Source organism: Streptomyces sp. NPDC048142 (assembly GCF_043202835.1).
Lineage (GTDB): Bacteria > Actinomycetota > Actinomycetes > Streptomycetales > Streptomycetaceae > Streptomyces.
In genome coordinates this window covers 57,672-171,361 of the sequence record NZ_JBIDBC010000005.1, presented here as the reverse complement: position 1 = coordinate 171,361, position 113,690 = coordinate 57,672, and the positions used below count along the sequence as shown (strand labels likewise).

Sequence of the window (113,690 nt, the reverse complement as noted above, 5' to 3'; positions counted from 1 at the left end):
CCGGGCCGTGCAGCCGCCCCGGATCCGCCGGGCCGCCGACACCTCGCGCGCGAACCGCGAACGGAACTCCTGATCCTCCGCCAGGTCGGGCCGGATCACCTTGAGCGCGACCCGCTGGCCACGCCGGTCGGAGCCGAGGTAGACGACGCCCATGCCGCCCGCGCCGAGCCGCCGGTGCAGCCGGAACGAGCCGACGAGACGCGGGTCCTCGCGCCGGAGCCGCATCATCGCCATCGTCTGCCCATCCCCGCTGCCTGGTCCGCCTGACGAGGCACAGCTTACGTACCCCGCGCCCGGCGTGCTCAGAGGCCGCGCCCTCGCCGGGGATTCGATTGTCCGTGCCGTACGGGGGAGGTGAAGAGGGGGCAGGGCGCGGCGGATCCGGGCCCATCGGCCGGCCGGACCGCTCAACGGGCCACCGGGCAAGGGGCATTGGATCGGTGCGGGAACGCCGGGACGCGGTCGTCGCGCGGGGCGTGACCACCGTCCCGGCCCACGGGGTGACGGTGTCCCGGGCGGCCCCCCGGCACCGGGGCGGCCGCCCGGCGGGGGCGGTGGGCGTGAGTGAAGTCACCCACCGGGCGCCCTCGTGAGGCCGAGGGGCACGTACCGGCGCACGCACCGGGCACGTACCCGAGGCACGTACCGGACCGGCCCCCGACGCCCCCTCGGGGATGACCCCAACCTCCGATGGTCCGTCTCCACCCAGGGGAGTACGCCGATCGACGACGGCTCATCCTCCGGGAGGCCCGGGATTCGGTACGCGGGCATGACGCCCTGTGCTCGCCGCTTACCTAATGTTGAGATCAAGCGGCGGGCGCAGCACTCGTCCCCCGAGGTCACACGCCCGCCGCCCCACATCAGGTCAGGAGAGGAACCATGTCGGACACGGCGACGCGGACGATGGTCCGTATGCAGGGACGCAAGGCGTACGCCGCGTTCGGCGGCCGTTCGTCCGGCACGCGCCACCCCTTGGTGGCGACGGTGATGGTCCTTCCCCTGGCGGCCCTGCTCGCGGTCGTCTTCGGCGGCTGGGACGCGGTGGTCACCCATGCGTCGTCCGTGGCGGTGATGCTGGGGCGCTGAGCGGCGCCCGGGGTCCGGAAGAGCGGTCCGGACCCGCGGCATCCGGCCAACAGCCCCGTGGGGACGGGGGTGCGGCGGACGGCAGCGTTTGTCCGGTCAGCTGGGGAGCTGACCGGGCATCGCGCTGTCCGGGCCCATGCGCTTCCCGTGCGGGCCCATGCGCATCCCCGGTCGGGCCACGCCTTTCCCGTCCGGGCCTGTGCGTTTCCCCGGTCCGGCCCCATGCGTTTCCCGTGCGGGTCGGCGCACAGCACCGGCGCCGGCCGGACCGGCTCGCGCGTTACGCTCCCGGTGGGACCGGTGCCACGGCCGGGCCGACCGCCGCCCGGGGGAGCCGTTGACCACCACCGAGACCTCAGTCGTCCATGACCTGGGCGCCCTCGCACACCGCCTCTCCCACCCCACCAGGACGCGTTGCGTGTGCGAGCCGCCGCAGGTCCTCGCGGACCGGCCCGACGGCACGGTGGTCCGCAGCGGCGCGATCGTGGCGAAGGCGCACGCCGCCGACACCGACCGTGCGGCACTGGCGGCCCGTACCGCCCTGGCAGCCGCCCCGCAGCTCACCGGGATCCTGCTCCCGCCGCTGGCCGCTCCCGAGCGACCGGAGCCCTCGGACGCCCCCCAGCGGCCAGAGCCCTGCGAGCAGCCCCCGCCCGCCGCCGCCCGCCCCGTCACGCTCTGGCCGTTCGGCGCGCCCGTCGACCCCACCGACCCCGAGGCGGCTCCCTGGGCCGAGGCCGCCGTACTGCTCGCCCGCCTCCACCGGACCGAGCCCCCGTTCCGGCTCCCGCCGACGCGGGGACCGGCCAAGGCGGCGCGGGCCGTCGCCCGGATGCGCGCCGCCCTTCCCGGCGACCCGGCCGTCCTGCCCGTGCTGGCCGGCTGGCACGCCCTGCCCGCCTGGGCCAGGGGCGAGGCCCCGGCGCCCGCACGGAGGGCCGGCTTCCTGTGCCACGGGGACCTGCACCTGGGCCAGCTCGTCCGCCATCCCGCGCCGGACGGGCCCTGGCTGCTCATCGACGTGGACGACGCGGGGACGGGCGATCCGGCGTGGGACCTCGCCCGGCCCGCAGCCTGGTACGCGGCCGGGCTCCTGGCTCCCGAGGACTGGTCCGCCTTCCTGGACGCCTACCGGTCCGCCGAGGGGCCCGCGGTGCCCGCCGCCGGGGACCCCTGGACCGAACTGGACGTCCCGGCCCGCGCGCTGACGGTGCAGACGGCGGCCCTCGCCCTGGCCAAGTGCGCCGCGGAGAAGCGGGATCCGGACGAGCTCGAACAGCTGATGATCGAATCCTGTGCCCGAATCGCTACGCTGCCGCCCGAGTCGGCGGTCGGCCAGGCGTCGTAGGGTGAACGGACCGTGGCCGGGCAGACCTTGCGGCGACGGCACAACGAGGGCGAGGAGCCGAGCCGATGATGCAGTGTCCGAAGTGTCACGCGCAGATGAACACCTACAACCGCAACGGCGTCCAGATCGAGCAGTGCAACGGCTGCCGGGGGATATTCCTCGACTACGGCGAGCTGGAGTCGCTGACCCGCCTGGAGTCCCAGTGGTCCCAGCAGGCTCCGCCCGCGCCCCCCGCCCCCGGGGGCTACCCGGCCGCTCCCGCCCCGCAGGCATACCCGGCCGCTCCCGCCGCCCACGCCCCCGCCTGGGGCGCGCCGCAGCACGGCGGGCACGGTGGGCACTACGGCCACCACCGTCAGAAGGGCTTCGGTCGGATGCTGTTCTCGTCCTGAGCGTTCCTTCGTGGTCCGGCCGGCCCCGCGCCGCCGGACCACGAAGGGGGCGGCCCGCACGACGAAAGAACCCCCGGCCGTGGAGACGACCGGGGGTTCTCGATGGTGCGCGATACTGGGATTGAACCAGTGACCTCTTCCGTGTCAGGGAAGCGCTCTCCCGCTGAGCTAATCGCGCGGGATGACCCTGCGTGTACTGCGTGCGCGATACTGGGATTGAACCAGTGACCTCTTCCGTGTCAGGGAAGCGCTCTCCCGCTGAGCTAATCGCGCGGGGATCCTTGCGGACCGATGATCCTTACGGACCAGTGGACGATACTGGGATTGAACCAGTGACCTCTTCCGTGTCAGGGAAGCGCTCTCCCGCTGAGCTAATCGTCCTTGGAGGTGGAGACGGGATTTGAACCCGTGTAGACGGCTTTGCAGGCCGTTGCCTCGCCTCTCGGCCACTCCACCAGGGATGGGGGCTCGGGAAGAATCCCCCACCTTCTGCGAGCGGACGACCAGGTTCGAACTGGCGACCTCAACCTTGGCAAGGTTGCGCTCTACCAACTGAGCTACGTCCGCTTGTCTTTCCCGGCCCGCTTGCGCGTCCCGGCGACGTGTTGAACTCTAGCGGATTCCTGGGCCAGTACAAAAACGCGTTTGTGCAGCGTGCTGCGGTGACCTCGCCCCGACGCAGGTCACCGCACACCGTCCTAGACTCATTCGCGTGTCCGATCTCGCCCCCTTGGCCCGCTTCGACGGCCTCATCGCCTCCGGTCTGCAGGATGTGACCCACGATCCCGCAGCCCTTGACTCGTCCGGTTTCTGGGCGGTATGCGCCGATTTCGAAGGCCGCATCGTCTGCGCCCGCTTCTCCGACGTACGCAAGGAGGCGGTGCCCCCTCCCGTACCCGGAGCCTGGCGTGGGCCCGCCACCGGGGACTGGGCCTCCTCGCTGGACCGTGACGCCTACACGGCGGGCGTACGGCGGATTCGTGAACACATCGCGGCGGGCGACGTCTACCAGGCCAACCTCTGCCGGGTGCTGTCCGCGCCGCTCCCCGGCGGCGGGTCAGGGGCCGACGTCGACGCCCTGACCTCCCTGCTCGCCCGCGGCAACCCGGCCCCGTACGCGGGAACGATCCGGTTGCCCGGCCATGGCGTGGAGGTCGCCACCGCCTCCCCGGAACTCTTCCTGCGGCGCGACGGGCGGATCGTGGAGTCCGGGCCGATCAAGGGCACCGGCCGGACCGAGAACGATCTGCTGGCGAAGGACCACGCCGAGAACGTGATGATCGTGGACCTGGTCCGCAACGACCTGGGCCGGGTCTGCGCCACCGGGAGCGTGAGCGTGCCCGATCTCTGCGTGGTGGAGAAGCACCCGGGCCTCGTCCACCTCGTCTCCACCGTCCGGGGCCGGCTGGCCGACGGAGCGGGCTGGCCCGAGCTGTTCTCGGCCGCCTTCCCGCCCGGTTCGGTCACCGGCGCGCCGAAGTCCAGCGCGCTGCGGATCATCGCCGAGCTGGAGAGGGCCCCGCGCGGGCCGTACTGCGGTGCGATCGGCTGGGTCGACGCCGACCGGGGCACCGCCTCGCTCGCGGTGGGCATACGGACGTTCTGGATCGACCGGACCGGCCCCGCGCCGCTGCTGCGGTTCGGCACCGGCGCCGGGATCACCTGGGGATCCGACCCGGAGCGCGAATGGGACGAGACCGAGCTCAAGGCCTCCCGGCTGCTCGCTGTAGCGTCGGGTGCGTATCCGGAGACAGGAAGGACCGCGATATGAGGATCTGGGTCAACGGCGGACTGCGCAGCGCAGACGACGCCCGGCTGTCGGTGCTCGACCACGGGCTGACCGTGGGCGACGGCGTCTTCGAGACGGTGCGTACGAGCGAGGGGCGCCCCTTCGCCCTGACCCGGCACCTCGACCGCCTCACCCGGTCCGCCCGGGGCCTGGGCCTGCCCGACCCGGACCACGACGAGGTCCGTCGCGCCGCCGCCGCGGTCATCGACGCCAACCCCGTCGCCCTGGGACGCCTGCGGATCACTTACACCGGCGGGCTGTCCCCGCTCGGCTCGGACCGGGGCACCGCCGGGCCGAGCCTCGTCGTCGCCCTCGACGGGGTGCGCCGCCGCCCGGACAGCACGGCGGTCATCACCGTCCCCTGGACGCGCAACGAACGCGGCGCGCTCACCGGCCTGAAGACCACCTCGTACGCCGAGAACGTCGTCGCCCTGGCACGGGCGCGGGAGCGGGGCGCGTCCGAGGCGCTGTTCCCCAACACCGCCGGCCGCCTCTGCGAAGGCACCGGCTCCAATGTGTTCGTCGTCCTGGACGGCCGTATCCACACTCCGCCGCCGGCCTCCGGCGCTCTCGCCGGGATCACCCGCGCGCTGGCCGTGGAGTGGACCGGGGCCGAGGAGACCGACCTCCCGATGGACGTCCTCGCCGAGGCCGACGAGGTGTTCCTGACCTCGACCCTCCGCGACATCCAGGCGGTGCACCGGGTCGACGACCGCGAGCTGGCACCGGAGCCGGGACCGGTGACGGCGAAGGCCATGCGGATCTTCGCCGAGCGCGCCGCCGACGACCTCGACCCGTAACGGGCCCGACGGCGCCGAAAAGCGCGTGACGGGGCGTCGCGCAGGGGATACAAACCCTTGATGACCACGACACTCCGGCCGTCCGGGCCGCTTCAGCAAGGCGCCGACGGGGCGCGGGCCCGCCACTACGACGTGTGCGACAACGGGCGGCCCGTCGGCACCGTCGCGATCAGCACCGACGACGCCTTCGGTGCGACCGCCGGGGTGCTGAGCTCCCTCGGCGTCGACGAGGACCGGCGCCGACGCGGCCGGGGCACCATCGCCGTGCTCGCCGCCGAGGAGGTGCTGCGGGGATGGGGCTGCACCCGGGTACGGGTGGAGGTCCCCGCCGACAACGACCCCGCCCGGCGCCTCGCGGCCGCCCTCGGCTACACCGAACGCAGCCGCAACATGATCAAGAACCTCGCCCCGGACCCCGTACCGCTCCCCGATGGCCGCACCTCGCGCGCGATGCGCGAGGAGGAGTTCGCCGCCTGGCGGCAGGACGCGGTGCGGTCGTACGCGCAGGACTGGGCCGACCGCGGAGTGCCGCCCGAGCAGGCCCGGCGCAAGTCCGAGACCGACCACGCCACCCTCCTGCCGGACGGACCGGCGACCGAGGGGGTGCGCTTCGAGGTGCTGGTGCACGCGGGCGAGGTGGTCGGCCATGTGTGGGTGGCCCGGCGGGAACTGCCGCCGGGCGGCCCGGCCGGGTATGTCTTCGACGTCGAGGTGCGCGAGGAACACCGGGGCCGGGGCCACGGCCGGGCCCTGATGCTGCTCGCCGAGGACGTCACCCGCGCCTGGGGCACGGACCGGCTCGGCCTGCACGTCTTCGCCTCCAACACCCCGGCCCTGCGGTTGTACGAGTCCCTCGGCTACACGACGACGCGGTACAACCTGGCCAAGGCGTTGTAGCGGCTTCCCGGCCGCTTCGGGGCTACCGGTCGCGCGCGGCCAGGGTCCGGTCGACGATCTCCTCGATCCGCTCGCGCAGCCCGTCCTGGCTCTTGCCGCCGTCCAGCCGCTCGTCGCCGATCACATAGGTGGGCGTGCCGGTGACGCCGATCGCCTTGCCCTCCGCCTGGTCGGCGTCGACGATCAGCAGATGCCGGCCGTCGATCAGCGCCGTGTCGAACTCCTCGGCGTCCAGGCCCAGTTCGCGTGCCACGTCCAGGAGCAGCGGCTCACCCGTGCGGCCGAGGCCGGCGGTGCGGGACAGCAGGGCCTCGATGTACGGCCAGCCCTTGCCCTGGTCCGTCGCCTCCTCGGCGGCCTGGGCCGCGGCGTAGGCGTGCTTGTGCTTCTCCAGCGGGAAGTGCCGCAGCCGGATCTCGACGCGGTCCCCGTACCGGGCGCGCAGGGCGTGCACATCGTCGAGGGCTCGGTGGCAGTCGGGACATTCGAGATCGCACCAGAGGTCGAGGACGAGAGGTGCCGCGGGGGTGGATTCGCTCATGCGGCCATTCTTTCAGGCCGGGCAGGCTCCTCCCCATCGGGACCGGGACACCCCCTGGGGAGGAGCCGGGCCCTGAAATGTCCCTGAGGTGGACCGCCGCCGTGGCCCCGGGGGCGGTCGCCGGTGCAGGATGGAAGGGACGTACCCCCTGCGCCTGGAGGCCCTGATGCTTGCCGAGACCATCTGTTCCGCGGTGTCGGCGGCCGGCCTGGGCATCGCCGCGGTGACCGCGTACCGCAAGCGGTTCCTCGCGGCGACGCGGATCGCCGCCTACTCCCTCGTCCCGGTCGGGCTCGTGCTGACCGGGGTCGTCGAGTGGGTCGCCGGGATCGCCTTCAGTCCGAGCGTCTGGCTCGGCTTCGGGGTGCTGGGCCTGTCCTGGCTGCTGTTCATGACCACCCGCGCCATCGAGCGCCGCAGCGGCACCACCCGCGCGGAACGCAAGGCCGCGCGGGCTGCCGGGCGGAACGAGGCGGTCGCCCCGGCCGCCTCCGCCCCCTCGCTCGGCGCCGGCGATGCGGCCGGACCGGCTTCGGCGGCCGCGAAGCCCCAGCCCCAGTCCCAGCCGAAGCCGAAGCCGAAGAAGAAGCAGGAGGCCGCCGCGCCCGGCGAGGACTTCAGCGACATCGAGGCGATCCTCAAGAAGCACGGCATCTGAGACGGCCGCCCCCGGCGCTCGGGCCGCCGGTCCGAATGCCTGACGGCGACTCGTACGCCGGAGCGATTACTGATGGCCACGGGACGGTGAACTCCCGGGGGAATGGCATCGGTTGATCGCCAACCCGGCCGCGGGTGCGTCATGATCACTCCGAGATGGTGGACACTTCCCGGGGCGATACCCCCGCACCCCCCGCCGAAGAGCCCCGCGGCTGTCTCTTCGCGCTCTCCCAGCCGCCCCTGATGATCTTCCTGGCGGTGATCGGGGGCCTGCTGCTGATGGCCGCCCTGCATGATCTCTTCGTGCTGTGACGCCGCGCGCCCCCGTGCGGGGCGGCGCGGGCGTCAGCCTGCGGCTTCCTTGCGCCGGGCCCGGTACGCCGCGACGTGGAGCCGGTTTCCGCACGTACGGCTGGAGCAGTAGCGGCGGGAGCGGTTGCGCGACAGGTCGACGAACGCGTGCCCGCAGCCCGGGGCCTCGCAGCGCCGCAGCCGCTCCTGCTCGCCCGCCACGAGGATGAAGGCCAGCGCCATGCCGCAGTCGGCCGCGAGATGGTCGGCGACCGAGGCGTCCGGGGCGAAGTAGTGCACGTGCCAGTCGTAGCCGTCGTGGTCGGTGAGCTGCGGGGTGGTCCCAGCCGCCGCGACGAGCCGGTTGACCAGGTCGGCGGCGGTGCGGGGGTCGGGCGCCGCGAAGACCTCGGCGAACCGGGCCCGTACGTCGCGCACGGCGGTCAGGTCCTTCTCGCCGAGTGTGCCGACCCCGCTGATGAGATGCCGTTCCGCGAAGGCGTACAGCGCGGCGATATCGGCGAGACCGTCCTTCGAGCCGCCCATGAGCCCGTCCGCGGGGTCGTCCCGCGGCGGCTCGCTCTCCGGTGCGGTGTTCACCAGATCGACCACCGTGTCGAGGGCGATCCGGGTGTCGTGGGGGATCAGCACGCTTCGCTCCCTGGCCTCCCGGCGGGCGGGCGCCTGCCGATGGCGGCTGACTCTACTGGCTCGGCCCGCCGGTGCCAGGCCCCGGTGCGGACCCGCCGGGGAGGGGAAGCAACCCCTCCGGCTCCCGGGAGGAGGGCGGCGCCCAGGGGTGAGCGCACCGGCGCCGTCGTCACGGTGGATGCCGCGACGACGGCGCCGGTGTCTGCCCTATGCGGTTGTCAGCACGACGTCGTCGCCCCGAGTCGGACGGCGTCGAGCGGCTCTCTGCCTGGCTCAGCTCTCGGCCAGGATGTGGGAGAGCTCCGTGTCGAGATCGAAGTGACGATGCTCGGTGCCGGGCGGAACCGCGGCGTCGGTCCTCTTCAGGAACGACTCCAGGGCCCGCGCCGGAGCTTCGAGCAGGGCTTCTCCCTCCGGGGAACTCAGGGCGATGCATACGACGCCTTGACCGTGACTACGAGATGGCCAGACGCGGACGTCTCCGGTGCCGGTGGGCCGGTGCAGCCCCTCGGCAAGGAGGTCACGGGCGAATACCCATTCGACCGTCTCCTCCGCTCCGGTGTGGAAGGTGGCGTGCACGGCATAGGGATCGGCCGTGTCATACCGCAGGCCCGCGGGTACAGGCAGTGAGGACTCGCTCGACACAACGAGGCGCAGGTGCAGCTCGCAGCTGACCGTGGTGTTCATAAGCGCCAGGGCCTTTCGCTCAGTGTGCGCTCGGGGATTCGCACGTCGGCGAAATCGACATGCCACCTACGGTGGCGTTGTAAACCCCTCTGACCTATTTGTGATGCTTCGAGCCCCCCGCCCGGCGGCGTGTAACTTTGAGTCATGCACCCATTCCGGTGACGAAGACAGGTCGGGTAAGTTGAGCCTCATGAACGCGGAGAGTGACGAGCGGAGCGAGGTCGCCGAGCAGGCGGCCCCGGCATCCGCCACGGGGGAATCGGACCGGGCGGAACGCGAGCTGGGCTCGCGGGCGCCGGGGTTCATCAAGGCATCGAAACCGCTGCACCTGAGCTGGCAGGTCGGCGTCTTCATCGTCGGCCTCGGCGTCGTGATCGCGGGCGTGCTCATGCTGGTGCTGCCCGGCCCCGGCTGGCTGGTGATCTTCGGCGGCATGGCGATCTGGGCGACCGAGTTCGTCTGGGCCCAGCTGGTGCTGCGCTGGACCAAGCGCAAGGTCACCGAGGCCGCGCAGCGGGCCCTCGATCCCAAGGTCCGGCGGCGCAACATCATCCTCACCACCGTGGGGCTCGTGATCATGGCGGTGCTGGTCGGGATCTACGTCTGGAAGTTCGGGCTCGCCATGCCGTGGAAGATCAGCGAGTAGTCCGGGGACGGTCCAGGAGCACCGCTGACATGGGGTAATGTTTGCGGTGCGCCCGGGGCGATTAGCTCAGTGGGAGAGCGCTTCGTTCACACCGAAGAGGTCACTGGTTCGAACCCAGTATCGCCCACCCGGACAGAGGGCCCGGGAGACGGAATCCGTCTCCCGGGCCCTCTGCGTTGCCCGGCCCGCCTCCCCGACCCGTTTCCCGGCCCGGGAGGCGCGGTTTCCCTCCGGCCCGGGAGCCGCCGCGAACGGCGGGCCCCCGGACCGGCGCGGCTCACCGCATCCGCCCCAGCGCGTCCTTCAGCCGCCGGGCGTCGCGCAGCCGCTGCTCGTACGTCGCTCCCACCACCAGCAACAGCAGCCCGGCCAGGGCCGGCGGCAGCCACCGGGGGAGCGCCCCCGCCACCTGCACCACGTACGGCGCCAGCTCGTGCAGCCCGTCCAGCGCCAGCACCGCCCCGCCGAGCAGCAGCAGCGCCTGGAGGCGGTAGCGCGCGCCCAGCAGCGTGACGGCCAGCGCCGCCACCCCCAGCAGCAGCGGCCGGAGCCAGTCCGTGTCGGTCCAGGCGACCGCCAGGCTCGGCAGCAGCGTCGCCGCGAGGCCCGGCCCGTACGCCGTCCACGAGGACGCCTCCCGGTCCCCGCGCCGCCGCAGCACCCCGACCACCAGCGCGGGCACGGTCACCGGCAGCGTGTACGCCTCCGGGAACGACACCTCCGAGGCCGCCAGCCGCACCCAGGTGGCCAGCACGAACAGCACCGCCGCCAGGTAGCCCGCCACCGGCCGCCGCTCCGGCCGCACCGCCGAGCCCGCCGCCAGCACCCCGCACAACGCCAGCACCAGGGCCAGGAACGGCGCGTCGGGCACCGCGAGCCCCACGGCCACCAGCGCACCCAGTGCGCCCGTCAGCTCCACCGGCAACGCCACCGGGTTCCGCCGCAGCCGTGCCCCGAGCAACACGGTCAGCGCGGGCACCACGAGCAGCAGCGGCGCGGCCTCGTGCGGGGCGAGGCCCAGGGACCGGCCCGCGAACCCCGTGAGCACGGTGGCCCAGACCACCGCGGCGACCGCGAACACCGCGCGCGGCACCTCGGCCCCCGCCCGGACCGCCGCCCCGGCGAACAGCACCGCCAGCGCGCCGAACACCGCGTAGGAGGTCCCCTCGGACGCCAGCGACAACGCCCCGGCGCTCACCGCCCCGGACACCGCCGCCACCAGCGCGGTCACCGGCACCGCCGCCGACGCGCCCCGGCCGCTCCCGGCACCCCGGACCGCCGCCGCGAGCAGACCGCCCACCAGGGCCGTCTCCCCGGCCACCGCGACCGCGTAGGGCACGTCCAGCACGGCCCCGGCCAGCAGCAGCGCACCCCAGCCGAGAGCCACCGCCCCCGCACCGGCGGCCCCGCGCACGGCTGCCCCGGAAGGCCGCCTGCGGGCACCGGCCCCACCGGTGGTGTACCAGGGCGCCCCGGCACCGGGCGGCGCCGTCCAGGCCGTGCCCGGCGTACCCGCCGCCGCGTCCGGCTCGGGCGTCTCCGCCCGTGCGGCCACCGGCGCGGTGATCCGCACCAGCGACGGCCACCACCGGTACGCCGACCCCAGCAGCCCGGCCACCAGGGCGAGCACCACCGGGTCCGCGGCCTGCTCCGACCACGACAGCGTCGCCCCCAGCGCGGACCGGAAGCCCTCCGGCGACCCCGCCCACACATCCGACAGCAGGGTCACCGGGCCCAGCAGCACCGACGCGAGCGGCGGCAGCGCCCACACCAGGGCCCCGGCCACCACCGCGCCCGACGCCACCAGCACCCCGCGTGCCGCGTCCCTCGGCAGCCCCGTCCGTACCACCCCGGTCAGGGCGAGGCCGCACAGCAGATACGCGAGCACCAGCCAGCCGTCCGGCACCGCCGCCACCGCCACGCCGCCCACCCCGGCCACCGCCGTGAGGCCGGCCACCACGCCGCCCGCCCGTGCGAAACCCTTCGGCGCGCGCCACGCCCCGGCCAGGGCCGCCGCCGACGCCGCCAGCAGCAGCGCGCCCGGAGCCACCGCCCCGAGCGGCCCGGAGGCCGTCATGGACAGGGCCAGGCCCACCATCAGGGCCGAGAAGCCCATCACCGATCCACCGACGCACGCCGTGACCCGCACCCCGGCGCCCTTGCCCCACAGTGCGATCACTCCGTCCAGCACCGCCGTCGCCAGCAGCGCCCACCCGACCACCAGCGCCGGTGCGCCCGCGGCCCACGCCCAGAACAGCAGCGGCCACTGGGCCAGCACCACGGCGGCCGGCAACGGCAGGCGCAGCTTGCCCAGCGCCAGCCCGTACGCCGTCCACAGCGCCGCGAGCACCGCCGAGGCGACGGCCGTGAAGCCGAGCCCGTCCGCATCGGGCGCGGCGACCGCGTGAACCGCGTAGACGTCCAGCAGCGTCAGCACCAGGGCCAGGGCCGCCAGCGCCTCGGCGGTGGCGGCCAGCTTCCGCCGCAGCAGCACCGCCGGGGTGATCAGCGCCCCCAGGGTCATGGCGGCCAGCACGGCCGACCGGCCGCCGATCCCCATCGAGCCCCAGCTCACCAGCGTGAACGCGACGGCCGCGACCGTCAGCAGCAGTCCGCCCAGCGTCAGCAGGACGTTCTGCGCGCTGCGCGGGGCGGACGGCTGCTTCGGGACATAGCCCCACGGCTGCGCGGGGGCGCCGGGAGGCGCGCCCCAGCCCGACGGGTTCCAGCCCGGCGCGGCCGTGGGCGTGGGCGGCCGCAGCGCGGCGAGCAGCCAGGCACGCCGGGTCAGCAGCTGGGCCCTGCGGGCGTCCAGCTCGGCCAGTTCTCGGTCGAGGCGGGCCAGTTCCTCGGCGGGCGGGGGCACATGTTCCATGTACGGGAGTGTGGCCCCGGCCACGCGGCCCGTACATGCGCTCGGATACTCACTTGTCGGCCACGACGCCCTGAGTAGAGCGCCGGCGGAAGGAGTTTGAACGAAGCCCGCGAAGCCCTGTATGGTTCAACCCGTTCCCGGGCGATTAGCTCAGTGGGAGAGCGCTTCGTTCACACCGAAGAGGTCACTGGTTCGAACCCAGTATCGCCCACCGGGGAAAGCCGGTCCGCCAGCATCACGCGGACCGGCTTTCGCATGTCCCACCCCCTTGGACCCTCACGCCGCCGCGGGCAGTCCCGGGCGCAGCGGCCACGCCGGATCCACGGACTCCGGCGTCCCGCTCTTCGCGAACCACGCCTCCAGACCGCGCGCCTGGGCCGCGTGCCAGGTCACCTGAAGGGTGTGCAGCTCGGACGGCGACAGCCGCTCCAGCCGGGCCGAGAAGCGCCGGCACACCGCCCGCACCAGCTCCAGCGAGGCGGTCGCGTCGGCCGCCGCTTCATGGGCCCCGTCGAGCACCACCTCGTAACGCGCGCACAGATCCGTGAGCGTACGGCGGCCCTTGCGGTAGCGGTCCAGATGCTTGTCCAGCACCCGCGGGTCCACCACCCGCATCGGCACGCCGTCCAGATAACCGGCCAGCGACGATGCCCGGTGCCGCCTCAGCTCCCGGTCCAGCAGCGTCAGGTCGAAGGGAGCGTTCATCACGACCAGCGGCCGGCCCGTCGCGCAGCTCTCCGCCAGTGAACGGGCTATCTCGTCCATCACCGGGGCGGGCCAACGCCCGTTGCGCTGAAGGTGATCGTCGGTCAGGCCGTGGATCTCGGTCGCCCCGGGCGGAACCGGCACGCCCGGATTGACCAGCCAGCGGGTGACGCGGACGCGACCGCCCGCGGTGTCCTGCGCGACGAGAGCGGCCGAAACGATCCGGTCCTGCTCGACGTCCACGCCTGTTGTCTCCGTGTCAAAAGCGGCCAGTGGCCCCTCGAACCAGTGCATCATCCCCGAACTCCTCGCACCCGCACGGCAGATGGAATGATTCCACTGCCCGATATCGGTGATACCCGGGCTGTTTGCCTGATACGCCGTTTGCGGGCGGTCCGATGCGGTGACAACACAGGTGAGACGCCGGGAAGTTGCTGTCGGCGTCCGTCGATCCGCCCAGCCCACGACACCCCGCCGGCAGGTCACCTGCCATCGATCGGCACGCCCGGAAGGCACACGGAGCCATGGCGCTCGCGCAGCCCGACCCCGGGGGACCCGCCCACGCCGAGGCCTTCGGGCCGCGGCCGCCGCAGCGGCCCGACGCACCGCTGCGCGGCTCCCTCGCCACCACCGCCTGCATGGAGACCCTTCAGGTGGGCTATCTGCACGCCGTCGCGGCGGCGGCGGGATGCTCGCTGTCCCAGCCCTTCCCCGACAACGGCATCGACTGGCACGTCAGCCACGGCGCCCCGGCCCACGCCGTCGACGACGAAGTGACCATCAAGGTGCAGCTCAAGTGCACCTACCAGATACCGCCGCACCCGGTCGGCGGGGCGTTCTCCTTCACGCTCGACAACGCCCACCTCCTCAAGCTCGCCCGCAGCCCGGTGTCGGTGCACAAGATCCTGGTCGTGATGCTCGTGCCCCGCAGCCAGGACGACTGGCTGCGCGCCGGCCCCGGAAGTCTCGACCTGCGCCACTGCTGCTACTGGACCAACCTGGCCGGCCACGCGGTGACGGGCCGGTACCGGACCACTGTGCGCATCCCGACCTCGCGGATCTTCGACGACCGCGCACTCTGCGACATCATGGCCCGGGTCGGGGCCGGAGGGAGACCCTGATGCACCGGTCGATGGACGAGCCCACGGGCGGAGCGGGACTGCCCGCCGCCCGCTCGCACCCCACCGCCCGCCCCGGACCCCCGCCGGCCGCCGTGGCCGGAGCGGAGCTGCCCGACCCCGCCGTCCTCGCCGCCCTCCTGCGCCGGCACGGCTGGCAGCGGCGCGGGGGAGCCCCGGGACGGTACGGCCGCTGGACCCCGCCCGGTTCCGCCACCGGGGCGACGAGCCTGCTGGTGCCCGAGAGCGCGGCCTTTCCCGACAGCGGGGAGCTGATCGAGGAGGCCCTCGACGCCCTCGGCCGCAGCGCCGACCCCCGCGCCCGCGACATCCTGGTCTCCCTCACCGTGCCCAGCGACGAGATCCGCTGGTGGCGCGAGGTCCCCGAGTCGGCGGCCGGAGCCGTCGGCGCCTCGGGCTGGACCGAGAGCGAGGAGCTGCGCTCGGCCGCCCGGCAGGTCCTCATGGCCGGGGCGCTCGCGGCCCGCGGCCGGGCCGGCTACCACGGCGCCCGGCACCGCAGGAAGGCGCGGGCCGCCCTGGGCGACGCCCTGATCGGGCCCGGAGCCGGCGGCCGGGGACTCACCGCGTACGTACCCGTAGCCTCCGGGCGTGCCGTCGCCGTTCAGCTCTGCCACGCGCTGCACGCCACCCGCGAGGCGGTGGACTACCAGCGGGCCACCGGCGGCATGGAGGCCTTCGACAGCGCGGTCGCGGCGGGCGCCGGCCGGGAGCTGACCGAGGCGCTGATCGCCCTGGTGCGCGGCTCCGAGGGGGCCGGGATCGACCTGCGGTGGGCGCCCGCCGCGGGCACCCCGGACGGCTGCCCGGCCCGCCCCGCGCCCGTCGAGTTCTCCCCGGGCGACCTGCCCGCCCTGCGCGCCGCCGGAGCCCGCTACCTCCGCGACGAACCCGCCGTGCAGGTGCGGCTGACCGGCGCGGTGGTCCGGCTGCGCCGCTCGGGGCCGCGCGGCGCCGGGATCGTACGGCTGAGGGTGCTGGCCGGGGCGGAGGTCGCGCACGTACGCGTGGAGCTGGACGAGGAGGCGTACCGCATCGCGGGCCACGCCCACCTCGTGGGGCTGCCGCTGCGGGTGGAGGGGCGGCTGGAGAACCGGGGCGGCTTCCGGCGGCTCACCGGGGCCTCGCAGGTCGCGCCCGTCCAGGTCGACGAGGCGGAGCGGGACCGGCTGATGAAGGCCCTCCAGGAGAACGTCGACCACTTCGAGGAGGCGTGCGCGGGGGAGGAGCCGTAGCCGGCAGGAAGGCGTTCGCATCGGGGGCGTACGGCTCGGTACGATTCTCCTTGCCCGTGCGATACGAAACGGGCGCCCCCTCAGTCAGGAGAGACCGGTGTCAGACGTCCGTGTGATCATCCAACGCGATTCCGAGCGGGAAGAGCACGTGGTGACGACGGGCACGACGGCCGGCGAGCTCTTCCCCGGTCAGCGCACCGTCGTCGCCGCGCGCATCGGCGGCGAGCTCAAGGACCTCTCCTACGAGCTCCAGGACGGCGAGAGCGTCGAGCCGGTGGAGATCTCCTCCGAGGACGGCCTGAACATCCTGCGCCACTCCACCGCGCACGTCATGGCCCAGGCCGTGCAGGAGCTCTTCCCCGACGCCAAGCTCGGCATCGGCCCGCCGGTCAAGGACGGCTTCTACTACGACTTCGACGTCGAGAAGCCGTTCACGCCCGAGGACCTCAAGGCCATCGAGAAGAAGATGCAGGAGATCCAGAAGCGCGGCCAGAAGTTCTCCCGCCGCGTGGTCTCCGACGAGGCCGCCCGCGAGGAGCTGGCGGGCGAGCCGTACAAGCTGGAGCTCATCGGCATCAAGGGCTCGGCGTCCTCGGACGACGGCGCGGACGTCGAGGTGGGCGGCGGCGAGCTGACCATCTACGACAACCTCGACCCCAAGACCGGCGACCTGTGCTGGAAGGACCTCTGCCGGGGTCCGCACCTGCCCACCACCCGGTTCATCCCGGCGTTCAAGCTGATGCGCAACGCCGCCGCGTACTGGCGCGGCAGCGAGAAGAACCCGATGCTCCAGCGCATCTACGGCACCGCCTGGCCCACCAAGGACGAGCTGAAGGCGCACCTGGAGTTCCTGGAGGAGGCCGCCAAGCGCGACCACCGCAAGCTCGGCAACGAGCTGGACCTCTTCTCCTTCCCCGACGAGATCGGCCCCGGCCTCGCGGTCTTCCACCCCAAGGGCGGCGTCATCCGCCGGGCCATGGAGGACTACTCGCGCCGCCGTCACGAGGAGGAGGGCTACGAGTTCGTCTACAGCCCGCACGCCACCAAGGGCAAGCTCTTCGAGAAGTCCGGCCACCTGGACTGGTACGCCGACGGCATGTACCCGCCCATGCAGCTCGACGACGGGGTGGACTACTACCTCAAGCCGATGAACTGCCCGATGCACAACCTGATCTTCGACGCGCGCGGCCGCTCCTACCGCGAACTTCCGCTGCGCCTCTTCGAGTTCGGCACGGTGTACCGCTACGAGAAGTCGGGCGTCGTGCACGGCCTGACCCGCTCGCGCGGCTTCACGCAGGACGACGCGCACATCTACTGCACCAAGGAGCAGATGGCGGAGGAGCTCGACCGCACGCTCACCTTCGTGCTGAACCTGCTCCGCGACTACGGGCTCACCGACTTCTACCTGGAGCTCTCCACCAAGGACCCGGAGAAGTACGTCGGCTCCGACGACACCTGGGAAGAGGCCACCGAGACGCTGCGTCAGGTCGCCGAGAAGCAGGGGCTGCCCCTGGTCCCGGACCCGGGCGGCGCCGCGTTCTACGGCCCGAAGATCTCCGTGCAGTGCAAGGACGCCATCGGCCGCACCTGGCAGATGTCGACCGTGCAGCTCGACTTCAACCTGCCGGAGCGCTTCGACCTGGAGTACACCGGCCCCGACGGCTCCAAGCAGCGCCCCGTCATGATCCACCGTGCTCTGTTCGGTTCCATCGAGCGGTTCTTCGCCGTGCTCCTGGAGCACTACGCGGGCGCCTTCCCGGTCTGGCTCGCCCCGGTCCAGGCCGTCGGCATCCCGATCGGCGACGCCCACATCCCCTACCTCCAGGAGTTCGCCGCCAAGGCGCGCAAGCAGGGGCTGCGGGTGGACGTGGACGCCTCGTCGGACCGGATGCAGAAGAAGATCCGCAACCAGCAGAAGGCCAAGGTGCCCTTCATGATCATCGCTGGTGACGAGGACATGGCCAACGGCGCCGTCTCCTTCCGCTACCGCGACGGTTCGCAGGAGAACGGCATCCCGGTCGACGAGGCCCTCGCCAAGATCGCGAAGGCCGTCGAGGACCGCGTACAGGTCTGATCCGTACGGCAGGAGCGGCCCCTGGAGCGCTGCCCGCGGACGCTGTTGACACCGACAGCGTCCGCTACCCGCGCTCCGGGGGCCGCTTCTCGTCCTCCCGCGTGAACACCTGGATCATCCACGACGAGAACGACCCCGTCACCGCCCCGAGCAGCGCCAGACCGCAGGCCATCACCCCCGCCGCGACCGTCCGGCCCCAGAACGTGACCGGGGCCGCGTCCCCGTAACCGACCGTCGTGAGCGTCGCGCACGCCCACCACACCGCGTCGCCGAAGGTACGGATGGAGGCGTCGGGGGCGGTGTGCTCCAGGTGGTAGACCGCGAGCGAGGCGGCGAAGCCGAGCAGGACGGCTGTCAGGCCCGCGTACGTCATCACACGCGCGTACAGGCTCAGCCGTGGCCGGTCGCGGCGGCGCTGCACCGCCGTATAGACCTGCACCATCCGCAGCGGGCGCAGCAACGGCAGCAGCAGGACCAGGGTGTCGAGCCAGTGGGCGCGGACGAAGCGCGCGCCCAGGCCGCTGAGCCGCAGCCGCGTCACGTAATCCGCGAGGAACAGCGGCCAGGTCGACCAGACGAGGATCAGGGCGATGCCGTTCCAGGGCTCGGCCTCGTGCGGGGTCAGCACCCGGACCGCGTACCCCGCGAGGAAGAGCAGCCCCGCGACGAAGAGCGGGACCTCCGTGCGCTGCTCCCAGCGGGTCAGCCGGGCGGGTGCCTCGGGGGCGGGTCGGTCGCTCATCGCCTCAGCATCGCGGGCGGCCGGACGGCGAGGCCCCGGCGACACGCTCCGCCGGGGTGACGCAATATGCTGATCGGCATGACGAGTGAGCCGGAGCGGCAGATCGGCGTGGGGACGCCCGACGCATTCCAGCGTCTGTGGACGCCCCATCGGATGGCGTACATCCAGGGCGAGAACAAGCCGAGCGGCCCGGGTGCCGAGGACGGCTGTCCGTTCTGTTCGATCCCCGCGAAATCCGACGAGGACGGGCTGGTCGTGGCGCGCGGCGAGCACGTCTACGCGGTGCTGAACCTGTATCCGTACAACGGCGGCCACCTCATGGTCGTTCCCTTTCGTCATGTGGCCGACTACACCGGACTGGACGGCCCCGAGACGGCGGAGCTGGCGGACTTCACCAAGCGGGCGATGGTCGCGCTGCGGGCGGCCTCCGGGGCACACGGCTTCAACATCGGCATGAACCAGGGGTCCGTGGCCGGCGCCGGGATCGCCGCTCATCTGCACCAGCACCTGGTGCCGCGCTGGGGCGGCGACACCAACTTCATGCCGGTCATCGGCCACACCAAGGTGCTGCCCCAGCTGCTGGGCGACACCCGGGCGATGCTGGCCGACGCCTGGCCGACGGGCGAGCTGCCGGTTCACTGAGCGCGGCGCGAGCGGGGCCCGGCCGGGCCCCACTCACCTGGCTACGCGTCGTAGACGTCGGCCTTGCGTGGGGCCGGGTCCTGGACGAGGCCGCTCAGTATCATCGAGCGGTTGTCGAAGCGCTCCGTGTCGACGCCGTTCTCCGCGAGGACCCGCATCGCCGCCGTATGGACGGCCCGCAGCACCGGCGTGGCGGCGCGCATCGCGTCGTCCGCCATGAAGCGGTGGTTCCACGGCTTGGCCGCCCATGCGTGCCGCAGCCCGAACGGTTCGGGCAGCACTATCTTCCCGCCCAGGTAGTCCAGCAGCGGCGGATACCAGGTGAGCGGGGCCCGCAGGGCGAGCCGGACGACCTCCTTGGCGTCCACCAGGGCCAGCTGGACGTCCCGGGTCTCCCAGAAGCGGACGGTCTTGTTGACCGTCTTCTTCTTCGCCGCCGGCTTGGACAGGAACAGGCTGTGCACGGGCCCGAGCGCATGGCCCGTGACCTCGATGCGCAGGGTCTCGTGGAGCACCGTGACGGTGATCATCATGGTGATCACCAACTGGCCGTCCCACAGGGTGAACTGGACACCCAGATAGTGCCGGTCACCGCTGCCGAACTGCTGGTGGTTGCAGATCCGCTGTATCTCGTGGGGCTTCACCTGGAAGGTGGCGACGTCCTCCCCGTCGGGGCGGGTGACGGAGTCGGCGTTCTCCCCGATGGGCGAGACGATCCAGTGCTTCACGGCCGGCTTGGGGAACCCGCCGGTGTTCAGCGGTCCGCGCTCCAGCATCTTCAGCTGGTCGTGGATTATCCGGATCAGGTCCCAGCTGCGGAACTGGTGGATCTCCTTCGTCGGGTCCTTGGGGAGCAGCTCCTCGGCCAGCTGCCAGCTGCCCCAGCGGGTGCCCATCCCGAGGACGCCCTTGGGGCCGGCGTAGAAGACGGCGTTCGACTGCTGCTCGGCCGACAGCTTCTCCAGACCCTGCCGCAGGGCCTCGCGGGCGGTCTCGTTGGGATTCTTCGGCACCGCCTCGGGGATCTTCGCGATCACCCCGGCGCCGGAGAGCAGGCCTTCCCACCGGGCCCGCATGTCCTTGGCCGAGGTCTCCGCGATCCGCTTGGCGATCAGCCAGCCGATCACCGGGGCGACGAGCGCGCCCCGGATGTAGAGCGCGAGCAGCCCGTCCAGGGGGAGCCTGACCATCAGGACGAGCGCGCCGACCCCGAAGGCGGCCAGGAGCACCGTGCCGACCGCGCGGAACGCCGTGTCCTTGGACTTGTTGAGCGCGTCCCGGCCCCGGAAGACGATCACCCAGGCCAGCATGCCGGGCAGGAACAGGAGGCCGAACACCACGGTCACCAGGGTGAGACGGGTGTCACGGGCCTTGCGCAGGTTGTTCGCCGACAGACAGTGCTCCACCACGGTCTGCGGGTCCGTGCCGAAGGACTGGATGAGCGCCTTGCGGGTGCCGCCGAGCATCCGCTCCTGGACGGCACGGGCGAACGCCTCACCGAGATTCGGCTTGAAGTAGTCGGACTTGAAGAGCTTGGAGGAGCCCGGCTTCACCTCGGACTTGTGCCACTCGCTGTTGGCGTCGAGGATCGTCTCCACCGGACTGTCCCGATACGCCGCCGAGGCCAGGGCATTGGTCGCCACGGTCTGGCCGCCCGCGCCCTGGATCGGGATCTGGGCCCCGGGTGAGAAGTCGAATCCGTCGTTGGCCACCTGTCGCCCCCACTCGCCGCACGTCTGCTCCTGCGGTGTGCCCAACTACCGTACGCGGCATACCTTTCTGAGCTGCCACCACAGCGTATCGTCCGGATCACCGCACCACCCGTCACCGGCCCGGACGCGGGCGGCGTGTGCGACCGTGCGCCGGTCACGCGCCGGGCGGCCCGTCCGACCGCTCCGCGCGGACCCGGTCGGCCACCTGCGGCGGCATCGCCTCGTGCCGGGCGTAGGCACGGTCGAAGCGGCCGGTGCCGTGCGACAGGGAGCGCAGGTCCACCGCGTACCGGCCGACCTCGATCTCCGGCACCTCGGCCCGCACGAGGGTGCGCCCGCCCGGACTCTGCTCGGTGCCCACGACCCGGCCCCGCCGCCCCGACAGGTCGCTCATCACGGGCCCCACGTAGTCGTCCGGGACCAGGACGCTCACCTCGCACACCGGTTCAAGGAGCTGGATACGGGTGTCGGACGCGGCCTCCCGCAGCGCGAGCGCCCCAGCGGTCTGGAAGGCGGCGTCGGAGGAGTCCACCGAGTGCGCCTTGCCGTCCAGCAGCGTGACGCGGACGTCGACCAGGGGGTGTCCGGCGGCCAGCCCCCGGGCGGCCTGGGCCCGCACGCCCTTCTCCACCGAGGGGATGAACTGACGCGGCACCGAACCGCCGACGACCTTGTCGATGAACTCGATGCCGGAGCCCGGCGGCAACGGCTCCACCTCGATCTCGCAGATCGCGAACTGGCCGTGCCCGCCCGACTGCTTGACGTGCCGTCCGCGCCCGGCCGCCCGCCCGGCGAACGTCTCGCGCAACGGCACCAGATGCGGCTCCGCGTCGACCTGCACGCCGTAACGGTCGCGCAGCCGCTCCAGGGCGACCTCCTGATGGGCCTCGCCCAGGCACCACAGGACGACCTGACCGGTGTCCGGGTTCTGTTCGAGGCGCAGCGTGGGGTCCTCGGCGATCAGCCGGGCCAGGCCCTGCGACAGCTTGTCCTCGTCCGCCTTGCCGTGCGCCCGTACGGCCAGCGGGAGCAGCGGGTCCGGCGTCGACCAGGGCTCGATCAGGACGGGATCGTCGGCCGGGGAGAGCGTGTCACCGGTCTCCGCCCCGCCGAGCCGGGCCACGCACGCCAGATCGCCCGCGACGCACCGGTCCAGGGGGTGCTGCCGGCGGCCGAACGGCGAGGTGAGCGCCCCGACGCGGATCTCCGCCTCGTGATCGGGACGCGGCGCGTGCCCCGCCGCGTCCAGGCCGTGGCCGCACAGGTGCACGGAGTCGTCGGGGCGCAGGGTGCCGGAGAAGACGCGGACCAGCGAGACCCGGCCCACGTACGGGTCGGAGGCCGTCTTGACGACCTCGGCGACCAGCGGGCCGTCGGGATCGCAGACCGGGGCGGGCCGCGGCCGGCCCGACGGGGTGGTGACCACGGGCGGGGTGCGCTCCAGCGGGGTCGGGAAACCGCGGGTGATCAGCTCCAGCAGCTCCACGGTGCCGATGCCCTGGCGGGCGCCCTCGGCCGCCGGGGCCGCGGTGAGGACGGGGTGGAAGGAGCCCCGGGCGACGGCCCGTTCCAGATCGCCGATCAGCGTCGCGACGTCGATGTCCTCGCCGTCGAGATAGCGGTCCATCAGGGACTCGTCCTCGCTCTCGGCGATGATCCCCTCGATCAGCCGGTCCCGGGCCTCCCGCAGCGGTTCCTCCTGGTCCGGCGCGGGCGGCCGCTCGGCGCGTTCCCCCGAGGAGTAGTCGAGGATCCGCCGGCTCAGCAGCCCGGTGAGCCCGGTCAGCGGGGCGTGCCCGTCGGCGCCCTCGGGCCCCAGCACGGGCAGGTACAGCGGGAGTACCGCGTCGGGGTCCTCGCCCCCGAAGGCCTCGGCGCAGATCCGGTGCATCTCCCGGTAGGAGGTGCGGGCGGTGTCCAGGTGCGTGACGACGATCGCGCGCGGCATACCGACGAGCGCGCACTCCTCCCACGCGGCCCGGGTGGTCGCGGCCACGGACGCCGCGTCCTGGGCCGCCGAGACGACGAAGAGCGCCGCGTCCGCCGCGCGCAGACCGGCCCGCAGCTCCCCGACGAAGTCGGCGTAGCCGGGGGTGTCCAGCAGATTGATCTTGCAGCCGTCCCAGGCCACCGGAATCAGCGAGAGTTGTACGGAACGCCGTCGGCGCTGCTCGATCCCGTCGTAGTCGGAGACGGTCGCCCCGTCCTCGACCCGCCCGGCCCGGTTCACGGCTCCCGCCGTCAGGGCCAGCGCCTCGACCAGTGTGGTCTTGCCCGATCCGCTGGGGCCGACCAGCACCACGTTCCGTACGGCGGAGGGGTGGCCGGCCGTCGGTGCTCCTCCGGCGGCCCCGGGGTGTGCGTGTGCCTTGTCGCCCATGGTGCGTGCCTCCCGGTCGACGGCGCGGTGCGGGGGAGGGCGACCGCGCGCGGAGCAGCGGTGGTCACGGGTGCTCGGGGAGGCCGCCGCGGCGGCTTCGGCGACGCCCGCGGTCCTTCGAGCTTGGCACCGGAGCGGGGCCTCGTCCATACGTCGCGCACAGCCCCCGGGGGGCCTGGGCGGGAGCCCGTGTGACATCCGGCGGCGGGTGCCCGTCCGGTGGAAGGCACCGGCGGTGACTACGATGGGCCAGCCGGTGGCCGAAGGGGCCGCTCGGCGAACCGAACCCTCGGGAAGGCCATGCTGAACAAGTACGCGCGTGCATTCTTCACGCGTGTCCTCACACCGTTCGCCGCTCTGCTGCTCCGCCTCGGGGTCAGCCCCGACGCGGTCACTCTCATCGGCACGGCCGGAGTGATGGCAGGTGCGCTGGTCTTTTTCCCGATGGGGGAGTTCTTCTGGGGCACGATCGTCATCACGGTCTTCGTCTTCTCCGACCTCGTCGACGGCAACATGGCGCGGCAGGCCGGGATCTCCAGCCGCTGGGGCGCGTTCCTCGACTCGACGCTGGACCGGGTCGCCGACGGGGCGATCTTCGCCGGCTTCGCCCTCTGGTACGCGGGCAGCGGTGACGACAACATCCTGTGCGCCGTCGCGATCTTCTGCCTGGCCAGCGGCCAGGTGGTCTCGTACACCAAGGCGCGCGGCGAGTCGATCGGCCTGCCGGTCGCGGTCAACGGCCTGGTGGAGCGCGCCGAGCGCCTGGTCATCTCGCTGGTCGCCGCCGGTCTCGCCGGACTGCACACGTTCGGCGTCCCCGGCATCGACGTCCTGCTGCCGATCGCGCTGTGGATCGTCGCCGCGGGCAGCCTGGTGACGCTGATCCAGCGCGTGGTGACCGTACGCCGCGAATCCGCCGAGGCGGACGCCGCGGAGGCCGCCGCCGGGGCACAGACCGCCGCGGACGCGTCCGCCGCCGGCTCCGCCGGTCAGGGGAGCGAGGCCGACCGGTGAGCGCCGGCGCGTCCGATCTGAAGGGCCGGATCACCGACGGGCTGTACGGGCTGGGCTGGAGCGCCGTCAAGAAGCTGCCCGAGCCCGCCGCCGCCCGCCTCTTCCGCACCATCGCCGACCAGGCGTGGAAGCGGCGCGGCAAGAGCGTGCTGCGTCTGGAGTCGAACCTGGCGCGGGTCGTCCCCGACGCGGGCCCGGAGCGGCTGGCCGAGCTGTCGCGGGCCGGGATGCGCTCCTACATGCGCTACTGGATGGAGTCGTTCCGGCTGCCGACCTGGACCCCGGAGCGCATCAGGAACAGCATCGACGTTCAGGACGTCCACCACCTGACCGAGGGCCTGGACGCCGGGAACGGGGTGATCATCGCCCTGCCGCACCTGGGCAACTGGGACCTCGCGGGAGCCTGGGTCACCACCGACCTCGAGGTCCCCTTCACCACGGTCGCCGAACGGCTGGAGCCGGCGACGCTCTACGACCGGTTCGTCGCCTACCGCGAGGGCCTGGGCATGGAGGTCCTGCCGCACAGCGGCGGGTCCGCCTTCGGCACCCTGGCCCGCCGACTGCGCGCGGGCGGCCTGATCTGCCTGGTCGCGGACCGGGACCTGTCCGCCTCCGGCGTCGAGGTGTCGTTCTTCGGCGCCACCGCACGGATGCCCGCGGGCCCGGCGCTGCTCGCCCAGCAGACCGGCGCGCTGCTGCTGCCGGTGACCCTCTGGTACGACGGCACACCGGTGATGAAGGCGCGCATCCACCCGGCGGTCTACGCGCCGCGGGAGGGCACCCGCGCCGAGAAGACCTCCGCCATGACCCAGGCACTGGCCGACGCCTTCGCCGGCGGCATCGCCGGGCACCCGCAGGACTGGCACATGCTCCAGCGGCTCTGGCTGGACGACCTGGACCCCCGGGGGGAACCCACGTGAAGATCGGCATCGTCTGCCCGTACTCCTGGGACGTACCGGGCGGTGTGCAGTTCCACATCCGGGACCTGGCCGAACACCTGATCCGGCTCGGCCACGAGGTCTCCGTCCTGGCCCCCGCCGACGACGAGACACCGCTGCCCCCTTACGTCGTCTCGGCGGGCCGGGCCGTCCCCGTCCCGTACAACGGCTCCGTCGCCCGGCTGAACTTCGGCTTCCTCTCGGCGGCCCGGGTGCGGCGCTGGCTCCACGACGGCACGTTCGACGTGATCCACATCCACGAGCCGACCTCCCCTTCGCTGGGTCTGCTGGCCTGCTGGGCGGCGCAGGGCCCGATCGTGGCCACCTTCCACACCTCCAACCCGCGCTCCCGGGCGATGATCGCCGCGTACCCGATCCTGCAGCCCGCGCTGGAGAAGATCAGTGCCCGGATCGCGGTCAGCGAGTACGCCCGGCGCACGCTGGTCGAACACCTCGGCGGCGACGCCGTCCTCATCCCCAACGGTGTCGACGTCGGCTTCTTCGCCAAGGCCGAGCCGAAGGCCGCATGGCAGGGGCAGACCCTCGGCTTCATCGGCCGCATCGACGAACCCCGCAAGGGCCTGCCCGTCCTGATGAGGGCACTGCCCGCGATCCTCGCCGCCCGCCCCGGAGCCCGGCTGCTGGTCGCCGGGCGCGGCGACGAGGAGGAGGCGGTGGCCTCGCTGCCGAAGGAAGTGCGCGAGCGCGTCGAGTTCCTCGGCATGGTCAGCGACGAGGACAAGGCCCGGCTGCTGCGCAGCGTCGATGTGTACGTGGCCCCCAACACCGGCGGCGAGAGCTTCGGCATCATCCTGGTCGAGGCGCTGTCGGCCGGTGCTCCGGTGCTGGCGAGCGACCTGGACGCCTTCGCGCAGGTGCTGGACCAGGGTGCGGCGGGCGACCTGTTCGCCAACGAGGACGCCGACGCGCTGGCCGCCGCCGCGATCCGGCTGCTGGGCGACCCGGAGCGCCGGGCCGGACTGCGCGAGCGCGGCGAGGCCCACGTACGGCGCTTCGACTGGGCGACGGTGGGGGCCGACATCCTCGCGGTGTACGAGACGGTGACCGACGGGGCCGCCTCGGTCGCGGCGGACGAACGCCCGGGGCTGCGGGCCCGGTTCGGACTCGCCCGGGAATGAGCCCCCCCCGGGCCCGTACGTGACGGGGGTGCGGGCCGGGGCCGCCGGCGACGGTAGCGTGTGGGCCCGTGACCGTAACCCTCATCGTCTGGATCGTCCTCGCCCTCATCGCGGTCGGCGTGTACCTCAGCTGGACCGCCGGCCGGCTCGACCGCCTGCACTCCCGGATCGACGCCGCCCGCGCCGCCCTCGACGCCCAACTGCTGCGCCGCGCCTCGGTCACCCAGGAGCTGGCCACCTCCGGCGTCCTGGACCCGGCCGCCTCGATCGTCCTGTACGAGGCCGCGCACGCCGCCCGGCAGGCCGAGGAGGACCACCGCGAGGTCGCCGAGAGCGAACTGAGCACCGCCCTGCGCGCCGTCTTCGGTGAACCGGTCCAGGTCGACGCGGTGAAGGAGATCCCCGGCGGCGAGGAGGCGGCCACCGAACTGGCCGCCGCCGTACGCCGTGTCCCCATGGCCCGGCGCTTCCACAACGACTCCGTACGCGCCGCCCGTGCCCTGCGCCGGCACCGTACCGTCCGGCTCTTCCGGCTGGCCGGGCACGCGCCGTTCCCGCTCGCCTTCGAGATGGACGACGCCCCGCCGGTGGCCCTCGCGGACCGCCCCGGCACCTAGGGCCTCTCGTTTGGATCATGTCGGGCTCGCGGGGTCCGGCACGCACATCTGCCGCGTTGTCGTCAGTCTCCGACGCTCCGCGTCGACTCCCTCCTCCGCCTTGCAGCTGCACGCACCGGACCCCGCTCCCTGATCCGACCTGATCCAAACGAAAGGCCCTGGGGCCTGTCGGCCGGTCCAGGGCCAAAACGATCCACGGCCTGTCCATTGGCCCTTGCCGTGGACTGGTCCCACAGCGTTTGCTCGGCGATGCAGTCTCCAGCGTCTTTCACCGAGTGAGGTCCCGTGTCCACGCTTCCCAGCACCCCGCAGTCCGCCGAGTACCCCGCCACCGGCACCGCCCGCGTCAAGCGCGGCATGGCCGAGCAGCTCAAGGGCGGCGTGATCATGGACGTCGTCGACGCCGAGCAGGCGAAGATCGCCGAGGACGCGGGCGCCGTGGCCGTCATGGCCCTGGAGCGGGTCCCGGCCGACATCCGCAAGGACGGCGGCGTGGCCCGGATGTCCGACCCCAACATGATCGAGGAGATCATCGGGGCCGTCTCCATCCCCGTCATGGCCAAGTCCCGCATCGGCCACTTCGTCGAGGCCCAGGTGCTCCAGTCCCTCGGCGTCGACTACATCGACGAGTCCGAGGTCCTGACACCGGCCGACGAGGTCAACCACAGCGACAAGTTCGCCTTCACCACCCCCTTCGTCTGCGGCGCGACCAACCTGGGCGAGGCGCTGCGCCGTATCGCCGAGGGCGCTGCCATGATCCGCTCGAAGGGCGAGGCCGGCACCGGCAACGTCGTCGAGGCCGTCCGCCACCTGCGCCAGATCAAGAACGAGATCGCCCGGCTGCGCGGCTTCGACAACAACGAGCTGTACGCCGCCGCGAAGGACCTGCGCGCCCCCTACGAGCTGGTCAAGGAGGTCGCGGAGCTCGGCAAGCTGCCCGTCGTGCTGTTCTCCGCCGGTGGCGTCGCCACCCCCGCCGACGCCGCGCTGATGCGCCAGCTCGGCGCCGAGGGCGTCTTCGTCGGCTCCGGCATCTTCAAGTCCGGCGACCCGGCCAAGCGCGCCGCCGCCATCGTGAAGGCCACCACCTTCTACGACGACCCGAAGGTCATCGCGGACGCCTCCCGCAACCTGGGCGAGGCCATGGTCGGCATCAACTGCGACACGCTGCCCGAGTCCGAGCGCTACGCCAACCGCGGCTGGTAACCACTGATGAGCGACACCCCCCTGATCGGCGTGCTGGCTTTCCAGGGCGACGTACGGGAGCACCTGATCGCCCTGGCCTCGGCGGACGCCGTGGCCAGGCCGGTCCGGCGCCCCGAGGAGCTCGCCGAGGTCGACGGTCTGGTCATCCCCGGCGGCGAGTCCACCACCATGTCCAAGCTGGCCGTGCTCTTCGGCATGATGGAGCCGTTGCGCGAGCGGGTCCGGGCCGGGATGCCGGTCTACGGCACCTGCGCCGGAATGATCCTGCTGGCCGAGAAGATCCTCAACCCTTCCCCGAACGCCCGACTCCGTTCGAGCGCGGGAGACCCCGCTTCGGGTCAGGAGACCGTCGGCGGCATCGACATGATCGTGCGGCGCAACGCCTTCGGCCGGCAGAACGAGTCGTTCGAGGCCGCGGTCGAGGTCGAGGGGATCGAAGGCGGTCCCGTGGAGGGCGTGTTCATCCGGGCGCCCTGGGTCGAGTCCGTCGGCGCCGAGGTCGAGGTCATCGCGGAGCACGGCGGCCACATCGTCGCCGTACGGCAGCGAAATGTCCTCGCTACGTCGTTCCATCCCGAACTGACCGGCGATCATCGCGTGCACGCTCTGTTCGTGGACATGGTGCGCGCAGTGAACTGAGCGGACCCCGGTAGGATCTCTCGGGTTCGACTCGATTTTGGTGACGCGAAGGAGAAGGCAGATGTCCGGCCACTCTAAATGGGCTACGACGAAGCACAAGAAGGCCGTGATTGACGCCAAGCGCGGCAAGCTCTTCGCGAAGCTGATCAAGAACATCGAGGTCGCGGCGCGTTCCGGCGGCGTGGACCCCGACGGCAACCCCACGCTCGTCGACGCCATCCAGAAGGCGAAGAAGAGCTCCGTCCCGAACAAGAACATCGACTCCGCGGTCAAGCGCGGAGGCGGTCTCGAAGCGGGCGGCGCCGACTACGAGACGATCATGTACGAGGGTTACGGCCCCAACGGTGTCGCGGTGCTCATCGAGTGCCTCACCGACAACCGCAACCGTGCCGCTTCCGACGTGCGTGTCGCGATGACCCGGAACGGTGGCTCCATGGCCGACCCGGGTTCCGTCTCGTACCTGTTCAACCGCAAGGGCGTCGTGATCGTGCCCAAGGGCGGGCTGACCGAGGACGACGTCCTCGGCGCGGTCCTCGACGCGGGCGCCGAGGAGGTCAACGACCTCGGCGAGACCTTCGAGGTGGTCAGCGAGGCCACCGACATGGTCGCGGTGCGCACCGCGCTCCAGGAGGCGGGCATCGACTACGACTCCGCCGAGGCCAACTTCCTGCCGACCATGCAGGTCGAGCTGGACGAAGAGGGCGCCCGCAAGATCTTCAAGCTCATCGACGCACTGGAGGACAGCGACGACGTGCAGAACGTCTTCGCCAACTTCGACGTGTCCGACGAGGTCATGGAGAAGGTCGACGCCTGACGGCACGGCCGGCAGGGCGGACACGGCCCCGTGCGACGGGCCGACGGGGACACACCCCGTCGGCCCGTCGTCTTGTCGGTTGCGACGGTTTGTCAGTGCGAGCCGATAGCCTGCGGGAACAGATGATCGAGCGGGCGCGGCAGATCGAGCGGGCGCGGTGCACGGCGAGGACAGGGGGCTCCATGCGGGTTCTGGGTATTGACCCGGGATTGACCCGGTGCGGTGTCGGCGTGGTCGAGGGAGTCGCGGGAAGACCCCTGACCATGATCGGTGCCGGCGTCGTGCGGACCCCCTCCGACGCCGAGCTCGGCGACCGGCTCGTCGCCATCGAGCAGGGCGTGGAACAGTGGCTGGACGAGCACTCCCCGGGTTACGTGGCTGTGGAGCGCGTCTTCGCCCAGCACAACGTCCGCACGGTGATGGGCACCGCCCAGGCCAGCGCGATCGCCATGCTCTGCGCCGCCCGCCGCGGCATCCCCGTCGCCCTGCACACCCCCAGCGAGGTCAAGGCCGCGGTCACCGGAACCGGCCGCGCGGACAAGGCCCAGGTCGGCGCGATGGTGACCCGGCTGCTGAGGCTGGACGCACCGCCCAAGCCCGCCGACGCCGCCGACGCCCTGGCCCTGGCCATCTGCCACATCTGGCGCGCCCCCGCGCAGAACCGGCTCCAGCAGGCCGTCGCCGCCCACCGGACGTCCGGTGCGTCCCGGATGCCCGGCGCGTCCCGTACATCCGTGGTGCCCGGCACCCCCGGCACATCTCGTACGCCCGGCGCGGCCGGCGCTTCTCGCACGCCCAGCACGCCCAGTACGTCCGGCACGCCTCGCACGCTGAAAGGCCGCACCGCATGATCGCCTTCGTCTCCGGCCCGGTGGCCGCCCTCACCCCGACCACGGCCGTCATCGAGGTCGGCGGCATCGGCATGGCCGTCCAGTGCACCCCGCACACCCTCGCCGACCTGCGCGTCGGCAAGGAGGCCCGGCTCGCCACCTCGCTGGTCGTCCGCGAGGACTCCCTCACGCTGTACGGCTTCCGGGACGACGACGAGCGGCAGGTGTTCGAGCTGCTCCAGACCGCCAGTGGCGTCGGCCCCCGCCTCGCCCAGGCGATGCTCGCCACCCACAGCCCCGACGCCCTGCGCCTCGCGGTCTCCACCGGCGACGAGAAGGCCCTCACCGCCGTCTCCGGCATCGGCAAGAAGGGTGCCCAGAAGCTGCTCCTGGAGCTCAAGGACCGGCTCGGCGAGCCGGTCGGCGCGCACATCGGCCAGCAGGGCATCGGCACCCCCGTCACCTCCGGCTGGCGCGACCAGCTGCAGGCCGCCCTGATCGGCCTCGGTTACGCGAGCCGCGAGGCCGACGAAGCGGTCAACGCCGTCGCCCCGCAGGCCGAGGCCGCCGTCGCCGAGGGCGCCGCACCCCCCGTGCCGCAGCTGCTGCGGGCCGCCCTGCAGACCCTCAACCGCGCACGCTGACCCGGCACCGGCACCGAACCACCGAAGAGGCCCTCACATGAACTGGGACGAGACCGGACCCGAGACCGACGAGCCGACCGGCCCGGTCTTCGACGACCGGCTGGTCGACGCGGACGCGGACGGCGAGGACACCGCGGTCGAGGCGGCCCTGCGTCCCAAGGACCTGGAGGAGTTCGTCGGCCAGGAGAAGGTCCGCGAACAGCTCGACCTGGTCCTCAAGGCCGCCCGCGCCCGCGGCGCCACCGCCGACCATGTGCTGCTCTCGGGCGCCCCCGGCCTCGGCAAGACCACCCTCTCGATGATCATCGCCGCCGAGATGAACGCCCCGATCAGGATCACCTCGGGCCCCGCCATCCAGCACGCCGGGGACCTCGCGGCGATCCTCTCCTCCCTCCAGGAGGGCGAGGTCCTCTTCCTCGACGAGATCCACCGCATGTCCCGGCCCGCCGAGGAGATGCTCTACATGGCGATGGAGGACTTCCGCGTCGACGTCATCGTCGGCAAGGGCCCCGGAGCCACCGCGATCCCGCTCGAACTGCCCCCGTTCACCCTCGTCGGGGCCACCACCCGGGCCGGGCTGCTGCCGCCCCCGCTGCGCGACCGCTTCGGCTTCACCGGGCACATGGAGTTCTACGCCCCCGCCGAACTGGAACGCGTCATCCACCGCTCCGCCCGCCTGCTCGACGTCGGCATCGACGTGGAGGGCGCCGCCGAGATCGCCGGACGCTCCCGCGGCACCCCCCGTATCGCCAACCGCCTGCTGCGCCGGGTCCGCGACTACGCCCAGGTCAAGGCGGAGGGAGTGATCGACCGGGAGATCGCGATGGCGGCCCTCAAGGTGTACGAGGTTGACGCCCGCGGACTCGATCGGCTGGACCGTGCCGTCCTCGGCGCCCTGCTGAAACTCTTCGGCGGCGGACCCGTGGGCCTGTCCACGCTGGCGGTCGCCGTGGGGGAGGAGCGGGAGACCGTCGAGGAGGTCGCCGAACCCTTCCTCGTACGGGAAGGACTGCTGGCCAGGACCCCGCGCGGCCGCGTCGGCACCCCGGCGGCCTGGGCGCATCTGGGACTGGTCCCGCCGCAGCACGGAGCAAAGGGACAACAGGGTCTGTTCGGGGCGTGATGCGTCACAGGTTCGCGTCCGCAGGAACCCGGGTGCCATGCTGGGCGTTGTTCCATTGATGCGGACTCGCTTAGACTCCGCCGACGCCGCCCTTACCGGTCGGTGTACCCACCCCCGTATACAGGCCGCATTCCAGCGCGGTCGTGCGAAGGAATTCCCGTCCCGTGGATATCTTGACTCTTCTCCCCTTCATCGTGCTCATCGGGGCCATGTTCCTGATGACCCGCTCCGCCAAGAAGAAGCAGGCGGCGGCCGCGCAGATGCGCAATGACATGCAGCTCGGCACCGGCGTCCGGACGATCGGGGGCATGTACGCCACCGTCAAGGAAGTCCACGACGACACCGTTCTCCTCGAGGTCGCCCCCGGCGTGCACGCCATCTACGCGAAGAACTCGATCGGCGCTGTCCTGGACGACGCGGAGTACAACCGCATCGTGCACGGCGACGACCAGGAGCTGGACGCGGACGGCACCGTCGTTCCCGACGACGCCTCCTCGCTGACCGGTGAGTCCGATGCCGAGATCACCAAGATCGACCTGGGCAAGGACGAAGCGGCCGACGCCTCCGGGACCGAGGAAGCTGCGGTCAAGGACGCCAAGGACGCCAAGGGCGAGAGCAAGACCGACGGCGAGAGCGACTCCAAGTAGTTCTCACGATCCCGGGGACGTCGCGCGCCCACCGGTGCGCGACGTCCCCAGGACCGTGCGGTCGTCTGCGGGGGCAGGGTCCCCACTACACTTCGTGGCCGCTCGGGCGCGTACCCGGCGCGGGGCGGTTGGACAGGGAGAAACGAGAAGGTGGCAGCACCCAAGAAGGGCCGAGGGCCGTCCGGCGGTCAGGGCAGGCCAGGGCGTGCCCTGGTTCTGATCCTCATCGCCATGGTCGCGCTCACCGGCGGGTTGTTCCTGTCCGGGCACACCACGCCCCGGCTGGGCATCGACCTGGCCGGCGGGACGTCGATCACGCTGGAAGCGCAGAACCAGCCCGGCAAGCCGAACGCGATCAACCCGACCAACATGAACACCGCGGTCGGGATCATCGAGCGGCGTGTCAACGGTCTGGGCGTCTCCGAGGCCGAGGTCCAGACCCAGGGCTCGAAGAACATCATCGTCAACATCCCCAAGGGGACGAACTCCAAGCAGGCCCAGGAGCAGGTCGGCACCACCGCCCAGCTCTACTTCCGGCCTGTTCTGACGGTGCAGGCGAGCGGCCCCGAGCAGCCCACGCCCTCCGGTTCCGAGACCCCGTCGGGCAGTGCCACCCCGAAGGCCGACGAGTCCGCCGAGGGTGAGGACAAGGCCAAGGGCGAGGACAAGCCCGAGGGTGAGGAGGCCACCGGTTCGGAGGCCACCCCCTCGGCGACCGCCACCACCCAGGGCCGCGCGGTCACCGGAGCCCTGACGAAGGACGACCCGACCCCCGGCGCCTCCGACGAGCCGAAGCCGTCCGATTCCCCCGAGGCGCAGCCCTCCGCGGACCCGGCGATGGCCAAGCTCCAGGAGGAGTTCGCCAAGCTCGACTGCACCGACCCCAAGCAGCGCGCGGAGGCCGGCCAGGACGCCAAGCCCACCGACCCGATCGTCGCCTGCGGCTCGAACGTCCCCGGCAGCTACGAGAAGTACGTGCTCGGCCCCGCCGAGGTCTCCGGCAGCGACGTCGACGACGCCAAGGGCGCCATCGAGCAGCAGACCGGCCAGTGGATCGTGTCGATGGAGTTCACCTCCGCCGGCGCCAAGAAGTTCCAGACGATCACCGGCCGGCTCTCGCAGCAGCAGCCGCCGATGAACCAGTTCGCGATCGTCCTCGACGGCGAGGTCGTCTCCGCTCCCTCGGTGCGCACGGCGCTCAGCAAGAACGCCCAGATCTCCGGCAGCTTCGACCAGCAGTCGGCCGAGGACCTCGGCAACATCCTGTCCTACGGCGCACTGCCGCTGACCTTCGAGGAGGTCAGCGTCACCACGGTGACCGCGGCGCTCGGCAGCGACCAGCTCCAGGCGGGCCTGATCGCCGGTGCGATCGGTCTGGCCCTGGTCATCATCTACCTGGTCGTCTACTACCGGGGTCTCGCGTTCATCGCGCTGCTCAGTCTGCTGGTCTCCGGCATCCTGACGTACACGATCATGGCCTTGCTGGGCCCGGCCATCGGCTTCGCGCTGAACCTGCCGGCGGTCTGCGGCGCCATCGTCGCCATCGGTATCACAGCGGACTCCTTCATCGTCTACTTCGAACGCGTCAGAGACGAGATCCGCGAGGGACGCACGCTCCGTCCGGCCATCGAGCGCGCCTGGCCGCGTGCCCGGCGCACCATCCTGGTCTCCGACTTCGTGTCGTTCCTGGCGGCGGCGGTGCTCTTCATCGTCACCGTCGGCAAGGTGCAGGGCTTCGCGTTCACGCTCGGCCTCACCACGCTCCTCGACGTCGTCGTCGTGTTCCTCTTCACCAAGCCCCTGATGACGCTCATGGGCCGGACGAAGTTCTTCTCCCGGGGCGGTCCGTGGTCCGGGCTGGACCCGAAGCGGCTCGGCGCCCAGCCGCCGTTGCGCCGCTCGCGCCGTGTCAACGCCCCCACCGAACCGAAGGAGGCGTGAGATGTCGCGACTCGGCAATCTCGGCGCCCGGCTCTACCGCGGCGAGGTCGGCTACGACTTCATCCGCAACCGCAAGATCTGGTACGGCGTCTCGATACTGATCACCATCACGGCCATCATCGGCGTGGCGGTCGGCGGCCTCCGCATGGGCATCGAGTTCGAGGGCGGCGCGGTCTTCACGACCGACACCAAGGCCCGGATCTCGACCGTCCAGGCCACGGACGTGGCGACCGAGGCCTCCGGCCACCAGGCCATCGTCCAGGAGCTCGGCAACGGCGGTCTGCGCATCCAGATCACCGAGGTCGACACCGCCACGGCCAACGAGATCAAGGAGACGCTCTCCGACGAGCTCGGCATCCCCGCCAACGACATCAACGCGGATCTGGTCGGCCCCAGCTGGGGTGAGCAGATCGCCAACAAGGCGTGGACCGGTCTCGGGGTCTTCATGATCCTGGTGGTGATCTATCTGGCCATCGCCTTCGAGTGGCGGATGGCCGTCGCCGCCCTCATCGCGCTGATCCACGACATCACCATCACGGTCGGTGTCTACGCCCTGGTCGGCTTCGAGGTCACCCCGGGCACGGTGATCGGTCTGCTGACCATTCTCGGTTACTCCCTGTACGACACGGTGGTGGTCTTCGACAGCCTCAAGGAGGGCCAGAAGGACATCACCAAGCAGACCCGCTTCACGTACAGCGAGATCGCCAACCGGTCGATCAACAGCACCCTCGTCCGTTCCATCAACACCACCGTGGTGGCGCTCCTGCCGGTGGCCGGTCTGCTGTTCATCGGCGGCGGCGTCCTCGGCGCGGGCATGCTGAACGACATCTCGCTGTCGCTGTTCGTCGGTCTCGCCGCCGGCGCCTACTCCTCGATCTTCATCGCCACGCCGCTCGTCGCCGACCTCAAGGAACGCGACCCGCAGATGAAGGCGCTGAAGAAGCGGGTCCTGGCCAAGCGGGCCGCCGCGGCCGCCAAGGGCGAGTCCCCCGACGACGACGGCCCCGAGGACCGGCGGGACGACGGCTCCCCGGACGTCGAGACGGTGGGCACGGTGATCGGCCAGCCCCGGTCGCCCGGCCGTACCCCCGGGAAGCGCTGAGTGATGACCAGTACCACCGAATCCACCCGGGAGCTGCTGCTCAGCCGGATCCGCGATGTCGCGGACTACCCGAAGCCGGGCGTGATGTTCAAGGACATCACCCCGCTGCTCGCGGACCCGGTGGCCTTCACAGCGCTCACCGACGCCCTCGTGGAGCTGTGCGTACGGCACGGCGCCACGAAGATCGTCGGCCTGGAGGCCCGCGGCTTCATCCTGGCCGCGCCCGTCGCGGTCCGGGCGGGCATCGGGTTCATCCCGGTCCGCAAGGCCGGGAAGCTCCCCGGAGCCACGCTGAGCCAGTCCTACGAGCTGGAGTACGGCAGCGCGGAGATCGAGATCCACGCCGAGGACCTCGACGCCGAGGACCGGATCATGGTCATCGACGACGTCCTCGCCACCGGCGGCACCGCCGAGGCCTCGCTGGAGCTCATCCGGCGGGCCGGCGCCCAGGTCGCGGGCGTCGCGGTCCTCATGGAGCTCGGCTTCCTCGCGGGCCGGGCCCGGCTGGAGCCGGGCCTCGCCGGCGCACCGCTGGAGGCCCTGATCACGGTCTGATCCGCCGGTACGCATCCGGCGGCGGACACCGAGCACGAGGGACCGGCGGCGGACACCGAGCACGAGGGACGGGCACCCGGGAACACCGGGTGCCCGTCCCTCGTTGTGCAGGCTCCCACCGTCCCCGGGCGAGGTCCCGCCGGGGGATCGATACCATGGGCTCTCCGGGTACCCCGGATCCGCACGAGGAGCGCTCTTGCCAGACGAGGCCCAGTCAGCCGCCGCCCCGCAGCCCGACAAGCCCGTGGCGGCCCCCGCCACGCCGCAAAAGGCCGCGCCCTCGAACGCGCCGAAGCCCGCGCCCCCCGAGCCCGCCGCCGACGCCGAGCGACCCCCGGCCGCCGCGAAGCCCGCCGAGCCAGCAGCCCCTCCCGCGAAGCCCGGGGCCCCCGGGGCCCCGCCGGAAGAGGCCGGGACCGGGAGCCCGGCGCAGCCGCCGGTCAGGAAACCGGCCGCCGCCGCGCCCAAGCCCCCGCCGCCCGGCCCCCCCGCGAAGGCCGGGGCCCCCACCGGGTCCGCCTCCCGCACCGGCGGCTCCTCCAACCGTGTGCGGGCCCGCCTCGCCCGACTGGGCGTACAGCGCTCCAGCCCGTACAACCCGGTCCTGGAACCCCTCCTGCGTACGGTCCGGGGCAACGACCCCAAGATCGAGACGGCCACGCTCCGCCAGATCGAGAAGGCCTACCAGGTCGCCGAGCGCTGGCACCGGGGCCAGAAGCGCAAGAGCGGCGACCCCTACATCACCCACCCGCTGGCCGTCACCACGATCCTCGCCGAGCTGGGCATGGACCCGGCGACCCTGATGGCGGGACTCCTGCACGACACCGTCGAGGACACCGAGTACGGCCTGGACACCCTGCGCCGCGACTTCGGCGACCAGGTCGCCCTGCTCGTCGACGGCGTCACCAAGCTCGACAAGGTCAAGTTCGGTGAGGCCGCCCAGGCCGAGACCGTACGCAAGATGGTCGTCGCCATGGCCAAGGACCCCCGGGTCCTGGTCATCAAGCTCGCCGACCGCCTGCACAACATGCGCACCATGCGCTACCTCAAGCGGGAGAAGCAGGAGAAGAAGGCCCGCGAGACGCTGGAGATCTACGCCCCGCTGGCGCACCGGCTGGGCATGAACACCATCAAGTGGGAGCTGGAGGACCTCGCCTTCGCGATCCTCTACCCCAAGATGTACGACGAGATCGTCCGGCTGGTCGCCGAGCGGGCCCCCAAGCGCGACGAATACCTCGCCATAGTGACCGACGAGGTCCAGTCCGACCTGCGCGCCGCCCGCATCAAGGCCACCGTCACCGGCCGCCCCAAGCACTACTACAGCGTCTACCAGAAGATGATCGTGCGGGGCCGCGACTTCGCCGAGATCTACGACCTGGTGGGCATCCGCGTCCTCGTCGACACGGTCCGCGACTGCTACGCGGCGCTCGGCACCGTCCACGCCCGGTGGAACCCGGTTCCCGGGCGGTTCAAGGACTACATCGCGATGCCGAAATTCAACATGTACCAGTCACTGCACACCACGGTGATCGGTCCCAGCGGCAAGCCCGTCGAGCTCCAGATCCGTACGTTCGACATGCACCGCCGCGCCGAGTACGGCATCGCCGCCCACTGGAAGTACAAGCAGGAGCCCTCCGCCGGCGCCTCCAAGGTGCGTACCGACGTACCCAGGAGCACCGGGCGCGGCCAGGACACCGTCAACGACATGGCGTGGCTGCGCCAGCTCCTGGACTGGCAGAAGGAGACCGAGGACCCCAGCGAGTTCCTGGAGTCCCTGCGCTTCGACCTCTCGCGCAACGAGGTCTTCGTCTTCACGCCGAAGGGCGACGTGATAGCGCTGCCCGCCGGCGCGACCCCCGTCGACTTCGCGTACGCCGTCCACACCGAGGTCGGCCACCGGACCATAGGAGCACGCGTCAACGGGCGGCTCGTCCCGCTCGAATCGACGCTCGACAACGGCGATCTGGTCGAGGTCTTCACCTCCAAGGCGGCCGGCGCCGGGCCCTCCCGGGACTGGCTCGGCTTCGTCAAGTCGCCGCGCGCCCGCAACAAGATCCGCGCCTGGTTCTCCAAGGAGCGCCGCGACGAGGCCATCGAGCAGGGCAAGGACGCCATCGCGCGCGCCATGCGCAAGCAGAACCTGCCCATCCAGCGCATCCTGACCGGCGACTCCCTGGTCACCCTCGCCCACGAGATGCGCTATCCGGACATCTCCTCGCTGTACGCGGCGATCGGCGAGGGCCATGTCGCCGCCGCCGGCGTCGTACAGAAGCTGGTGCAGGCGCTCGGCGGACACGACGAGGCCAACGAGGACCTCGCCGAGGCCACCCCGCCCTCGCACGGCGGCCGCAGCAAGCGCCGCGCCAACGCGGACCCCGGCGTCGTCGTCAAGGGCGTCGAGGACGTCTGGGTCAAGCTGGCCCGCTGCTGCACGCCCGTCCCCGGCGACCCGATCATCGGCTTCGTCACCCGGGGCAGCGGCGTCTCCGTGCACCGCGCCGACTGCGTCAACGTGGAGTCGCTCTCGCAGCAGCCCGAACGGATCCTGGAGGTCGAGTGGGCCCCCACGCAGTCCTCGGTCTTCCTGGTCGCCATCCAGGTCGAGGCGCTGGACCGCTCCCGGCTCCTCTCCGACGTCACCCGGATCCTCTCCGACCAGCACGTCAACATCCTGTCGGCGGCCGTCCAGACCTCCCGTGACCGGGTGGCCACCTCGCGCTTCACCTTCGAGATGGGCGACCCGAAGCACCTGGGCCACGTCCTGAAGGCCGTACGCGGTGTGGAGGGCGTCTACGACGTCTACCGGGTCACCTCGGCCCGCAGGCCGTAGGAGCAAAAAGGGGAGGGGCCCCGGTACGCGTCGCGCGCGTCACGTACCGGGGCCCCTCCCTCTTGCCGATGGGCGTCAGCCGCCGAACTCCTCCAGGCCCTTGAGCGCCTGGTCCAGCAGCGCCTGACGGCCCTCCAGCTCCTTGGACAGCTTGTCCGCGCGGGCGTTGTTGCCCGAAGCGCGCGCGGTGTCGATCTGGCCGCGCAGCTTGTCCACGGCGGCCTGGAGCTGACCGGTCAGACCCGCGGCGCGGGCCCGCGCCTCCGGGTTCGTCCGGCGCCACTCCGACTCCTCGGACTGCTGGAGCGCACGCTCCACCGCCTGCATCCGGCCCTCGACCTTCGGGCGGGCGTCACGCGGTACGTGCCCGATGGCCTCCCAGCGCTCGTTGATGCCCCTGAAGGTGGCGCGGGCCGCCTTCAGGTCCTTCACCGGCACCAGCTTCTCGGCCTCGGCGGCGAGCTCCTCCTTGAGCTTGAGGTTCTCGCCCTGCTCGGCGTCCCGCTCCGCGAAGACCTCGCTGCGGGCGGCGAAGAAGACGTCCTGGGCACCGCGGAAACGGTTCCACAGGTCGTCCTCGGCCTCGCGCTGGGCGCGACCCGCCGCCTTCCACTCGGTCATCAGGTCGCGGTAACGCGCGGCCGTGGTCACCCAGTCCGTGGAGCCGGACAGCGTCTCGGCCTCGGTGACCAGCTTCTCCTTGGCCCTGCGGGCGTCCTCGCGCTGGGCGTCCAGCGCGGCGAAGTGCGCCTTGCGCCGCTTGGAGAACGCCGAGCGGGCGTGCGAGAAGCGGTGCCACAGCTCGTCGTCCGACTTGCGGTCGAGGCGGGGGAGACCCTTCCAGGTGTCCACCAGCGCCCGCAGCCGCTCACCGGCCGACCGCCACTGCTCGCTCTGCGCCAGCTCCTCCGCCTCGGCGACCAGCGCCTCCTTGGCGTGCTTGGCCTCGTCGGTCTGCTTGGCCTTGAGGACCTTGCGCTCCTCACGCCGCGCCTCGACCGTCGTGACGAGCGTGTCCAGCCGCTTGCGCAGCGCGTCGAGGTCGCCCACCGCGTGGTGCTCGTCGACCTGCTGGCGCAGATGACCGATCGCCGCCGTCGCGTCCTTCGCCGACAGATCGGTGGTCTTCACCCGCCGTTCGAGGAGGCCGATCTCGACCGCCATGCCGTCGTACTTGCGCTCGAAATAGGCCAGAGCCTCCTCGGGGGAACCGGCCTGCCACGATCCGACGACCTGCTCGCCCTCGGCTGTACGCACGTACACGGTGCCCGTCTCATCGACGCGGCCCCACGGGTCGCTGCTCACAGCGCCTCCTCCACCTGATGCCCGCCAGGGGGTTCGCCCCCCGGGCATCGTCCACAGTTTCCTGGGGCGGGCATCGCCCGCCCTGCACAACGCCAATCTAGGCGACCGGCCACCCGGCTGTCCGCACTCAGCACGGCCGAAATTCTCCGCTCCGGCCCGGGAGGGTTCCTGCCCGCCGGTGGCCGCCCGGCCGGTCGCCGTCCCGCCGGGTCATTCCCGCCGGTTCATTCCTTCTCGACCGAAGCCTTCTCGATCGTCACGGCCTTCTTCGGGGCGCCGTCGCCCGCACCGCCCTCGACGCCGGCCTCGCCGACCTTCTGGACGGCCTTCAGCGAGGCGTCGTCCATCGTGCCGAACGGGGTGTAGGTGGGCGGGAGCTTCGTCTCCTTGTAGACCAGGAAGAACTGGCTGCCGCCGGAGTCCGGCTGGCCGGTATTGGCCATCGCCACCGTGCCCGGCGGGAAGGACACCGTGCCGTCGGCACCCGCCTTGCCCAGCGCGTCCAGGTTCTCGTCCGGGATGGTGTAGCCCGGACCGCCCGTGCCGTCGCCCTTCGGGTCGCCGCACTGGAGCACGAAGATGCCCTGGGTGGTCAGCCGGTGGCACTTGGTGGTGTCGAAGTAGCCCTCGTCGGCGAGCGCCTTGAAGGAGTTCGTCGTCTGCGGGGTCTTCGCCGCGTCCATCGAGAACGCGATGTCGCCCTGGGTGGTCTCCAGCGACATCGTGTACGTCGCCTTCTTGTCGATCTTCATCGGGGGCAGCGGAGCCTTGCTCTCGCTCTCCGAGGGCTCCGGAGTGGGGCTCTGGCTCGACGCCGCGTCGCTCGCCTTGTCCTTGTCGTCGTCCTTGCCGGCCACGACGAACGCGCTCACTCCGATGACGGCGACCACGGCCACCGAGGCCGCGACGATCGCGGTGATGCGCCTGGTCCTGCGGCGGGCCTCCTCCCGGCGCTTCTGCTGGCGCTCGAACTTTTCCCGGGCGAGCTGCCGTCGCCGCTGTTCGCTGCTGGACACCGGTGGGGCTCCTTGTTACGTCGTGGGTCGTCGGATGAGGGCCTGAGCTGCCCGTACCGTATATGGGTTACCTGTGTCATGAGGAGCGCCGGTAGGCTCTGATCCGCCGCATCCTTGTACTGCGGCCGCTTCCACCGGACGAACATTAAGGACGATCGTGCTCATTGCCGGGTTCCCCGCCGGGGCCTGGGGGACCAACTGCTATCTGGTCGCCCCCGCCGCCGGTGAGGAGTGCGTGATCATCGACCCGGGCCACCAGGCCGCCCAGGGCGTCGAGGAAACGCTGAAGAAGCATCGCCTCAAGCCCGTCGCCGTCGTCCTCACCCACGGCCACATCGACCACGTCGCCTCGGTCGTCCCCGTCTGCGGAGCCCACGACGTCCCCGCCTGGATCCACCCCGATGACCGCTACATGATGAGCGACCCGGAGAAGGCGCTCGGCCGCTCCATCGGGATGCCGCTCATGGGCGAGCTGACCGTGGGGGAGCCCGACGACGTCAAGGAGCTGACCGACGGTTCGAAGCTGACCCTGGCCGGTCTGGAGTTCGGCGTCTCGCACGCGCCCGGCCATACCAAGGGGTCGGTGACGTTCGGGATGCCCGAGGCCGCGGACATTCCGCCGGTCCTCTTCTCGGGCGACCTGCTCTTCGCCGGCTCCGTCGGACGCACCGACCTGCCCGGCGGCGACCACGCCGAGCTCCTCGAGTCGCTGGCCCGTGTGTGCCTGCCGCTCGACGACTCGACCGTGGTGCTGTCCGGCCACGGCCCCCAGACGACCATCGGCCGCGAGCGCGCCTCCAACCCGTTCCTGAACGGTCTGGACGCGGCGCCGCGCCGAGGACTGTAGACGAGAGACGTAATCGTGAGCACCTTTCAGGCCCCCAAGGGCACGTACGACCTGACCCCGCCGGACTCCGCGAAGTTCCTGGCGGTGCGCGAGGCCATCGCGGCCCCGCTGCGCGACTCGGGCTACGGCTACATCGAGACGCCCGGCTTCGAGGACGTCGAGCTCTTCGCACGCGGTGTCGGTGAGTCCACCGACATCGTCACCAAGGAGATGTACACCCTCACCACCAAGGGCGGCTCCCAGCTGGCCCTGCGCCCCGAGGGCACCGCGTCCGTGCTGCGCGCCGCCCTGGAGGCCAACCTCCACAAGGCGGGCAACCTCCCCGTCAAGCTCTGGTACTCCGGCTCGTACTACCGCTACGAGCGTCCGCAGAAGGGCCGCTACCGCCACTTCTCGCAGGTCGGCGCCGAGGCCATCGGCACCGAGGACCCGGTCCTGGACGCCGAGCTGATCATCCTCGCCGACCAGGCGTACCGCTCGCTGGGGCTGCGTCAGTTCCGGATCCTGCTGAACTCGCTCGGCGACAAGGAGTGCCGCCCGGTCTACCGCGAGGCGCTCCAGACCTTCCTGCGCGACCTCGACCTCGACGAGGAGACCCGCCGCCGCATCGAGATCAACCCGCTGCGCGTCCTGGACGACAAGCGGGCCGACGTACAGAAGCAGCTCACGGACGCCCCGAAGCTCCGCGACTACCTCTGCGACGCGTGCCGGGCGTACCACGAGGAGGTCAGGGCGCTGCTCACGGCGGCCGGCGTGCTGTTCGAGGACGACGAGAAGCTGGTCCGCGGCCTCGACTACTACACCCGTACGACCTTCGAGTTCGTCCACGACGGTCTCGGCGCGCAGTCCGCGGTGGGCGGCGGCGGCCGCTACGACGGCCTGTCCGAGATGATCGGCGGCCCCGCGCTGCCGTCCGTCGGCTGGGCGCTCGGCGTGGACCGCACGGTCCTCGCGCTGGAGGCCGAGGGCATCGAGCTCGACCTGCCCGTCACCACCAGCGTGTACGCGGTCCCGCTCGGCGAGGAGGCCCGTCGTGTGCTCTTCGGCGTCGTCACCGAGCTGCGCCGCGCCGGGATCGCCGCCGACTTCGCGTTCGGCGGCCGCGGCCTGAAGGGCGCGATGAAGAGCGCCAACCGCTCGGGCGCGCGCTACACCCTGGTGGCGGGCGAGCGCGATCTCGCCGAGGGCGTCGTCCAGCTCAAGGACATGGAGTCCGGCGAGCAGGGCGCGGTGCCGCTGGCCGAGGTCGCGGCGGAGCTGACGAAGCGCCTCGGCTGACGGAGAGCCGCGAGCGGGGCGCGGGCGGCAGGACTTCTGGTCCCGCCGCCCGCGCCTTTCTCGTCCGCCGTCAACCCGACGGGCCCGGATTCATCCCGCCCGGTGACCCCGACTTGGAGCCGCCCGCGCGCTCGGCGCCCGCCGGACCGGTGCCGGGCACGCACCCATCTTCCGTCGTCATGGACCCGCCGCCCCCGGAGTCCACCCCAGGACGGTGTTCACGGGCGGACACCTTTATGTCCATCGAACGGTTGATCCGTACGGCGGTACGGCACAATGACCCAGGGCGTGTCCGGCGGATCAGGACCGGGTCCACGACGCCTGGCTGACCACTCGGTGACGGAACGGCGATATGACGACTGCAGCGGTAGACCACGAGCTCACCTCCGATCAGGACGGGGGCGGCCGCGAGCGCGCCTTCGGGGCCGGACGCGGTCTCGCCCTGCTCCTGGTGATCACCGGTGCGGCCGGGCTCCTGGCCTCCTGGGTCATCACGCTCGACAAGTTCAAGCTGCTGGAGGACCCCTCCTTCACCCCCGGGTGCAGCCTCAACCCCGTCGTCGCGTGCGGCAACATCATGAAGAGCGAGCAGGCATCGGCGTTCGGGTTCCCCAACCCGATGCTGGGCCTGGTCACGTACGGCATGGTCATCGCGATCGGCATGGGCCTGCTCGCCGGCGCCCGCTACCGAAGCTGGTTCTGGCTCGGGCTGAACGCCGGGACCCTGTTCGGCGTCGGCTTCTGCACCTGGCTCCAGTACCAGTCGCTGTACAACATCAACTCGCTCTGCCTGTGGTGCTGCCTGGCCTGGGTCGCCACCATCGTCATGTTCTGCTACGTGACCACGCACAACGTCAAGCACCGCGTCCTCCCGGCCCCGGCCTGGCTGCGCAGCGGCCTCACCGAGTTCCCCTGGGTGCTCCCGGTGATGTGGATCGGGATCATCGGCATGCTGATCCTGACCCGCTGGTGGGACTTCTGGACCAGCTGAGCGCCCAGCGCTCCCGCAGGTGCCGGCCGGGGCGCTGTCAGTGGGGTCGCATAGGCTTCATGACGTGGAGCCCGACCTCTTTACCGCAGCCGCCGAAGACCGCCAGGAGAAGGACCCGTCCAGCAGCCCCCTCGCTGTCCGGATGCGTCCGCGCATCCTCGACGAGGTCGTCGGCCAGCAGCATCTGCTGAAGCCGGGCTCGCCGCTGCGCCGCCTCGTCGGCGAAGGAGGCGGCGGTCCGGCCGGCGCGTCGTCGGTGATCCTCTGGGGTCCGCCCGGCACCGGCAAGACGACCCTGGCGTACGTGGTCAGCAAGGCGACCAACAAGCGCTTCGTCGAGCTCTCCGCGATCACCGCGGGCGTCAAGGAGGTCCGGGCCGTCATCGAGAGCGCGCGCCGCGCCACCGGTGGCTTCGGCAAGGAGACCGTTCTCTTCCTGGACGAGATCCACCGCTTCTCCAAGGCCCAGCAGGACTCCCTGCTCCCCGCCGTGGAGAACCGCTGGGTGACCCTCATCGCCGCCACCACGGAGAATCCGTATTTCTCGATCATCTCCCCGCTGCTCTCGCGCTCCCTGCTGCTCACCCTGGAGCCGCTGACCGCCGATGACCTGCGCTCCCTGCTGCACCGGGCGCTGACCGACGAGCGGGGTCTGGGCGGGGCGGTCACCCTGCCCGAGGACGCCGAGGCGCATCTGCTGCGCATCGCGGGCGGCGACGCCCGCCGGGCGCTGACGGCGCTGGAGGCGGCGGCGGGCGCGGCCATCGCCACCGGCGAGCCGGAGATCACCCTGGAGACGGTCGAGGCGACCGTCGACCGCGCCGCCGTGAAGTACGACCGCGACGGCGACCAGCACTACGACGTGGCCAGCGCGCTCATCAAGTCGATCCGCGGCTCCGACGTGGACGCCGCTCTGCACTACCTGGCCCGGATGATCGAGGCCGGCGAGGACCCGCGGTTCATCGCCCGGCGGCTGATGATCTCGGCCAGCGAGGACATCGGCCTGGCCGACCCCACCGCACTGCCGACGGCGGTGGCGGCAGCCCAGGCCGTCGCGATGATCGGCTTCCCGGAGGCGGCGCTCACCCTCAGCCACGCCACCATCGCACTGGCACTCGCGCCCAAGTCCAACGCGGCGACGCTGGCGATCTCCGCAGCCCAGGAGGACGTGCGCAAGGGGCTGGCGGGCCCCGTCCCGGCCCATCTGCGCGACGGCCACTACAAGGGCGCCGCCAAGCTCGGCCACGCCCAGGGGTACGTCTATCCGCACGACGTGCTGGGCGGCATCGCCGCCCAGCAGTACGCCCCGGACGCGGTCCGCGACCGGCAGTACTACACGCCCACCCGCTACGGCGCCGAGGCGCGGTACGCGGACGTCGTCGAGCGGGTCCGCGAACGCCTGGGCCGTTCCGGCGAGGGCCCGGAGCCGTCCTAGGACCGCGTCCTGGAGCCGGCCGCAGGTCAGGAAGCGGCCGCCTCGAAGAGGGTGTGCATGGCGCGGCGCAGTTCGGTGACATCGCGCACCGGCTCGGGGAACTCGAAGCGGGCGTCGAAGCAGGAATCCCGGTCCTCGACGAAGCGGACCCGCAGCCCGAAGCGGTCGAGGGCGACCGGCACGGCCCTGGGTCGGTGGGAGGAGCGGGCGCGGGCGGTGCGCTCGCCCAGCAGACCGCACAGGGTGCGCATCTGTTCGTCGTGGGCGGAGTGCAGATGCTGGAGCAGCTCCGCCTCGTGGAGCGCCAGCGGGTCGGGGGTGGCGTCCCGGAAGTGCTCCGGCTCGATGTCGTCGGCGCCCCAGAGGTCGTCCACGTACGCCTCGCCGAACTCCAGGCGCAGCATCATCCGGCCGGGCTCGGCGATGCCGGGCACGGAGGTGAGCCAGCCGGAGACCCACGCGCGGCCGCGGATCCGGTGCGGTACGGAGACCGGAGCGACGTCCGTGATCTCCAGCACGGCGGTCAGCTCGTCGCCCTGCGCGTGCGTCGCGGCCCGGACCGCCGGGGAATCCGCGGGGAATTCGAGGAACAGATCGCCCTCGGGTCCCACGGTCCTGCTGTCCGGGACCAGTGGCTCCGCACGGGCCGGATCGAGCCCCGGTACGACGAGCAGCGCGGAGCAGGTACTCTGTACGAGAGTTCGTGTGCGCTCGGCTGCTGACGGCATCCGAGTGTTTTCAAGCCCGCTGGGACGCGGCTGACCACGATCAGATCGGCCTTCCGTCGTAGCAGCACCTTCTGGTGTGCTGCCGCTGTCTGTGCTGTCCGTGACGTGAGTGGTGTTCCCAGGGCGAGACATGCGATCTCCTTGAGTAAGGTAAACCTAACCTAACCCACAACGGAGGTCTGGAGAACGTGCCTAACCAGTCGCGTCCCAAGGTCAAGAAGTCGCGTGCCCTCGGCATCGCTCTGACGCCCAAGGCTGTCAAGTACTTCGAAGCTCGTCCGTACCCGCCGGGCGAGCACGGCCGTGGCCGCAAGCAGAACTCGGACTACAAGGTCCGTCTGCTGGAGAAGCAGCGCCTGCGTGCGCAGTACGACATCAGCGAGCGCCAGATGGCGCGCGCCTACGACCGCGCCAAGAAGGCCGAAGGCAAGACGGGCGAGGCGCTGGTCGTCGAGCTCGAGCGCCGCCTCGACGCCCTGGTCCTGCGTTCGGGCATCGCCCGCACCATCTACCAGGCCCGTCAGATGGTCGTCCACGGCCACATCGAGGTCAACGGTGGCAAGGTCGACAAGCCGTCGTTCCGCGTCCGTCCCGACGACGTCGTGATGGTCCGCGAGCGCAGCCGCTCCAAGGTCCCCTTCCAGGTGGCCCGCGAGGGTGGTTACGACACCGACGGTGAGACCCCGCGCTACCTCCAGGTGAACCTGAAGGCCCTGGCCTTCCGCCTGGACCGGGACCCGAACCGCAAGGAGATCCCGGTGATCTGCGACGAGCAGCTCGTCGTCGAGTACTACGCCCGCTGATCCAGGCGTAGCCGCTCTCACCAGCGCTCCGGCCCGCCCCTCCCTGTCATCCGGGAGGTGGCGGGCCTTCGCGTTCCCCCGGGGCCGCCGGGCGCCGGCGGCCCGCCCGCGCCCGGCGTGTCCATCGCCGCGGACGGCCCGCCGCCGGCCAGGGCCCGGTCGACCGCGGTGTGCGGATCCAGCCGCCGGCCCGCCCGCAGCCTCTCCTCGTACGCCGCGTTCCCCAGCTCCCGGCGCGCCTGCTCCTCGCACTCCGCCCGCGGCCGCCCGTAGAACGCCGAGCCGAACAGCTGCAGGCCCACCGACGGCCAGATGCCCTCCGCCGCACCCTGGAGCACGGCGGCCTCCCCGGCGTCGCCCTCCACCACCGTCACCAGGGCCAGCAGCTCCAGTGACAGCACCGTGCCCAGCAGATCGTTGAACGTCCGGCCGATCGTCAGGCACTCCCCGAGCATCTGCCGCGCCCGCGCCGGCCGCCCCCGCCGCAGCGCCGCGTACGCCAGGACGTACAGCGCGTACGCCAGCGCCCACCGCTCACCGTGGTCCTCGCAGATCTCCCGGACCTCGTCGCAGATCACCGCTGCCGCGTCCAGATCGCCGAGGAACGCCACCGCCATGGCCAGCTCCACCTGCGCCATCAGCACATTGCTGTTCAGCTCGCCGACCTCGCGGTACCGGCCGAGCGCGTCGCGGAGCAGCTCCTCGGCGCGCGGCATGTCGTCCGTCACGATCGCCAGACACCCCGTGCGGTGCACCGCGTACGCCAGTGCCGTCGCGTCCCCGGAGCGCTCGGCCTCCTCCCGGCACTCCTGGAGCGCGGAGATCGCGCCGACCGTGTCGCCCTGCAGCACCGCCACATAGCCCAGCACCCACAGCACCTTGAGCCGCGCGGCATCGTACGGGGTCGGTTCCTCCAGGACGTGGTCCAGCCAGTGCCGCCCTTCGGACAGCCGGCCGCAGCCGGCCCAGTAGAACCACAGGGTGCCCGCCAGATACTGCGCCAGGTGCACCTCGTCGGGGCTCTCCATCGAACATTCCATCGCCCGGCGGAGATTGGGCAGCTCGCTGTCGATCCGCGCCGCCACCTCCGCCTGGCGCGGACTGAACCAGTCCAGCTCGCACCAGGTCGCGAGCCCCAGGAACCAGTCCCGGTGCCGCCGGCGCAGCCGCTGGGCGTCCCCGGCGGCGGCCAGCCACTGCGCCCCGTACTCACTGACCGTGTCCAGCAGCCGGTAGCGGGCGCCGGCCGGGCCGTCCTCGCGCTCCACCACCGACTGGGCGAGCAGCTCGTCCAGTACGTCGAGCACCGAATCGGCCGGCAGATCCGCCCCGCCGCAGATGTACTCGGCGGCCTCCAGGTCGAACTGCCCGGCGAACACCGACAGGCGCGCCCACAGCAGCCGCTGCTCGGGCGTGCACAGCTCGTGGCTCCAGCCGATCGCCGTGCGCAGCGTCTGGTGGCGGGGCGGCGCGCCGCGGCGACCGCCGGTCAGCAGCCGGAACCGGTCGTCCAGGCGCAGGAGCACCTGTTCCACCGAGAGGGCGCGCAGCCGTCCGGCCGCCAGTTCCAGGGCCAGCGGAATTCCGTCGAGGCGGCGGCAGAGCTCCAGCACCACCGTCCGCTCGCCCGCCGTCGGCTTCCAGCCCGGCCGCACCCCGCGCGCCCGTTCGGTGAAGAGCTCCACCGCGTCCCCGTCGGACATCGGGGCGAGCGGGAACGTCCGTTCCCCGTCCACCCGCAGGGGGCAGCGGCCGGCCGCGAGCACCTGGAGGCGCGGGGCCCGGCGCAGCAGTTCGGTGACGAGGTCGGCGCAGGCGTCGACGAGATGCTCGAAGCCGTCGATCACCAGCAGCGTCCGGCGTTCGGCGAGATGCCCTACCAGGACGGCGCGCGGCGGCCTGCTGGTGTGATCGGTCAGGCCCAGTGCGTCGACCAGGGCGTGTTCCAGCAGGTCGGGATGGCGGACGGCGGACAGCTCGGCCAGCAGGACCCCGTCGCAGTACCGTTTCTCCCGCAGTGCGGCGACACGGGTGACGCACCGGGTCTTGCCCACGCCCGCCACCCCCACCACGGTGACGAGCCTGGATTCCTCCAGCAGCCCGGCCAGCTCGGCCAGTTCGTCATCGCGTCCCACGAATCCGTTCAGTTCGGCCGGGAGGTTGCCGGGTGCCGCCGCGGGGCGGGCAGCCGGATCGTCCGGATTCGGGGAGGGGTCCTGCAGGCGTCGCATAAAACACGCAGAGTACTGGCTTGAAAGCTCTCCGTACAATCTCGTTATGCAACTCCCGCCCGGCCCGCGGGGAATGCGGTAGGGGAGGAGATGTGCGGCGCGATAGGCTCGTGGGACGACGATCGGGCGCGCGGGCAGGAGCCGGCCGCACCGACGGAGACAAGCCCCCGCGGGGGCCGATTCGACGAGCAGAGAGCGGTGCACAGTGTCCGGTGGAGAGGTGGCCGGGATCCTCGTGGCCGTCTTCTGGGCGATCCTGGTCTCGTTCCTCGCCGTGGTGCTGGTGAGGCTCGCCCAGACGCTCAGGGCGACCACCAAGCTGGTGGCGGACGTGACCGACCAGGCCGTTCCGCTGCTGGCCGACGCCTCGGCGACGGTGCGCTCCGCACAGACTCAGCTGGACAAGGTCGACGCCATCGCGAGCGACGTCCAGGAAGTCACCTCCAACGCCTCCGCGCTCTCCACGACCGTCGCCTCCACCTTCGGCGGCCCCCTCGTCAAGGTCGCGGCGTTCGGCTACGGCGTACGGCAGGCCCTCGGCCGCCGCACCGCACCCGAACCGGAACCGGCGCGGGGCCGCGGCTCCGTCCGCCGCGCGGTGATCGTCGGCCGGACCGTACCCTCGGCGCGCGGACGCGGGCGCGAACGCCGAAACGCCAGCGGACAGAAGGACTGATCGAGCGATGTTCCGCCGCACGTTCTGGTTCACCGCCGGCGCAGCCGCCGGTGTGTGGGCCACCACCAAGGTCAACCGCAAGCTCAAGCAGCTGACCCCCGAAAGCCTCGCGGCGCAGGCCGCGGACAAGGCGGTCGAGGCCGGTCACAAGCTCAAGGACTTCGCCCTCGACGTACGTGAGGGCATGGTCCGGCGCGAAGCCGAACTGGGCGGCGCCCTGGGCCTGGAAGCGCCGGTGAACCCCGACCTTCCCGTACAGCGGCACTTCGCCGTCGAAGCGGCCCGGCCGCCCGCGAGCGCGACCGCGTACCGCAAGCTCCCCTCCCACACGAACCACGACAACCCGAACAACCGGAATGAGGACCACTGATGGAGTCGGCTGAAATCCGCCGCCGCTGGCTGAGCTTCTTCGAGGAGCGCGGTCACACCGCCGTGCCTTCGGCGTCGCTCATCGCGGACGACCCGACTCTGCTGCTGGTCCCCGCGGGCATGGTCCCCTTCAAGCCGTACTTCCTCGGCGAGGTCAAGCCGCCCGCCCCGCGCGTCACCAGCGTCCAGAAGTGCGTGCGCACGCCGGACATCGAAGAGGTCGGCAAGACCACCCGCCACGGCACCTTCTTCCAGATGTGCGGCAACTTCTCCTTCGGGGACTACTTCAAGGAAGGCGCCATCCAGCTCGCCTGGGATGCGCTGACCAACTCCGTCGAGGACGGCGGCTACGGCCTCGACCCCGAGAAGCTCTGGATCACGGTCTACCTCGACGACGACGAGGCCGAGCAGATCTGGCGCGACAAGATCGGCGTTCCCGCCGAGCGCATCCAGCGCCTGGGCAAGAAGGACAACTTCTGGTCCATGGGCGTCCCCGGACCCTGCGGCCCGTGCTCGGAGATCAACTACGACCGCGGCCCCGAGTTCGGCGTCGAGGGCGGCCCGGCCGTCAACGACGAGCGCTACGTGGAGATCTGGAACCTGGTCTTCATGCAGTACGAGCGCGGCGCCGGCGACGGCAAGGAGGACTTCCCGATCCTCGGGGACCTGCCGTCGAAGAACATCGACACCGGTCTCGGTCTCGAACGCCTCGCCATGATCCTGCAGGGCGTACAGAACATGTACGAGACCGACACCCTGCGCGTCGTCATGGACCAGGCCACCGAGCTGACCGGCGTGCGCTACGGCGCCGAGCAGGGAACGGACGTCTCGCTCCGCGTCGTCGCCGACCACATCCGTACGTCGGTGATGCTCATCGGCGACGGCGTCACCCCCGGCAACGAGGGCCGCGGTTATGTGCTGCGCCGTATCATGCGCCGCGCCATCCGCAACATGCGTCTCATGGGCGCCACCGGCTCGGTCGTCAAGAACCTGGTCGACGTCGTGATCGACACGATGGGCCTGCAGTACCCGGAGCTGATCACCGACCGCAAGCGCATCGAGACGGTCGCGCTCGCCGAGGAGGCCGCCTTCCTCAAGGCCCTCAAGGGCGGCACCAACATCCTGGAGACCGCCGTCACCGAGACCAAGGCCGCCGGCGGCCAGGTCCTCGCCGGCGACAAGGCGTTCCTGCTCCACGACACCTGGGGCTTCCCGATCGACCTCACCCTGGAGATGGCCGCCGAGCAGGGGCTGGCCGTGGACGAGGACGGCTTCCGCCGCCTCATGCAGGAACAGCGCGACAAGGCCAAGGCCGACGCCCGCGCCAAGAAGACCGGTCACGCCGACCTGTCCGCCTACCGCGAGGTCGCCGACACCTCCGGCGCCACCGAGTTCACCGGCTACACCAGCACCGCCGGCGAGTCCACCGTCGTCGGCCTGCTGGTCGACGGCGTGCCCTCGCCCGCCGCCACCGAGGGCGACGAGGTCGAGGTCGTCCTCGACCGCACCCCCTTCTACGCCGAGGGCGGCGGCCAGCTCGCCGACACCGGCCGCATCCGGCTCGACACCGGCGCCGTGATCGAGATCCGCGACGTCCAGAAGCCGGTCCCCGGCGTCCACGTGCACAAGGGCGTCGTCCAGGTCGGCGAGGTGACGGTCGGAGCCTCCGTCTTCGCCTCCATCGACTCCACCCGCCGCCGCGCCATCGCCCGCGCCCACAGCGCCACGCACCTCACGCACCAGGCGCTGCGCGACGCTCTCGGCCCGACTGCCGCCCAGGCCGGTTCGGAGAACTCCCCGGGCCGCTTCCGCTTCGACTTCGGCTCGCCCGCCGCCGTCCCCGGCACGGTCCTCACCGACGTCGAGCAGCGGATCAACGAGGTCCTCTCGCGGGAACTCGACGTCCAGGCCGAGGTCATGTCCATCGACGAGGCCAAGAAGCAGGGCGCCATCGCCGAGTTCGGCGAGAAGTACGGCGAGCGGGTCCGCGTCGTCACCATCGGCGACTTCTCCAAGGAGCTGTGCGGCGGCACCCACGTCCACAACACCGCCCAGCTCGGCCTGGTGAAACTGCTCGGCGAGTCCTCCATCGGCTCCGGCGTACGCCGTATCGAGGCCCTGGTCGGCGTGGACGCCTACAACTTCCTCGCCAGGGAGCACACGGTCGTCGCCCAGCTCCAGGAGCTGGTCAAGGGCCGTCCCGAGGAGCTTCCCGAGAAGATCGCGGGCATGCTCGGCAAGCTGAAGGACGCCGAGAAGGAGATCGAGAAGTTCCGAGCGGAGAAGGTCCTGGCGGCCGCCGCCGGACTCGTCGAGTCCGCCAAGGACGTCCGCGGCGTCGCCCTGGTCACCGGCCAGGTCCCCGACGGCACCTCCGCCGACGACCTGCGCAAGCTGGTCCTGGACGTGCGCGGACGCATCCAGGGCGGCCGGCCGGCCGTCGTGGCCCTGTTCACCACGGCCAACGGCCGCCCGCTCACCGTCATCGCCACCAACGAGGCCGCCCGCGAGCGCGGTCTCAAGGCCGGTGACCTCGTCCGTACGGCCGCCAAGACCCTCGGCGGCGGTGGCGGCGGCAAGCCGGACGTCGCCCAGGGCGGCGGCACGGACCCGGCCGCCATCGGCGACGCCGTCGCCGCGGTCGAACGCCTCGTCACCGAGACGGCGTGACGAGCGCGATGACACGGATGCGCCGGGGCCGACGGCTCGCCGTCGACGTCGGGGACGCCCGGATCGGGGTCGCCTCGTGCGACCCCGACGGGATCCTGGCCACGCCGGTGGAGACCGTGCCGGGACGCGACGTCCCGGCCGCCCACCGGCGGCTCCGCCGACTCGTGGAAGAGTACGAGCCGATCGAGGTCATCCTCGGCCTGCCGCGCTCCCTCGGCGGCGGCGAGGGCCCCGCGGCCGCCAAGGTCCGGGAGTTCGCGCAGGTGTTCGCCCGCTCGATCGCACCCGTTCCGGTACGACTGGTGGACGAGAGGATGACCACGGTGACGGCCGCTCAGGGGATGCGCGCCTCGGGCGTGAAGTCCAAGAAGGGCCGGTCCGTCATCGACCAGGCTGCCGCTGTGGTGATCCTTCAGAACGCTCTGGAGTCCGAACGGGCGTCAGGTAATCCCCCGGGTGAGGGCGTCGAAGTGGTTGTCTGATCGCGATACGGTAACGTTCCGCGCGATGCGGCGGTGATTCGAACAAACACCGCACAGCGAAGCGAAGAGACGGAACCTCGTCTCGCGGCTCTAGGGGATCGATGACTGAGTATGGCCGGGGCCCCGGCTCCGAACCGTGGCATCCCGAGGACCCCTTGTACGGGGACCAGGGATGGGGAGGCCGGCAGGCCGCCCACGGCCAGGGTCAGTACGGCGACCAGCAGCAGCCCTATCCGCAGGACCCGTACGCCCAGCAGCACCAGCAGCACCAGAACCATCAGCAGCACCAGAGCCACCAGCAGTACCCGCAGCAGCCGTACGACCAGCAGTCACAGCAGCATCAGCAGTACGACCAGCAGGCGCAACAGCATCAGCAGTACGACCAGCAGCCGTACGGACAGCAGTCGCAGAACCACCAGCAGCAGTACGGCACGCCCCAGCAGGACCCGTACGCCCAGCAGCCGGGTGCCCAGCCGCAGTACAACGGCGGCTGGGACACCGGGCAGCAGACCGCCATGCCGTACGGGGCCGAGCCCCAGGACCCGTATGCACAGCAGCCCGGCGGCTACGACGCATCGCAGGACTACTACGGCACCCCCGAGGCCTACCCTCCGCCGCAGCCCCCGGGCCGCCGCGACGCCGCGCCCGCACAGCAGCCGGAGCCGCAGCAGCAGCCGACGGACTGGGACCTGGACCAGCCGCAGGAGGAGACGCACCCCTTCTTCACCGGCGCGGACGAACCGGCCGGCCGCGAGCCGCGCGACGACGATGACCCGGACGACGACGGATCGCGCGCCTCGCGCCGCGACCGCGGCGGCAGCGACCGCAGGGGCGGCAAGGGCAAGAAGAAGAGCCGTAGCGGCCTGGCCTGCCTGGTGCTCTCCGTCGTCCTGCTCGGCGGCCTCGGCGGAGTCAGCTATGTCGGCTACAGCTTCTGGAAGAATCAGTTCGGCGCTCCGGCCGACTACGCGGGGGCGGGCTCCGGCGAGGTCGAGGTCGAGATCCCCGAAGGTTCGCTCGGCTACGACATCGCCAACATCCTGCGCAAGAAGGGCGTCATCAAATCCTCCGACGCCTTCGTCGCGGCGCAGAACGACAACCCCAAGGGCAAGCTGCTCCAGGCCGGCGTCTATCTCCTGAAGAAGGAGATGTCCGCTGCCAGCGCGATCGAGCTGATGCTCGATCCCAAGAGCATGAACGCGTTCGTGATCCCTGAGGGGACCCGTAACTCGAAAATCTACGAGATGATCGACAAGCGGCTCCAGCTCAAGGAAGGCACAACGGCCGACATCGCCAAGACCAAGGCGGAAAGTCTCGGCCTGCCGGACTGGGTGGACGACAACCCGGATGTGAAGGACCCGCTGGAGGGCTTCCTGTACCCGGCCGCCTATCCGGTCGCCAAGGGATCGAAGCCCGAGGACGCGCTGAAGCGGATGGTCGCGCGGGCCAACAAGGAGTACGGCAAGCTCGACCTCGAAGCCGCGGCCAAGAAGCACAAGCTCGACGGGCCGTGGCAGGTGATCACGGTGGCGAGTCTGGTCCAGGCGGAGGGCAAGACGCATGAGGACTTCCGGAAGATGACCGAGGTCATCTACAACCGCCTCAAGCCTTCCAACACGGAGACCAACCAGCTCCTCCAGTTCGACTCGGCGCTGAACTACCTCAAGAACCAGAGCAACATCAAGATCAGCGAAGCCGAGACCCAGGAGAGCGAGGACCCGTACAACACGTACAGGAAGCGGGGCCTCACTCCGGGTCCCATCAGCAACCCGGGCGCCGACGCCCTGGGTGCGGCCCTCAACCCCACGACGGAGGGCTGGCTGTATTTCGTCGCCACCGACGGGAAGCACAAGACGGAGTTCGCCAAGACCTACGACGAGCACCTCAGGCTGAAGAAGAAGTTCGATGCCCTCGACTGAGAAGCGCCGCGCCGCCGTCCTCGGCTCGCCCATCGCCCACTCCCTCTCCCCGGTCCTGCACCGCGCCGCGTACGCCGAACTCGGCCTCGACGACTGGTCCTACGACCGGTTCGAGGTCGACGAGGCGGCGCTGCCCGGGTTCATCGAAGGGCTGGACTCCACCTGGGCCGGCCTGTCGCTGACCATGCCGCTCAAGCGGGCGGTCATCCCGCTGCTCGACGAGGTCAGTGCGACGGCCGCCTCCGTGGAGGCCGTCAACACGGTCGTGTTCACGGAGGACGGCCGCCTGGTCGGCGACAACACCGATATTCCCGGCATGATCGCCGCTCTGCGTGAACGCGGCGTCGACAAGGTCGAGTCCGCCGCGGTGCTCGGAGCCGGTGCCACCGCCTCCTCCGCGCTGGCCGCGCTCGCGGCGATCTGTGCCGGACCGGTCACCGCCCATGTGCGCGGCCCCGAGCGCGCGGCCGAGATGCGCGCGTGGGGGGAGCGGCTCGGCGTCGACGTCGTGATCGCCGACTGGGCGGACGCGGCAGCGGCACTGAGCGCGCCACTGGTCATCGCCACCACCCCGGCGGGCGCCACCGACGCGCTGGCCGGATCCGTGCCGAAAACCCCGGGCATCCTCTTCGACGTGCTGTACGAGCCGTGGCCCACCGCGCTCGCCGCCGCCTGGACGGCGCACGGCGGGTCGGTGGTCGGCGGGCTCGACCTCCTCGTGCACCAGGCCCTGCTCCAGGTCGAGCAGATGACCGGCCGGATCCCAGGGCCGCTGGCCGCCATGCGGCAGGCCGGGGAAGCCGCGCTCGCGGCCCGCTGACGGGCCCGGGGCGTCCGTCTGCTGGACCGGCGGCCGGATCGCGCCCCCGGTCGTGGGAGGATCAAGGCGGCGGGCCAGGGCCGCGCACCCGGTGGCGCCGTTGGATTTCAGGCGCGAGCATGAGGAGCACCGTTGAGCAGGTTGCGCTGGCTGACCGCGGGGGAGTCGCACGGACCCGCACTGGTGGCGACGCTGGAGGGCCTTCCCGCCGGAGTCCCGGTCACCACGGAGATGGTGGCGGAGGCACTGGCACGGCGACGGCTCGGTTACGGCCGCGGTGCGCGGATGAAGTTCGAGAAGGACGAGGTCACCTTCCTCGGCGGCGTACGCCACGGGCTCACCATGGGCTCCCCGGTCGCCGTCATGGTCGGCAACACCGAGTGGCCCAAGTGGGAGCAGGTCATGTCGGCCGACCCGGTCGACCCCGACGAGCTGGCGAAGCTCGCCCGCAACGCCCCGCTGACCCGCCCCCGGCCCGGCCACGCCGACCTCGCGGGGATGCAGAAGTACGGCTTCGACGAGGCCCGGCCGGTCCTGGAGCGCGCCAGCGCCCGGGAGACCGCCGCGCGCGTCGCCCTCGGGGCCGTCGCCCGCTCCTACCTCAAGGAGACCGCGGGCATCGAGATCGTCAGCCATGTCGTCGAGCTGGCCGCCGCGAAGGCGCCGTACGGCGTCCTTCCGGTCCCCGCCGACGTGGAGAAGCTGGACGCCGACCCGGTCCGCTGCCTGGACGCCGACGCGTCCAAGGCGATGGTGGCCGAGATCGACCAGGCCCACAAGGACGGCGACACCCTCGGCGGGGTCGTCGAGGTGCTGGCGTACGGCGTGCCCGTCGGGCTCGGCTCGCACGTGCACTGGGACCGGCGCCTGGACGCCCGGCTCGCCGCCGCGCTCATGGGCATCCAGGCGATCAAGGGCGTCGAGGTCGGCGACGGCTTCGACCTGGCCCGGGTCCCCGGCTCGAAGGCGCACGACGAGATCGTCGCCACCGAGGACGGCATCAAGCGCACCTCCGGGCGCTCCGGCGGCACCGAGGGCGGGCTCACCACCGGCGAGCTGCTGCGCGTGCGCGCCGCGATGAAGCCCATCGCGACCGTGCCGCGCGCCCTGGCCACCGTGGACGTCACCACCGGCGAGGCCACCAAGGCCCACCACCAGCGCTCCGACGTCTGCGCCGTCCCGGCGGCGGGCATCGTCGCGGAGGCGATGGTCGCCCTCGTCCTGGCCGACGCGGTCGCGGAGAAGTTCGGCGGCGACAGCGTCCCCGAGACCCACCGCAACGTCCGGTCGTACCTCGACCACCTCCAGATCCGATGAGCGGCCCCCTGGTCGTCCTCGTCGGCCCGATGGGCGTCGGCAAGTCCACCGTCGGCGAACTGCTCGCCGCCCGGCTCGGCACCACCTACCGGGACACCGACGCGGACGTCGTCGCCGAGGCCGGCAAGCCGATCGCGGAGATCTTCTACGACGAGGGCGAGGAGCACTTCCGCGCCCTGGAGCGCCGGGCCGTCGAGGCGGCCGTCGCCGGGCACACGGGCGTCCTCTCGCTCGGCGGCGGCGCCGTCCTGGACCCGGCGACCAGACAGCTGCTGGCCGGCCGTCCGGTCGTCTACCTCTCCATGGACGTGGACGAGGCCGTCCGCCGCGTCGGTCTCGGCGCCGCCCGCCCGCTGCTCGCGGTCAACCCGCGCCGGCAGTGGCGCGAGCTGATGGACGCCCGGCGTCACCTCTACGAAGAGGTCGCCCGTACCGTCGTCGCCACCGACGAGAACACCCCCGAAGAGGTCGCCCAGGCGATCATCGACGCACTGGAACTGCCGGAGGGCTCAACGGCCCCCGGCGTGGAGAACACCGGTATGACGCAGCAGGGCCCCACCCGCATCCAGGTCGCAGGCTCCGCGGGCTCCGACCCGTACGAGGTCCTCGTCGGCCACCAGCTCCTGGGCGAGCTGCCCCAGCTGATCGGCGACCGTGCCCGGCGGGTCGCCGTGCTGCACCCCGAGGCCCTCGCCGAGACCGGTGAGGCGGTCCGCCAGGACCTCGCCGACCAGGGGTACGAGGCCATCGCCGTCCAGCTGCCGAACGCGGAGGAGGCCAAGACCGTCGAGGTCGCCGCCTACTGCTGGAAGGCGCTCGGCCAGACCGGCTTCACCCGCACCGACGTCATCGTCGGCATCGGCGGCGGCGCCACCACGGACGTCGCCGGGTTCGTCGCGGCCAGCTGGCTGCGCGGGGTCCGCTGGATCGCGATCCCGACCACTGTGCTCGGCATGGTCGACGCGGCCGTCGGCGGCAAGACCGGCATCAACACCGCCGAGGGCAAGAACCTCGTCGGCGCCTTCCACCCGCCCGCCGGGGTCCTCTGCGACCTCGCCGCGCTGGACTCGCTGCCGGTCAACGACTACGTCTCCGGCATGGCCGAGATCATCAAGGCCGGGTTCATCGCCGACCCGGTCATCCTCGACCTGGTCGAGGCCGACCCCGAGGGTGCGCGCACCCCGGCCGGGCCGCACACCTCCGAGCTGATCGAGCGGTCCATCCGGGTCAAGGCCGAGGTCGTCTCCAGCGACCTCAAGGAGTCCGGGCTCCGCGAGATCCTCAACTACGGCCACACCCTGGCCCACGCCATCGAGAAGAACGAGCGCTACAAGTGGCGGCACGGCGCGGCCGTCTCCATCGGCATGGTCTTCGCCGCCGAGCTGGGCCGGCTCGCCGGGCGCCTCGACGACGCCACCGCCGACCGGCACCGCAGCGTCCTCGCGTCGGTGGGCCTGCCGCTCGCCTACCGGGGCGACCAGTGGCCCAAGCTGCTGGAGAACATGAAGGTCGACAAGAAGTCGCGCGGCGACCTGCTGCGCTTCATCGTCCTGGACGGCATCGGCAGGCCCACGGTCCTGGAGGGCCCCGACCCGGCCGTGCTGCTCGCCGCCTACGGGGAGGTCTCCGCGTGACCCGCAGGGTCTTCGTCCTGAACGGCCCCAACCTCGGCCGGCTCGGCTCGCGCGAGCCCGACGTCTACGGGGCCACCTCCTACGCCGGACTCGTCGAGACCTGCACGACCCTCGGCGAGGAGCTCGGCTTCGACGTCGAGGTGCGGGAGACCAACGACGAGGGCCGGCTGATCCGCTGGCTCCACGAGGCGGCGGACGGATCGATCCCGGTCGTTCTCAACCCGGGTGCCTTCACGCACTACTCGTACGGCATGCGGGACGCGGCCGCCCAGCGCACCGCCCCGCTGATCGAGGTGCACATCTCCAACCCGTACACCCGCGAGGAGTTCCGGCACACCTCCGTGGTCGCCGCGGTGGCCACGGGCACGGTGGCCGGGTTCGGCATCGGCTCCTACCGGCTCGCCCTGCGCGCCCTGGCCGACGAACTGACCGACTGACCGACTGACCGACTGCCCGACGAACTGACTGACCGACGAACTGCCCGATCGGCCGACCACCGCTGACGGACTGAAACCGACGCGATTTCCCTCCGGCCTCCGGGCGGCCGGCGGGCACTTCGCGCCCTCCCGGGCCGTTCACCCCGTGACGGCCCGGGAAGGTACGGTGGCCGTCCCATCAGCGTCAGTCGCGGTTACGAGACGGAGTGGCACCGGATGCAGCACGCAGTGGGGGCCCCGCTGCCGCCGCCCCACGGACCCGGCATCGGGCACGTCGGACGGCCGTACCAGGCCCAGCACCCCGGCCACCCCGGCCCGCCCCCGATACCCCCGCCTCCCCCGGCCCCCGGCCAGGCCCCGGCTGCTCCGGCCCCCGGCCAGGCCCCGGCTGCTCCGGCCCCCGGGCAGGCTCCGCCTCAGGCCCAGGGCGGGACCCGGCAGCCTCCGGCCCCCGGCCGGGCCCCGCAGCCCGGCTGGAGCGGCACAGGACCCACCCCGCCGCCCGCCGGGCAGGTCACCGGACACATCCAGCTGCCGCCCGGCGGCCCCGTTCCGCTGCCCGCGCCCCCCGCCGAGCCCGGCACCGGCGGCGCGACGCTCGCCGTGCTGCTCATCGGCCCCGCCGGGGCGGGCAAGACCACCGTCGCCAAGCTCTGGGCGGCCCGCCGCCGGGTGCCCACCGCCCACGTCTCCCTCGACGACGTCCGCGAGTGGGTCCGCTCCGGGTTCGCCGACCCGCAGGCCGGCTGGAACGACCACTCCGAGGCCCAGTACCGCCTGGCCCGCCGCACCTGCGGCTTCGCCGCCCGTAACTTCCTCGCCAACGGCATCTCCTGCATCCTCGACGACGCCGTCTTCCCCGACCGCCCGGTCGTCGGTCTCGGCGGCTGGAAGCGCCACGTGGGCCCCGGCCTGCTGCCCGTGGTCCTGCTGCCCGGCCTGGAGATCGTCCTGGAGCGCAACGCCGCCCGCAGCGGCAACCGCAGGCTCTCCGACGAGGAGGTCGCCCGCATCCACGGCCGGATGGCCGGCTGGTACGGCTCCGGCCTCCCGATCATCGACAACTCCACCTACGACGTCGAGACCACCGCCCGCGTCCTGGACGACGTACTGGCCCGGTCGATAGCGAGCCCGCCCGCCTGGTAGCGGTGCCGCGAGTGCGCCCGCCGGGAGGCCCGCCCGGCGGGTAGCGGCCGCGTTCCGGCGTCCCGTCCCCGGTCGGGTGCGCTGACCGGGCGGGCCGCCGCCCCCGCTCGTACGCTCGAACCATGTCAGAGGTGCACGCCGTCCGACGCGGGCTGCTCCGCGACCGGTGCGCCGCCGCGGGTTCCGCGGCCGCCCTGGTCTCCCGCCCCGCCAACGTCCGCTATCTCGCGGGCGGAGCGCCTCCCGGCGCCGTGCTGCTGCTCGGCCCCGGCGAGGACGTTCTGCTCTGCCCCCGCGCCCCGATCGGTGAACCCGCCCACGGGCGGCCCGACGAGGCGCTCCGGATCGACCTCCTGCCTGTCCCGGACGGCGACCCGGTGATCGCCGCCGCGAGCCTCGCCGCCTCGTCGGGCGCGGGTCCGCTCGCCGTCGAGGAGCACGATCTGACCGTGGCCCGGCACCGTGCCATGGGAAAGGCCGCCCCGCGCCTGGAGCTGGCCGATCTGGGCTTCACCGTGGAGCAGCAGCGGATCGTCAAGGACGAGGAGGAGATCGGCTGTCTCCGGATCGCCGCCGAGATCACCGACCAGGCCCTCGGCGAACTCCTCGAATCGATCCTGGTAGGCCGCACCGAGCGGCACCTCGCCCTCGAACTGGAGCGCCGCCTGGTCGACCACGGGGCGGACGGCCCCGCCTTCGCCACCACCGTGGCCACCGGCCCCAACTCCGGCCAGGGACGCCACCGGCCCTCGGACCGCAGGGTGGAGGAGGGAGATTTCCTCTCCGTCCGCCTGGGCGCGAGCTACCACGGCTACCGCTGCGAGATCGGCCGGACCTTCGTCATCGGGACCGCCCCCGCCGAGTGGCAGATCGAGCTCTACGACCTCGTTTTCGCCGCTCAGCGGGCCGGCCGGGAAGCCCTGGCACCGGGGGCCGCCTACCGTGACGTGGACGGTGCCGCCCGGCATCTTCTGGAGTCCGCGGGGCACGGAGAGGGCCTTCAGCCGAGGACCGGGCACGGCGTGGGGCTCGAAATCGAGGAGGACCCGCAACTGGCACCGACAGCCATGGGTAAACTGGACGCTTGTGTGCCGGTCACCGTCGAACCGGGGGTTCACCTCCCGGGCCGGGGCGGTGTCCGGATCGATGACACGCTCGTCGTGCGCCCCGAGGCGGACGGCGGACCCGAGCTACTCACCATGACGACCAAGGAGCTGCTCGCGCTCTAGCGCGCATCCTCGGTCGTTCCACCAGCTTCAGTCCAGGAGATTCCGCAACCGTGGCTTCCACGAACGACCTCAAGAACGGCCTGGTGCTCAAGCTCGACGGAGGCCAGCTCTGGTCCGTCGTCGAGTTCCAGCACGTCAAGCCCGGCAAGGGCCCCGCCTTCGTGCGCACCAAGCTCAAGAACGTGCTCTCCGGCAAGGTCGTCGACAAGACGTTCAACGCCGGTGTGAAGGTCGAGACGGCCACCATTGACCGCCGCGACATGCAGTTCTCGTACATGGACGGCGAGTACTTCGTCTTCATGGACATGGACACGTACGACCAGCTCATGGTCGACCGCAAGGCCGTCGGCGACGCCGCCAACTTCCTGATCGAGGGCTTCACCGCCTCCGTCGCCCAGCACGAGGGCGAGGTGCTCTACGTCGAGCTGCCGGCCGCGGTCGAGCTGACGATCCAGGAGACCAACCCCGGCGTCCAGGGCGACCGCTCCACCGGCGGCACCAAGCCCGCCACCCTGGAGACCGGCTACGAGATCGGCGTGCCGCTCTTCATCACCACCGGCGAGAAGATCAAGGTCGACACCCGTACGGGCGACTACCTCGGCCGGGTGAACAGCTAACCGTGGCTGCCCGGAACAAGGCCCGCAAGCGCGCCTTCCAGATCCTCTTCGAGGCCGACCAGCGCGGTGAGTCCGTGCAGAGCGTCCTCGCGGACTGGGTTCGGCTCTCGCGGACCGACGACCGTCAGCCGCCGGTCGGCGAATTCACGATGGAGCTCGTCGAGGGGTACGCGCAGTACGCGGACCGGATCGACGACCTCATCGTCACCTACGCCGTGGACTGGGAGATCGACCGCATGCCGGTCGTCGACCGGAGCATCCTGCGGCTCGGTGCGTACGAACTGATCTGGATGGACGAGACCCCGGACGCCGTGGTGATCGACGAGGCCGTTCAGCTCGCCAAGGAGTTCTCCACCGATGACTCCCCGTCCTTCGTGAACGGCCTGCTGGCCCGTTTCAAGGACCTCAAGCCGAACCTCCGCCGGGAGCAGTAGCCCGGCCGCGACGGTTCGGTCGCGCACACATCCCGAAGGGCCCACGGTCAGCCGTGGGCCCTTCGGCGTACCAGGACCGTACGGAGGCGCACGGGCGCGGCGCGCTCCACGGGGCACAGAAAGCCGGGCGGGCGGGGGCCCGAAGGTCCCCGCCCGCCCGGCGGCACGTTTCTGCTGTTGGGGACCGGCCCCGTTCGCTCAGCCCTCGTCGTGGGCGACCGCGCGGCGCGCGTCCGCGTCCAGCACGCCCCAGCTGATGAGCTGCTCCGTGAGCACGGAAGGCGACTGGTCGTAGATCACGGCGAGCGTGCGCAGGTCGTCCTGGCGGATCGAGAGCACCTTGCCGTTGTAGTCACCGCGCTGGCTCTGGATGGTCGCCGCGTAGCGCTGCAGCGGACCGGCCTTCTCCGGCGGGACGTGGGCGAGGCGCTCCAGGTCCAGGACGAGCTTCGGCGGCGGCTCGGCGGCCCCGCCCGGCGTCGTACCGGGCAGCAGCTCCTGCACCGGGACCCCGTAGAAATCCGCCAGCTCGGCGAGGCGCTGTACGGTCACGGCACGGTCGCCGCGCTCGTACGAACCGACCACGACGGCCTTCCAACGGCCCTGGGACTTCTCCTCCACGCCGTGGAGGGAAAGGCCCTGCTGGGTGCGGATGGCACGGAGTTTGGCCCCGAGCTGTTTTGCGTATTCGCTGGACATATGGCTCCCCGGACGCTGGAACAGTGTGCGGCTCCGCCGCGTGGCTGGTAACTCACTGTGAGGTTACGCAGCGTTACTTGGATGCGTCAAGCCGAATGATCCGGACCGGCACCTCCCGGGGGCGGGGCCAGGGCCGGGCACAAGCCCTGGTAGCGTGGATGACGCAATTTCGACGTCCTTTAACGATCCGTCCCGTGAGGCGGAGAAGGAGGTCCGTTTCTTATGGACGCACAGCACGACGACACCGGCAACGCGGCACGCCCCGTTCTCGAGGCCCCCGACATCGCCCGTGTTCTGACCCGTATCGCCCACGAGATCGTCGAACGCGCCAAGGGCGCCGACGACGTGGTGCTGCTCGGTATCCCGACGCGGGGCGTCTTCCTCGCCCGCCGGCTCGCCGACAAACTCGAACAGATCACCGGCCGGAAGACGCCGGTCGGATCGCTCGACATCACCATGTACCGCGACGACCTGCGGATGCGCCCGGCGCGCGCCCTGGCGCGCACCGACATCCCCGGCGAGGGGATCGAGGGCAGCCTGGTCGTCCTGGTCGACGACGTGCTCTTCTCCGGCCGCACGATCCGCGCCGCCCTCGACGCGCTCGGCGACATCGGCCGCCCGCGCGCGGTGCAGCTCGCGGTCCTCGTGGACCGCGGCCACCGGGAACTCCCGATCCGCGCGGACTACGTCGGCAAGAACCTCCCCACGTCGCTGCGGGAGACGGTCAAGGTCCAGCTCGCCGAGGAGGACGGCCGCGACGCCGTGCTGCTCGGCGTCCAGCGGACCGCCCCCGCGGGCACGCAGTAGCCCGAGCCCTCCCGTACGCCCCTCCGGGGCCGTACGGCGGCTCCTGTGCGCCCGCATGCCTGAAACTCCCTCCAGTCACCCGGAGAACCCCCAGATGAAGCGTCACCTCATCTCGGCCGCCGACCTCACCCGCGACGACGCCGTCCTGATCCTCGACACCGCCGAGGAGATGGCCCGGGTCGCGGACCGGCCGATCAAGAAGCTCCCCACCCTGCGCGGCCGTACCGTCGTCAACCTCTTCTTCGAGGACTCGACCCGTACCCGCATCTCCTTCGAGGCGGCCGCCAAGCGGCTGTCCGCCGACGTCATCAACTTCTCCGCCAAGGGCTCCTCCGTCTCCAAGGGCGAGTCCCTGAAGGACACCGCGCTGACCCTGGAGGCGATGGGCGCCGACGCCGTCGTCATCCGGCACGGCGCCTCCGGCGCCCCCTACCGGCTCGCCACCTCCGGCTGGATCGACGGGGCCGTGGTCAACGCCGGGGACGGCACCCACGAGCACCCCACCCAGGCCCTGCTGGACGCCTTCACGATGCGCCGCCGGCTCGTCGGAGCCGACGCCGGGCTCGGCCGGGACCTGGACGGCCGCCGCATCACGATCGTCGGCGACATCCTGCACAGCCGCGTCGCCCGCTCCAACGTCCACCTGCTGACCACGCTCGGCGCGCACGTCACTCTGGTGGCCCCGCCCACCCTCGTTCCGGTGGGCGTCGAACAGTGGCCCTGCGACGTCAGCTACAGCCTCGACAACGTGCTGGCGAAGTCCGATGCGGTGATGATGCTGCGTGTGCAGCGCGAACGGATGAACGCCGCCTACTTCCCGACCGAGCGCGAATACTCCCGCCGCTACGGCCTGGACGGGGAGCGGATGGCGAAGATGCCCGGACACGCCATCGTCATGCACCCCGGCCCGATGGTCCGCGGCATGGAGATCACCGCCGAGGTAGCCGACTCCGACCGCTGCACGGTCGTCGAGCAGGTCGCCAACGGCGTCTCCATCCGCATGGCCGTGCTCTACCTGCTGCTCGGTGGCTCCGACACCGCGCTGTCCGCCGCCCCCGCCCGTACCGAGGAGAACAAGTAACCATGAGCAAGATCATTGTCCGCGGTGCGCGGATCCTCGGCGGCCAGCCGCAGGACGTCCTGATCGACGGCGAGACCGTCACCGAGGTGGGCACCGGCATCGACGCCGCCGGCGCCACCGTGATCGAGGCCGGGGGGCAGATCCTGCTGCCCGGCCTGGTCGACCTGCACACCCATCTGCGCGAGCCCGGCCGCGAGGACTCCGAGACCGTCCTCACCGGCACGAAGGCCGCGGCCGTCGGCGGCTTCACCGCCGTGCACGCCATGGCCAACACCTTCCCCGTCGCCGACACCGCCGGCGTCGTCGAGCAGGTCTGGCGGCTCGGCAAGGAGTCCGGCTACTGCGACGTCCAGCCCGTCGGCGCGGTCACCGTCGGCCTGGAGGGCAAGCAGCTCGCCGAACTCGGCGCGATGCACGACTCCGCCGCCGGAGTGAAGGTCTTCTCCGACGACGGCAAGTGCGTCGACGACGCGGTGATCATGCGCCGCGCCCTGGAGTACGTGAAGGCCTTCGACGGCGTCGTCGCCCAGCACGCCCAGGAGCCCCGCCTCACCGAGGGCGCCCAGATGAACGAGGGCATCGTCTCGGCAGAGCTGGGTCTCGGCGGCTGGCCCGCCGTCGCCGAGGAGTCGATCATCGCCCGCGACGTCCTCCTCGCCGCCCACGTCGGCTCCCGCGTCCACATCTGCCACCTCTCCACCGCCGGCTCCGTGGAGATCGTGCGCTGGGCCAAGTCCAAGGGCTGGAACGTCACCGCCGAGGTCACCCCGCACCACCTCCTCCTCACCGACGAGCTGGTCCGCAGCTACAACCCGGTCTACAAGGTGAACCCGCCGCTGCGCACCGAGGCCGACGTGATGGCCCTGCGCGAGGCGCTCGCCGACGGCACGATCGACTGCGTCGCCACCGACCACGCCCCGCACCCGCACGAGGACAAGGACTGCGAGTGGGCCGCGGCCGCCATGGGGATGGTGGGCCTGGAGACCGCCCTCTCGGTCGTCCAGCAGACGATGGTGGACACCGGTCTGCTCGACTGGGCGGGCGTCGCCGACCGCATGTCCTTCCGCCCCGCGGCCATCGGCCGACTCGATGGACACGGCCGTCCCGTCTCGGCGGGTGAGCCCGCCAACCTCACGCTGGTCGATCCGGCATACCGTGGGACCGTGGACCCCGCGGGCTTCGCGTCCCGCAGCCGCAACACCCCCTACGAGGGCCGTGAGCTGCCGGGCCGCGTCACCCATACCTTCCTGCGGGGCCGTGCCACGGTCGTCGACGGGAAGCTCGCGTGACAACTCTGACCCCCCTGTACCACCTGGCCGCCGAGCAGAAGTCGGCGGAAGTGACGGACTGGGCCGCCCGCATCGCCTGGGTGATCGGCCTGTTCGTCTTCATCGCCCTCGTCTACTGGCTGATGCGCCAGGGCTGGAAGTGGCGCGCCAGCCTCCAGTCCGGCCTCCCGGAGCTTCCGGTCACCCCCGAGGGCTTCGCCGACGACGAGACGCTGCTGACGCTTCAGGGGCGCTACCACGCCTCCACCACCGCCGGACAGTGGCTCGACCGGATCGTCGCGCACGGCCTCGGCGCCCGCAGCCGTACCGAGCTCACGCTCACCGCCCGCGGCCTGGACGTCGTACGCCCCGGGGCGAGCGACTTCTTCATCCCGGCCGAGGCCCTGCGCGAGGCCCGCCTCGACAAGGCGCTCGCGGGCAAGGTCCTCCCCGAGGGCGGCCTGCTGATCATCACCTGGGCGCACGGCGAGACGCTGATCGACTCCGGCTTCCGCTCCGACCACGCCGCCGAGCACCAGGCCTGGGCCGACGCCGTCAACCGGCTCACCGGCGCCCCGGCCGCCACGGAACTCACCAGCACCCCTACGGAAGGCACCGCACGATGACGATCTCCACCCGGGGGGACCAGACCCCCGCCGTACTCGTCCTGGAGGACGGCCGCACCTTCCGCGGCCGCGCCTACGGGGCCGTGGGGGAGACCTTCGGCGAAGCGGTGTTCTCCACCGGCATGACCGGCTACCAGGAGACGCTGACCGACCCCTCCTACCACCGCCAGGTCGTCGTCATGACGGCCCCGCACGTCGGCAACACCGGCGTCAACGACGAGGACCCCGAGTCGGGCCGCATCTGGGTCTCCGGCTACGTCGTCCGCGACCCCGCCCGCAAGCCCTCCAACTGGCGCTCGCGGCGCTCGCTGGACGAGGAGCTGGTGGCGCAGGGCGTCGTCGGCATCAGCGGCGTCGACACCCGCGCCCTCACCCGCCACCTGCGCGAGCGTGGCGCGATGCGCGTCGGGATCTTCTCCGGAAACGCGATCCCCGACGAGGGCACCCTCCTCGCCAAGGTCCGCCAGGCCCCCGAGATGACCGGCGCCGACCTGTCCGCCGAGGTCGCCACCAAGGAGGCCTACGTCGTCCCCGCGATCGGCACGAAGAAGCTCACCGTCGCCGCGGTCGACCTCGGCATCAAGGGCATGACCCCGCACCGGATGGCCGAGCGCGGCATCGAGGTGCACGTGCTGCCCGCCACCGCCACCCTGGAGGAGGTGTACGCCGTGAACCCGGACGGCGTCTTCTTCTCCAACGGTCCCGGCGACCCGTCCACCGCCGACCACCCGGTCGCCCTCATGCGCGGTGTCCTCGCACGGTCCACCCCGCTCTTCGGCATCTGCTTCGGCAACCAGATCCTCGGCCGCGCCCTCGGCTTCGGCACCTACAAGCTGAAGTACGGCCACCGCGGCATCAACCAGCCGGTGCAGGACCGCACCACCGGCAAGGTCGAGGTCACCGCGCACAACCACGGTTTCGCCGTCGACGCCCCGCTGGACAAGGCATCCGACACGGAGTTCGGCCGCGCCGAGGTCTCCCACGTCTGCCTGAACGACCAGGTGGTCGAGGGCCTGAAGCTCCTGGACCGGCCGGCCTTCAGCGTCCAGTACCACCCCGAGGCGGCCGCGGGCCCGCACGACGCCGCGTACCTCTTCGACCGTTTCGTCACCCTGATGGAGGGCCAGCGTGCCTAAGCGATCCGATATCCAGTCCGTCCTGGTCATCGGCTCCGGTCCGATCGTCATCGGCCAGGCCGCCGAGTTCGACTACTCCGGCACCCAGGCCTGCCGCGTCCTCAAGGCCGAGGGCCTGCGCGTCATCCTGGTGAACTCCAACCCGGCGACGATCATGACCGACCCGGAGATCGCCGACGCCACCTACGTCGAGCCGATCACCCCCGAGTTCGTCGAGAAGATCATCGCCAAGGAGCGCCCCGACGCGCTCCTGCCCACCCTCGGCGGCCAGACCGCGCTGAACACCGCGATCTCCATGCACGAGAACGGTGTCCTGGAGAAGTACGGCGTCGAGCTCATCGGCGCCAACGTCGAGGCGATCAACAAGGGCGAGGACCGCGACCTCTTCAAGGGCGTCGTCGAGGCCGTCAAGGCGAAGACCGGATACGGCGAGTCCGCCCGCTCCGTCATCTGCCACACCATGGACGACGTCATCGCCGGCGTCGACACCCTGGGCGGCTACCCCGTCGTCGTCCGCCCCTCCTTCACCATGGGCGGCGCCGGCTCCGGCTTCGCCCACGACGAGGAGGAGCTGCGCCGCATCGCCGGACAGGGCCTCACGCTCTCCCCGACCACCGAGGTGCTCCTGGAGGAGTCCATCCTCGGCTGGAAGGAGTACGAGCTGGAGCTGATGCGCGACAGGAACGACAACGTCGTGGTCGTCTGCTCCATCGAGAACTTCGACCCGATGGGCGTCCACACCGGCGACTCCATCACCGTCGCCCCGGCCATGACGCTCACCGACCGCGAGTACCAGCGGCTGCGCGACGTCGGCATCGCGATCATCCGCGAGGTCGGCGTCGACACCGGCGGCTGCAACATCCAGTTCGCCATCGACCCCACCGACGGCCGGGTCATCGTCATCGAGATGAACCCCCGCGTCTCCCGCTCCTCGGCGCTCGCCTCCAAGGCCACCGGCTTCCCGATCGCCAAGATCGCCGCCAAGCTGGCCGTCGGCTACACGCTGGACGAGATCCCCAACGACATCACCGAGAAGACGCCGGCCTCCTTCGAGCCGACCCTCGACTACGTCGTCGTCAAGGCCCCCCGCTTCGCCTTCGAGAAGTTCCCCTCCGCCGACTCCACCCTCACCACCACCATGAAGTCGGTGGGCGAGGCCATGGCGATCGGCCGGAACTTCACCGAGGCCCTCCAGAAGGCCCTGCGCTCGCTGGAGAAGAAGGGCTCGCAGTTCGCCTTCACCGGCGAGACCGGCGACAAGGCCGAGCTGCTCGCGGAAGCGGCCCGCCCGACCGACGGCCGGATCAACACCGTCATGCAGGCGATCCGGGCCGGCGCCACCCAGGAGGAGGTCTTCGACGCCACGAAGATCGACCCCTGGTTCGTCGACCAGCTCTTCCTGATCAAGGAGATCGCCGACGAGCTGGCCTCCGCCGCACGCCTGGACGCCGACCTGATCGCCGAGGCCAAGCGGCACGGCTTCTCCGACGCCCAGATCGGCGAGATCCGCGGGCTGCGCGAGGACGTCGTCCGCGAGGTCCGGCACGCGCTCGGCATCCGCCCGGTCTACAAGACGGTCGACACCTGCGCCGCCGAGTTCGCCGCGAACACGCCGTACTTCTACTCCTCCTACGACGAGGAGAGCGAGGTCGCGAGCCGCACCAAGCCGGCCGTGATCATCCTCGGTTCGGGCCCCAACCGCATCGGCCAGGGCATCGAGTTCGACTACTCCTGTGTGCACGCCTCCTTCGCGCTCAGCGAAGCGGGCTACGAGACCGTCATGGTCAACTGCAACCCGGAGACCGTCTCCACCGACTACGACACCTCCGACCGGCTCTACTTCGAGCCGCTCACCCTGGAGGACGTCCTGGAGATCGTGCACGCCGAATCGCTGGCGGGCCCGATCGCCGGTGTCATCGTGCAGCTCGGCGGCCAGACCCCGCTCGGCCTCTCGCAGGCGCTCAAGGACAACGGCGTGCCCATCGTCGGCACCTCCCCGGAGGCCATCCACGCCGCCGAGGACCGCGGCGCCTTCGGCCGGGTCCTGGCCGAGGCCGGGCTGCCCGCGCCCAAGCACGGCACCGCCACCACCTTCGGCGAGGCCAAGGCCATCGCCGACGAGATCGGCTACCCCGTCCTCGTACGGCCGTCCTACGTCCTCGGCGGGCGCGGCATGGAGATCGTGTACGACGAGACGCGCCTCGCCTCGTACATCTCCGAGTCCACCGAGATCAGCCCCACCCGGCCGGTCCTGGTCGACCGCTTCCTCGACGACGCCATCGAGATCGACGTGGACGCCCTCTACGACGGCACCGAGCTGTACCTCGGCGGCGTCATGGAGCACATCGAGGAGGCCGGCATCCACTCCGGCGACTCGGCCTGCGCCCTGCCCCCGATCACCCTCGGCGGGTTCGACATCAAGCGGCTGCGCGCCTCCACCGAGGGCATCGCCAAGGGCGTCGGCGTCCGCGGACTGATCAACATCCAGTTCGCGCTGTCCGGCGACATCCTCTACGTCCTCGAAGCCAACCCGCGCGCCTCCCGTACGGTCCCCTTCACCTCGAAGGCGACCGCCGTCCCGCTCGCCAAGGCCGCGGCCCGCATCTCGCTGGGCGCGACCATCGCCGAGCTGCGCGCGGAGGGTCTGCTGCCGAGGACCGGCGACGGCGGCACCCTGCCGCTGGACGCGCCGATCTCCGTGAAGGAGGCCGTGATGCCGTGGTCGCGCTTCCGCGACATCCACGGCCGGGGCGTCGACACGGTCCTCGGCCCGGAGATGCGCTCCACCGGCGAGGTCATGGGCATCGACTCGGTCTTCGGCACGGCGTACGCCAAGTCGCAGGCCGGCGCCTACGGCCCGCTGCCCACCAAGGGCCGCGCGTTCATCTCGGTCGCCAACCGGGACAAGCGCTCGATGATCTTCCCGGCCCGCGAGCTGGTCGCCCACGGCTTCGAGCTGATGGCCACCTCCGGCACCGCCGAGGTCCTCAAGCGCAACGGCATCAACGCCACCGTCGTGCGCAAGCAGTCCGAGGGCACCGGGCCCGACGGCGAGAGGACCATCGTCCAGCTCATCCACGACGGCGAGGTCGACCTCATCGTCAACACGCCGTACGGCACCGGCGGCCGGCTCGACGGCTACGAGATCCGCACCGCGGCCGTGGCCCGCTCGGTACCGTGCCTGACCACGGTCCAGGCGCTCGCCGCCGCCGTCCAGGGCATCGACGCCCTCAACCACGGCGACGTCGGGGTCCGCTCCCTCCAGGAACACGCGGAGCATCTGACAGCGGCGCGCGACTAGCCGCCCGGAGAGGGGGACACCGGAAACGGTGTCCCCCTCTTTGCGAGCCCAGTCGAGCCCAGTCGAGCCCTGTCGACTCCGTCGAGCCCACCGAGCACCAAGGACATCTCTCCATGTACAAGCTCTTCTTCCGGCTGGCCTTCCAGCGGATGGACCCCGAGCAGGCCCACTACGCCGCCTTCCGCTGGATCCGCCTCGCCGCCCGGATCCCCGTCCTGCGCACCTTCCTCGCCGCCGCCCTCGCCCCCCGCTTCAAGGAACTGCGCACCGAGGCCCTCGGTCTGCGGATGCACGGCCCCTTCGGACTCGCCGCCGGCTTCGACAAGAACGCCGTCGCGATCGACGGCATGGCGATGCTCGGCTTCGACCATGTCGAGATCGGCACCGTCACCGGCGAACCCCAGCCCGGCAACCCCAAGAAGCGCCTCTTCCGGCTCGTCGCGGACCGTGCGCTGATCAACCGCATGGGCTTCAACAACGAGGGCTCCGCCGCCGTCGCCGCCCGCCTGGCCGCCCGCAACCCGGTCTTCCGCACCACCGTCGGCGTCAACATCGGCAAGACCAAGGTCGTGCCCGAGGCCGAGGCCGCCGCCGACTACGTGAAGTCCACCGAGGCCCTCGCCGGCCACGCCGACTACCTGGTCGTCAACGTCTCCTCGCCGAACACCCCCGGCCTGCGCAACCTCCAGGCCACCGAGTCGCTGCGCCCGCTGCTCACCGCCGTACGCGAGGCAGCCGACCGCACCGTCACCACCCGGCGGGTCCCGCTGCTCGTCAAGATCGCCCCGGACCTCGCGGACGAGGACGTCGACGCCGTCGCCGACCTCGCCGTGGAACTGGGCCTGGACGGCATCATCGCCACCAACACCACCATCGCCCGCGAGGACCTGGGCCTGAAATCCGACCCCGCCCTGGTGGGAGAGACCGGCGGACTCTCCGGCGCACCCCTCAAGGAGCGCTCACTGGAGGTCCTGAGCCGCCTGTACGCCCGTGTGGGGGACCGGATCACCCTGGTGGGCGTCGGGGGCGTCGAGAACGCCGAGGACGCCTGGCAGCGCATCCTCGCCGGGGCCACCCTGGTCCAGGGCTACAGCGCCTTCATCTACGAAGGTCCCTTCTACGCCCGCGCGATCCACAAGGGCCTCGCCGCCCGGCTCGCCGCCTCCCCGTACGCCACCCTCGCCGAGGCCGTCGGCGCCGAGACCCGGAAGAAGGCCGCCCTGTGACACCCGAACCCTTCGGCGCCCGGCTGCGTCACGCCATGGACACCCGCGGGCCGCTCTGCGTCGGCATCGACCCGCACGCCTCGCTGCTCACCTCCTGGGGCCTGAACGACGACATCGCCGGTCTGGAGCGCTTCACCCGGACCGTCGTGGAGGCGCTGGCCGACCGGGTCGCCGTCCTCAAGCCGCAGTCCGCGTTCTTCGAGCGCTTCGGATCGCGCGGCGTCGCCGTCCTGGAGAAGGCCGTGGCGGAGGCGCGGGCGGCCGGCGCGCTCGTCCTGATGGACGCCAAGCGCGGCGATATCGGCTCCACCATGGGGGCCTACGCGGCGACCTACCTGGACAAGGACTCGCCGCTCTTCTCGGACGCGGTCACCGTCTCCCCGTACCTGGGCTTCGGCTCGCTGCGCCCGGCGCTGGACGCCGCCGCCGTCTCCGGATCGGGCGTCTTCGTCCTCGCCCTCACCTCCAACCCGGAGGGCGCCGAGGTCCAGCGGGCCACGGCTGCCGACGGCCGCTCGCTCGCTCAGCTGATGCTCGACCACATGGCGGCGGAGAACGAGGGAGCGGCTCCGCTCGGCTCGGTCGGCGCGGTGGTCGGTGCGACGCTCGGCGACGCGGGGGTGAACCTGGCGATCAACGGGCCGCTCCTCGCGCCCGGCATCGGCGCCCAGGGGGCGACCCCGGCGGACCTGCCGGCGGTGTTCGGCGACGCGGTGGGCAACGTGGTCCCCAGCGTGAGCCGGGGCGTGCTGCGCCACGGCCCGGACGTGTCCGGGCTGCGCGAAGCGGCCGAACGGTTCGCGGACGAGGTCCGCGGCGCTGTATCCGGCAGCTGACCCTGACACGTTTACAGCGCGTTGACGAATTGCTGACGCGTTACTGACCGGAAACCAGGTCGATATGTCGGGAAAATCCTGGTCGGCCACAGCTGACCAGGACTTTTCGTCTGTTCTCGCTGACTACAGCGGCCCTTGCCGCTAGTCTCCGTCGAGAGCGGCCGAGCACAGTGTGTTCTTCGCTCACCTGGTGGGTGGCGTCCAGCTTCCCCGCCGGTCCGTATCCGACAGATCGACATCCGAGGTGACGTAGGCGTGGCTCTTCCGCCCCTTACCCCTGAACAGCGCGCAGCCGCGCTCGAAAAGGCCGCCGCGGCTCGCCGGGAGCGGGCCGAGGTCAAGAATCGACTCAAGCACTCCGGCGCCTCCCTCCACGAGGTCATCAAGCAGGGCCAGGAGAACGACGTCATCGGGAAGATGAAGGTCTCCGCCCTGCTGGAATCCCTGCCGGGCGTCGGCAAGGTCCGCGCCAAGCAGATCATGGAGCGTCTCGGCATCTCCGAGAGCCGCCGGGTCAGGGGTCTTGGCTCCAATCAGATCGCATCCCTGGAGCGTGAGTTCGGCGGCGGCGCCGCCTGACGTTCTCAGGCACTCCTGAGAACCTGGATAATCGCCCCATGGCTGCAACATCCCGGGGGACGTCCCCCGTACCCCCGGACGTACGTCCGCGGCTGACCGTGCTCTCCGGCCCTTCGGGCGTCGGCAAGAGCACGGTCGTCGCTCATATGCGCACCGTGCACCCCGAGGTCTGGCTCTCCGTGTCGGCGACGACACGCAAGCCGCGCCCCGGGGAGCGCAACGGTGTCCACTACTTCTTCGTGGACGACGAGGAGTTCGACAAGCTCGTCGCCAACGGTGAACTGCTGGAGTGGGCCGAGTTCGCGGGCAACCGCTACGGCACGCCCCGCCGCGCCGTGCTGGACCGCCTGGAGGCCGGTGAGCCGGTCCTGCTGGAGATCGACCTCCAGGGCGCCCGGCTGGTCCGCCAGTCGATGTCGGACGCGCGGCTGGTCTTCCTGGCCCCGCCGAGCTGGGAGGAGCTGGTGCGCCGGCTCACCGGCCGGGGCACCGAGGCGCCCGAGGTCATCGAGCGCCGGCTCGCCGCCGCGAAGATCGAACTGGCCGCCGAGGCGGAGTTCGATACGACGCTCGTCAACACCTCCGTCGAGGGCGTGGCGCGTGAGCTGCTAACGTTGATGCTTCAGGCCTAGATCTCTGCGATCGCTCAGATCTCTTTGATCTTTGATCTAAACCCCCTTCGGAAGGCAGAGAGTGTCCTCTTCCATCACCACGCCCGAGGGCATCATCAACCCGCCGATTGATGAGCTCCTCGAAGCCACCGACTCGAAGTACAGCCTGGTGATCTACGCGGCCAAGCGCGCCCGCCAGATCAACGCGTACTACTCGCAGCTCGGTGAAGGCCTCCTCGAGTACGTCGGTCCGCTCGTCGACACCCACGTGCACGAGAAGCCGCTGTCGATCGCGCTCCGCGAGATCAACGCGGGCCTGCTGACCTCCGAGGCCATCGAGGGCCCCGCGCAGTAACGCAGCAGCACCACGGCACCCTCACTCCAGGCCCGGCGGCCCGTCCGCCGGGCCTGAGGTGTGTCCCGGGGCCGGATGAACGTCCTCCGCGCGGTGAGGCAGCATGGGACCCACATGTTGCCGTTACGTTGCCGAGTGCGGGGAGACGCAGTGGACAAGCCGAAGGTGGTCCTGGGGGTCAGCGGGGGCATCGCCGCCTACAAGGCGTGCGAGCTGCTGCGCCGGCTGACCGAGTCCGGCCACGACGTACGGGTCGTCCCGACCGCCGCGTCGCTGCACTTCGTCGGGGCCGCCACCTGGTCGGCGCTCTCCGGCCATCCCGTGTCCGACGAGGTCTGGCAGGACGTCCACGAGGTCCCGCACGTGCGGATCGGGCAGGGCGCCGACCTCGTGGTGGTCGCCCCGGCCACCGCGGACATGCTGGCCAAGGCCGCCCACGGGCTCGCCGACGACCTGCTCACCAACACGCTCCTGACCGCCCGCTGTCCGGTGGTCTTCGCCCCCGCCATGCACACCGAGATGTGGGAGCACCCGGCCACCCAGGAGAACGTCGCCACCCTGCGCCGCCGGGGCGCCGTCGTCATCGAGCCCGCCGTCGGGCGGCTCACCGGCGTCGACACCGGCAAGGGCCGGCTGCCCGACCCGGGCGAGATCTTCGAGGTCTGCCGCCGGACGCTGGCGCGCGGGGTCACCGAGCCCGACCTCGCGGGCCGGCATGTGGTGATCAGCGCCGGCGGCACCCGAGAGCCGCTCGACCCGGTGCGCTTCCTGGGCAACCGCTCCTCCGGCAAGCAGGGCTACGCGCTGGCGCGCACGGCGGTGGCCCGGGGGGCCCGGGTCACCCTGATCGAGGCCAACACCGGGCTGCCCGACCCGGCCGGGGCCGATGTCCTGCGGGTCGGCACGGCCGTCCAGCTGCGTGAGGCCGTGCTGAAGGCCGCCCCCGACGCGGATGTCGTGGTGATGGCGGCCGCCGTGGCCGATTTCCGCCCTGCCGCGTACGCCTCCGGCAAGATCAAGAAGAAGGACGGCCAGGAGGCGCCCGAGGTCACCCTGGTCCGCAACCCCGACATCCTCGCCGAGGTCTCCGCCGAGCGGGCCCGTCCGGACCAGATCGTCGTCGGATTCGCCGCCGAGACCGACGACGTACTGGCCAACGGCCGTGCGAAGCTCCGCCGCAAGGGCTGTGACCTTCTCGTCGTCAACGAGGTGGGGGAGCGCAGGACCTTCGGCTCGGAGGAGAACGAAGCGGTCGTCCTCGCCGCCGACGGCCAGGAGACGCCCGTGCCGTACGGACCCAAGGAAGCGCTTGCCGACACGGTCTGGGATCTGGTTTCAGGAAGGTTCCAGCCGATTTCACAGTCAACCCTTCGGGCGGGCGAAATCGTCCCATAAGGACCAGAATGGCGGCTGGGAAGGGTGAATTGTCCTACTGGCGTTCCCTGTGGCGCACGTCACGAACCTCCCAAAGGGCGAGACACCTGGCCCGGTCGCCGGATGCGACCGATAAACTGGACGACGGTACGCACCGAGCGCAGCTCTCGGACGTACCACCCATGATCAGCCAGCAGCCGCTGCAACCCCAGGGAGCGATGTGTCCCGCCGTCTCTTCACCTCGGAATCTGTCACCGAGGGTCACCCCGACAAGATCGCTGACCAGATCAGCGACACGATTCTCGACGCGCTCCTGCGCGAGGACCCCGCCTCGCGCGTCGCCGTCGAGACCTTGATCACCACCGGTCTGGTGCATGTCGCGGGCGAGGTCACCACCAAGGCCTACGCCGACATTCCCAACCTCGTGCGCAACAAGGTTCTGGAGATCGGCTACGACTCCTCCAAAAAGGGCTTCGACGGTGCTTCCTGTGGCGTCTCGGTGTCGATCGGCGCCCAGTCGCCCGACATCGCACAGGGTGTCGACACCGCGTACGAGAAGCGGGTCGAGGGCGATGAGGACGAGCTCGACAAGCAGGGCGCGGGCGACCAGGGCCTGATGTTCGGCTACGCCTGCGACGAGACCCCGGAGCTGATGCCGCTCCCGATCCACCTCGCCCACCGCCTCTCCCGGCGACTGTCCGAGGTGCGCAAGAACGGGACCATCCCCTACCTGCGTCCCGACGGCAAGACCCAGGTCACCATCGAGTACGACGGTGACAAGGCGGTCCGGCTGGACACGGTGGTCGTCTCCTCGCAGCACGCCTCCGACATCGACCTGGACTCGCTGCTCGCACCGGACATCCGCGAGTTCGTCGTCGAGCACGTGCTCGCGCAGCTCGTCGAGGACGGCATCAAGCTGGACACCGAGGGCTACCGGCTGTTGGTGAACCCGACCGGCCGCTTCGAGATCGGCGGCCCGATGGGCGACGCCGGCCTGACCGGCCGCAAGATCATCATCGACACCTACGGCGGCATGGCCCGGCACGGCGGCGGCGCCTTCTCGGGCAAGGACCCGTCCAAGGTCGACCGCTCCGCCGCGTACGCGATGCGCTGGGTCGCCAAGAACGTGGTGGCCGCCGGTCTCGCCGCACGCTGCGAGGTCCAGGTCGCCTACGCGATCGGCAAGGCCGAGCCCGTCGGTCTGTTCGTCGAGACCTTCGGCACCGCCGTGGTCGACACCGAGAAGATCGAGAACGCGATCGGCGAGGTCTTCGACCTCCGCCCGGCCGCGATCATCCGCGACCTCGACCTGCTCCGCCCGATCTACGCCCAGACCGCCGCCTACGGCCACTTCGGCCGTGAGCTGCCCGACTTCACCTGGGAGCGCACCGACCGCGTGGACGCCCTGCGCGCCGCCGCCGGTCTGTAGCCGACCCGCCCGCGTACGACAGCGGAGCGGGCGTCATCGAGTACGACAGCGGGGCCCGGACACCGAACGCGGTGGCCGGGCCCCGCTGCCGTGTCTCCGCCGCTGTCAGTGGTCTCTGGTAGGAATTCAGCTGTGAGCAGCGAGCACGAGCAGTCCGCCGAACCCGGTGCCGGGGCGCCGGAGCAGCTTGCGCTGATCCGGGAGACCGTGCGCCGGGCGAAGGTGCCACGTGCCAAGCCGCGCACCTGGCGCGGCGCGGCCCTCGCCGAGGAGCTGCCCGTCGCCCGCGTCCTGGTCAACAAGGGCGTCCTCCACCTCGACCAGTACTTCGACTACGCGGTCCCCCAGGAGCTGGACGCCGACGCTCAGCCGGGCGTCCGGGTGCGGGTCCGGTTCGGGGCCGGCGGGCGCAACGTCCAGGGCGGGCGGCGCGAGGGAGGCGGGCTGATCGACGGTTTCGTCGTCGAGCGCCGCGCCGACTCCGACTACCAGGGCGCTCTCGCCGCCATCGCCTCCGTGGTCTCCCCGGAGCCGGTCCTCGGGCCCGAGCTGCTCGCCCTCTGCCGTGCCGTCGCCGACCGGTACGCGGGCAGCCTCGCCGACGTCCTCCAGCTCGCCGTCCCGCCGCGCAACGCCCGCGCGGAGTCCAAGCCCTCCCCGGACCCGCTGCCCCCGCCGCCGCCCCCGGAGCCGGGCACCTGGGAGCGGTACGGCCAGGGCCCGGCCTTCCTGCGCGCACTGGCCGAGGGCGGTGCGCCGCGCGCCGTGTGGACCGCCCTGCCCGGCCCGCACTGGCCCGCCGAGATCGCCGGGGCCGTCGCGGCGACGCTCTCCCGCGGGCGCGGCGCGCTCGTCGTCGTCCCGGACGGACGGGCCGCCGGACGGGTCGACGCGGCCCTGACCGAGGCGCTCGGCGCGGGCCGGCACGCCCTGCTGACCGCCGAATCCGGCCCCGAGAAGCGCTACCGCCAGTGGCTCGCCGTACGCCGGGGCTCGGTGCGGGCGGTCGTGGGGACCCGGGCCGCCATGTTCGCCCCCGTCCAGGACCTCGGCCTGGTCGTCGTCTGGGACGACGGGGACTCCAGCCACAGCGACGACAACGCCCCCTTCCCGCATGTCCGCGAGGTCCTGGAGCTGCGGGCGGCACAGGGCCGCTGCGGCTTCCTGCTCGGCGGGACCAGCTGCACGGTCGAGGCCGCCCAGCTCGTGGAGAGCGGCTGGGCGCTGCCGCTCCTCGCGGACCGCGAGCGGCTGCGCCGGGCCGCGCCCCTCATCCGTACGGTCGGGGACGGCGAGCTGGCCCGGGACGGCGCCGCCCGATCCGCCCGGCTGCCCAGCCTCGCCTGGCAGACCGTGCGCGACGGACTGCGCAGCGGTCCGGTGCTGGTCCAGGTGCCCCGGCGGGGTTACGCCCCCCGCCTCGCCTGCGAACGCTGCCGGGCACCCGCCCGGTGCCGGCCCTGCGCGGGTCCCCTTCAGGCCTCGGACCAGCAGGATCTGAACTGCGCCTGGTGCGGGCGGGCCGAGCGGTCCTGGCACTGCGCCGAGTGCGGCTCGACCCGGCTGCGCGCCCAGATCGTCGGCGCCCGCCGCACCGCGGAGGAGCTGGGCCGGGCTTTTCCCGCCGTGCCCGTCCGCACCTCGGGGCGCGACCACATTCTGGACGCGGTGCCCGACGCTCCGGCCCTGGTCGTCTCCACCCCCGGTGCGGAGCCGGTCGCCGACGGCGGATACGCGGCGGCCCTGCTCCTGGACGGCTGGGCCATGCTCGGCCGCCCCGATCTTCGGGCGGGGGAGGAGGCGCTGCGACGGTGGACGGCGGCGGGCGCCCTGGTGCGGGGGCAGGACGAGGGCGGCACGGTGGTGATCGTGGCCGAGCCGACGGAGCGCGCGGTGCAGGCGCTGGTCCGCTGGGACCCGGCGGGATTCGCCCGGCGGGAGCTGGCGGAGCGGGCCGAGCTGGGTTTTCCGCCGGTCTCCCGGATGGCTTCGGCGACCGGCCCGGCCGAGGCCCTGGCCGCGTTCCTCCGGACCGCCGGGCTGCCGCCGGAGGCCGAGATCCTGGGGCCGGTGCCGGTCCCGTCGGCCGAGCCCGGCAGGCCCCGCCGACCGGGGGACGCCCCGCCGGGCGAGACCTGGGAGCGTGCCCTGATCCGGGTCGTCCCGGGGCGTGGGGCGGCGCTCGCCCGCACCCTGAAGGCGGCACTCGCGGCCCGTACGGCCAAGGGCGCGACCGACCCGGTACGCATCAGGATCGACCCGCCCGATATCGGCTGAGCCCGGAGCGGACTCGGCCGCCAGGGCCCGGACAGGGAGCTGCCCCGCCGCGCGACCGGCACGGTGGGGCAGAGGGGCGGCGTGCGGTCAGCCGTTGCGGGGGCCAGGGAAGGCACCGGGACGCAGCTCCTTGCGGACCGGCTGCTGGGCCGCCGAGGGCTGCGGCGGCATCGAGCGGGCCGCCGGGACCGAGGGCACCGGGGAGCCGGACCCCCCGGCGGAGGACCCGCCCAGGCCGGGGCCGACGGAGACCGGGCGCGGCACGGCCGTGGTCTCGCCGCCCGTCTCGGCGGCGGGCTGCGGCGTGGCCCGGCGTGTTCCGTAACGGCGGTGCACGGCCTGCTTGGTGACGCCGAGGGCGGAGCCCACCGCGTCCCAGGAGAAGCCCAGCGAGCGGTCGAAGTCCACCGCGGCCGTGACCAGGGTCTCGACGCTGTCCCGCAGTTCCTGCGCGAGGCGGACGGTGGGGGCCGGGGCCCTGCCGTAGACGACGAAGCCCGCGGAGGGGCCGGAGCGGCGCGGACGGTAGACGTTGCCCAGCTGGGCGGTGAGGGTGCGCAGCGCGTCCACCTGCCGCCGGACCCGCTCGATGTCCCGCACCAGAAGATGCAGACTGGCCCGCGCTTGGGCGTCGTGCGTTGCGTGGTCGGCCATGAAGAAGCCTCTCGAACCGGCGTTGAAAGGGATCGGGCCGCATCGGGGCGGCCCGCTTCGGTCAATCTCCTTTGACCAACGCCCGAGCCGGGTATGTGGTCACGCTATCGGGGCGTATGTGCCTATGCACGGGGCGTGCGCGGCGCGCGTACGCCCCCCCGGTCGGCGCCCGTCCGAACCGGGCCCGGCCGGCCCCGGTCGCAGACTCCCCCCAGGGCTGTCCCGTGGTCCCTGGTGGATCAGCGCGCGGCGTCGGATGCGGTGCGTCGCACGGCGGAGAGGCGTCCGCATACCGGATGGTTTCAAGTGTTCCGACAGCGCGGCGAGGTGCCGTGGCTGTCGTCGGTGCGCCCGCCAGGGACTACGGGACAGGCCTTAGACTGGTGTGCTGCTCGTCACCGTACGTCTTGGCCCGAGAGGCAGTCAGCCACCCATGAAGCTCGTCTTCGTCGGCACCCCCGAGGTCGCCGTCCCCGCCCTGGACGCCCTGATCGCCTCCGGCCGCCATGAGGTGGCCGCCGTCGTGACCCGTCCCGACGCGCCGTCCGGGCGGGGCCGCCGACTCGTCGCGAGCCCGGTGGCCGAACGGGCGGAGGAGGCCGGGATCGAGGTGCTCAAGCCCGTGAAGCCCCGGGACGAGGAGTTCCTCGCCCGGCTCCGCGAGATCGCCCCGGACTGCTGCCCGGTCGTCGCCTACGGGGCCCTGCTGCCCAAGGTCGCCCTCGACGTGCCCGCCCGGGGCTGGGTCAACCTGCACTTCTCGCTGCTGCCCGCCTGGCGGGGCGCGGCACCGGTCCAGCACGCGGTGATGGCCGGGGACGAGGTGACCGGCGCGTCGACCTTCCTGATCGAGGAGGGCCTGGACTCCGGTCCGGTCTACGGCGTCCTCACCGAGGAGATCCGCCCCACCGACACCAGCGGCGACCTGCTCACCCGGCTCGCCTTCGCCGGCGCAGGACTGCTCGCCGCCACCATGGACGGCATCGAGGACGGCACGTTGCACGCCGTGCCCCAGCCCCACGACGGGGTCACCCCGGCGCCGAAGATCACCGTCGAGGACGCCCGGGTCCAGTGGTCCGCGCCCGCCCTGCGGGTCGACCGGGTGGTGCGCGGCTGCACGCCGGCCCCCGGCGCCTGGACCCTGTTCCGCGGCGAGCGGCTCAAGCTGGTCCAGGCCACGCCGGTGCTGGACCGCACCGACCTGGCCCCCGGCGAGCTGTCGGCCGCCAAGAACAACGTGTACGTGGGCACCGGATCGCACGCGGTCGAGCTGCTCTGGGTCCAGCCGCAGGGCAAGAAGCCGATGAAGGCCGCCGACTGGGCGCGCGGCGTCCGCATCGTCCACGGCGAGCTGCTGGGCCTCTGAGCACCGCTTCCGGAGGTCCGGGCTCCCGTTCGGGCGCCCGGGGACGGCGACGTACGCTGGGAGGGTTCGCACCTCTCACCATCAGCGGAGCACCTTTCACGTGAACGACCAGCCGCGTCGCCGTCCCGCCAAGCCCCACCGCCGTCCGCAGAAGGACCCGGTCCGTTTCCTCGCCTTCGAGGCGCTCCGGGCCGTGGACGAGCGAGACGCGTACGCCAACCTCGTGCTGCCCCCGCTGCTGAAGAAGGCCCGCGCCAAGGGTGACTTCGACGGCCGGGACGCGGCGCTGGCTACGGAGCTGGTCTACGGGACGCTGCGCCGCCAGGGCACCTACGACGCGATCGTGGCGGCCTGCATCGACCGGCCGCTGCGCGAGGTCGACCCGCCGGTCCTCGACGTCCTCAACATGGGCGTCCACCAGCTGCTCGGCACCCGCATCCCCACCCACGCGGCCGTCTCCGCCAGTGTGGAGCTGGCCCGGGTGGTGCTGGGGGAGGGGCGCGCGAAGTTCGTCAACGCGGTGCTGCGCAAGGTCACCGCGCACGACCTCGACGGCTGGGTGGAGAAGGTCGCCCCGGCGTACGACGAGGACGCCGAGGGCCACCTGTCCGTCGTGCACTCCCACCCCCGCTGGATCGTCTCCGCCCTCTGGGACGCGCTGGGCGGCGGCCGGGCGGGCATCGAGGACCTCCTCGAAGCCGACAACGAGCGGCCCGAGGTGACGCTGGCGGCCCGTCCCGGCCGCTCCACCACCGACGAGCTGGTCAAGGCCCTGGGCGAGGACAACTCCCTGCCGGGCCGCTGGTCCCCGTACGCCGTCCGGATGGCCGAGGGCGGCGAGCCCGGCGCGCTGGAGGCCGTCCAGGAGGGCCGGGCGGGCGTCCAGGACGAGGGCAGCCAGCTCGTCGCCGCCGCCCTGGCCGCCGCACCCGTCGAGGGCCGTGACACCCGCTGGCTGGACGGCTGTGCGGGCCCCGGTGGCAAGGCCGCCCTGCTTGCGGCGCTCGCCGCCGGGCGGGGCGCCACCCTGCTCGCCGCCGAGAAGCAGCCGCACCGCGCCCGGCTGGTCGAGCGGACGCTCGCCGGCAACCCCGGCCCGTACCAGGTGATCACGGCGGACGGCACCCGCCCGCCGTGGCTGCCCGGCACGTTCGACCGGATCCTGATGGACGTGCCCTGCTCCGGCCTGGGCGCGCTGCGGCGCCGCCCGGAGTCCCGCTGGCGGCGGCGGCCCGAGGACCTGGAAGGCTTCGCCCCGCTCCAGCGCGGTCTGCTCCGCGAGGCGTTGAAGGCGGTGCGGATCGGCGGCGTGGTCGGCTACGCGACCTGCTCGCCGCACCTCGCGGAGACCCGGGTGGTGGTCGAGGACGTCCTCAAGGGCCGGGGCGGGGAGCCGGTGGAGGCGGAGTGGATCGACGCCCGCCCGCTGATGCCCGCAGTGCCCGCTCTCGGCGACGGGCCGGACGTGCAGCTCTGGCCGCATCTGCACGGCACGGACGCGATGTACCTGGCGCTGCTGCGCCGGACCGGCTGATCCGTCGGGCGGGCTCACGCGGAGCGGCTGACCGTCGCGCGGGCCCGCCCGTACCGGCTGGATCCCGTCCCCGGTGAACAGCGAAAAACAGCAAAGCGCTGGCAAAATGCCCAGAATGTGCGAACTGTGATGGCTGTGTGTGGCTTCGGAGCGCATCGAGGCGGGGAACCGGCGGGAGACGTGGCAGGCTTGGGGCATGGCGCAGATCAACCCCAGCATCCTGTCCGCCGATTTCGCGCGTCTCGCCGAGGAGGCGAAGGCCGTCGAAGGCGCGGACTGGCTCCACGTCGATGTCATGGACAACCACTTCGTGCCCAACCTGACCCTCGGCGTGCCGATCGTCGAAGCGCTCAGCAAGGCCACGGACACCCCGCTGGACTGCCACCTCATGATCGAGGACCCGGACCGCTGGGCCCCGGGTTATGTGGAGGCCGGAGCGGGTTCCGTCACCTTCCACGCGGAGGCCGCGGCGGCTCCGGTGCGCCTGGCGCGGGAGATCCGGGCCAAGGGGGCGCGCGCCTCGATGGCGCTCAAGCCCGCGACGCCCATCGAGCCGTACGAGGACCTGCTCCCCGAGCTGGACATGCTGCTGATCATGACGGTCGAGCCGGGCTTCGGCGGCCAGGCCTTCCTGGACATCATGCTGCCGAAGATCCGCCGTACCCGGCAGCTGATCGACAAGCACGGCCTCGAACTGTGGCTCCAGATCGACGGCGGGGTCTCAGCCACCACCATCGAGCGGTGCGCCGAGGCCGGCGCCGACGTCTTCGTGGCCGGATCCGCGGTCTACGGAGCGGCGGACCCGGCGGCGGCGGTGCGGGAGCTGCGGGCGCGGGCGGACGCGGTCACGGCCGTCGCCCCCTGGGCATGCGACCACTGAACCAAGGGCAGATGAACGCGGTCCGACAGGGCCGATCAAGGATCGCCGGATCTGACAGGATGAACGGCGTATCGGGTGTGTGAACAGCAGTGAGGAGATCGCGGTGTCTGGCATCTCGGCGGGTCGGTCAGCCATGCGGATGGGACCCGCGGAGCTGGTGCAGGCGGCGGCCATGGCCCGCCGGTTCTACCTGGAGGGCAAGTCCAAGATCCAGATCGCCGAGGAGTTCGGCGTGAGCCGCTTCAAGGTGGCCCGGGTCCTGGAGACGGCCCTGGAGCGTGATCTCGTACGCATCGAGATCCGGGTGCCGGCCGAGCTGGACGCCGAACGCTCCGACGCCCTGCGCGCCCGCTACGGGCTGCGGCACGCGGTCGTCGTCGAGTCCCCGGCCGAGGAGCAGGAGGACGCCCCCGACCCGGAGAACCTGGGTGAGGTCGCGGCCGACCTCCTCGGCGAGCTGGTGGCCGAGGGCGATGTGCTCGGCCTGGCCTGGGGCCGCTCCACCATCCACATGGCGGCCGCCCTCGACCGGCTCCCGCCGTGCACGGTCGTCCAGCTGACCGGCGTCTACGACGCGGGCACCGCCGAGCGCGGCTCGGTCGAGGCGGTCCGCCGGGCCGCCCAGGTGTCCGGCGGCGAGGCGCACCCCATCTACGCCCCGATGCTGCTGCCCGATCCCGCGACGGCCGCCGCGCTGCGCGACCAGACGGGCATCGCCCGCGCCTTCGAGTACTTCGACAAGGTGACGGTCGCCGCCGTCTCCATCGGCTCCTGGGAGCCGGGCATCTCCACGGTCCACGACATGCTCTCGGACGCGGAGCGCGCCCATTACGCCTCGCTCGGCGTCGCCGCCGAGATGTCCGCGCACCTCTTCGACTCCGACGGCCGCCGGGTCGGCCGCGACCTCGGGGAGCGCTGCATCACCGTGGAGGCGGACCGGCTGCGCCGGATCCCCGAGGTGGTCGCGATCGCGGGCGGTCAGCGCAAGGCGGCGGCGATCGGCGCGGTGCTGCGCTCCGGCCTGGTCACCAGCCTGGTCACGGACACCGCAGCGGCCGACTATCTGCTCACCGAGTCCGCCGCGGGCACTCGCCCGGCACTGGAGCGGGCCGACCCCGACGGGGAGTGACACCGCCCGGAACACGCTGAGGGCCGCGCACCGCATCCGGTGCGCGGCCCCGCGTACGTCCTGGCCCGTGTCGACCCGCGTTCAGCCGGCCGGTGGCACCTCGGCGGCGCACGGAGCGGAGGCGGCGGCCTCGGTGCGCGCGGGCGGGACGCCCAGCACGGTCTCCTCCAGATACTCCTCGGGTTCCTTGTACTGGCCCACGTCGGCGGGGTTGTACCGCGGGGTCCGGCGCGACCAGTCCAGGTTGCCGCGCATCCAGCTCCGCATCCCGTCGAGATAGGGGACCAGCAGCCCGGACAGCTCCGGATACAGCTCCAGCAGCTCGTCCTCGGCGGTCAGGAACCGTTCGGTCTCCATCGCGAGGCGCTCCGCGACGTGGTCCAGCGCCTGCTGCTCCCCGAAGCCCCGGTGGTGGCGGACCAGGTGGACGAGGTTGTGGATCTCGCCGAGCACCTGCTCCTTCTCGAAGGAGTACACGTCGTTGGCCCAGCACACGTGGTTGCACGCGGCTTCCAGGGCGGTGATGAAGCGGGGGTCGTTGTGGATCGACTCCGGGGCCTCGATGCCCGCCACGATCTCTATGAGGTCCATGCAGACGTGGATGGCCCCGGTGTGCCGCCGCTTGGCGATGTACGTGTCCTCCGACGGCACCACGTCCGCGGCACGGTTTCCCGCCTCCCAGGACGTGGCGGTCGTGAGGTAGGTGACCAGATGCCAGGCGAACCGGGTCCGCCAGTGCGGGGCGGCGTTCGGCGTCGTACGTTTCCACAGGTCGGCCAGGGCGGTCACGGCGGCCGGGACCACTTCCCCCGGCAGCGGCCCGGGGGCGGAGCCGTCGACCACCGCGCGCATCCGGTCGACGACGTCTCTCACCCGGTCGGGTGAACGGCCGAGGTGGCCGTCGTCGAGCTGGTCGTCGACGAGGAAGAGCCAGACGAACCAGTCGGCCACCAGATCGAGGTGGTCCTCGTCGGCGGTCGGGTAGACCATGCCGACGAACGCCCCGAAATCGGCTTGTTCGAATCGGTTCCTCGCGGACTCGCGGTGGACCAGACCCGTCCGTCTGGTCCAGGCGTCCAGATGCCCCCGGGTGTGTCCCACGTGCGGATTGGTCCGCTGCGGGAACGGGCAGTAGATGTCCGGCAGTTCGCTGTCCACGGGCGGATCTGGATCCTCTCCGGTCAAACGGTGTGCCCAGGGTTGCCGACGAGCCCGATCGACGCTTCGGACACCCCGAGACCTGCGGGTTTGAAGCTACCTGACCCCTTGTCACCCGGTCCAGGGATGGTGATCACGAATGATTCGAATCCCGTTCGGGTAGGGTCCGTGGGTAAGGCAGGTCCCACTTGCCCGGAGCCCCCGGCCCCCTCTTCGGAGGAACGGACGAACGCGGGGGCCCTTTGTTGTGTCTTCGTGGAAACGACCTGCACCGTTTCGTATGAAAAAATGAGTGTTATGCGCTTTCTTGAGCCGGGCACCGGTCGCTACACAGAGTCCCCCGCGGTCCCGTACGACCTCACGTACGACGACGTCTTCATGGTTCCGGGCCGCTCCGCGGTCGGCTCCCGGCAGGGTGTGGACCTCTCGTCGCCCGACGGAACCGGTACCACCATTCCGCTCGTGGTCGCCAACATGACCGCCATCGCGGGCCGCCGGATGGCCGAAACCATCGCCCGCCGCGGCGGGCTCGTCGTCATCCCCCAGGACATTCCGATCGAGGTCGTCGCCGACGTCATCTCCTGGGTCAAGACGCGCCACCTCGTCCTCGACACCCCGATCGAGCTGGCCCCCGGCCAGACCGTCGCCGACGCGCTGTCGCTGCTGCCCAAGCGCGCCCACGGCGCGGGCGTCGTCGTCGACGCCGACCGCCGTCCCGTGGGCGTCGTCACCGACCACGACCTCACCGGCGTCGACCGCTTCACCCAGCTCTCCGAGGTCATGTCCAAGGACCTGGTGCTGCTCGACGCCGACATCGACCCGCGCGACGCCTTCAACAAGCTCGACGGCGCCAACCGCAAGCTCGCCCCCGCGGTCGACGCGCAGGGACGCCTCGTCGGCATACTCACCCGCAAGGCCGCCCTGCGCGCCACGCTCTACACCCCCGCCACCGACGCCGAGGGCAAGCTGCGCATCGCGGCCGCCGTCGGCATCAACGGCGACGTGGCCGGCAAGGCCAAGCAGCTCCTGGACGCGGGCGCCGACGTCCTCGTCGTGGACACCGCCCACGGCCACCAGGAATCCATGATCAGCGCGGTCCGGGCCGTCCGGGCGCTCGACCCGCGGGTGCCGATCGTCGCGGGCAACATCGTCGCCGCCGAGGGCGTGCGCGACCTGATCGAGGCGGGCGCCGACATCATCAAGGTCGGCGTCGGCCCCGGCGCCATGTGCACCACCCGGATGATGACCGGCGTCGGCCGCCCGCAGTTCTCCGCCGTTCTGGAGTGCGCCGCCGAGGCGAAGAAGCACGGCAAGCACGTCTGGGCGGACGGTGGCGTCCGGCACCCGCGCGATGTCGCGATGGCGCTCGCCGCCGGCGCGTCCAACGTGATGATCGGCTCCTGGTTCGCGGGCACGTACGAGTCGCCCGGCGACCTCCAGCAGTCCGCCGACGGCCGCTTCTACAAGGAGTCCTTCGGGATGGCCTCGGCCCGCGCCGTCAAGAACCGCACCTCGGAGGAGTCCGCGTACGACCGCGCCCGCAAGGCGCTCTTCGAGGAGGGCATCTCCACCTCGCGGATGTTCCTCGACCCGACCCGTCCGGGCGTCGAGGACCTGATCGACTCGATCATCGCGGGCGTCCGCTCCTCCTGCACCTACGCCGGTGCCGCCTCCCTCGCGGAGTTCGCCGAGAAGGCGGTCGTCGGCGTCCAGAGCGCCGCCGGTTACGCCGAGGGCAAGCCGCTGCACGCCAGCTGGAGTTGATCCCGGATTCACCGTAACGACCCCGCCCTCCCCGGTAGTTCGCACCGGGGAGGGCGGGGTCGTTTCCGGGCTTCCGGAGCCGGCCGGGGGTGCGCTTCAACTCTGTTGAAATATAAGTAATATGAAGCGCACTCAGCTGCCTGCCTCTCTGCGGTAAGGGATCTCATGTCCTTCTTCACTGACCTGGCCCACCAGTACATCGACGGCGAGTGGAGGCCGGGGAAGGGGTCCTGGGACATCATCGACTTCAACCCGTTCGACGGGGAGAAGCTCGCCTCGATCCCGGTCGCCACCGCCGACGAGGTCGACCAGGCCTACCGTGCCGCCGAGCGCGCCCAGCAGGCGTGGGCGGACACCAACCCGTACAGCAGGCGGGCCGTCCTGGAGAAGGCGCTGCGCCTCGTCGAGGAGCGCGAGCCGGAGATCGGCGATGCCATCGTCGCCGAGCTCGGCGGCACCCGGCTGAAGGCCGCCTTCGAACTGCACCTGGCGAAGGAGTTCCTCCGCGAGGCGATCCAGCTGGCCCTGCGCCCCGCCGGACAGATCCTCCCCTCGCCCACCGAGGGCAAGGAGAACCGCGTCTACCGGGTGCCCGTCGGGGTCGTCGGCGTGATCAGCCCGTTCAACTTCCCCTTCCTGCTCTCCCTCAAGTCCGTCGCGCCCGCGCTGGCCCTCGGCAACGCCGTCGTCCTCAAGCCGCACCAGAACACCCCGATCTGCGGCGGCACCCTGCTGGCCAGGATCTTCGAGGACGCCGGGCTGCCCGCCGGGCTGCTGAACGTCGTGATCACCGACATCGCGGAGATCGGCGACACCCTGCTGGAGCACCCCGTGCCGCAGGTCATCTCCTTCACCGGCTCGGACAAGGTCGGCCGCCACGTCGCCACCGTCTGCGCCCGGAACCTCAAGCGCGCCGTCCTCGAACTCGGCGGCAACAGCGCCCTGATCGTGCTCGACGACGCCGATGTGGACTACGCCGTCGACGCGGCGGTCTTCAGCCGGTACGTGCACCAGGGCCAGGTCTGCATGGCCGCCAACCGCATCCTGGTCGACCGTGCCGTCGAGGCGGAGTTCACCGAGAAGTTCGTCGCCAAGGTCGCCTCGCTCACCGTCGGCGACCCCGCCGACCCGGCCACCCGGATCGGCCCGCTGATCAACTCCTCGCAGGCCGAATCCGTCTCCAAGCTCGTCGACCAGACCGTGGCGGCCGGCGCTACGGCCCTCCTGCACGGCCACGCCGACGGCAACCTGGTCAGCCCCTCCGTGCTGACCGGCCTCGCCGCCGACTCGCCCGTCCTGCAGCAGGAGATCTTCGGCCCGGTCGCCCTGCTGATCCCCTTCGACGGCGAGGACGAGGCCGTCCGCATCGCCAACGACACCCCGTACGGACTCAGCGGCGCCGTCCACACCGGCGACATCGAGCGCGGGGTGCGGATCGGGCAGCGCATCCACACCGGCATGATCCACATCAACGACGGCACCATCCACGACGAGCCGATCGTCCCCTTCGGCGGCGAGAAGAGCTCCGGTCTCGGCCGGCTGAACGGCGACTCGATGATCGACGCCTTCACCACCCAGAAGTGGATCTCCATCCAGCACGGCCGCTCGCGGTTCCCCTTCTGAGATCCTCCTCCGGTCCTCTTCCGGGCGCGTTCCGAGTACCTTCCGGCCGGTCCTGACCGGTCACCCCACTGTGCCGGGCCTGCCCGCGACGGCGGCTCATGGTCTACTGCGGGAGGCGGCACACGCCGCCTCCCGCAAGCCGACCCACCGCAGAGAAGTGAACCGCCCGACGTGCGCCTGAACGACCTCGACGAACGCATCGTCCACGCCCTCGCCGAAGACGCCCGGCGCTCCTACGCCGACATCGGCGCGCTCATCGGCCTGTCCGCCCCCGCCGTGAAACGCCGCGTCGACCGGCTGCGGGCCGAAGGCGCGATCACCGGCTTCACCGTGCGGGTCGACCCGGCGGCGCTCGGCTGGGAGACCGAGGGGTTCATCGAGATCTACTGCAGCCGCAACACCTCCCCGGAAGCGATCAAGCAGGGCCTCGCCCGCTACCCGGAGATCGCCGCGGCCTCCACCGTCACGGGCGACGCGGACGCGGTGGTGCAGGTCTTCGCCGCCGACATGCGCCACTTCGAACAGGTCCTGGAGCGGATCGCGGGGGAGCCGTACGTCGAGCGGACCAAGTCCGTCCTGGTGCTCTCGCCGCTGCTGCGGCGGTATTCGGCGGAGGCGCCGCCGGTCTGACTTGATCTTCAACCTGTGCGGCGGGGCCGGACACGCCTAGCGGGCGCCCGGCGTGCAGTGGTGCACATCACCCCGCTGACCTGCGGTGACGCTCCACGCAATGATTCGCCGTGCCTTGTCCTTCCCGCGCAACGAATCAACGGTCGACGCGCAACACTCGCGCCTTGTCCGGGCCGAACAGGCCCACGTACCGTCGATACGTCTCCCACCCCGCCCGCATCGCCCGAGGTCAGCCATGCCGTCGTTGCGCACCGCCCTGCTCCAGAGCTCCGGACGTCCGGGCGCCGTCGCCGAGAACCTGAAGGTGCTCGACGAGGCCGCCGCACGGGCCGCCGGCGCGGGAGCGCGCCTGCTGGTCTCGCCCGAGCTGTTCCTCACCGGGTACGCCATCGGCGACGCCGTCCCCGTACTGGCCGAGCCCGCCGACGGCCCCGGCGCCGAGGCCGTCGCCGAGATCGCCGTACGCCATGGCCTCGCCGTCCTCTACGGCTACCCGGAGCGCGACGGGGAGCGGATCTTCAACGCCTCCCAGCTCATCGGCCCCGACGGCGCACGGCTCGCGAACTACCGCAAGACCCACCTCTTCGGCTGCTTCGAGCAGGAGTGGTTCACCCCCGGCGAGCAGACCGTCGTCCAGGCCGACCTCGACGGCATCCGCATCGGCCTGCTGATCTGCTACGACGTCGAGTTCCCGGAGAACGTACGGGCGCACGCCCTGGCCGGTACCGACCTGCTGCTGGTGCCCACCGCGCAGATGCACCCCTTCCAGTTCGTCGCCGAATCCGTCGTCCCCGTACGGGCCTTCGAGAGCCAGATGTACGTGGCGTACGTCAACCGCACCGGCCCGGAAGGCGAGTTCGAGTTCGTCGGGCTCAGCTGCCTGGCCGGGCCCGACGGCACCGTGCGCACCCGCGCCGGACGCGGCGAGGAGCTCGTCGTCGGCGACGTGGACCCGGAGTTCCTGGCCGCCTCGCGCGCCGCCAACCCCTATCTGCACGACCGCCGCCCCGGTCTGTACGGCTCCCTCGGGAGTGTCTGACCCATTCCGCGTGGGCGGGCGACGCCCGCTGATCCACGCGGAATGGGTCAGACACCCCCTGGCCCGAGCCCGCCCCGCCTTCTCTTCCGTACCGCGCAAGGAGTCCGTACCCCATGACGTCCACGGTGCCCAACGCCGTCCAGCACACCGACGCGGCCGCCCCGCCGATCACGATGTTCGGGCCGGACTTCCCGTACGCGTACGACGACTTCCTCGCCCACCCGGCGGGCCTCGGGCAGATACCGGCGACCGAGCACGGCCAGGAGGTCGCCGTCATCGGCGGCGGTCTCTCCGGGATCATCGCCGCGTACGAGCTGATGAAGATGGGCCTCAAGCCCGTCGTCTACGAGGCCGACCAGATCGGCGGCCGACTGCGCACCGTCGGCTTCGACGGCTGCGACCCCTCGCTCACCGCCGAGATGGGCGCGATGCGCTTCCCGCCCTCCTCGACGGCGCTCCAGCACTACATCGACCTGGTGGGCCTTGAGACCCGGTCCTTCCCCAACCCGCTCTCCCCGGCCACGCCCTCGACCGTCGTGGACCTCAAGGGCGAGTCGCACTACGCCGAGACCATCGACGATCTGCCGCAGGTCTACCGCGACGTGGCCGAGGCCTGGAACGCCTGTCTGGAGGAGGGCGCCGACTTCTCCGACATGAACCGGGCGCTGCGCGAGCGCGACGTCCCGCGCATCCGGGAGATCTGGTCGCAGCTCGTCGAGCGGCTCGACAACCAGACCTTCTACGGCTTCCTCTGCGACTCCGAAGCCTTCAAGTCCTTCCGGCACCGCGAGATCTTCGGCCAGGTCGGCTTCGGCACCGGCGGCTGGGACACCGACTTCCCCAACTCCATCCTGGAGATCCTGCGCGTCGTCTACACCGAGGCCGACGACCACCACCGCGGCATCGTCGGCGGCAGCCAGCAGCTCCCGCTGCGCCTGTGGGACCGTGAGCCGCAGAAGATCGTCCACTGGCCGCTCGGCACCTCGCTGGCCTCCCTGCACGAGGGCGAGCCGCGCCCTGCCGTGACCCGGCTGACCCGTACCGCGGGCAACCGGATCACGGTCACCGACGCCACCGGAGACATCCGCACCTTCCGGGCCGCGGTCTTCACCGGCCAGTCCTGGCTACTGCTCTCCAAGATCGACTGCGATGACGCGCTCTTCCCGATCGACCACTGGACGGCGATGGAGCGCACCCACTACATGGAGTCGTCCAAGCTGTTCGTCCCGGTCGACCGGCCGTTCTGGCTGGACAAGGACGAGACCACCGGCCGCGACACCATGTCGATGACGCTCACCGACCGGATGACCCGGGGGACGTACCTCCTGGACGACGGGCCGGACAAGCCCGCCGTCATCTGCCTCTCCTACACGTGGTGCGACGACAGCCTGAAGTGGCTGCCGCTCTCCCCGAAGGAGCGCATGGAGGTCATGCTCAAGTCGCTCGGGGAGATCTACCCGAACGTCGACATCCGCAGCCACATCATCGGCAACCCGGTCACCGTCTCCTGGGAGAACGAGCCCTGGTTCATGGGCGCGTTCAAGGCGAACCTGCCCGGCCACTACCGCTACCAGCGGCGGCTGTTCACCCACTTCATGCAGGACCGGCTGCCCGCCGACAAGCGGGGTCTGTTCCTCGCGGGCGACGACATCTCCTGGACGGCAGGCTGGGCCGAGGGCGCCGTGCAGACCGCGCTGAACGCCGTGTGGGGCGTCATGCACCAGTTCGGCGGGGCGACCGACGCGACCAACCCCGGCCCCGGCGACGTCTTCGACGAGATCGCCCCGGTGGAACTCCCGGAGGACTGAGCGCAGTACGGAGCGGAGTGCTGGGCGGGGGACCGGCCCGGAGCGCCGAACGGCAGGACGACACACCGACGCGGGCGTCAGCGGCACGGCGTGAGCAGGAAGCGCGCCACCAGGCCCGCGCCCGCGTCGGTCCGCTGCGCGAACTCCTCGGCCAGCGAGGGGAATCCGCGCAGCCGCCAGAGCACCCGGGCCGCCGACCAGGCCGCCTCGCGGGCCCGCTCCAGACTCCAGGAACTCACCAGGTGGGTCAGCGGGTCCGCGATCTCCAGCAGATCGGGGCCCGGCATCAGATCGTCGTGGATCCGCTCCTCCAGCAACGCGAGGAGATCGCCCACGCGCTCGAACTCCCCTTCGAGGTCCGGGGGAGCGCAGCCGAGCGTACGGCAGGTGTCCACCACCGCCAGGACCAGGTCGTGCCCGATGTGCGCCTGCAGGCCGCCCAGCGCGAACTGCACCGGGCGCACGCCGGGATGGCGGCGGAACTGCAGCAGCGGGCGCCAGCACTCCGGCGGCCGGCCACCCGCCGTGGCCGTCTCCACGGCCGACAGATAGCGTTCCGCGCAGCGCACGCCCAGCAGGGCGGTGGCCTCCGGGTCGTCGAAGCCGCCCCTGCCGAGGTCCGGAGCCACCCTCTCGACCAGCTCCAGACAGGCGTCGTTGAAGACCGCCACCCCGTCCCCGGACGGCCACCGGGAACGCAGTTCCCGCATACGGTCGATCACGGGGGACTCGTACGTCGGCGGGGCGCCGGTGCCGGCCGGGACTGCGGACTGCTCGATCTGCGTCATGCGCGGAGCGTCCCAGCCATGGGCTCGCCACGGCGCCGACCGGCCGGAGTTTCATCGGAACGGACGAACAGCGGTGCCGGAAAAGGGGATGGAGCAGTGCCGGGCGTACGCGCCCAGCGCCGAGCGGGCGCCGGCGGGCGGACCCCGACGAAGCGGAGCGGAGAAGCCCGGATCGACGCGTACCCGCGGGTGAAGCCGCCGGGGGAGTCGGCCGGCGGCTCGGGCGCGGCGGGCTCCCTCACCCCGGAGCAGGGCACGCCCCGGCCACCGGCTGATCCGCCGGCGGCCGGGGCTCCTTCACAGCGGACTCAGGACTTCCCGGGCCCGGTGGCGTCCTCGTCGTACGCGGAGGTGCCGGAGTCCAGCAGCGGTTCCTGCGTCTTGAGGTGGGCCGGGGCGAAGGCCCGCAGCACGTGGTAGCCGGTGATCACGACGATCGTGCCGAGCGCGATGCCGCCCAGCTCGAAGTTGTCGGTGATCTTGAGGCTGACCCCGCCGACGCCGATGATGATGCCCGCCGCGGCCGGGACCAGGTTGAGCGGATTGCGCAGGTCCACCCGGCCGTTGAGCCAGATCTGCGCGCCGAGCAGGCCGATCATCCCGTACAGGATCACGGTGATCCCGCCGAGCACCCCGCCCGGGATCGCGGCGACGACCGCGCCGAACTTGGGGCACAGACCGAAGAGCAGCGCGAAGCAGGCCGCCGCCCAGTACGCCGCGGTGGAGTACACACGGGTCGCGGCCATCACGCCGATGTTCTCGGAGTACGTGGTGTTGGGCGGCCCGCCCACGGCGGTGGAGAGCATCGAGGCCGCGCCGTCCGCCGCGATGGCGGTGCCGAGCTTGTCGTCCAGCGAGTCCCCGGTCATCTCGCCCACGGCCTTCACATGCCCGGCGTTCTCCGCGACCAGCGCGATCACCACGGGCAGCGCCACCAGGATCGCCGACCACTCGAAGCTCGGCGCGTGGAAGGACGGCAGCCCGATCCAGTCCGCCGAGCCGACCGCCGACAGGTCCAGACGCCAGTGGTCGACGGCCTCCGCGCCGCCCGCCGGGGAGTGGATCTTGCCGAAGGCCAGGTCCAGGACCCAGGACAGCGCGTACCCGAAGACCAGCCCCAGGAAGATCGCGATCCGGGAGAGGAAACCGCGCAGGCACACCACGGCGAGGCCGGTGAACAGCATCACCGCCAGCGCCGTCCACTGGTCCTGCGGCCAGTACGTCGACGCGGTCACCGGCGCCAGGTTGAAGCCGATCAGCATCACGACCGCGCCCGTCACCACCGGCGGCATCGCCGCGTGGATGATCCGCGCGCCGAACCGCTGCACGGCGAGCCCCACGAGGAACAGGGCCACCGCGACCACGAACACCGCACCCGTGATGGTGGCGGCATCGCCGCCGCTCGCCCGGATGGTGGCCGCGACGCCGACGAAGGAGAGCGAGCAGCCCAGATAGCTCGGCACCCGGCCCTTGGTCGCCAGCAGGAAGATCGCGGTCGCGACGCCGGACATCATGATCGCGAGGTTCGGGTCGAGGCCCATCAGGACCGGCGCGACGAACGACGCCCCGAACATCGCCACCACATGCTGTGCGCCGAGTCCGAACGTACGGGGCCAGGAGAGCCGCTCGTCGGGGCGCACCACCGCCCCGGGCGCGGGTGTCTTCCCGTCGCCGTGCATGGTCCAGCGCACGCCGAGGCTCATGATTGCTCCCTGAAGGTCTGCTCGGTGTGCCGGCCGGTCTGCGACCCGGTATGCGGTGTTCACCTGCGGAAAAGTTCAGCGCCATGGTAGTGGTGCCGCGTACGGCGGCCGCGCGGAGGTCACCCGCCGCACGCCGCCGCACCGCGATCCCGGCGCCGTGCCGCTCGCGCGCACGCCGTCGCACCGCGTTCCCGGCGCCGTAAACGCGTTCCCGCAGCCGTACGCCCCCGCGGTACGCGGTTTCCCCGGGTGCCCGGCCGGGTCAGCTCCCGGCGGCGCTCTTCGCCGTCGCACCGTCGCCGGCCGCCGGGGCGGCGGCCTTCCGGTCGGCCGACCGCAGCACACCGGCGCCCAGCACCAGGCCGAAGGCCAGCGCCGTCACCACGCCGAACGACACCACCAGCGAGGTCGCCTCGGCCAGCGAGCCGATCGCGGAGGGGGCGATCAGACCGGAGGTGTACGTGATGGTGGCGACGCCCGCGATGGCCTGGCTCGGGTTCGGTCCGCTGCGCCCCGCCGCGGCGAAGGCCAGCGGGACCACGACCGCCACGCCGAGACCCAGCAGCCCGAAGCCGCACAGGGCGGCCGCCGGGGAGGACGAGAACACGACCAGCAGCCCGCCCGCGGTGGCCAGCAGTCCGCCGGTCCGCACCGTGCGGACCGCGCCGAACCGGTCGACGATCCGGTCCCCGGCGATCCGCGCCACCGCCATCGTCAGGGCGAACGCCGTGGTGGACGCCGCCGCGATGCCGTCGGAGCTGCCCAGAACGTCCCGCAGGTACACCGCGGACCAGTCCAGGCTCGCCCCCTCGGCGAACACCGCACAGAATCCGATCGCCCCGATGACCAGGGCCGACCTCGGCGGCAGCGTGAAACGAGGCGGCGGCTCCTCCTCCGGGCCGCTCTGGAGATCGAGCACGCCCCGGCAGGCGATCAGCCCCACCGCCGTGAGCACCAGAGCGGCGATGACGTGGTGGAGACGGGCGTCGGTCCCGGTGTGGGCGGCGACCGTGCCCGCCGCCGAACCGATCAGCGCCCCCACGCTCCACATGCCGTGCAGGCCCGACATGATCGACTTGTCGAGACGGTTCTCCACCTCGACGCCCAGCGCGTTCATCGCGACGTCGGACATCCCCGCCGTCGCCCCGTAGACGAACAGTGCCGCGCACAGAGTGACCAGGCTCGGCGCGAGGGCGGGCAGGACCAGTGCCAGCGTCCACAGCGCCAGGAGCCCCCGCAGGGCGGTCCGCGCCCCGAACCGGTGGCTGATCCGGCCGGCCGGCGGCATCGCGACCGACGCGCCGATCGCCGGGAAGGCCAGCGCCAGGCCGAGCTGGCCGGCGCTCACCCCGGCGTGATCCTGGATCCACGGCACCCGGGTCGCGAAGCTGCCGGTCACCGCCCCGTGCACGGTGAAGACCGCGGCGACGGCGATCCGCGCCCGCCTCACCTGTTCCGTGCTGCAGACCGTGACGGTCGAGTCGTTCGTCATGCCGTCGTGTCCCTCCCCTGGGAATTCTCGGATACCGACTGCCCCGACGCTCCCGTGCGACGGTGCGGGCGTAAACTATCAGGAACCATGCCTGATAAATAGCTGTTATCTCGCGGCCCCGGAGAACCACGGGGAGGCGATCTGGAAGGATCCCGGTATGCCCGCATCACCGAGCACGGCTCGGGCCATCAACGACCGGCTCGCGCTGCGGCTGCTCCAGCAGGACGGCCCGCTGACGGCCACCCAGCTCAAGACGCTGACCGGACTCTCCCGCCCCACCGTCGCCGACCTCGTCGAGCGGCTCCGGGGGGCCGGGCTGATCCGGGTGGTGGGCGAGTCCGGGGCCGTCCGCCGCGGACCCAACGCCAAGCTGTACGGGATCGTCGCCGACCGGGCCCACCTCGCGGCGCTCGACGTACGGCTGGGAAGTGTCGGCGTGGTCGTCACCGATCTGCTGGGCGCCACCCTCGCCGAGGGCTCCCTGCCCATCGACGGCGGCACCGGCACCGGGCCCGCCGTCGAGCAGGCCGCCGCCCTGCTGGAGCGCACCGCCCGCGCGGCCGGATCCGTACCGCTGCACAGCGTCGGCGTCGGCGCCCCCGGGCTGATCGACCCCGTCACCGGCGAACTGCGCGACAGCGCCGGCCTGCCCGCCTGGCACCGGGGCCTGGTCCGGGAACTTCAGCGGCGGCTTCCCGCCACCGTCCTGGTGGAGAACGAGACCAACCTCGCGGCCGTCGCGGAACACCGGGAGGGCGCCGCCCACGACCGGGAGACCTTCGTCCTGCTCTGGCTCGGCCAGGGCATCGGGGCCGCCGTGATGCTGGACGGCAAGCTGCGCCAGGGGGCGTCCGGCGGCGCGGGGGAGATCGGCTTCCTCCCCGTCCCCGGGGTGAGCGGGCTGCCCTCGGCGGTCAACTGCGACGGCGGCTTCCACTCGCTGGCCGGATCGGGCGCGCTGTGCGAACTCGCCGCCGGGCACGGACTCGTGGACCTGGGCGCCGTGACCGACGGCCGGGAGGAGGCTGCGGCCGTGGACGCGGTGCGGACCGCGCTGGCGGCGGGGGAGGCGGGCGCGCCCTTCCTGAAGGAGCTGGTGGACCGCCTCGCCATCGGCGCCGCCGCCGTGGCCTCGGTGCTCGACCCGGGCTGCGTCCTGCTCGCGGGGGCCGTCGGCCATGCGGGCGGGGACGCGCTCGCCGCCCGGGTCGAGGAGCGGCTGGCCGCGATGTCCCCCCTGCGCACCGAGGTCCGCGCCGGTTCGCTGGGCGACGGGGCCGTGCTGCGCGGCGCGCTGATCGCCGCCCGGGACGCGGCGCAGGACGCGCTGTTCGCCCCGGAGGGCTGACCGGGCCGCCGCGAGGATTCCGTTGACCCGCAGGCGGCCAGGTCGCGCGGGCTCAGGCCGGGTGGCGGTGGCGGCGGTCGGGGAACTCCTCGAACGTCACGGTTCCCACGGCGTGTTCGGGCGCAGGGTGGTCGCCGCGCCGGTAGCCCGCGTACGCCTTGCCCGCCGGCCGGACCGGTACCACCCGACGCCTGCGGCCCAGCGGCAGCCGGTCCACGCCGACGACCGAGAGGTGGAGAAGACGCGGCGTCCCGGCCCGCTTCGCCGCCTCGATGAGGGACCCCGCCGCCCGGTCGTCGCCAGGGTCCGGTACGCCGGAAAGCCCCTGGGGCCTGTCCCATGGACAGGCCCCAGGGGCTTTCCGGCGGCGAACGGGGGCGATCCGCTCACCGCCGGATGGCCGGAGGAAGGACCAGCCCCGGACGGCCGGAGGAAGGATCAGCAGGCGCCGAGGTCCTTCCAGACGCCCCACTCGCCGGTGGAGCCGGGCGTCTCGCCCTTCGTCCACCACGAGGCCTTCCACTCGTGGCCGTCGTGGCTGACGGTGGAGCCGCCGCCGTACTCCGTGGTCGCGTTCCAGGCCTCGGCCGAGCAACTGCCGCCCGGCTCCGTCGGAGTCGGGGTCGGGGTCGGGGTGGGGTCGGTCGGGTCCGGGGTCGGCGTCGGGTCGGTCCCGGTGCCGGGCTCGACCACGGTGGTGCCGCGGGCCAGGTCACCGGCGAGGGAGTAGGACTTCCCGTCGAAGGTCACGGTCCAGTTCGACGGGGTGGAGGTGGGCAGGTAGTAGACGAAGTCCAGCTCCACCGAGGCGCCGGGTGCGAGCGTCTGCCATGCCGGGAGCTTCAGCGAGACGCGGTTGTAGTCGCCCTTGAGGCCGCCGATGTTGTCGGCCGCCGTGTGGTCGCTGCGGATGATCGTCGTACCGAAGCCGGACTGGTCCTTGGCGTTGGACGGGGCGGAGGTGGAGTAGTCGAACTGGAACTCCGTGCCGCCGGGCAGCGTGGCCTGGGTCCGGTTGGTGATCTTCAGCTTGGGGCTGATCGGGTAGTTGGAGTCGCCCAGCGGGAACTGTCCGAAGGAGACGTCGATGTTCACGGCCTCGGCCGGCAGGTCGATCGTGGAACGCTTCGCTCCGTACGGGGCGGCCGACTTGAACGCGTCGTACATCGCGGTGGTCAGCGTGGAGCCGGTCTCGTACTGGCCCTTGGCGGCGTTCCACCGGTAGTCGCCCGCCAGCTCCCAGATCATCGTGCCGCCGATGCCCTTGTCCACGACGTAGTCGGCCTTGGCCTTCACCGACTGCTCGTCCTCGGTGGAGAGGAACACCTTCTTCTGGGCGTTCCACAGCCACGGGGCGACCAGCGTGGAGTCGTACTTGCGCGTGTACGTGCCGGTCAGCCGGGTGTCCGCGGGGAAGCCGTAGTCGGTGACGTAATCGCCGACGATGCCCTTCTCCAGGTTCTTCGCGTGCCACATCGGGTTGGAGCCGGCGGGCGATTCCTTGCCGTCGGTGTCCTTGTCGTGCCACAGGTTGTCGATGCCGACCGCGCCGTCACCGCACTTGGTCAGCCCCGCGCCCGCCGGGCAGTCGGTGGTGGCCGCCTTGCCCCACAGACCGTCGGTGCCGCCCTGGACGTTCTTGAAGCCGCGGGTGTAGTACGGCAGGCCGATGTTGATCCGGCCGGCCGGCATCGAGCCGCGGAAGTAGTGGTAGGCCCAGTCGGTGTTGAGGTAGCCGGTGCCGCCGTACTGCGAGGTGGAGTACACGCCCGCCTGCGCCAGTTCGGCGTCCTTGCCGTCGTCGAACAGGGAGGCGTTCGGGCCGACGTACTCGTTCCAGGCGCCGTGCAGGTCGTAGGACATGATGTTGACGTAGTCCAGGTACTTCTGCATCTGGTACGTCTCCATGCCCCGCAGCAGGTAGCCGGAGGAGGGGGCGGCGACGGTCAGCAGGTAGTGCTTGCCGTCGGCCGCGCCCGCGTGGTCGAGCTTCTCGCGCAGCGTCTTCATCAGGGCGTCGTAGCCCTTGACCAGCCCGGCGCGGCGGCCGTTGGACAGTGTGTGGTCCAGCGGGTTGCCCGCGTCCTTCATCGTGGTCGCGTACTCGTAGTCGATGTCGACGCCGTTGAAACCGTACTTCTTGATGAAGTCGACGGCCGAGTCGGCGAAGGTGTCGATGCCCGCCTGGTTGACCGACCCGTCGGCGTTGGTCGCCATCGAGTAGAAGCCGCCCGAGTCGACGCGCTCGCCGTCGGGGGCGAAGTAGCCGCCGGTCTCGGCCCAGCCGCCCACGGAGACCAGGGTCTTCACGTTCGGGTGCTGCTTCTTGTACTTCGTCAGCAGGTTGAAATGCCCCTTGTAGGGGAGCGCCGGGTCCATCTCCGCGCCTGCGACGCCGGGCCAGGTCATGCCGGTGGAGGCGTTGTCGGCGCTGTCGGGGCCGACCGAGAGCTTGTTGGACCCGTCGACGTGCGCGAAGGCGTAGTTGAGGTGGGTGACCTTGTCCCACGGGATGTCCGGGACGAGGTAGGCGTCCTTGCCGTCCTTGCCGGTACGCCAGTTGGTGAAGTATCCGATGACGCGGCGCTGGTGGTCGTCGCCCATCTTCTCGCGTCCGTCGGAGTCGTAGACGGTGCAGTAGGGGGTGTCGACACCGGGGGTCTGGTAGAGGCCGTCGGGGCGACAGGACTCGTGGTCGGTGGCGGCCGCCGACGGGGTGGCGGCAAGGGAGGTCATCAGCAGTCCGGCGACGGCGGCGCCGGCGGCGAGCAGGGTGGCTCTCGCTCGGGTGGGGGACAGCATGTGGTCGTTCCTCCTGGGGAGGTCGGCAGAACACAACTGGCAAAAGGGGTGGGTCGTGTCGGGTCCTGGCGTGCGCACACCGTGGGACCGAACCTTCGGAGGTGACGCAGAGATTAAGAGGACTAGACCAGTGCGTCAATAGGTCTGGACCTACAGCGGTCAACTTTTCTGTCGATTTCCCGCCGACGGGTATGCGCCATACGCCTGTGACCCAGCCCACAGCGCTCACCCGCATGGCCGTGAGACGTCCGTGGCAGACTGGTTCCGTACCAATAGCAGCGCACTCCGGGGTCGGTGCAATTCCGAACCGGCGGTTACAGTCCGCGACCCGTCCGCAGCCAGCGGCCGGTTGACCAGGTGAAATTCCTGGACCGACGGTGAAAGTCCGGATGGGAGGCAGTGCGCGGCGGGTTGTCATCGGTACGCCGCCGTCGGCGGACGCATGGCCGGGAATCTCCCGGGGCTCCGTGCGCTCCCGGCGTTCCCGTCCTCGGGTTTCGGCGTTTCCCCTGATGAGTCGCTCTATCTGTCGTCATCGACAGGCCCCGGAGTCCGTGCCCGAAGAGGCAGGAGGACCCGGTGGACACCGCAGCCGACATCACCGCCATGCGCCGAGCGATCACGCTCGCGGCGCGCGGTCTCGGCTCCACCAGCCCCAATCCGGTCGTCGGATGTGTGATCACCGACGCCGCCGGAGCCCCGGCAGGCGAAGGTTTCCACCAGCGCGCCGGAGGGCCGCACGCCGAGGTCCACGCCCTGCGCGCGGCCGGTGAGCGGGCCCGCGGCGGCACCGCCTACGTCACCCTCGAACCCTGCGACCACACCGGCCGCACCGGCCCCTGCGCCCAGGCCCTCCTGGCCGCCGGGATCAGCCGGGTCGTGTACGCGGTCGGCGACCCGGACCCGCGGGCCACCGGGGGCGGCGACACCCTCCGCCGCGCCGGGGTGCGGGTCGAGCAGGGCCTCCTCGCGGAGGAGGCCGAGGCGGGCAACGCCCCCTGGCTGACCTCGGTGCGCCAGGGGCGGCCGTACGTCCTGTGGAAGTACGCCGCCACCCTCGACGGCCGGATCGCCGCCGCCGACGCCACCAGCCGCTGGATCACCTCGCCCGAGGCCCGCGCCGACGTCCACCGGCTGCGCGCCGAGGCCGACGCCGTGCTCGTCGGCTCCGGCACCGCCCGCACTGACGATCCCCAGCTGGGCGTACGCGGCGTCGACGGCGCCACCCAGCCGCTGCGGGTCGTCCTCGACACCGACGCCACCGCCGTGAAGCCCGGCGCCCGGGTCCTGGACGACACCGCGCCCACCCTGGTCGCCGTCGCCGACGACGCCCCGGCCGGTCACCTCCCCGCAGCCGCCGTACTGCGGCTGCCCCGCGCCGCCGCCGGAGCCGGCCTGGACATCGGGGCCCTCCTCGCCGCGCTGCACACCCGCGGCGTCCGCTCCGTACTCCTCGAAGGCGGACCCACCCTCGCCGGCGCGTTCGTCGCCGCCGGCACGGTCGACAAGGTCGTCGGCTATCTCGCCCCGGTTCTGCTCGGCGCCGGCCCCGCCGCCCTCGCCGACGCCGGAATCACCACCATCTCCGATGCGCTGCGCCTCCATGTGACCGAGACCGTGCCGATCGGCCCCGATCTGCGTATCACCGCCGTCCCCGCCCCTGCTCGGAAGGGAAACTGAGTGTTCACCGGAATTGTCGAAGAACTGGGTGAGGTCACCGCCGTCGAGCGGCTGGCGGACGCCTCCCGCTTCCGGCTGCGCGGCCCCGTCGTCACCGAGGGCGCCAAGCACGGCGACTCCATCGCGGTGAACGGCGTCTGCCTCACCGTCGTGGACACCGGCGACGGCGAATTCACCGCCGATGTGATGGCCGAGACTCTTCTGCGCTCCAGCCTCGGCGCGCTCACCACCGGCTCCCGGGTCAACCTGGAACGCCCGATGGCGCTCGGCGGGCGGCTCGGCGGACACCTCGTCCAGGGCCACGTGGACGGCACCGGCACCATCGTCGAGCGCACCCCCTCCGAGCACTGGGAACTCGTCAAGGTCTCCCTGCCGCCCGAGCTGACCCGGTACGTCGTGGAGAAGGGCTCCATCACCGTCGACGGCGTGAGCCTCACCGTCGTCGACGCCGCGGCCGACCACTTCACCATCAGCCTCATCCCCACCACCCTCGCCCTGACCACACTCGGCCGCAAGCAGCCCGGCGACCCGGTCAACCTGGAGGTGGACGTCCTCGCCAAGTACGTCGAGCGGCTGCTCGGCGACCGGGCCGGGCAGGACCCGCGATGAACGCGGCCTCCTGGCTCAACTCCGAGGCGTTCACCGTGTTCGGCCAGCACATCAAGTGGTCGGACATGATCGGCAACCTCGTCGGCCTGATCGCCCTGGCCCTCGGCTGGCGGCGCTCCATCTGGACCTGGCCCGCCCAGCTCCTCTCCGGCGTGATCCTGCTCGTCGCCTTCGCCTCCGCGCACCTCTCCGGCAGCGCGGGCAAGCAACTGGTCGTCATCGTCGTCGCCCTGTGGGGCTGGTGGTCCTGGAACCGCGGCAGGCAGCAGGCCCAGGACGGGTCCATCGCCGTCCGCTTCGCCACCTGGCGCGAGCGCGGCGTGCTGATCGGCGCCGCCGCGCTGGGCACCCTCGCCGTCGGCGGCCTGTTCACCGCCTTCCCGTCGCTGTCCTGGGACCCGTGGCCGGACGCGTACATCTTCGTCGGCACCGTCGTCGCGATGTACGCCCAGGCCCGCGGCATGGTCGAGTTCTGGTTCGCCTGGCTGCTGGTCGACCTGGTCGGCGTCCCGCTGAACTTCGCCAACGGATTCGCCTTCTCCGGCTTCGTCTACGTCATTTACGGCGTCCTCGTCCTGTGGGGGATGCGCGACTGGTGGCTGCGTACGCGGACACCCGCTCTGGAAGGAGCCACGGCATGACTGCTCAGCCCACCTGGCTGCACCCCGGCCACGACCCGCTCGCCCAGGACCTCTCCCTGGACCCGGTCGAGCAGGCCGTCCGGGACATCGCCGCCGGCCGGCCCGTCGTCGTCGTGGACGACGAGGACCGCGAGAACGAGGGCGACCTCGTCATCGCCGCCGAGAAGGCCACCCCCGAAATCGTCGCCTTCATGATGAGCGAGTGCCGCGGCCTGATCTGCGCGCCCATGGAGAGCGACGAACTGGAACGCCTCGACCTCCCGCAGATGGTCGAGCACAACACCGAGTCGATGCGGACCGCCTTCACCGTCTCCGTCGACGCCTCCGCCGCCCACGGCGTCACCACCGGCATCTCCGCCGCCGACCGCGCCACCACCCTGCGGATGCTCGCGGGCGGCGTCGCGGGACCCGGCGACTTCGTCCGCCCCGGCCACGTCTTCCCGCTGCGCGCCCGCTCCGGCGGCGTCCTCGTCCGCAACGGTCACACCGAGGCCGCCGTCGACCTCGCCCGGCTCGCCGGACTCCGCCCCGCCGGGGCCATCGTCGAGATCGCGGGCGAGGACGGCGTGATGCTGCGGCTGCCCGAGCTGGTGCCCTTCGCCCGCAAGCACGGCCTGACGATCATCTCCATCGAGGACCTGATCGCCTACCGCCGCAGCAGCGAGCCGACCGTCCGCCGCGAGGCGGAGACCCGGCTGCCCACCGCGTTCGGCGACTTCACCGCGTACGGCTACCGCTCCAGCGTCGACGGCGTCGAGCACGTCGCCCTGGTCCACGGCGAGATCGGCGACGGCGAGGACATCCTCGTCCGGATCCACTCCGAGTGCCTGACCGGCGACATCTTCCAGTCCCAGCGCTGCGACTGCGGCCCCCAGCTGCACGCTTCCATGCGGCGCGTCACCGAAGCGGGCCGGGGCGTCGTCGTCTACCTCCGCGGTCACGAGGGGCGCGGCATCGGCCTGCTCTCCAAGCTGCGCGCGTACGAACTCCAGGAGCGCGGCGTGGACACCCTCGACGCCAACCTGGAGCTCGGCCTGCCCGCCGACGCCCGCGACTACGCGGCGGGCGCCCAGATCCTCACGGACCTCGGCGTGAGCAGCCTGCGGCTGATGACCAACAACCCCGACAAGACCGCGGCCGTCGTCCGCCACGGCATCGCCGTCACCGGCCGGGAACCCATGCCCGTCGAGGCAGGCGAGCACAATCTGCGCTACCTGCGCACCAAGCGCGACCGCATGGGCCACGACCTGCCCTGGCTGGACGGCGCCCCCGCGTCGACCTGCGCCAACCAGTAACCACCACTTCCACATCACCAGCTTCAGGAGAAACATGAGCGGCAAGGGTGCACCCGAACTGTCCGTACGCAACTGCGCCGACCTGCGGGTGGCCGTCATCGCGGCCCAGTGGCACGAGAAGGTCATGGACGGCCTCGTCGACGGCGCCCTGCGCGCCCTTCGCGAGCTGGGCATCGACGAGCCGACCCTGCTCCGCGTCCCCGGCAGCTTCGAGCTGCCCGTCGTCGCCAAGGTGCTCGCCGGACGCGGCTACGACGCGATCGTCGCCCTCGGCGTGGTCATCCGGGGCGGCACCCCCCACTTCGAGTACGTGTCCCAGGGCGTCACCCTCGGCCTCACCCAGGTCACCGTCGACACCGGTGTTCCCGTCGGATTCGGCGTACTGACCTGCGACACCGAGGAGCAGGCGCTGGACCGGGCCGGCCTCGAAGGGTCGGGCGAGGACAAGGGGCACGAAGCGGTCACCGCCGCCGTGGCCACCGCTGCCACGCTGCGGACCGTCAGCGAACCCTGGCGCTGAGTGCCCCGCGGCGACCCCGTATTCTGAGGACCATCATGGCCAATAAAACCTTCGAAGAGCTCTTCACCGAGCTCCAGCTCAAGGCCGCCGAAGGCGACCCCTCCACCTCGCGCACCGCCGAACTCGTGGGCAAGGGTGTGCATGCCATCGGCAAGAAGGTCGTCGAGGAGGCCGCCGAGGTCTGGATGGCCGCCGAGTACGAGGGCAAGGAAGCCGCCGCCGAGGAGATCTCCCAGCTGCTGTACCACGTCCAGGTGATGATGGTCGCCCGCGGGATCTCGCTCGACGACGTCTACGCCCATCTCTGAGCCCGTCCCGAGCACCGCACGCCCTGTCCCTCACTTCTCCCTCCGCACAAAGGAAGCTGACCTCATGCTGCGCATCGCCCTCCCCAACAAGGGTTCACTCTCCGGGCCTGCGATGGCGATGCTCCATGAGGCCGGCTACCAGCAGCGCAAGGAGTCCAAGGAACTGGTCCTGGTCGACCCTTCGAACGAGGTGGAGTTCTTCTACCTCCGCCCCCGCGACATCGCGATCTACGTCAGCTCCGGCAAGCTCGACATCGGCATCACCGGCCGCGATCTCCTCCAGGACTCGGGCGCCGACTCCGAGGAGATCCTCCAGCTCGGCTTCGCCCGCTCCACCTTCCGCTACGCCACCAAGCCCGGCACCGCGGCGGGCCCGCAGGACTTCGACGGCATGACGATCGCCACCTCCTACGAGGGCATCGTCGCCGCCCACCTCGCCGAGGCGGGCGTCAAGGCGTCCGTCGTCCACCTCGACGGCGCGGTCGAGACGGCCATCGAGCTGGGCGTCGCCCAGGTCATCGCCGACGTGGTGGAGACCGGCACCAGCCTGCGCAACGCCGGACTCGAAGTGATCGGCGAGCCGATCATGACCTCCGAGGCCGTCGTCATCCGGCGCAGCGGCGCCCCCGCCGACGACCCCAAGGTGCGGCAGTTCCTCCGCCGCCTCCAGGGCGTCCTGGTCGCCCGGTCCTACGTGATGATGGACTACGACTGCCGCGTCGAGCACCTGGAGCGCGCCGTCGCCCTCACCCCGGGCCTGGAGTCGCCGACCATCTCCCCGCTGCACCACGAGGGCTGGGTCGCCGTCCGCTCCATGGTCGCCGCCAAGGAGGCGCAGCGGATCATGGACGATCTGTACGAGCTCGGCGCCCGCGCCATCCTCACCACGGCCATCCACGCCTGCCGCCTCTGACGGCCCCGGCCGCCCGCACCCCCGAGAGAAGACCCCGATGTCCGCGCCCAGGCCCGAACTCCCCACCCTGCCGGTCACCTTCCGGCCCACCCTCACCCGGGTGGTCCTGCTGAGCACGGGCCTGGCGATGTTCCTCGTCATCACGGTCATCGCCCTGATGCTGGAGCGGCTCAACGCGGGGGAGCGGGCCAGCTTCGTCTTCGTCGCGGCGCTCTTCTTCGGCGTCCTGGCCCTGCTCAGCAGGCCCAGGGTCACCGCCGACGACACCGGGGTCACCGTCGTCAACCTCACCCGGACCCGCAGGCTGGCGTGGGAGGAGATCCTCCGCGTCAACCTGCGCTCCGGCGACCCCTGGGTCTTCCTCGACCTCAGCGACGGCACGAGCCTGCCCGCGCTCGGCATCCAGCCCGGCCTGGCCAAGCAGCAGGCCATCCGCGACGCCCGCGCCCTGCGCGACCTCGCCGAGTCGCACGGCGCCCGGAGCGACGACACCCCCGCGGGCAGCGACACCCCCGGCAACGGGTGAGCCCCCGCCCCGCGCGGGGCCTTCTTGTCTACTCTGGTGGGCGGCGGCGCCCCACGCGCCCCCGCCCCGCCCGTTCCACGGCCTCTCCCCGGGCCCGCGGGGCTTTTCCTGCGACCCAAGGAGTGACTCCCTCCAGCAATGGACGGATCGTCCGGTAATACCTGCGCCGCCCCTATTCCGGAGGCGGCGGCCTCATGACCACCCCTCTGCTGCTCCTCGGCGCGGCCTTTCTCCTCATCCTCGCCAACGGGTTCTTCGTGGCAGCCGAATTCGGGCTCGTCACCGTGGACCGGCCCGACGCCGAACGCGCCGCCGCCGAGGGCGACCGACGGGCCCGTACCGTCGTCGAAGCCCTGCGCGAACTCTCCTTCCAGCTCTCCGGCACCCAGCTCGGCATCACCATCACCTCCCTGGTGGTGGGCATGCTCGCCGAACCGGCCCTCGCCCAGCTGCTCGCCGGACCCCTCACCGCCACCGGACTCCCCGCAGGGGCCGTCCCGGGCGTCGCCGTCGTCGTCGGGATGCTGCTGGCCTCGGCCGTGCAGATGGTCGTCGGCGAACTCGTGCCCAAGAACTGGGCGGTCTCCCGGCCGCTCCAGGTGGCCCGCTTCGTCGCCGGGCCGCAAGCCCGCTTCGCCGCCCTCCTGCGACCGGTGATCACCCTCCTCAACGCCCTGGCCAACCGGCTGGTGCGGCTCCTGGGCGTCGAGCCCACCGACGAACTGGCCTCCGCCCGCACCCCGGGCGAACTGGTCTCCCTGGCCCGGCACTCCGCCGAGGCCGGAGCCCTGGAACAGGACACCGCCGACCTCTTCGTCCGGACCCTCTCGCTGGCCGGCCTCACCGCCCAGCACGTCATGACCCCCCGGGTGAAGGTCAGCGCCCTGCACTCCTCCGCGACCGCCGAGGACGTCCTCAACCTCACCCGCGCCACCGGCCTCTCCCGCTTCCCGGTCTACCGGGACCGCATCGACGAGGTCATCGGCATGGTCCACCTCAAGGACGCCCTCGCCGTCCCCGCCCCCGAGCGCCTGCGCACCCCGGCCGGACGGATCGCCGGCCCCCCGCTCCTGGTGCCGGAGACCCTGCCGGTGGAACTGCTGCTACGGAGGCTGCGCCACGAACAGCCCATAGCCGTGGTCGTCGACGAGTACGGCGGCACCGCCGGCGTCGTCACCCTGGAGGACATCATCGAGGAACTCGTCGGCGAGGTCCGCGACGAGCACGACGCCGAGGGCGCGGGCCACCCCGAACTGACCGCCGCCATCGGCGAGGACGGCCGCCCGGTGTGGGACGCCGAGGGCAGTTGCCGGGTCCACACCCTGCGCCGGAGCGGCCTGGACGTACCCGAGGGGCCCTACGAGACCGTCGCCGGGCTCGTCGCCGGACTGCTGGGCCGCATCCCCGCCCCCGGCGACCGGGCCGAACTCCCCGGCTGGCGGATCTCCGTCCGCCAGGTCGGCCACTACCGCGCCGAACGGGTCCGCTTCACCCGGGCGCCGGAACCGCTGCCGGACCCGGCCGCACGGGGTCTGCTGGAGGCCGCGCGATGAGCATGCTCCACCTTCTGCTCGCCGCCCTCCTCGTGCTGGCGAACGGCTTCTTCGTCGGCGCCGAGTTCGCCCTCGTCTCCGTCCGCCGCAGCCAGGTCGAACCGCTGGCCGCCCAGGGCTCCGGCCGGGCCCGCACGGTCCTGCACGGCCTGGAGAACCTGCCGCAGATGATGGCCGCCGCCCAGTTCGGCATCACCGTCTGCTCCCTCACCCTCGGAGCCGTCGCCGAGCCGGCCGTCGCCCACCTCCTGGAGCCGGTCTTCCACGCGGCGCACATCCCCGACGGGCTCGTCCACCCCCTCGGCTTCGCCCTCGCACTCCTGTCCGTGGTCGTCCTGCACCTGGTCATCGGCGAGATGGTCCCGAAGAACCTCGCGATGGCGGCGCCCGAGCGGACCGCACTGTGGCTGAGCCCCGGTCTGGTCGCCTTCGCCCGGCTCTGCCGCCCGGTCACCACCGCGCTGGGCGCCTGCGCCGGTCTGGTGCTGCGGCTGTTCGGCGTCGAGCCGAAGGACGAGGTGGAGGCCGTCTTCACCAGCGAGCAGCTCAACCGGCTCGTGGAGGACTCCGGACAGGCCGGGCTCCTCGGGCCGGGGGCGGCGACCCGCCTGGAGGACGCCCTCGGACTGGGCAGCAGGCCCGTCGCCGACGTCCTGCTGGAGCGGGCGTGGCTGGTCACGGTCGACCCGTCCGTGACCCCCCGCCGGATCGAGGAGCTGACGGTACGCACCGGCTTCTCCCGCTTCCCGGTCTGCGCGGACGGCGGCGGGCCCTTCCTGGGCTACCTGCACGTCAAGGACGTCCTGGAGCTGGAGGACGCCGACCGCGTGGTCCCGCGGCAGACCTGGCGCCCGATGGGGACCGTACCGGCCGGACTCCCGCTCGACGACGCCCTGACCGTGATGCGCCGCGCAGCGACGCACCTGGCGCAGGTCGCGGACGCCTCGGGCCGGATCCTCGGGCTGGTCGCCATGGAGGACGTGCTGGAGACGCTGGTGGGGGAGGTGCGCGACCCGGCCCACCGGACGGTTTCGGTGCCCCGCCGCACGGTGGACGTGCCGCGGACACCGGAACTCCCGACGTCCGGGGCCCTCGTGCGCCGATGCGACGCCGGGGCCTTGCCGGGAGCGCACGGCTGAGGCCGCGCCCGGGAGAAACCCGGGCGCGGTCTCACCCCGCGCCCGGCTCCTGCTTGCCCCGGCCCACCGGCCCGCGCCCCGACAGCACCTCGCCGTAGGCCTGCATCAGGTCCGCCAGCCGCAGCGTCGACAGGTCCTCCCGGGTCAGCTCGCCCGGACAGCCGGAGAGCCGCAGATCACGGTAGGCGCAGCTCTTCTCGTACAGCGTCCGCAGGAAACGGCCGTTGCCCAGCTCGTCGATCCAGCCCTGGTCCACCACATGGCCGCTGATGGAGCGCAGCTCGTCCACCGCCTCCTCGTCCCACTGGTCGTCGTTCTCGGCGGCCAGGACGCTCCCGATCGCGGTGAGTTCGAGCGGCCGGTAGCTGGGGAAGTCGACCCGGCTGGTGAAGCGGGAGGAAAGACCCGGATTGGTGGCGAGCAGCCGGTCCATGCCCTCCGGGTAGCCCGCGAGGATGACGACGAGATGGTCCCGGTTGTCCTCGGCCCGCTTGAGGAGCACCTGAAGCGCCTCGTCGCCGTACGCGTCGCCCTTGCTGTAACCGGAGTTGGCCAGGCTGTACGCCTCGTCGACGAACAGCACCCCGCCCAGCGCCGAGTCGATCAGCTCATTGGCCTTCACCGCCGTCTGTCCCAGGAACTCACCCACCAGATCGGACCGTTGGGCCTCGACCAGATGATCGCCGCCGAGCAGTCCGAGGGCGTAGAAGACCCGGCCCAGGATGCGCGCCACGGTGGTCTTGCCGGTGCCGGAGGGGCCGGAGAAGACGAAATGGCGCTTCGGCGGCTGGACGGGCAGGCCCTGCTCGGCCCGCAGCCGGGCCATGTTCAACTGCGCAGAGAGCGCCTTGACCTGCCGCTTGACCGGATCAAGCCCTACCATGCGCTCCAGCTGTGCCAGCGCCTCGGCCAGCAGGGCGGGATCGCTGGGCCCGGCCGGGAAGGGCAGCGGCCTGCGGGTCTTGGTGCGGCGTACGCCCTCGACGGGGGCGGGCGGGCCGGGGGCCGGGTCGTCGCCGAGCAGCGCCGCGTCGCCCAGCGGCCAGGACTCGCGCCCGTCCACCGGATCGGTGCCGAGCAGCGCGTCGCCCTCCGGCTGCGCCTTTGCCCCCGAGCCGAAGCCGGTCAGGGTCACGGCGGCCAGATCCGCCGACTCGTCGTACCCGTCGCCCTCCACGAGCGCGGCGAGCCGGGCGGAGGTGTCCATGAAGGCCGGGTCGACCCGGTGCACCGCCCGGTACAGCGGCAGGGCGGCCGCACTGCGTCCGGTGCCCTCGTGGGCCCGCGCCAGCCAGTAGCGCAGCTCCTTGCGCTGCGGCTGCTCGCTGCGACAGCGCATCAGCGCGGCCGACAGCAGCGGCTCCGCCTGCCCGAACATCTCCAGCCGCACCCGGGCCATCCCGCCGAACAGACCCGCCTCGATGCCCAGCATCGGATCGTCGACGAGCTGCTCGGTGCAGCGCACCAACTG

General features: G+C 71.8%; 102 protein-coding genes, 7 tRNA genes and 1 riboswitch (2 of these 110 cut by a window edge). Of the genes, 82 read left to right on the top strand and 27 right to left on the bottom strand.

The features are described 5' to 3' along the window. Positions 1-234, bottom strand: partial view of a protein kinase gene (locus ACGF2Y_RS09505; RefSeq protein ID WP_392944560.1) — the start only. It extends 1,122 nt beyond the left edge of the window; only the first 234 of its 1,356 coding nucleotides appear in the window; its start codon is at positions 232-234; the stop codon falls past the left edge of the window. A 645-nt stretch (positions 235-879) separates the two neighbouring features. Between ACGF2Y_RS09505 and ACGF2Y_RS09500 the strand changes: the two genes are divergently transcribed. From ACGF2Y_RS09500 to ACGF2Y_RS09490, 3 genes are all read left to right on the top strand, one after another. Continuing rightward, the gene (locus ACGF2Y_RS09500) at positions 880-1,086 is read left to right on the top strand and encodes a hypothetical protein (RefSeq protein ID WP_392944558.1); all 207 of its coding nucleotides are present in this window, start codon (positions 880-882) and stop codon (positions 1,084-1,086) included. Between the two features lie 337 nt (positions 1,087-1,423). Further along, the gene (locus ACGF2Y_RS09495; protein ID WP_392944556.1) at positions 1,424-2,434 is read left to right on the top strand and encodes a phosphotransferase family protein; all 1,011 of its coding nucleotides are present in this window, start codon (positions 1,424-1,426) and stop codon (positions 2,432-2,434) included. A gap of 65 nt (positions 2,435-2,499) precedes the next feature. After that, positions 2,500-2,826 (top strand): zf-TFIIB domain-containing protein, encoded by a 327-nt coding sequence (locus ACGF2Y_RS09490; RefSeq protein ID WP_392944554.1) that lies wholly within the window; start codon positions 2,500-2,502, stop codon positions 2,824-2,826. Between the two features lie 103 nt (positions 2,827-2,929). Here the strand turns inward: ACGF2Y_RS09490 and ACGF2Y_RS09485 are convergent. From ACGF2Y_RS09485 to ACGF2Y_RS09465, 5 genes are all read right to left on the bottom strand, one after another. Next, positions 2,930-3,004 (bottom strand) — tRNA-Val (locus tag ACGF2Y_RS09485). A gap of 23 nt (positions 3,005-3,027) precedes the next feature. Beyond that, positions 3,028-3,099: transfer RNA gene (locus tag ACGF2Y_RS09480), tRNA-Val, on the bottom strand. A gap of 36 nt (positions 3,100-3,135) precedes the next feature. Continuing rightward, a tRNA-Val gene (locus ACGF2Y_RS09475) sits at positions 3,136-3,207 on the bottom strand. Between the two features lies 1 nt (position 3,208). Beyond that, positions 3,209-3,282: transfer RNA gene (locus ACGF2Y_RS09470), tRNA-Cys, on the bottom strand. A 38-nt stretch (positions 3,283-3,320) separates the two neighbouring features. Continuing rightward, positions 3,321-3,393: transfer RNA gene (locus ACGF2Y_RS09465), tRNA-Gly, on the bottom strand. A gap of 145 nt (positions 3,394-3,538) precedes the next feature. Between ACGF2Y_RS09465 and ACGF2Y_RS09460 the strand changes: the two genes are divergently transcribed. Genes ACGF2Y_RS09460 through ACGF2Y_RS09450 form a run of 3 tightly spaced genes read left to right on the top strand, consistent with a single transcriptional unit; the run spans position 3,539 to position 6,312 of the window. Continuing rightward, on the top strand, positions 3,539-4,597 hold the full coding sequence (locus ACGF2Y_RS09460) for a chorismate-binding protein (RefSeq protein WP_392944552.1): 1,059 nt from the start codon (positions 3,539-3,541) through the stop codon (positions 4,595-4,597). After that, a complete protein-coding gene (locus tag ACGF2Y_RS09455; protein ID WP_392944550.1) occupies positions 4,594-5,415 on the top strand; it encodes an aminotransferase class IV in 822 nt (273 codons plus the stop codon). The genes ACGF2Y_RS09460 and ACGF2Y_RS09455 overlap by 4 nt, the downstream gene beginning before the upstream one ends. 60 nt (positions 5,416-5,475) lie before the next feature. After that, entirely contained in the window at positions 5,476-6,312 is an 837-nt protein-coding gene (locus ACGF2Y_RS09450) for a GNAT family N-acetyltransferase (protein ID WP_392944548.1), read from the top strand. 22 nt (positions 6,313-6,334) lie between these two features. Here ACGF2Y_RS09450 and ACGF2Y_RS09445 read toward each other — a convergent pair whose 3' ends face one another. Then, a complete protein-coding gene (locus ACGF2Y_RS09445; RefSeq protein ID WP_392944546.1) occupies positions 6,335-6,853 on the bottom strand; it encodes a DsbA family protein in 519 nt (172 codons plus the stop codon). A gap of 166 nt (positions 6,854-7,019) precedes the next feature. Between ACGF2Y_RS09445 and ACGF2Y_RS09440 the strand changes: the two genes are divergently transcribed. Together ACGF2Y_RS09440 and ACGF2Y_RS09435 are read left to right on the top strand one after the other, a co-directional pair. Next, complete coding sequence (locus tag ACGF2Y_RS09440) at positions 7,020-7,511, top strand: hypothetical protein (protein ID WP_392944544.1); 492 nt, start codon at positions 7,020-7,022, stop codon at positions 7,509-7,511. Between the two features lie 155 nt (positions 7,512-7,666). Then, positions 7,667-7,822 (top strand): hypothetical protein, encoded by a 156-nt coding sequence (locus ACGF2Y_RS09435; RefSeq protein ID WP_392944542.1) that lies wholly within the window; start codon positions 7,667-7,669, stop codon positions 7,820-7,822. A gap of 33 nt (positions 7,823-7,855) precedes the next feature. Here the strand turns inward: ACGF2Y_RS09435 and ACGF2Y_RS09430 are convergent, their stop codons facing one another. After that, positions 7,856-8,452: a CGNR zinc finger domain-containing protein gene (locus tag ACGF2Y_RS09430; RefSeq protein ID WP_392944540.1), complete on the bottom strand. Its 597-nt coding sequence runs from the start codon at positions 8,450-8,452 to the stop codon at positions 7,856-7,858. A 273-nt stretch (positions 8,453-8,725) separates the two neighbouring features. Then, the gene (locus ACGF2Y_RS09425; RefSeq protein WP_003959770.1) at positions 8,726-9,139 is read right to left on the bottom strand and encodes an SsgA family sporulation/cell division regulator; all 414 of its coding nucleotides are present in this window, start codon (positions 9,137-9,139) and stop codon (positions 8,726-8,728) included. Positions 9,140-9,329: 190 nt separating this feature from the next. On the opposite strand from ACGF2Y_RS09425, the gene ACGF2Y_RS09420 reads away from it, so the two are divergent. Continuing rightward, complete coding sequence (locus tag ACGF2Y_RS09420; RefSeq protein ID WP_392944539.1) at positions 9,330-9,785, top strand: TIGR02611 family protein; 456 nt, start codon at positions 9,330-9,332, stop codon at positions 9,783-9,785. Between the two features lie 55 nt (positions 9,786-9,840). Next, a tRNA-Val gene (locus ACGF2Y_RS09415) sits at positions 9,841-9,912 on the top strand. A 150-nt stretch (positions 9,913-10,062) separates the two neighbouring features. Here ACGF2Y_RS09415 and ACGF2Y_RS09410 read toward each other — a convergent pair. Further along, a complete protein-coding gene (locus ACGF2Y_RS09410; RefSeq protein ID WP_392944537.1) occupies positions 10,063-12,660 on the bottom strand; it encodes an SCO7613 C-terminal domain-containing membrane protein in 2,598 nt (865 codons plus the stop codon). 139 nt (positions 12,661-12,799) lie between these two features. On the opposite strand from ACGF2Y_RS09410, the gene ACGF2Y_RS09405 reads away from it, so the two are divergent. Continuing rightward, positions 12,800-12,871, top strand: a tRNA-Val gene (locus ACGF2Y_RS09405). A gap of 65 nt (positions 12,872-12,936) precedes the next feature. Here the strand turns inward: ACGF2Y_RS09405 and ACGF2Y_RS09400 are convergent. Next, a complete protein-coding gene (locus ACGF2Y_RS09400; protein WP_392944535.1) occupies positions 12,937-13,662 on the bottom strand; it encodes a 3'-5' exonuclease in 726 nt (241 codons plus the stop codon). Positions 13,663-13,889: 227 nt separating this feature from the next. Between ACGF2Y_RS09400 and ACGF2Y_RS09395 the strand changes: the two genes are divergently transcribed. The 3 genes from ACGF2Y_RS09395 (at position 13,890) to thrS (ending at position 17,813) form a co-directional block, all read left to right on the top strand. After that, positions 13,890-14,486, top strand: coding sequence for a DUF4365 domain-containing protein (locus ACGF2Y_RS09395; RefSeq protein ID WP_392944533.1), 597 nt, complete (start codon positions 13,890-13,892; stop codon positions 14,484-14,486). Next, positions 14,486-15,739, top strand: coding sequence for a hypothetical protein (locus tag ACGF2Y_RS09390; RefSeq protein ID WP_392944531.1), 1,254 nt, complete (start codon positions 14,486-14,488; stop codon positions 15,737-15,739). The genes ACGF2Y_RS09395 and ACGF2Y_RS09390 overlap by 1 nt, the downstream gene beginning before the upstream one ends. Before the next feature lie 97 nt (positions 15,740-15,836). Further along, on the top strand, positions 15,837-17,813 hold the full coding sequence (thrS, locus tag ACGF2Y_RS09385) for a threonine--tRNA ligase (RefSeq protein ID WP_392944529.1): 1,977 nt from the start codon (positions 15,837-15,839) through the stop codon (positions 17,811-17,813). Between the two features lie 64 nt (positions 17,814-17,877). On the opposite strand, the gene ACGF2Y_RS09380 is transcribed toward thrS, so the two are convergent. Next, the gene (locus tag ACGF2Y_RS09380; protein WP_392944527.1) at positions 17,878-18,555 is read right to left on the bottom strand and encodes a potassium channel family protein; all 678 of its coding nucleotides are present in this window, start codon (positions 18,553-18,555) and stop codon (positions 17,878-17,880) included. A 66-nt stretch (positions 18,556-18,621) separates the two neighbouring features. Between ACGF2Y_RS09380 and ACGF2Y_RS09375 the strand changes: the two genes are divergently transcribed. Then, positions 18,622-19,197, top strand: coding sequence for an HIT family protein (locus ACGF2Y_RS09375; RefSeq protein ID WP_392944525.1), 576 nt, complete (start codon positions 18,622-18,624; stop codon positions 19,195-19,197). A 41-nt stretch (positions 19,198-19,238) separates the two neighbouring features. On the opposite strand, the gene ACGF2Y_RS09370 is transcribed toward ACGF2Y_RS09375, so the two are convergent. Further along, entirely contained in the window at positions 19,239-20,909 is a 1,671-nt protein-coding gene (locus ACGF2Y_RS09370) for a hypothetical protein (protein WP_392944523.1), read from the bottom strand. Positions 20,910-21,063: 154 nt separating this feature from the next. Next, positions 21,064-23,289: an elongation factor G-like protein EF-G2 gene (locus ACGF2Y_RS09365; RefSeq protein WP_392944522.1), complete on the bottom strand. Its 2,226-nt coding sequence runs from the start codon at positions 23,287-23,289 to the stop codon at positions 21,064-21,066. A gap of 300 nt (positions 23,290-23,589) precedes the next feature. Here ACGF2Y_RS09365 and pgsA point away from each other — a divergent pair, with 300 nt between their 5' ends. The 15 genes from pgsA to ACGF2Y_RS09290 all read left to right on the top strand — a co-directional run bounded on the left by pgsA (position 23,590) and on the right by ACGF2Y_RS09290 (position 39,328). After that, positions 23,590-24,303, top strand: coding sequence for a phosphatidylinositol phosphate synthase (pgsA, locus tag ACGF2Y_RS09360; RefSeq protein WP_392944520.1), 714 nt, complete (start codon positions 23,590-23,592; stop codon positions 24,301-24,303). Continuing rightward, complete coding sequence (locus tag ACGF2Y_RS09355; protein ID WP_392944518.1) at positions 24,300-25,223, top strand: phosphatidylinositol mannoside acyltransferase; 924 nt, start codon at positions 24,300-24,302, stop codon at positions 25,221-25,223. Before pgsA ends, ACGF2Y_RS09355 begins: the two co-directional genes overlap by 4 nt. Then, a complete protein-coding gene (locus ACGF2Y_RS09350) occupies positions 25,220-26,380 on the top strand; it encodes a glycosyltransferase family 4 protein (RefSeq protein ID WP_392944516.1) in 1,161 nt (386 codons plus the stop codon). Before ACGF2Y_RS09355 ends, ACGF2Y_RS09350 begins: the two co-directional genes overlap by 4 nt. 68 nt (positions 26,381-26,448) lie before the next feature. Beyond that, positions 26,449-26,997, top strand: a complete 549-nt coding sequence (locus ACGF2Y_RS09345; protein ID WP_392944514.1) for a hypothetical protein — start codon at positions 26,449-26,451, stop codon at positions 26,995-26,997. A 285-nt stretch (positions 26,998-27,282) separates the two neighbouring features. Continuing rightward, positions 27,283-28,203, top strand: coding sequence for a pyridoxal 5'-phosphate synthase lyase subunit PdxS (pdxS, locus tag ACGF2Y_RS09340; RefSeq protein ID WP_018960500.1), 921 nt, complete (start codon positions 27,283-27,285; stop codon positions 28,201-28,203). Between the two features lie 6 nt (positions 28,204-28,209). Further along, on the top strand, positions 28,210-28,842 hold the full coding sequence (pdxT, locus tag ACGF2Y_RS09335; protein WP_392944512.1) for a pyridoxal 5'-phosphate synthase glutaminase subunit PdxT: 633 nt from the start codon (positions 28,210-28,212) through the stop codon (positions 28,840-28,842). 61 nt (positions 28,843-28,903) lie between these two features. After that, a complete protein-coding gene (locus ACGF2Y_RS09330; RefSeq protein WP_392944510.1) occupies positions 28,904-29,656 on the top strand; it encodes a YebC/PmpR family DNA-binding transcriptional regulator in 753 nt (250 codons plus the stop codon). A 182-nt stretch (positions 29,657-29,838) separates the two neighbouring features. Beyond that, positions 29,839-30,507: a crossover junction endodeoxyribonuclease RuvC gene (gene ruvC / locus ACGF2Y_RS09325; protein WP_392944755.1), complete on the top strand. Its 669-nt coding sequence runs from the start codon at positions 29,839-29,841 to the stop codon at positions 30,505-30,507. Continuing rightward, positions 30,504-31,130, top strand: a complete 627-nt coding sequence (ruvA, locus tag ACGF2Y_RS09320; protein WP_392944508.1) for a Holliday junction branch migration protein RuvA — start codon at positions 30,504-30,506, stop codon at positions 31,128-31,130. Before ruvC ends, ruvA begins: the two co-directional genes overlap by 4 nt. Before the next feature lie 37 nt (positions 31,131-31,167). Continuing rightward, entirely contained in the window at positions 31,168-32,253 is a 1,086-nt protein-coding gene (gene ruvB, locus ACGF2Y_RS09315; protein WP_392944506.1) for a Holliday junction branch migration DNA helicase RuvB, read from the top strand. A gap of 164 nt (positions 32,254-32,417) precedes the next feature. Beyond that, positions 32,418-32,900 (top strand): preprotein translocase subunit YajC, encoded by a 483-nt coding sequence (gene yajC / locus ACGF2Y_RS09310; RefSeq protein ID WP_392944504.1) that lies wholly within the window; start codon positions 32,418-32,420, stop codon positions 32,898-32,900. 150 nt (positions 32,901-33,050) lie between these two features. After that, positions 33,051-34,841, top strand: a complete 1,791-nt coding sequence (secD, locus tag ACGF2Y_RS09305; RefSeq protein ID WP_392944502.1) for a protein translocase subunit SecD — start codon at positions 33,051-33,053, stop codon at positions 34,839-34,841. Between the two features lies 1 nt (position 34,842). Then, positions 34,843-35,943: a protein translocase subunit SecF gene (gene secF / locus ACGF2Y_RS09300; RefSeq protein ID WP_392944500.1), complete on the top strand. Its 1,101-nt coding sequence runs from the start codon at positions 34,843-34,845 to the stop codon at positions 35,941-35,943. Positions 35,944-35,946: 3 nt separating this feature from the next. Continuing rightward, complete coding sequence (locus ACGF2Y_RS09295) at positions 35,947-36,498, top strand: adenine phosphoribosyltransferase (protein WP_392944498.1); 552 nt, start codon at positions 35,947-35,949, stop codon at positions 36,496-36,498. A gap of 196 nt (positions 36,499-36,694) precedes the next feature. After that, positions 36,695-39,328 carry a RelA/SpoT family protein gene (locus ACGF2Y_RS09290; protein WP_392944496.1) on the top strand — a complete coding sequence of 878 codons (2,634 nt, stop codon included), beginning with the start codon at positions 36,695-36,697 and terminating at the stop codon, positions 39,326-39,328. A gap of 75 nt (positions 39,329-39,403) precedes the next feature. On the opposite strand, the gene ACGF2Y_RS09285 is transcribed toward ACGF2Y_RS09290, so the two are convergent. Both ACGF2Y_RS09285 and ACGF2Y_RS09280 read right to left on the bottom strand, forming a co-directional pair. Continuing rightward, on the bottom strand, positions 39,404-40,633 hold the full coding sequence (locus ACGF2Y_RS09285; protein ID WP_392944494.1) for a DUF349 domain-containing protein: 1,230 nt from the start codon (positions 40,631-40,633) through the stop codon (positions 39,404-39,406). 224 nt (positions 40,634-40,857) lie between these two features. After that, positions 40,858-41,649, bottom strand: a complete 792-nt coding sequence (locus tag ACGF2Y_RS09280; RefSeq protein WP_392944492.1) for a peptidylprolyl isomerase — start codon at positions 41,647-41,649, stop codon at positions 40,858-40,860. Between the two features lie 157 nt (positions 41,650-41,806). Here ACGF2Y_RS09280 and ACGF2Y_RS09275 point away from each other — a divergent pair, with 157 nt between their 5' ends. The 4 genes from ACGF2Y_RS09275 (at position 41,807) to ACGF2Y_RS09260 (ending at position 46,200) form a co-directional block, all read left to right on the top strand. Next, positions 41,807-42,496 carry an MBL fold metallo-hydrolase gene (locus ACGF2Y_RS09275; protein ID WP_392944490.1) on the top strand — a complete coding sequence of 230 codons (690 nt, stop codon included), beginning with the start codon at positions 41,807-41,809 and terminating at the stop codon, positions 42,494-42,496. Between the two features lie 15 nt (positions 42,497-42,511). Beyond that, complete coding sequence (hisS, locus tag ACGF2Y_RS09270; RefSeq protein WP_392944488.1) at positions 42,512-43,774, top strand: histidine--tRNA ligase; 1,263 nt, start codon at positions 42,512-42,514, stop codon at positions 43,772-43,774. A gap of 352 nt (positions 43,775-44,126) precedes the next feature. After that, entirely contained in the window at positions 44,127-44,765 is a 639-nt protein-coding gene (locus ACGF2Y_RS09265) for a vitamin K epoxide reductase family protein (protein ID WP_392944486.1), read from the top strand. Between the two features lie 64 nt (positions 44,766-44,829). Continuing rightward, positions 44,830-46,200, top strand: a complete 1,371-nt coding sequence (locus ACGF2Y_RS09260) for a replication-associated recombination protein A (RefSeq protein WP_392944484.1) — start codon at positions 44,830-44,832, stop codon at positions 46,198-46,200. 26 nt (positions 46,201-46,226) lie between these two features. Here the strand turns inward: ACGF2Y_RS09260 and ACGF2Y_RS09255 are convergent, their stop codons facing one another. Beyond that, positions 46,227-46,928, bottom strand: coding sequence for a DUF2470 domain-containing protein (locus ACGF2Y_RS09255; protein ID WP_392944482.1), 702 nt, complete (start codon positions 46,926-46,928; stop codon positions 46,227-46,229). A 188-nt stretch (positions 46,929-47,116) separates the two neighbouring features. On the opposite strand from ACGF2Y_RS09255, the gene rpsD reads away from it, so the two are divergent. Then, positions 47,117-47,731 carry a 30S ribosomal protein S4 gene (gene rpsD, locus ACGF2Y_RS09250; RefSeq protein WP_018960518.1) on the top strand — a complete coding sequence of 205 codons (615 nt, stop codon included), beginning with the start codon at positions 47,117-47,119 and terminating at the stop codon, positions 47,729-47,731. A 17-nt stretch (positions 47,732-47,748) separates the two neighbouring features. On the opposite strand, the gene ACGF2Y_RS09245 is transcribed toward rpsD, so the two are convergent. After that, positions 47,749-49,962, bottom strand: coding sequence for an ATP-binding protein (locus ACGF2Y_RS09245; protein ID WP_392944479.1), 2,214 nt, complete (start codon positions 49,960-49,962; stop codon positions 47,749-47,751). A gap of 220 nt (positions 49,963-50,182) precedes the next feature. Here ACGF2Y_RS09245 and ACGF2Y_RS09240 point away from each other — a divergent pair, with 220 nt between their 5' ends. The 13 genes from ACGF2Y_RS09240 (at position 50,183) to nusB (ending at position 63,712) form a co-directional block, all read left to right on the top strand. Next, positions 50,183-50,638, top strand: a complete 456-nt coding sequence (locus tag ACGF2Y_RS09240; protein ID WP_392944477.1) for a DUF948 domain-containing protein — start codon at positions 50,183-50,185, stop codon at positions 50,636-50,638. A 7-nt stretch (positions 50,639-50,645) separates the two neighbouring features. Then, positions 50,646-51,008: a DUF6167 family protein gene (locus ACGF2Y_RS09235; RefSeq protein ID WP_392944475.1), complete on the top strand. Its 363-nt coding sequence runs from the start codon at positions 50,646-50,648 to the stop codon at positions 51,006-51,008. Next, entirely contained in the window at positions 51,008-53,677 is a 2,670-nt protein-coding gene (gene alaS / locus ACGF2Y_RS09230) for an alanine--tRNA ligase (protein ID WP_392944473.1), read from the top strand. Before ACGF2Y_RS09235 ends, alaS begins: the two co-directional genes overlap by 1 nt. An 8-nt stretch (positions 53,678-53,685) precedes the next feature. Further along, complete coding sequence (gene ruvX, locus ACGF2Y_RS09225; RefSeq protein WP_392944753.1) at positions 53,686-54,159, top strand: Holliday junction resolvase RuvX; 474 nt, start codon at positions 53,686-53,688, stop codon at positions 54,157-54,159. Positions 54,160-54,260: 101 nt separating this feature from the next. After that, positions 54,261-56,078 carry an endolytic transglycosylase MltG gene (mltG, locus tag ACGF2Y_RS09220; RefSeq protein ID WP_392944471.1) on the top strand — a complete coding sequence of 606 codons (1,818 nt, stop codon included), beginning with the start codon at positions 54,261-54,263 and terminating at the stop codon, positions 56,076-56,078. Then, positions 56,065-56,898, top strand: coding sequence for a shikimate dehydrogenase (locus tag ACGF2Y_RS09215; RefSeq protein ID WP_392944469.1), 834 nt, complete (start codon positions 56,065-56,067; stop codon positions 56,896-56,898). Before mltG ends, ACGF2Y_RS09215 begins: the two co-directional genes overlap by 14 nt. A gap of 132 nt (positions 56,899-57,030) precedes the next feature. Continuing rightward, entirely contained in the window at positions 57,031-58,215 is a 1,185-nt protein-coding gene (gene aroC / locus ACGF2Y_RS09210; protein ID WP_392944467.1) for a chorismate synthase, read from the top strand. Beyond that, complete coding sequence (aroB, locus tag ACGF2Y_RS09205; RefSeq protein WP_392944465.1) at positions 58,212-59,849, top strand: 3-dehydroquinate synthase; 1,638 nt, start codon at positions 58,212-58,214, stop codon at positions 59,847-59,849. Before aroC ends, aroB begins: the two co-directional genes overlap by 4 nt. After that, a complete protein-coding gene (locus tag ACGF2Y_RS09200) occupies positions 59,846-60,286 on the top strand; it encodes a type II 3-dehydroquinate dehydratase (protein WP_392944463.1) in 441 nt (146 codons plus the stop codon). Before aroB ends, ACGF2Y_RS09200 begins: the two co-directional genes overlap by 4 nt. A 216-nt stretch (positions 60,287-60,502) precedes the next feature. Then, positions 60,503-61,432, top strand: coding sequence for a Pro-rich N-terminal domain-containing protein (locus tag ACGF2Y_RS09195; protein ID WP_392944461.1), 930 nt, complete (start codon positions 60,503-60,505; stop codon positions 61,430-61,432). 122 nt (positions 61,433-61,554) lie between these two features. After that, positions 61,555-62,661: a M24 family metallopeptidase gene (locus tag ACGF2Y_RS09190; protein WP_392944459.1), complete on the top strand. Its 1,107-nt coding sequence runs from the start codon at positions 61,555-61,557 to the stop codon at positions 62,659-62,661. Between the two features lie 50 nt (positions 62,662-62,711). Further along, on the top strand, positions 62,712-63,278 hold the full coding sequence (gene efp, locus ACGF2Y_RS09185; protein WP_392944457.1) for an elongation factor P: 567 nt from the start codon (positions 62,712-62,714) through the stop codon (positions 63,276-63,278). 2 nt (positions 63,279-63,280) lie between these two features. Then, positions 63,281-63,712: a transcription antitermination factor NusB gene (gene nusB, locus ACGF2Y_RS09180; RefSeq protein WP_007453233.1), complete on the top strand. Its 432-nt coding sequence runs from the start codon at positions 63,281-63,283 to the stop codon at positions 63,710-63,712. Positions 63,713-63,910: 198 nt separating this feature from the next. Here the strand turns inward: nusB and bldD are convergent, their stop codons facing one another. Beyond that, positions 63,911-64,411 carry a transcriptional regulator BldD gene (gene bldD, locus ACGF2Y_RS09175; RefSeq protein ID WP_014157378.1) on the bottom strand — a complete coding sequence of 167 codons (501 nt, stop codon included), beginning with the start codon at positions 64,409-64,411 and terminating at the stop codon, positions 63,911-63,913. Between the two features lie 222 nt (positions 64,412-64,633). On the opposite strand from bldD, the gene pyrR reads away from it, so the two are divergent. From pyrR to ACGF2Y_RS09105, 14 genes are all read left to right on the top strand, one after another. After that, complete coding sequence (pyrR, locus tag ACGF2Y_RS09170) at positions 64,634-65,218, top strand: bifunctional pyr operon transcriptional regulator/uracil phosphoribosyltransferase PyrR (protein WP_392944455.1); 585 nt, start codon at positions 64,634-64,636, stop codon at positions 65,216-65,218. A 94-nt stretch (positions 65,219-65,312) separates the two neighbouring features. Further along, positions 65,313-66,299 (top strand): aspartate carbamoyltransferase catalytic subunit, encoded by a 987-nt coding sequence (locus ACGF2Y_RS09165; protein WP_392944453.1) that lies wholly within the window; start codon positions 65,313-65,315, stop codon positions 66,297-66,299. Positions 66,300-66,301: 2 nt separating this feature from the next. Continuing rightward, positions 66,302-67,588, top strand: coding sequence for a dihydroorotase (locus ACGF2Y_RS09160; RefSeq protein ID WP_392944451.1), 1,287 nt, complete (start codon positions 66,302-66,304; stop codon positions 67,586-67,588). Continuing rightward, positions 67,585-68,193 (top strand): hypothetical protein, encoded by a 609-nt coding sequence (locus ACGF2Y_RS09155; protein ID WP_392944449.1) that lies wholly within the window; start codon positions 67,585-67,587, stop codon positions 68,191-68,193. The genes ACGF2Y_RS09160 and ACGF2Y_RS09155 overlap by 4 nt, the downstream gene beginning before the upstream one ends. After that, positions 68,190-69,329, top strand: coding sequence for a glutamine-hydrolyzing carbamoyl-phosphate synthase small subunit (gene carA / locus ACGF2Y_RS09150; RefSeq protein WP_392944448.1), 1,140 nt, complete (start codon positions 68,190-68,192; stop codon positions 69,327-69,329). The genes ACGF2Y_RS09155 and carA overlap by 4 nt, the downstream gene beginning before the upstream one ends. Then, positions 69,322-72,630 carry a carbamoyl-phosphate synthase large subunit gene (carB, locus tag ACGF2Y_RS09145; RefSeq protein ID WP_392944446.1) on the top strand — a complete coding sequence of 1,103 codons (3,309 nt, stop codon included), beginning with the start codon at positions 69,322-69,324 and terminating at the stop codon, positions 72,628-72,630. Before carA ends, carB begins: the two co-directional genes overlap by 8 nt. A 113-nt stretch (positions 72,631-72,743) precedes the next feature. Continuing rightward, positions 72,744-73,856 carry a quinone-dependent dihydroorotate dehydrogenase gene (locus tag ACGF2Y_RS09140; protein ID WP_392944444.1) on the top strand — a complete coding sequence of 371 codons (1,113 nt, stop codon included), beginning with the start codon at positions 72,744-72,746 and terminating at the stop codon, positions 73,854-73,856. Beyond that, complete coding sequence (pyrF, locus tag ACGF2Y_RS09135; RefSeq protein WP_392944442.1) at positions 73,853-74,692, top strand: orotidine-5'-phosphate decarboxylase; 840 nt, start codon at positions 73,853-73,855, stop codon at positions 74,690-74,692. Before ACGF2Y_RS09140 ends, pyrF begins: the two co-directional genes overlap by 4 nt. Positions 74,693-74,947: 255 nt before the next feature. Beyond that, on the top strand, positions 74,948-75,271 hold the full coding sequence (locus ACGF2Y_RS09130; RefSeq protein WP_005319887.1) for an integration host factor: 324 nt from the start codon (positions 74,948-74,950) through the stop codon (positions 75,269-75,271). A 38-nt stretch (positions 75,272-75,309) separates the two neighbouring features. Then, positions 75,310-75,903: a guanylate kinase gene (gene gmk, locus ACGF2Y_RS09125; protein WP_392944440.1), complete on the top strand. Its 594-nt coding sequence runs from the start codon at positions 75,310-75,312 to the stop codon at positions 75,901-75,903. A gap of 61 nt (positions 75,904-75,964) precedes the next feature. Continuing rightward, the gene (rpoZ, locus tag ACGF2Y_RS09120) at positions 75,965-76,237 is read left to right on the top strand and encodes a DNA-directed RNA polymerase subunit omega (protein WP_003970369.1); all 273 of its coding nucleotides are present in this window, start codon (positions 75,965-75,967) and stop codon (positions 76,235-76,237) included. A 150-nt stretch (positions 76,238-76,387) separates the two neighbouring features. Continuing rightward, on the top strand, positions 76,388-77,632 hold the full coding sequence (coaBC, locus tag ACGF2Y_RS09115; RefSeq protein ID WP_392944438.1) for a bifunctional phosphopantothenoylcysteine decarboxylase/phosphopantothenate--cysteine ligase CoaBC: 1,245 nt from the start codon (positions 76,388-76,390) through the stop codon (positions 77,630-77,632). A 199-nt stretch (positions 77,633-77,831) separates the two neighbouring features. Next, the gene (gene metK / locus ACGF2Y_RS09110) at positions 77,832-79,040 is read left to right on the top strand and encodes a methionine adenosyltransferase (RefSeq protein WP_392944436.1); all 1,209 of its coding nucleotides are present in this window, start codon (positions 77,832-77,834) and stop codon (positions 79,038-79,040) included. A gap of 132 nt (positions 79,041-79,172) precedes the next feature. Next, a complete protein-coding gene (locus ACGF2Y_RS09105) occupies positions 79,173-81,317 on the top strand; it encodes a primosomal protein N' (RefSeq protein ID WP_392944434.1) in 2,145 nt (714 codons plus the stop codon). An 87-nt stretch (positions 81,318-81,404) separates the two neighbouring features. On the opposite strand, the gene ACGF2Y_RS09100 is transcribed toward ACGF2Y_RS09105, so the two are convergent. Then, positions 81,405-81,971 (bottom strand): hypothetical protein, encoded by a 567-nt coding sequence (locus ACGF2Y_RS09100; protein WP_392944432.1) that lies wholly within the window; start codon positions 81,969-81,971, stop codon positions 81,405-81,407. Positions 81,972-82,404: 433 nt separating this feature from the next. Between ACGF2Y_RS09100 and fmt the strand changes: the two genes are divergently transcribed. The 4 genes from fmt to ACGF2Y_RS09080 all read left to right on the top strand — a co-directional run bounded on the left by fmt (position 82,405) and on the right by ACGF2Y_RS09080 (position 86,880). Further along, positions 82,405-83,337 carry a methionyl-tRNA formyltransferase gene (gene fmt / locus ACGF2Y_RS09095; RefSeq protein WP_392944430.1) on the top strand — a complete coding sequence of 311 codons (933 nt, stop codon included), beginning with the start codon at positions 82,405-82,407 and terminating at the stop codon, positions 83,335-83,337. A gap of 100 nt (positions 83,338-83,437) precedes the next feature. Next, the gene (locus tag ACGF2Y_RS09090; protein ID WP_392944428.1) at positions 83,438-84,871 is read left to right on the top strand and encodes an RsmB/NOP family class I SAM-dependent RNA methyltransferase; all 1,434 of its coding nucleotides are present in this window, start codon (positions 83,438-83,440) and stop codon (positions 84,869-84,871) included. A gap of 196 nt (positions 84,872-85,067) precedes the next feature. After that, on the top strand, positions 85,068-85,751 hold the full coding sequence (rpe, locus tag ACGF2Y_RS09085; protein ID WP_392944426.1) for a ribulose-phosphate 3-epimerase: 684 nt from the start codon (positions 85,068-85,070) through the stop codon (positions 85,749-85,751). Positions 85,752-85,884: 133 nt separating this feature from the next. Further along, positions 85,885-86,880, top strand: a complete 996-nt coding sequence (locus ACGF2Y_RS09080; protein ID WP_030584156.1) for a sugar-binding transcriptional regulator — start codon at positions 85,885-85,887, stop codon at positions 86,878-86,880. 81 nt (positions 86,881-86,961) lie between these two features. On the opposite strand, the gene ACGF2Y_RS09075 is transcribed toward ACGF2Y_RS09080, so the two are convergent. Then, positions 86,962-88,038, bottom strand: coding sequence for a terpene cyclase (locus tag ACGF2Y_RS09075; RefSeq protein WP_392944424.1), 1,077 nt, complete (start codon positions 88,036-88,038; stop codon positions 86,962-86,964). A 297-nt stretch (positions 88,039-88,335) separates the two neighbouring features. Here ACGF2Y_RS09075 and ACGF2Y_RS09070 point away from each other — a divergent pair, with 297 nt between their 5' ends. The 5 genes from ACGF2Y_RS09070 to ACGF2Y_RS09050 all read left to right on the top strand — a co-directional run bounded on the left by ACGF2Y_RS09070 (position 88,336) and on the right by ACGF2Y_RS09050 (position 94,902). After that, complete coding sequence (locus tag ACGF2Y_RS09070; RefSeq protein ID WP_392944422.1) at positions 88,336-89,802, top strand: GuaB1 family IMP dehydrogenase-related protein; 1,467 nt, start codon at positions 88,336-88,338, stop codon at positions 89,800-89,802. 165 nt (positions 89,803-89,967) lie between these two features. Further along, the gene (locus tag ACGF2Y_RS09065; RefSeq protein WP_392944420.1) at positions 89,968-91,425 is read left to right on the top strand and encodes an aldehyde dehydrogenase family protein; all 1,458 of its coding nucleotides are present in this window, start codon (positions 89,968-89,970) and stop codon (positions 91,423-91,425) included. Between the two features lie 171 nt (positions 91,426-91,596). Then, entirely contained in the window at positions 91,597-92,055 is a 459-nt protein-coding gene (locus ACGF2Y_RS09060) for an Lrp/AsnC family transcriptional regulator (protein ID WP_030584164.1), read from the top strand. Positions 92,056-92,290: 235 nt separating this feature from the next. Next, positions 92,291-93,094 carry a carbon-nitrogen hydrolase family protein gene (locus ACGF2Y_RS09055; RefSeq protein ID WP_392944418.1) on the top strand — a complete coding sequence of 268 codons (804 nt, stop codon included), beginning with the start codon at positions 92,291-92,293 and terminating at the stop codon, positions 93,092-93,094. Positions 93,095-93,207: 113 nt separating this feature from the next. After that, positions 93,208-94,902 (top strand): flavin monoamine oxidase family protein, encoded by a 1,695-nt coding sequence (locus ACGF2Y_RS09050; protein ID WP_392944417.1) that lies wholly within the window; start codon positions 93,208-93,210, stop codon positions 94,900-94,902. 77 nt (positions 94,903-94,979) lie between these two features. Here the strand turns inward: ACGF2Y_RS09050 and ACGF2Y_RS09045 are convergent, their stop codons facing one another. From ACGF2Y_RS09045 to ACGF2Y_RS09035, 3 genes are all read right to left on the bottom strand, one after another. Continuing rightward, on the bottom strand, positions 94,980-95,690 hold the full coding sequence (locus ACGF2Y_RS09045) for a DUF5995 family protein (protein WP_392944415.1): 711 nt from the start codon (positions 95,688-95,690) through the stop codon (positions 94,980-94,982). A 308-nt stretch (positions 95,691-95,998) separates the two neighbouring features. Next, entirely contained in the window at positions 95,999-97,393 is a 1,395-nt protein-coding gene (locus ACGF2Y_RS09040; RefSeq protein WP_392944413.1) for a uracil-xanthine permease family protein, read from the bottom strand. A 262-nt stretch (positions 97,394-97,655) separates the two neighbouring features. Beyond that, positions 97,656-98,885 carry an MFS transporter gene (locus ACGF2Y_RS09035; protein WP_392944411.1) on the bottom strand — a complete coding sequence of 410 codons (1,230 nt, stop codon included), beginning with the start codon at positions 98,883-98,885 and terminating at the stop codon, positions 97,656-97,658. Between the two features lie 157 nt (positions 98,886-99,042). Here ACGF2Y_RS09035 and ACGF2Y_RS09030 point away from each other — a divergent pair, with 157 nt between their 5' ends. Further along, complete coding sequence (locus ACGF2Y_RS09030) at positions 99,043-100,233, top strand: ROK family protein (RefSeq protein ID WP_392944409.1); 1,191 nt, start codon at positions 99,043-99,045, stop codon at positions 100,231-100,233. A 52-nt stretch (positions 100,234-100,285) separates the two neighbouring features. Here ACGF2Y_RS09030 and ACGF2Y_RS09025 read toward each other — a convergent pair whose 3' ends face one another. Both ACGF2Y_RS09025 and ACGF2Y_RS09020 read right to left on the bottom strand, forming a co-directional pair. Continuing rightward, positions 100,286-100,450: a hypothetical protein gene (locus tag ACGF2Y_RS09025; protein ID WP_392944407.1), complete on the bottom strand. Its 165-nt coding sequence runs from the start codon at positions 100,448-100,450 to the stop codon at positions 100,286-100,288. A gap of 221 nt (positions 100,451-100,671) precedes the next feature. Next, on the bottom strand, positions 100,672-103,035 hold the full coding sequence (locus ACGF2Y_RS09020) for a chitinase C-terminal domain-containing protein (RefSeq protein ID WP_392944405.1): 2,364 nt from the start codon (positions 103,033-103,035) through the stop codon (positions 100,672-100,674). A gap of 276 nt (positions 103,036-103,311) precedes the next feature. After that, positions 103,312-103,442: riboswitch (FMN riboswitch) on the top strand. Positions 103,443-103,614: 172 nt separating this feature from the next. Here ACGF2Y_RS09020 and ribD point away from each other — a divergent pair. The 10 genes from ribD to ACGF2Y_RS08970 all read left to right on the top strand — a co-directional run bounded on the left by ribD (position 103,615) and on the right by ACGF2Y_RS08970 (position 112,219). After that, positions 103,615-104,715 carry a bifunctional diaminohydroxyphosphoribosylaminopyrimidine deaminase/5-amino-6-(5-phosphoribosylamino)uracil reductase RibD gene (gene ribD, locus ACGF2Y_RS09015; protein WP_392944403.1) on the top strand — a complete coding sequence of 367 codons (1,101 nt, stop codon included), beginning with the start codon at positions 103,615-103,617 and terminating at the stop codon, positions 104,713-104,715. Then, positions 104,716-105,324, top strand: a complete 609-nt coding sequence (locus tag ACGF2Y_RS09010; protein WP_392944401.1) for a riboflavin synthase — start codon at positions 104,716-104,718, stop codon at positions 105,322-105,324. Further along, positions 105,321-105,965 (top strand): nicotinamide riboside transporter PnuC, encoded by a 645-nt coding sequence (locus ACGF2Y_RS09005; protein ID WP_392944399.1) that lies wholly within the window; start codon positions 105,321-105,323, stop codon positions 105,963-105,965. Before ACGF2Y_RS09010 ends, ACGF2Y_RS09005 begins: the two co-directional genes overlap by 4 nt. Beyond that, a complete protein-coding gene (locus ACGF2Y_RS09000; RefSeq protein ID WP_392944397.1) occupies positions 105,962-107,260 on the top strand; it encodes a bifunctional 3,4-dihydroxy-2-butanone-4-phosphate synthase/GTP cyclohydrolase II in 1,299 nt (432 codons plus the stop codon). Before ACGF2Y_RS09005 ends, ACGF2Y_RS09000 begins: the two co-directional genes overlap by 4 nt. A 34-nt stretch (positions 107,261-107,294) precedes the next feature. Beyond that, entirely contained in the window at positions 107,295-107,780 is a 486-nt protein-coding gene (gene ribH, locus ACGF2Y_RS08995) for a 6,7-dimethyl-8-ribityllumazine synthase (protein WP_392944395.1), read from the top strand. A 35-nt stretch (positions 107,781-107,815) separates the two neighbouring features. After that, on the top strand, positions 107,816-108,088 hold the full coding sequence (locus ACGF2Y_RS08990; protein WP_030584205.1) for a phosphoribosyl-ATP diphosphatase: 273 nt from the start codon (positions 107,816-107,818) through the stop codon (positions 108,086-108,088). Between the two features lie 64 nt (positions 108,089-108,152). Next, on the top strand, positions 108,153-109,001 hold the full coding sequence (gene hisG / locus ACGF2Y_RS08985; RefSeq protein ID WP_392944393.1) for an ATP phosphoribosyltransferase: 849 nt from the start codon (positions 108,153-108,155) through the stop codon (positions 108,999-109,001). 37 nt (positions 109,002-109,038) lie between these two features. Next, complete coding sequence (locus ACGF2Y_RS08980) at positions 109,039-109,527, top strand: PH domain-containing protein (protein ID WP_392944391.1); 489 nt, start codon at positions 109,039-109,041, stop codon at positions 109,525-109,527. Between the two features lie 194 nt (positions 109,528-109,721). After that, on the top strand, positions 109,722-111,080 hold the full coding sequence (locus ACGF2Y_RS08975; RefSeq protein ID WP_392944389.1) for a hemolysin family protein: 1,359 nt from the start codon (positions 109,722-109,724) through the stop codon (positions 111,078-111,080). Then, positions 111,077-112,219, top strand: coding sequence for a hemolysin family protein (locus ACGF2Y_RS08970; RefSeq protein WP_392944387.1), 1,143 nt, complete (start codon positions 111,077-111,079; stop codon positions 112,217-112,219). Before ACGF2Y_RS08975 ends, ACGF2Y_RS08970 begins: the two co-directional genes overlap by 4 nt. A gap of 31 nt (positions 112,220-112,250) precedes the next feature. On the opposite strand, the gene ACGF2Y_RS08965 is transcribed toward ACGF2Y_RS08970, so the two are convergent. After that, positions 112,251-113,690: the 3' portion of an AAA family ATPase gene (locus tag ACGF2Y_RS08965; protein WP_392944385.1), read on the bottom strand. 456 nt of this gene lie beyond the right edge of the window; only the last 1,440 of its 1,896 coding nucleotides appear in the window; its start codon lies beyond the right edge, outside the window; its stop codon occupies positions 112,251-112,253.

What these genes read in the sequence shown, in the direction of transcription:
- ruvA (WP_392944508.1), top strand. Translation starts at nt 30,504, where the DNA reads ATGATCGCCTTCGTCTCCGGCCCGGTGGCCGCCCTCACCCCGACCACG.
- ruvC (WP_392944755.1), top strand. Translation starts at nt 29,839, where the DNA reads ATGCGGGTTCTGGGTATTGACCCGGGATTGACCCGGTGCGGTGTCGGC.
- ACGF2Y_RS09065 (WP_392944420.1), top strand. Translation starts at nt 89,968, where the DNA reads ATGTCCTTCTTCACTGACCTGGCCCACCAGTACATCGACGGCGAGTGG.
- ACGF2Y_RS09410 (WP_392944537.1), bottom strand. Translation starts at nt 12,660, where the DNA reads ATGGAACATGTGCCCCCGCCCGCCGAGGAACTGGCCCGCCTCGACCGA.
- pgsA (WP_392944520.1), top strand. Translation starts at nt 23,590, where the DNA reads ATGCTGAACAAGTACGCGCGTGCATTCTTCACGCGTGTCCTCACACCG.
- ACGF2Y_RS08975 (WP_392944389.1), top strand. Translation starts at nt 109,722, where the DNA reads ATGACCACCCCTCTGCTGCTCCTCGGCGCGGCCTTTCTCCTCATCCTC.
- ACGF2Y_RS09440 (WP_392944544.1), top strand. Translation starts at nt 7,020, where the DNA reads ATGCTTGCCGAGACCATCTGTTCCGCGGTGTCGGCGGCCGGCCTGGGC.
- ACGF2Y_RS09045 (WP_392944415.1), bottom strand. Translation starts at nt 95,690, where the DNA reads ATGACGCAGATCGAGCAGTCCGCAGTCCCGGCCGGCACCGGCGCCCCG.
- ACGF2Y_RS09445 (WP_392944546.1), bottom strand. Translation starts at nt 6,853, where the DNA reads ATGAGCGAATCCACCCCCGCGGCACCTCTCGTCCTCGACCTCTGGTGC.
- ACGF2Y_RS09190 (WP_392944459.1), top strand. Translation starts at nt 61,555, where the DNA reads ATGTCAGAGGTGCACGCCGTCCGACGCGGGCTGCTCCGCGACCGGTGC.
- ACGF2Y_RS09400 (WP_392944535.1), bottom strand. Translation starts at nt 13,662, where the DNA reads ATGATGCACTGGTTCGAGGGGCCACTGGCCGCTTTTGACACGGAGACA.
- ACGF2Y_RS09050 (WP_392944417.1), top strand. Translation starts at nt 93,208, where the DNA reads ATGACGTCCACGGTGCCCAACGCCGTCCAGCACACCGACGCGGCCGCC.
- ruvB (WP_392944506.1), top strand. Translation starts at nt 31,168, where the DNA reads ATGAACTGGGACGAGACCGGACCCGAGACCGACGAGCCGACCGGCCCG.
- ACGF2Y_RS09420 (WP_392944539.1), top strand. Translation starts at nt 9,330, where the DNA reads ATGAACGCGGAGAGTGACGAGCGGAGCGAGGTCGCCGAGCAGGCGGCC.
- rpe (WP_392944426.1), top strand. Translation starts at nt 85,068, where the DNA reads ATGGCGCAGATCAACCCCAGCATCCTGTCCGCCGATTTCGCGCGTCTC.
- ACGF2Y_RS09140 (WP_392944444.1), top strand. Translation starts at nt 72,744, where the DNA reads ATGTACAAGCTCTTCTTCCGGCTGGCCTTCCAGCGGATGGACCCCGAG.
- secF (WP_392944500.1), top strand. Translation starts at nt 34,843, where the DNA reads ATGTCGCGACTCGGCAATCTCGGCGCCCGGCTCTACCGCGGCGAGGTC.
- ACGF2Y_RS09035 (WP_392944411.1), bottom strand. Translation starts at nt 98,885, where the DNA reads ATGACGAACGACTCGACCGTCACGGTCTGCAGCACGGAACAGGTGAGG.
- bldD (WP_014157378.1), bottom strand. Translation starts at nt 64,411, where the DNA reads ATGTCCAGCGAATACGCAAAACAGCTCGGGGCCAAACTCCGTGCCATC.
- ACGF2Y_RS09380 (WP_392944527.1), bottom strand. Translation starts at nt 18,555, where the DNA reads ATGAGCGACCGACCCGCCCCCGAGGCACCCGCCCGGCTGACCCGCTGG.
- ACGF2Y_RS09005 (WP_392944399.1), top strand. Translation starts at nt 105,321, where the DNA reads ATGAACGCGGCCTCCTGGCTCAACTCCGAGGCGTTCACCGTGTTCGGC.
- alaS (WP_392944473.1), top strand. Translation starts at nt 51,008, where the DNA reads ATGGAGTCGGCTGAAATCCGCCGCCGCTGGCTGAGCTTCTTCGAGGAG.
- ACGF2Y_RS09450 (WP_392944548.1), top strand. Translation starts at nt 5,476, where the DNA reads ATGACCACGACACTCCGGCCGTCCGGGCCGCTTCAGCAAGGCGCCGAC.
- ACGF2Y_RS08980 (WP_392944391.1), top strand. Translation starts at nt 109,039, where the DNA reads ATGTCCGCGCCCAGGCCCGAACTCCCCACCCTGCCGGTCACCTTCCGG.
- aroB (WP_392944465.1), top strand. Translation starts at nt 58,212, where the DNA reads ATGAGCGGCCCCCTGGTCGTCCTCGTCGGCCCGATGGGCGTCGGCAAG.
- ACGF2Y_RS09255 (WP_392944482.1), bottom strand. Translation starts at nt 46,928, where the DNA reads ATGCCGTCAGCAGCCGAGCGCACACGAACTCTCGTACAGAGTACCTGC.
- ACGF2Y_RS09030 (WP_392944409.1), top strand. Translation starts at nt 99,043, where the DNA reads ATGCCCGCATCACCGAGCACGGCTCGGGCCATCAACGACCGGCTCGCG.
- ruvX (WP_392944753.1), top strand. Translation starts at nt 53,686, where the DNA reads ATGACACGGATGCGCCGGGGCCGACGGCTCGCCGTCGACGTCGGGGAC.
- ACGF2Y_RS09245 (WP_392944479.1), bottom strand. Translation starts at nt 49,962, where the DNA reads ATGCGACGCCTGCAGGACCCCTCCCCGAATCCGGACGATCCGGCTGCC.
- ACGF2Y_RS09395 (WP_392944533.1), top strand. Translation starts at nt 13,890, where the DNA reads ATGGCGCTCGCGCAGCCCGACCCCGGGGGACCCGCCCACGCCGAGGCC.
- ribH (WP_392944395.1), top strand. Translation starts at nt 107,295, where the DNA reads ATGAGCGGCAAGGGTGCACCCGAACTGTCCGTACGCAACTGCGCCGAC.
- ACGF2Y_RS09000 (WP_392944397.1), top strand. Translation starts at nt 105,962, where the DNA reads ATGACTGCTCAGCCCACCTGGCTGCACCCCGGCCACGACCCGCTCGCC.
- ACGF2Y_RS08990 (WP_030584205.1), top strand. Translation starts at nt 107,816, where the DNA reads ATGGCCAATAAAACCTTCGAAGAGCTCTTCACCGAGCTCCAGCTCAAG.
- hisG (WP_392944393.1), top strand. Translation starts at nt 108,153, where the DNA reads ATGCTGCGCATCGCCCTCCCCAACAAGGGTTCACTCTCCGGGCCTGCG.
- pdxT (WP_392944512.1), top strand. Translation starts at nt 28,210, where the DNA reads ATGAGCGACACCCCCCTGATCGGCGTGCTGGCTTTCCAGGGCGACGTA.
- ACGF2Y_RS09365 (WP_392944522.1), bottom strand. Translation starts at nt 23,289, where the DNA reads ATGGGCGACAAGGCACACGCACACCCCGGGGCCGCCGGAGGAGCACCG.
- ACGF2Y_RS09375 (WP_392944525.1), top strand. Translation starts at nt 18,622, where the DNA reads ATGCTGATCGGCATGACGAGTGAGCCGGAGCGGCAGATCGGCGTGGGG.
- ACGF2Y_RS09040 (WP_392944413.1), bottom strand. Translation starts at nt 97,393, where the DNA reads ATGAGCCTCGGCGTGCGCTGGACCATGCACGGCGACGGGAAGACACCC.
- carA (WP_392944448.1), top strand. Translation starts at nt 68,190, where the DNA reads ATGACGATCTCCACCCGGGGGGACCAGACCCCCGCCGTACTCGTCCTG.
- ACGF2Y_RS09295 (WP_392944498.1), top strand. Translation starts at nt 35,947, where the DNA reads ATGACCAGTACCACCGAATCCACCCGGGAGCTGCTGCTCAGCCGGATC.
- ACGF2Y_RS09490 (WP_392944554.1), top strand. Translation starts at nt 2,500, where the DNA reads ATGATGCAGTGTCCGAAGTGTCACGCGCAGATGAACACCTACAACCGC.
- ACGF2Y_RS09160 (WP_392944451.1), top strand. Translation starts at nt 66,302, where the DNA reads ATGAGCAAGATCATTGTCCGCGGTGCGCGGATCCTCGGCGGCCAGCCG.
- ACGF2Y_RS08970 (WP_392944387.1), top strand. Translation starts at nt 111,077, where the DNA reads ATGAGCATGCTCCACCTTCTGCTCGCCGCCCTCCTCGTGCTGGCGAAC.
- ACGF2Y_RS09390 (WP_392944531.1), top strand. Translation starts at nt 14,486, where the DNA reads ATGCACCGGTCGATGGACGAGCCCACGGGCGGAGCGGGACTGCCCGCC.
- ACGF2Y_RS09055 (WP_392944418.1), top strand. Translation starts at nt 92,291, where the DNA reads ATGCCGTCGTTGCGCACCGCCCTGCTCCAGAGCTCCGGACGTCCGGGC.
- pyrR (WP_392944455.1), top strand. Translation starts at nt 64,634, where the DNA reads ATGGACGCACAGCACGACGACACCGGCAACGCGGCACGCCCCGTTCTC.
- ACGF2Y_RS09020 (WP_392944405.1), bottom strand. Translation starts at nt 103,035, where the DNA reads ATGCTGTCCCCCACCCGAGCGAGAGCCACCCTGCTCGCCGCCGGCGCC.
- ACGF2Y_RS09080 (WP_030584156.1), top strand. Translation starts at nt 85,885, where the DNA reads ATGCGGATGGGACCCGCGGAGCTGGTGCAGGCGGCGGCCATGGCCCGC.
- ACGF2Y_RS09425 (WP_003959770.1), bottom strand. Translation starts at nt 9,139, where the DNA reads ATGAACACCACGGTCAGCTGCGAGCTGCACCTGCGCCTCGTTGTGTCG.
- ACGF2Y_RS09215 (WP_392944469.1), top strand. Translation starts at nt 56,065, where the DNA reads ATGCCCTCGACTGAGAAGCGCCGCGCCGCCGTCCTCGGCTCGCCCATC.
- gmk (WP_392944440.1), top strand. Translation starts at nt 75,310, where the DNA reads ATGGCTGCAACATCCCGGGGGACGTCCCCCGTACCCCCGGACGTACGT.
- ACGF2Y_RS09455 (WP_392944550.1), top strand. Translation starts at nt 4,594, where the DNA reads ATGAGGATCTGGGTCAACGGCGGACTGCGCAGCGCAGACGACGCCCGG.
- ACGF2Y_RS09435 (WP_392944542.1), top strand. Translation starts at nt 7,667, where the DNA reads ATGGTGGACACTTCCCGGGGCGATACCCCCGCACCCCCCGCCGAAGAG.
- ACGF2Y_RS09235 (WP_392944475.1), top strand. Translation starts at nt 50,646, where the DNA reads ATGTTCCGCCGCACGTTCTGGTTCACCGCCGGCGCAGCCGCCGGTGTG.
- fmt (WP_392944430.1), top strand. Translation starts at nt 82,405, where the DNA reads ATGAAGCTCGTCTTCGTCGGCACCCCCGAGGTCGCCGTCCCCGCCCTG.
- ACGF2Y_RS09165 (WP_392944453.1), top strand. Translation starts at nt 65,313, where the DNA reads ATGAAGCGTCACCTCATCTCGGCCGCCGACCTCACCCGCGACGACGCC.
- ACGF2Y_RS09330 (WP_392944510.1), top strand. Translation starts at nt 28,904, where the DNA reads ATGTCCGGCCACTCTAAATGGGCTACGACGAAGCACAAGAAGGCCGTG.
- ACGF2Y_RS09070 (WP_392944422.1), top strand. Translation starts at nt 88,336, where the DNA reads ATGCGCTTTCTTGAGCCGGGCACCGGTCGCTACACAGAGTCCCCCGCG.
- ACGF2Y_RS09100 (WP_392944432.1), bottom strand. Translation starts at nt 81,971, where the DNA reads ATGGCCGACCACGCAACGCACGACGCCCAAGCGCGGGCCAGTCTGCAT.
- ACGF2Y_RS09500 (WP_392944558.1), top strand. Translation starts at nt 880, where the DNA reads ATGTCGGACACGGCGACGCGGACGATGGTCCGTATGCAGGGACGCAAG.
- mltG (WP_392944471.1), top strand. Translation starts at nt 54,261, where the DNA reads ATGACTGAGTATGGCCGGGGCCCCGGCTCCGAACCGTGGCATCCCGAG.
- ACGF2Y_RS09265 (WP_392944486.1), top strand. Translation starts at nt 44,127, where the DNA reads ATGACGACTGCAGCGGTAGACCACGAGCTCACCTCCGATCAGGACGGG.
- ACGF2Y_RS09195 (WP_392944461.1), top strand. Translation starts at nt 60,503, where the DNA reads ATGCAGCACGCAGTGGGGGCCCCGCTGCCGCCGCCCCACGGACCCGGC.